Annotated in this window: 100 protein-coding genes and 1 pseudogene (1 of these 101 only partly in view); 42 read left to right on the top strand and 59 right to left on the bottom strand. The window is 36.0% G+C overall.

The features are described 5' to 3' along the window. The first annotated feature begins 60 nt into the window (after window positions 1-60). Window positions 61-1,248, top strand: coding sequence for a GAF domain-containing sensor histidine kinase (locus P176_RS0117440; protein WP_026755905.1), 1,188 nt, complete (start codon window positions 61-63; stop codon window positions 1,246-1,248). Between the two features lie 10 nt (window positions 1,249-1,258). Here P176_RS0117440 and P176_RS0117435 read toward each other — a convergent pair whose 3' ends face one another. From P176_RS0117435 to P176_RS0117415, 5 genes are all read right to left on the bottom strand, one after another. Next, on the bottom strand, window positions 1,259-1,939 hold the full coding sequence (locus P176_RS0117435; RefSeq protein ID WP_026755904.1) for a peptidoglycan DD-metalloendopeptidase family protein: 681 nt from the start codon (window positions 1,937-1,939) through the stop codon (window positions 1,259-1,261). Between the two features lie 7 nt (window positions 1,940-1,946). Then, the gene (locus P176_RS20150) at window positions 1,947-3,455 is read right to left on the bottom strand and encodes a serine hydrolase domain-containing protein (protein ID WP_051605556.1); all 1,509 of its coding nucleotides are present in this window, start codon (window positions 3,453-3,455) and stop codon (window positions 1,947-1,949) included. Window positions 3,456-3,537: 82 nt separating this feature from the next. Then, a complete protein-coding gene (locus P176_RS0117425) occupies window positions 3,538-5,058 on the bottom strand; it encodes a hypothetical protein (RefSeq protein WP_026755903.1) in 1,521 nt (506 codons plus the stop codon). 89 nt (window positions 5,059-5,147) lie between these two features. Beyond that, window positions 5,148-5,744 (bottom strand): hypothetical protein, encoded by a 597-nt coding sequence (locus tag P176_RS0117420; protein WP_026755902.1) that lies wholly within the window; start codon window positions 5,742-5,744, stop codon window positions 5,148-5,150. Beyond that, the gene (locus P176_RS0117415) at window positions 5,728-6,285 is read right to left on the bottom strand and encodes an RNA polymerase sigma factor (RefSeq protein WP_037349030.1); all 558 of its coding nucleotides are present in this window, start codon (window positions 6,283-6,285) and stop codon (window positions 5,728-5,730) included. Before P176_RS0117415 ends, P176_RS0117420 begins: the two co-directional genes overlap by 17 nt. Window positions 6,286-6,451: 166 nt before the next feature. Here P176_RS0117415 and P176_RS0117410 point away from each other — a divergent pair, with 166 nt between their 5' ends. Together P176_RS0117410 and meaB are read left to right on the top strand one after the other, a co-directional pair. Further along, a complete protein-coding gene (locus P176_RS0117410; RefSeq protein WP_026755900.1) occupies window positions 6,452-7,024 on the top strand; it encodes a DUF2911 domain-containing protein in 573 nt (190 codons plus the stop codon). A gap of 6 nt (window positions 7,025-7,030) precedes the next feature. Further along, the gene (meaB, locus tag P176_RS0117405) at window positions 7,031-8,116 is read left to right on the top strand and encodes a methylmalonyl Co-A mutase-associated GTPase MeaB (RefSeq protein WP_026755899.1); all 1,086 of its coding nucleotides are present in this window, start codon (window positions 7,031-7,033) and stop codon (window positions 8,114-8,116) included. Here the strand turns inward: meaB and P176_RS0117400 are convergent. Beyond that, window positions 8,100-9,038, bottom strand: coding sequence for an NAD(P)-dependent oxidoreductase (locus P176_RS0117400; RefSeq protein ID WP_026755898.1), 939 nt, complete (start codon window positions 9,036-9,038; stop codon window positions 8,100-8,102). The two genes, meaB and P176_RS0117400, sit on opposite strands and share 17 nt — an antisense overlap. A gap of 97 nt (window positions 9,039-9,135) precedes the next feature. On the opposite strand from P176_RS0117400, the gene P176_RS0117395 reads away from it, so the two are divergent. Genes P176_RS0117395 through P176_RS0117385 form a run of 3 tightly spaced genes read left to right on the top strand, consistent with a single transcriptional unit; the run spans window position 9,136 to window position 12,099 of the window. Next, entirely contained in the window at window positions 9,136-9,852 is a 717-nt protein-coding gene (locus P176_RS0117395; RefSeq protein ID WP_026755897.1) for a glycosyltransferase family 2 protein, read from the top strand. Continuing rightward, window positions 9,849-10,487, top strand: coding sequence for a lipid-A-disaccharide synthase N-terminal domain-containing protein (locus tag P176_RS0117390; protein WP_026755896.1), 639 nt, complete (start codon window positions 9,849-9,851; stop codon window positions 10,485-10,487). The genes P176_RS0117395 and P176_RS0117390 overlap by 4 nt, the downstream gene beginning before the upstream one ends. Beyond that, entirely contained in the window at window positions 10,465-12,099 is a 1,635-nt protein-coding gene (locus P176_RS0117385; RefSeq protein ID WP_026755895.1) for a glycosyltransferase family 39 protein, read from the top strand. Before P176_RS0117390 ends, P176_RS0117385 begins: the two co-directional genes overlap by 23 nt. A 1-nt stretch (window position 12,100) precedes the next feature. Here the strand turns inward: P176_RS0117385 and P176_RS0117380 are convergent, their stop codons facing one another. The 8 genes from P176_RS0117380 to P176_RS19760 form a co-directional block, all read right to left on the bottom strand. Then, complete coding sequence (locus P176_RS0117380) at window positions 12,101-12,673, bottom strand: phosphatase PAP2 family protein (protein ID WP_026755894.1); 573 nt, start codon at window positions 12,671-12,673, stop codon at window positions 12,101-12,103. Further along, window positions 12,673-12,900 carry a hypothetical protein gene (locus tag P176_RS0117375; protein WP_026755893.1) on the bottom strand — a complete coding sequence of 76 codons (228 nt, stop codon included), beginning with the start codon at window positions 12,898-12,900 and terminating at the stop codon, window positions 12,673-12,675. Before P176_RS0117375 ends, P176_RS0117380 begins: the two co-directional genes overlap by 1 nt. Window positions 12,901-12,904: 4 nt before the next feature. After that, window positions 12,905-14,290 (bottom strand): MATE family efflux transporter, encoded by a 1,386-nt coding sequence (locus P176_RS0117370; protein WP_037349028.1) that lies wholly within the window; start codon window positions 14,288-14,290, stop codon window positions 12,905-12,907. Window positions 14,291-14,620: 330 nt separating this feature from the next. Beyond that, on the bottom strand, window positions 14,621-15,169 hold the full coding sequence (locus P176_RS0117365; protein ID WP_026755891.1) for an NUMOD4 domain-containing protein: 549 nt from the start codon (window positions 15,167-15,169) through the stop codon (window positions 14,621-14,623). A 38-nt stretch (window positions 15,170-15,207) separates the two neighbouring features. Next, window positions 15,208-16,155, bottom strand: coding sequence for a nitronate monooxygenase family protein (locus P176_RS0117360; RefSeq protein WP_026755890.1), 948 nt, complete (start codon window positions 16,153-16,155; stop codon window positions 15,208-15,210). Further along, window positions 16,155-17,771 (bottom strand): S8 family serine peptidase, encoded by a 1,617-nt coding sequence (locus tag P176_RS0117355; RefSeq protein ID WP_026755889.1) that lies wholly within the window; start codon window positions 17,769-17,771, stop codon window positions 16,155-16,157. Before P176_RS0117355 ends, P176_RS0117360 begins: the two co-directional genes overlap by 1 nt. Window positions 17,772-17,822: 51 nt before the next feature. Then, a complete protein-coding gene (gene mnmA, locus P176_RS0117350; protein ID WP_026755888.1) occupies window positions 17,823-19,010 on the bottom strand; it encodes a tRNA 2-thiouridine(34) synthase MnmA in 1,188 nt (395 codons plus the stop codon). Between the two features lie 305 nt (window positions 19,011-19,315). Beyond that, entirely contained in the window at window positions 19,316-19,909 is a 594-nt protein-coding gene (locus tag P176_RS19760) for a toxin-antitoxin system YwqK family antitoxin (RefSeq protein ID WP_231481289.1), read from the bottom strand. A 66-nt stretch (window positions 19,910-19,975) separates the two neighbouring features. Here P176_RS19760 and P176_RS0117340 point away from each other — a divergent pair, with 66 nt between their 5' ends. Next, the gene (locus tag P176_RS0117340) at window positions 19,976-21,028 is read left to right on the top strand and encodes a fasciclin domain-containing protein (RefSeq protein ID WP_026755887.1); all 1,053 of its coding nucleotides are present in this window, start codon (window positions 19,976-19,978) and stop codon (window positions 21,026-21,028) included. Window positions 21,029-21,415: 387 nt separating this feature from the next. On the opposite strand, the gene yidC is transcribed toward P176_RS0117340, so the two are convergent. The 6 genes from yidC to P176_RS19750 all read right to left on the bottom strand — a co-directional run bounded on the left by yidC (window position 21,416) and on the right by P176_RS19750 (window position 29,611). After that, window positions 21,416-23,308: a membrane protein insertase YidC gene (gene yidC / locus P176_RS0117335; protein WP_026755886.1), complete on the bottom strand. Its 1,893-nt coding sequence runs from the start codon at window positions 23,306-23,308 to the stop codon at window positions 21,416-21,418. A gap of 97 nt (window positions 23,309-23,405) precedes the next feature. Then, window positions 23,406-25,046, bottom strand: coding sequence for a CTP synthase (locus P176_RS0117330; protein WP_026755885.1), 1,641 nt, complete (start codon window positions 25,044-25,046; stop codon window positions 23,406-23,408). 160 nt (window positions 25,047-25,206) lie between these two features. Further along, a complete protein-coding gene (locus tag P176_RS0117325; protein ID WP_026755884.1) occupies window positions 25,207-25,665 on the bottom strand; it encodes a hypothetical protein in 459 nt (152 codons plus the stop codon). 432 nt (window positions 25,666-26,097) lie between these two features. Further along, window positions 26,098-27,297, bottom strand: a complete 1,200-nt coding sequence (locus tag P176_RS0117320) for an acetyl-CoA carboxylase biotin carboxylase subunit family protein (RefSeq protein ID WP_026755883.1) — start codon at window positions 27,295-27,297, stop codon at window positions 26,098-26,100. A gap of 122 nt (window positions 27,298-27,419) precedes the next feature. Further along, the gene (locus P176_RS19755) at window positions 27,420-28,835 is read right to left on the bottom strand and encodes a M17 family metallopeptidase (protein WP_051605555.1); all 1,416 of its coding nucleotides are present in this window, start codon (window positions 28,833-28,835) and stop codon (window positions 27,420-27,422) included. Between the two features lie 2 nt (window positions 28,836-28,837). Beyond that, the gene (locus P176_RS19750) at window positions 28,838-29,611 is read right to left on the bottom strand and encodes an alpha/beta hydrolase (RefSeq protein WP_051605554.1); all 774 of its coding nucleotides are present in this window, start codon (window positions 29,609-29,611) and stop codon (window positions 28,838-28,840) included. 244 nt (window positions 29,612-29,855) lie between these two features. Here P176_RS19750 and P176_RS0117305 point away from each other — a divergent pair, with 244 nt between their 5' ends. Next, window positions 29,856-30,947, top strand: a complete 1,092-nt coding sequence (locus tag P176_RS0117305) for a hypothetical protein (RefSeq protein ID WP_026755882.1) — start codon at window positions 29,856-29,858, stop codon at window positions 30,945-30,947. A 126-nt stretch (window positions 30,948-31,073) separates the two neighbouring features. On the opposite strand, the gene P176_RS0117300 is transcribed toward P176_RS0117305, so the two are convergent. From P176_RS0117300 to P176_RS0117285, 4 genes are all read right to left on the bottom strand, one after another. Beyond that, window positions 31,074-32,537, bottom strand: a complete 1,464-nt coding sequence (locus tag P176_RS0117300) for a polysaccharide biosynthesis C-terminal domain-containing protein (RefSeq protein ID WP_026755881.1) — start codon at window positions 32,535-32,537, stop codon at window positions 31,074-31,076. A gap of 53 nt (window positions 32,538-32,590) precedes the next feature. After that, complete coding sequence (locus tag P176_RS0117295) at window positions 32,591-33,865, bottom strand: glycosyltransferase family 4 protein (RefSeq protein ID WP_026755880.1); 1,275 nt, start codon at window positions 33,863-33,865, stop codon at window positions 32,591-32,593. A gap of 117 nt (window positions 33,866-33,982) precedes the next feature. Further along, entirely contained in the window at window positions 33,983-36,421 is a 2,439-nt protein-coding gene (locus P176_RS0117290; protein WP_026755879.1) for a YfhO family protein, read from the bottom strand. Between the two features lie 131 nt (window positions 36,422-36,552). Then, on the bottom strand, window positions 36,553-36,852 hold the full coding sequence (locus tag P176_RS0117285; RefSeq protein ID WP_369793779.1) for a DUF4834 family protein: 300 nt from the start codon (window positions 36,850-36,852) through the stop codon (window positions 36,553-36,555). Window positions 36,853-36,942: 90 nt separating this feature from the next. On the opposite strand from P176_RS0117285, the gene P176_RS0117280 reads away from it, so the two are divergent. The 3 genes from P176_RS0117280 to P176_RS0117270 are packed head-to-tail and all read left to right on the top strand — an operon-like array spanning window position 36,943 to window position 40,399. After that, complete coding sequence (locus P176_RS0117280; RefSeq protein ID WP_026755877.1) at window positions 36,943-37,917, top strand: transporter; 975 nt, start codon at window positions 36,943-36,945, stop codon at window positions 37,915-37,917. Between the two features lie 12 nt (window positions 37,918-37,929). Continuing rightward, the gene (locus P176_RS0117275) at window positions 37,930-39,051 is read left to right on the top strand and encodes a GNAT family N-acetyltransferase (protein WP_026755876.1); all 1,122 of its coding nucleotides are present in this window, start codon (window positions 37,930-37,932) and stop codon (window positions 39,049-39,051) included. Between the two features lie 40 nt (window positions 39,052-39,091). Continuing rightward, the gene (locus P176_RS0117270) at window positions 39,092-40,399 is read left to right on the top strand and encodes an APC family permease (RefSeq protein WP_026755875.1); all 1,308 of its coding nucleotides are present in this window, start codon (window positions 39,092-39,094) and stop codon (window positions 40,397-40,399) included. A 36-nt stretch (window positions 40,400-40,435) separates the two neighbouring features. Here the strand turns inward: P176_RS0117270 and P176_RS0117265 are convergent, their stop codons facing one another. The 3 genes from P176_RS0117265 to P176_RS0117255 all read right to left on the bottom strand — a co-directional run bounded on the left by P176_RS0117265 (window position 40,436) and on the right by P176_RS0117255 (window position 45,024). Further along, window positions 40,436-41,695 (bottom strand): aminotransferase class I/II-fold pyridoxal phosphate-dependent enzyme, encoded by a 1,260-nt coding sequence (locus P176_RS0117265; RefSeq protein WP_026755874.1) that lies wholly within the window; start codon window positions 41,693-41,695, stop codon window positions 40,436-40,438. 154 nt (window positions 41,696-41,849) lie between these two features. Continuing rightward, window positions 41,850-42,887, bottom strand: coding sequence for a PLP-dependent cysteine synthase family protein (locus tag P176_RS0117260; protein WP_026755873.1), 1,038 nt, complete (start codon window positions 42,885-42,887; stop codon window positions 41,850-41,852). A gap of 76 nt (window positions 42,888-42,963) precedes the next feature. After that, on the bottom strand, window positions 42,964-45,024 hold the full coding sequence (locus P176_RS0117255) for an oligopeptidase B (protein WP_026755872.1): 2,061 nt from the start codon (window positions 45,022-45,024) through the stop codon (window positions 42,964-42,966). 63 nt (window positions 45,025-45,087) lie between these two features. Here P176_RS0117255 and P176_RS0117250 point away from each other — a divergent pair, with 63 nt between their 5' ends. The 4 genes from P176_RS0117250 to P176_RS0117235 all read left to right on the top strand — a co-directional run bounded on the left by P176_RS0117250 (window position 45,088) and on the right by P176_RS0117235 (window position 50,340). Continuing rightward, window positions 45,088-45,411, top strand: coding sequence for a YbaB/EbfC family nucleoid-associated protein (locus P176_RS0117250; protein WP_026755871.1), 324 nt, complete (start codon window positions 45,088-45,090; stop codon window positions 45,409-45,411). Window positions 45,412-45,645: 234 nt separating this feature from the next. After that, window positions 45,646-47,085: an acetyl-CoA carboxylase biotin carboxylase subunit gene (accC, locus tag P176_RS0117245; RefSeq protein ID WP_026755870.1), complete on the top strand. Its 1,440-nt coding sequence runs from the start codon at window positions 45,646-45,648 to the stop codon at window positions 47,083-47,085. A 74-nt stretch (window positions 47,086-47,159) separates the two neighbouring features. Then, window positions 47,160-48,701, top strand: a complete 1,542-nt coding sequence (locus P176_RS0117240; protein WP_026755869.1) for an acyl-CoA carboxylase subunit beta — start codon at window positions 47,160-47,162, stop codon at window positions 48,699-48,701. A 430-nt stretch (window positions 48,702-49,131) separates the two neighbouring features. Further along, on the top strand, window positions 49,132-50,340 hold the full coding sequence (locus tag P176_RS0117235) for a multidrug effflux MFS transporter (protein WP_026755868.1): 1,209 nt from the start codon (window positions 49,132-49,134) through the stop codon (window positions 50,338-50,340). On the opposite strand, the gene P176_RS0117230 is transcribed toward P176_RS0117235, so the two are convergent. Then, window positions 50,341-50,970: a MarC family NAAT transporter gene (locus P176_RS0117230; protein WP_026755867.1), complete on the bottom strand. Its 630-nt coding sequence runs from the start codon at window positions 50,968-50,970 to the stop codon at window positions 50,341-50,343. Window positions 50,971-51,202: 232 nt separating this feature from the next. Here P176_RS0117230 and P176_RS0117225 point away from each other — a divergent pair, with 232 nt between their 5' ends. Next, complete coding sequence (locus P176_RS0117225; protein WP_026755866.1) at window positions 51,203-51,898, top strand: hypothetical protein; 696 nt, start codon at window positions 51,203-51,205, stop codon at window positions 51,896-51,898. A gap of 45 nt (window positions 51,899-51,943) precedes the next feature. Here P176_RS0117225 and P176_RS0117220 read toward each other — a convergent pair whose 3' ends face one another. From P176_RS0117220 to acs, 3 genes and pseudogenes are all read right to left on the bottom strand, one after another. Beyond that, entirely contained in the window at window positions 51,944-52,771 is an 828-nt protein-coding gene (locus tag P176_RS0117220) for an alpha/beta hydrolase (protein WP_026755865.1), read from the bottom strand. Window positions 52,772-52,845: 74 nt separating this feature from the next. Next, a complete protein-coding gene (locus P176_RS0117215; protein WP_026755864.1) occupies window positions 52,846-53,031 on the bottom strand; it encodes a CsbD family protein in 186 nt (61 codons plus the stop codon). Between the two features lie 177 nt (window positions 53,032-53,208). Next, window positions 53,209-55,131: pseudogene (acs, locus tag P176_RS0117210) on the bottom strand (acetate--CoA ligase); the annotation flags it as partial. 134 nt (window positions 55,132-55,265) lie between these two features. On the opposite strand from acs, the gene P176_RS0117205 reads away from it, so the two are divergent. Both P176_RS0117205 and P176_RS0117200 read left to right on the top strand, forming a co-directional pair. Further along, window positions 55,266-57,185 carry a transglutaminase family protein gene (locus P176_RS0117205; protein WP_026755862.1) on the top strand — a complete coding sequence of 640 codons (1,920 nt, stop codon included), beginning with the start codon at window positions 55,266-55,268 and terminating at the stop codon, window positions 57,183-57,185. 13 nt (window positions 57,186-57,198) lie between these two features. Beyond that, window positions 57,199-59,370, top strand: coding sequence for a DUF3857 domain-containing protein (locus tag P176_RS0117200; protein ID WP_026755861.1), 2,172 nt, complete (start codon window positions 57,199-57,201; stop codon window positions 59,368-59,370). Between the two features lie 24 nt (window positions 59,371-59,394). Here the strand turns inward: P176_RS0117200 and P176_RS0117195 are convergent, their stop codons facing one another. Then, window positions 59,395-60,768, bottom strand: coding sequence for a sodium:alanine symporter family protein (locus P176_RS0117195; protein ID WP_026755860.1), 1,374 nt, complete (start codon window positions 60,766-60,768; stop codon window positions 59,395-59,397). Between the two features lie 116 nt (window positions 60,769-60,884). On the opposite strand from P176_RS0117195, the gene P176_RS0117190 reads away from it, so the two are divergent. Together P176_RS0117190 and P176_RS0117185 are read left to right on the top strand one after the other, a co-directional pair. Further along, window positions 60,885-61,982, top strand: a complete 1,098-nt coding sequence (locus P176_RS0117190) for a heparan-alpha-glucosaminide N-acetyltransferase domain-containing protein (protein WP_026755859.1) — start codon at window positions 60,885-60,887, stop codon at window positions 61,980-61,982. 40 nt (window positions 61,983-62,022) lie between these two features. After that, window positions 62,023-63,138, top strand: a complete 1,116-nt coding sequence (locus P176_RS0117185; protein ID WP_026755858.1) for a DUF2914 domain-containing protein — start codon at window positions 62,023-62,025, stop codon at window positions 63,136-63,138. A gap of 55 nt (window positions 63,139-63,193) precedes the next feature. Here the strand turns inward: P176_RS0117185 and P176_RS0117180 are convergent, their stop codons facing one another. From P176_RS0117180 to dapF, 5 genes are all read right to left on the bottom strand, one after another. Then, window positions 63,194-63,874: a hypothetical protein gene (locus tag P176_RS0117180; protein ID WP_026755857.1), complete on the bottom strand. Its 681-nt coding sequence runs from the start codon at window positions 63,872-63,874 to the stop codon at window positions 63,194-63,196. 107 nt (window positions 63,875-63,981) lie between these two features. Continuing rightward, window positions 63,982-64,893, bottom strand: coding sequence for a DUF2279 domain-containing protein (locus P176_RS0117175; protein WP_037349023.1), 912 nt, complete (start codon window positions 64,891-64,893; stop codon window positions 63,982-63,984). Between the two features lies 1 nt (window position 64,894). Further along, the gene (mltG, locus tag P176_RS0117170; protein WP_026755855.1) at window positions 64,895-65,938 is read right to left on the bottom strand and encodes an endolytic transglycosylase MltG; all 1,044 of its coding nucleotides are present in this window, start codon (window positions 65,936-65,938) and stop codon (window positions 64,895-64,897) included. Next, window positions 65,938-66,465: a GNAT family N-acetyltransferase gene (locus P176_RS0117165; protein ID WP_026755854.1), complete on the bottom strand. Its 528-nt coding sequence runs from the start codon at window positions 66,463-66,465 to the stop codon at window positions 65,938-65,940. The genes mltG and P176_RS0117165 overlap by 1 nt, the downstream gene beginning before the upstream one ends. Further along, window positions 66,453-67,238 carry a diaminopimelate epimerase gene (gene dapF, locus P176_RS0117160; protein WP_026755853.1) on the bottom strand — a complete coding sequence of 262 codons (786 nt, stop codon included), beginning with the start codon at window positions 67,236-67,238 and terminating at the stop codon, window positions 66,453-66,455. Before dapF ends, P176_RS0117165 begins: the two co-directional genes overlap by 13 nt. A gap of 156 nt (window positions 67,239-67,394) precedes the next feature. On the opposite strand from dapF, the gene P176_RS0117155 reads away from it, so the two are divergent. The 5 genes from P176_RS0117155 to P176_RS0117135 all read left to right on the top strand — a co-directional run bounded on the left by P176_RS0117155 (window position 67,395) and on the right by P176_RS0117135 (window position 72,596). Continuing rightward, entirely contained in the window at window positions 67,395-68,825 is a 1,431-nt protein-coding gene (locus P176_RS0117155; protein WP_026755852.1) for a trypsin-like peptidase domain-containing protein, read from the top strand. 173 nt (window positions 68,826-68,998) lie between these two features. Beyond that, window positions 68,999-70,447 carry a glyceraldehyde-3-phosphate dehydrogenase gene (locus P176_RS0117150; RefSeq protein WP_026755851.1) on the top strand — a complete coding sequence of 483 codons (1,449 nt, stop codon included), beginning with the start codon at window positions 68,999-69,001 and terminating at the stop codon, window positions 70,445-70,447. Between the two features lie 130 nt (window positions 70,448-70,577). Beyond that, on the top strand, window positions 70,578-71,105 hold the full coding sequence (locus P176_RS0117145; protein ID WP_156033153.1) for a hypothetical protein: 528 nt from the start codon (window positions 70,578-70,580) through the stop codon (window positions 71,103-71,105). Between the two features lie 17 nt (window positions 71,106-71,122). Beyond that, window positions 71,123-71,863, top strand: a complete 741-nt coding sequence (locus P176_RS0117140; RefSeq protein ID WP_026755849.1) for a hypothetical protein — start codon at window positions 71,123-71,125, stop codon at window positions 71,861-71,863. A 133-nt stretch (window positions 71,864-71,996) separates the two neighbouring features. Further along, entirely contained in the window at window positions 71,997-72,596 is a 600-nt protein-coding gene (locus P176_RS0117135) for a hypothetical protein (RefSeq protein ID WP_026755848.1), read from the top strand. A gap of 268 nt (window positions 72,597-72,864) precedes the next feature. Here P176_RS0117135 and guaB read toward each other — a convergent pair whose 3' ends face one another. From guaB to P176_RS0117095, 8 genes are all read right to left on the bottom strand, one after another. Next, window positions 72,865-74,337 (bottom strand): IMP dehydrogenase, encoded by a 1,473-nt coding sequence (gene guaB / locus P176_RS0117130; RefSeq protein WP_026755847.1) that lies wholly within the window; start codon window positions 74,335-74,337, stop codon window positions 72,865-72,867. A 51-nt stretch (window positions 74,338-74,388) separates the two neighbouring features. Next, window positions 74,389-74,826 carry a hypothetical protein gene (locus tag P176_RS19745; protein ID WP_231481287.1) on the bottom strand — a complete coding sequence of 146 codons (438 nt, stop codon included), beginning with the start codon at window positions 74,824-74,826 and terminating at the stop codon, window positions 74,389-74,391. A gap of 124 nt (window positions 74,827-74,950) precedes the next feature. Further along, window positions 74,951-77,377, bottom strand: a complete 2,427-nt coding sequence (locus P176_RS0117120; protein ID WP_026755846.1) for a TonB-dependent receptor domain-containing protein — start codon at window positions 77,375-77,377, stop codon at window positions 74,951-74,953. Beyond that, window positions 77,358-78,725: an HTTM domain-containing protein gene (locus tag P176_RS0117115; RefSeq protein WP_026755845.1), complete on the bottom strand. Its 1,368-nt coding sequence runs from the start codon at window positions 78,723-78,725 to the stop codon at window positions 77,358-77,360. Before P176_RS0117115 ends, P176_RS0117120 begins: the two co-directional genes overlap by 20 nt. 66 nt (window positions 78,726-78,791) lie before the next feature. Further along, window positions 78,792-79,916, bottom strand: coding sequence for an imelysin family protein (locus tag P176_RS0117110; protein WP_026755844.1), 1,125 nt, complete (start codon window positions 79,914-79,916; stop codon window positions 78,792-78,794). 90 nt (window positions 79,917-80,006) lie between these two features. Next, a complete protein-coding gene (locus P176_RS0117105; RefSeq protein ID WP_026755843.1) occupies window positions 80,007-81,206 on the bottom strand; it encodes a DUF4856 domain-containing protein in 1,200 nt (399 codons plus the stop codon). Between the two features lie 188 nt (window positions 81,207-81,394). After that, on the bottom strand, window positions 81,395-82,258 hold the full coding sequence (locus P176_RS0117100) for a hydroxymethylglutaryl-CoA lyase (RefSeq protein ID WP_026755842.1): 864 nt from the start codon (window positions 82,256-82,258) through the stop codon (window positions 81,395-81,397). A 37-nt stretch (window positions 82,259-82,295) separates the two neighbouring features. Continuing rightward, on the bottom strand, window positions 82,296-82,922 hold the full coding sequence (locus P176_RS0117095; protein WP_026755841.1) for a LysE family translocator: 627 nt from the start codon (window positions 82,920-82,922) through the stop codon (window positions 82,296-82,298). Between the two features lie 304 nt (window positions 82,923-83,226). Between P176_RS0117095 and P176_RS0117090 the strand changes: the two genes are divergently transcribed. Then, window positions 83,227-84,981: a T9SS type A sorting domain-containing protein gene (locus P176_RS0117090; RefSeq protein ID WP_026755840.1), complete on the top strand. Its 1,755-nt coding sequence runs from the start codon at window positions 83,227-83,229 to the stop codon at window positions 84,979-84,981. A gap of 47 nt (window positions 84,982-85,028) precedes the next feature. On the opposite strand, the gene P176_RS0117085 is transcribed toward P176_RS0117090, so the two are convergent. Next, window positions 85,029-86,072, bottom strand: a complete 1,044-nt coding sequence (locus P176_RS0117085; protein WP_026755839.1) for a quinone-dependent dihydroorotate dehydrogenase — start codon at window positions 86,070-86,072, stop codon at window positions 85,029-85,031. A 125-nt stretch (window positions 86,073-86,197) separates the two neighbouring features. Between P176_RS0117085 and pepT the strand changes: the two genes are divergently transcribed. Then, complete coding sequence (gene pepT, locus P176_RS0117080; RefSeq protein WP_026755838.1) at window positions 86,198-87,442, top strand: peptidase T; 1,245 nt, start codon at window positions 86,198-86,200, stop codon at window positions 87,440-87,442. Between the two features lie 248 nt (window positions 87,443-87,690). Here pepT and yajC read toward each other — a convergent pair whose 3' ends face one another. The 4 genes from yajC to P176_RS0117060 form a co-directional block, all read right to left on the bottom strand. Further along, window positions 87,691-87,981 (bottom strand): preprotein translocase subunit YajC, encoded by a 291-nt coding sequence (gene yajC, locus P176_RS0117075; protein WP_026755837.1) that lies wholly within the window; start codon window positions 87,979-87,981, stop codon window positions 87,691-87,693. Between the two features lie 5 nt (window positions 87,982-87,986). Then, window positions 87,987-88,484, bottom strand: coding sequence for a DUF1573 domain-containing protein (locus P176_RS19740; protein WP_037349020.1), 498 nt, complete (start codon window positions 88,482-88,484; stop codon window positions 87,987-87,989). 121 nt (window positions 88,485-88,605) lie between these two features. Next, window positions 88,606-89,517, bottom strand: coding sequence for a transcription antitermination factor NusB (gene nusB / locus P176_RS0117065; RefSeq protein ID WP_231481285.1), 912 nt, complete (start codon window positions 89,515-89,517; stop codon window positions 88,606-88,608). A 151-nt stretch (window positions 89,518-89,668) separates the two neighbouring features. Beyond that, window positions 89,669-90,775: a Glu/Leu/Phe/Val dehydrogenase gene (locus tag P176_RS0117060; protein ID WP_026755835.1), complete on the bottom strand. Its 1,107-nt coding sequence runs from the start codon at window positions 90,773-90,775 to the stop codon at window positions 89,669-89,671. Window positions 90,776-90,903: 128 nt separating this feature from the next. Between P176_RS0117060 and P176_RS0117055 the strand changes: the two genes are divergently transcribed. Both P176_RS0117055 and P176_RS0117050 read left to right on the top strand, forming a co-directional pair. Next, window positions 90,904-92,661, top strand: coding sequence for an ABC transporter ATP-binding protein (locus tag P176_RS0117055; protein ID WP_026755834.1), 1,758 nt, complete (start codon window positions 90,904-90,906; stop codon window positions 92,659-92,661). A 70-nt stretch (window positions 92,662-92,731) separates the two neighbouring features. After that, window positions 92,732-93,130, top strand: a complete 399-nt coding sequence (locus P176_RS0117050; protein ID WP_026755833.1) for a PUR family DNA/RNA-binding protein — start codon at window positions 92,732-92,734, stop codon at window positions 93,128-93,130. A 143-nt stretch (window positions 93,131-93,273) separates the two neighbouring features. Here P176_RS0117050 and P176_RS0117045 read toward each other — a convergent pair whose 3' ends face one another. After that, on the bottom strand, window positions 93,274-93,609 hold the full coding sequence (locus P176_RS0117045) for a tRNA-binding protein (protein ID WP_026755832.1): 336 nt from the start codon (window positions 93,607-93,609) through the stop codon (window positions 93,274-93,276). A 22-nt stretch (window positions 93,610-93,631) separates the two neighbouring features. Here P176_RS0117045 and P176_RS0117040 point away from each other — a divergent pair, with 22 nt between their 5' ends. Beyond that, window positions 93,632-94,186, top strand: a complete 555-nt coding sequence (locus P176_RS0117040; RefSeq protein WP_026755831.1) for a thioredoxin family protein — start codon at window positions 93,632-93,634, stop codon at window positions 94,184-94,186. 72 nt (window positions 94,187-94,258) lie between these two features. Here the strand turns inward: P176_RS0117040 and P176_RS0117035 are convergent, their stop codons facing one another. Continuing rightward, window positions 94,259-96,409: a TonB-dependent receptor gene (locus P176_RS0117035; protein WP_026755830.1), complete on the bottom strand. Its 2,151-nt coding sequence runs from the start codon at window positions 96,407-96,409 to the stop codon at window positions 94,259-94,261. 207 nt (window positions 96,410-96,616) lie between these two features. Further along, window positions 96,617-97,894, bottom strand: coding sequence for an NAD(P)/FAD-dependent oxidoreductase (locus P176_RS0117030; RefSeq protein ID WP_026755829.1), 1,278 nt, complete (start codon window positions 97,892-97,894; stop codon window positions 96,617-96,619). Between the two features lie 131 nt (window positions 97,895-98,025). Here P176_RS0117030 and P176_RS0117025 point away from each other — a divergent pair, with 131 nt between their 5' ends. Then, complete coding sequence (locus tag P176_RS0117025) at window positions 98,026-98,520, top strand: RNA polymerase sigma factor (protein WP_026755828.1); 495 nt, start codon at window positions 98,026-98,028, stop codon at window positions 98,518-98,520. A gap of 4 nt (window positions 98,521-98,524) precedes the next feature. Then, window positions 98,525-99,163 carry a hypothetical protein gene (locus P176_RS0117020; protein WP_026755827.1) on the top strand — a complete coding sequence of 213 codons (639 nt, stop codon included), beginning with the start codon at window positions 98,525-98,527 and terminating at the stop codon, window positions 99,161-99,163. A gap of 8 nt (window positions 99,164-99,171) precedes the next feature. Here the strand turns inward: P176_RS0117020 and P176_RS0117015 are convergent, their stop codons facing one another. Then, on the bottom strand, window positions 99,172-99,972 hold the full coding sequence (locus P176_RS0117015; protein WP_026755826.1) for a 1-acyl-sn-glycerol-3-phosphate acyltransferase: 801 nt from the start codon (window positions 99,970-99,972) through the stop codon (window positions 99,172-99,174). A gap of 44 nt (window positions 99,973-100,016) precedes the next feature. After that, window positions 100,017-100,658 (bottom strand): CoA pyrophosphatase, encoded by a 642-nt coding sequence (locus P176_RS0117010; RefSeq protein ID WP_026755825.1) that lies wholly within the window; start codon window positions 100,656-100,658, stop codon window positions 100,017-100,019. Here P176_RS0117010 and P176_RS0117005 point away from each other — a divergent pair. From P176_RS0117005 to P176_RS0116975, 6 genes are all read left to right on the top strand, one after another. Beyond that, entirely contained in the window at window positions 100,657-101,373 is a 717-nt protein-coding gene (locus P176_RS0117005) for a peptidylprolyl isomerase (protein WP_026755824.1), read from the top strand. The genes P176_RS0117010 and P176_RS0117005 overlap by 2 nt on opposite strands. A 324-nt stretch (window positions 101,374-101,697) precedes the next feature. Next, a complete protein-coding gene (locus P176_RS0116995) occupies window positions 101,698-102,021 on the top strand; it encodes a helix-turn-helix transcriptional regulator (RefSeq protein WP_026755823.1) in 324 nt (107 codons plus the stop codon). Next, the gene (locus P176_RS0116990) at window positions 102,018-103,016 is read left to right on the top strand and encodes a DNA cytosine methyltransferase (RefSeq protein WP_026755822.1); all 999 of its coding nucleotides are present in this window, start codon (window positions 102,018-102,020) and stop codon (window positions 103,014-103,016) included. Before P176_RS0116995 ends, P176_RS0116990 begins: the two co-directional genes overlap by 4 nt. Next, on the top strand, window positions 103,009-104,058 hold the full coding sequence (locus P176_RS19735) for a DNA adenine methylase (protein WP_051605552.1): 1,050 nt from the start codon (window positions 103,009-103,011) through the stop codon (window positions 104,056-104,058). Before P176_RS0116990 ends, P176_RS19735 begins: the two co-directional genes overlap by 8 nt. After that, a complete protein-coding gene (locus P176_RS0116980; protein WP_197022182.1) occupies window positions 104,006-105,115 on the top strand; it encodes an HNH endonuclease in 1,110 nt (369 codons plus the stop codon). The genes P176_RS19735 and P176_RS0116980 overlap by 53 nt, the downstream gene beginning before the upstream one ends. 347 nt (window positions 105,116-105,462) lie before the next feature. Next, the gene (locus P176_RS0116975; RefSeq protein ID WP_081820740.1) at window positions 105,463-106,278 is read left to right on the top strand and encodes a hypothetical protein; all 816 of its coding nucleotides are present in this window, start codon (window positions 105,463-105,465) and stop codon (window positions 106,276-106,278) included. A gap of 574 nt (window positions 106,279-106,852) precedes the next feature. Here P176_RS0116975 and P176_RS0116970 read toward each other — a convergent pair. The 3 genes from P176_RS0116970 to P176_RS0116960 form a co-directional block, all read right to left on the bottom strand. After that, window positions 106,853-107,824, bottom strand: a complete 972-nt coding sequence (locus P176_RS0116970) for an IS110 family transposase (RefSeq protein WP_026752976.1) — start codon at window positions 107,822-107,824, stop codon at window positions 106,853-106,855. Between the two features lie 547 nt (window positions 107,825-108,371). Next, window positions 108,372-109,424: a hypothetical protein gene (locus P176_RS20750; protein ID WP_051605551.1), complete on the bottom strand. Its 1,053-nt coding sequence runs from the start codon at window positions 109,422-109,424 to the stop codon at window positions 108,372-108,374. A gap of 9 nt (window positions 109,425-109,433) precedes the next feature. Then, complete coding sequence (locus tag P176_RS0116960; RefSeq protein WP_026755819.1) at window positions 109,434-109,907, bottom strand: T9SS type A sorting domain-containing protein; 474 nt, start codon at window positions 109,905-109,907, stop codon at window positions 109,434-109,436. A gap of 400 nt (window positions 109,908-110,307) precedes the next feature. Between P176_RS0116960 and P176_RS0116955 the strand changes: the two genes are divergently transcribed. The 3 genes from P176_RS0116955 (at window position 110,308) to P176_RS0116945 (ending at window position 113,110) form a co-directional block, all read left to right on the top strand. Then, on the top strand, window positions 110,308-111,276 hold the full coding sequence (locus P176_RS0116955; RefSeq protein WP_026755818.1) for an NADP-dependent oxidoreductase: 969 nt from the start codon (window positions 110,308-110,310) through the stop codon (window positions 111,274-111,276). Between the two features lies 1 nt (window position 111,277). Continuing rightward, window positions 111,278-112,189, top strand: a complete 912-nt coding sequence (locus P176_RS0116950) for an AraC family transcriptional regulator (protein ID WP_026755817.1) — start codon at window positions 111,278-111,280, stop codon at window positions 112,187-112,189. A 249-nt stretch (window positions 112,190-112,438) separates the two neighbouring features. Further along, window positions 112,439-113,110, top strand: coding sequence for a haloacid dehalogenase type II (locus P176_RS0116945; protein WP_026755816.1), 672 nt, complete (start codon window positions 112,439-112,441; stop codon window positions 113,108-113,110). An 18-nt stretch (window positions 113,111-113,128) separates the two neighbouring features. Here P176_RS0116945 and P176_RS0116940 read toward each other — a convergent pair whose 3' ends face one another. Then, window positions 113,129-114,046: an AraC family transcriptional regulator gene (locus tag P176_RS0116940; protein WP_026755815.1), complete on the bottom strand. Its 918-nt coding sequence runs from the start codon at window positions 114,044-114,046 to the stop codon at window positions 113,129-113,131. Window positions 114,047-114,218: 172 nt separating this feature from the next. Between P176_RS0116940 and P176_RS0116935 the strand changes: the two genes are divergently transcribed. Beyond that, a protein-coding gene (locus P176_RS0116935) for an aldehyde dehydrogenase family protein (RefSeq protein WP_026755814.1) crosses the window boundary here: on the top strand, window positions 114,219-115,343 show its 5' portion. Its footprint extends 375 nt past the window's final position; the window shows 1,125 of its 1,500 coding nt (coding positions 1-1,125); its start codon is at window positions 114,219-114,221; its stop codon lies off the right edge, out of view.

Raw genomic sequence — 115,343 nt, 5'->3', positions numbered from 1 at the left:
GTATTAAAAACGCGGTATTTATATTTTCGTACGTAACTTGTCGAAGATTTTTTCTTACAAATGGAGCCCATAGAGACGAAATATAGTGAAGACGAACGATTAAAGGTCTTGAACTCATATCAAATCATTGATACTGAGCCTGAGAGTGATTACGATAATATCAATATGTTGATCGCTATGATCTGTGATGTTCCCGTAAGCTTGATTTCGATCATGGGAGATGATAAATTTTACTTCAAATCAAAATTAGGGGTTTATAGTAAAGATTACGCTAGAGAAATTTCCTTCTGTAATACCACGGTTCAGCAACAAGATTTACTTATTATTAACGATGCTAGAAAAGACAAGCGATTTAAAAATTCGAGACTAGTAACTCATAATAAAATTGTCTTTTATGCAGGGATCCCCTTGACCAATAAAGATGGTTACATCTTAGGCACCATTTGCGTTTATGATTATAAGGTTCGTGAATTAGACAATCAACAAAAGGAGGCTATAAGAATCTTGAGCACTCAAGTGGTCAACCTTTTTGAATTAAGAAAAAAGAACATTAACCACAAACGCGTTGAAAATGAACTTCAAAAACGAAACGAGCAACTCAATGATTTTGCGGGTCATGTCTCGCACGATTTAAAGTCACCCTTGGCCAATATTACCTCTTTGACGGCGTTACTGCGTGCAGATGATTTAAATAGTCTATCAGAAGAATCTAAGGTATATTTAGATTATATCGAAGAATCTACAACCGTGTTAAAAGATTATATTGACGGGATCTTAATGTATTACAAATCTGATGAACTACTTAAAAATCAAAATCAAGATGTTTCTGTAGAAGAGCTAGCTGATGATATTGAATACATTTTAATTACAAAAGAAGACAAGCTCAAGTATCCTAAAGATGTTATTATAAAAAACATCAATAAACCTGCTATATATCAAATACTCATCAACTTAGTTGACAATGCTTTAAAGTATAACACTAGTAAAGAACGAGTTGTAGAAATTAAATACAATTCTGATTTGTTTTTTCATAAATTCTCTGTGAGCGATAATGGTATCGGGATTCCAAAAGACAAGCAAGACGTCATATTTAAAATCTTCAAGACGCTTAAAAGTCATAACGGAAAATCAAGCACCGGGATTGGCTTGAGTACGGTGAAGAGTTTGGTTGAAAAATTAGGAGGTACTATTTCTCTTAAGTCAGAAAAAGGAAAAGGCAGTACCTTTACCTTTACCATTGCCAAATAAAATGCTGGTTTTAGAGTCTCAATATTAAATTCGGATCTAAACAATTTCCTTTATAAAACTCTAAATCTCTTATTGAGCAAACCCCAGGATAATCTCCTTTGTGATTCCCTAAATCTTTAATTATTTGAAAATGTAAATGCGGTGGATAATCGCCATTGAATAGCGGCGGCCCTAAAGTCGCAATTTTTGATCCTCTCTTTATGGTTTCACCAACTTTAATGGTTTTAAGAGCATCTAAACTAAGATGCCCATAAAGTGTATAAAATCTAGAGTTTTCAATGTGATGTTCTAAAATGATGGTGGGCCCGTAATCACCATGATTTCTGTTATTTTGAAAGCTGTGCACTACGCCATCAATAGGTGAAAAGATGGGAGCATCTACTGGCAACCATAAATCAGTTCCCAAGTGAATGTTCCGTTCTGTATCCTTTTGTTCCGAATTAAAGTAAGTGCTTCTGTTGTAAATGTTTCGGGTTTCAATATAGCCACCGTAAGCAACAGTTGCGTCACTTTTTTTGATATGCCTATTGATATAAAGGCCTAAAGTTTCCGAAGAGGATACATCTATATCTTTTAGTTCTTGATTGGTTGTTGAAAGATCTATGGCAACGTAATTGTCTTTTGAAATTGAAGCCTCTAAAACAGAACTCACCTCTATTTCAGTCAATAGAGTTTCGAGAGAATGACTCATTTAATGTTTATTTTTTTATCAGTAATTTTTCTAAAGCTTCTGCTTTTTCTTCGGAATAATCTAATGAATTATCCATAGCAAAGGACTTTTTAAAATGCTCTAATGCTTTCAGAGAATCTCCCGCTTCTAACAAGGCATCACCATAGCTGTCATAAACATTGGCCGATTCGGGATATACTTCTGCATTAAGCTTAAAAACCGCTAGGGCTTCATTTACCTTGTTCGCATTAAGTAGTCCATATCCCAAAATATTCAATTCAGATTCTTTAAAATCAAAGGTCTCTTCTGAAGTGTTTTTTAATTCTCCATATTGCTTAATGGCATTATCAATACCAGTATTATAAATGGTTTTAGCCATAACCTTACTTATTTTAGTTTTTGGAATGCTGTAAGGTTCACCAGCTTCTATAGCCTGAACCCCCTTTACTAACGCTCCATAATTTTCTCCGGAAGCATTTGTGAGCACTATAAAACCACTTTTAGCATCAATTTCATTGTAAAGAAAGGTTGCAAAACCTACCCAACCGCCAGAATGACTGACCACCAAAGGTTCATTGGGTTCAGATTCTATAAACCATCCTAATCCATAATTGGTTTTTTCACCATTGTTTAATTGGCCACTCGTAAAGGCTTCATCTAAATAGGCTTTAGAAATTATGGTATGATTTGCTAAGGCCATATTCCATTTGTAGAGATCTTCTAATGTAGAATAAATGCCGCCATCCCCTCTTACATCATTTAAAAAATCATAATCATTAGCGCTAAAGTCTTTTTGGTTGAGTTCTAGAGTATAGCCATAAGCCCGATTTGGCATCTTTTTGTCTTCAGCAATCTGGTACTTGTAAAGCGTTGTGTGGTCCATCCCAATAGGATCTGTGATTTTTTCTTTTAAAAAATCCTTGAAATGTTGTCCAGAGATTTTTTCTACAATAGACGCCAATAATAAATACCCAGTGTTACTATATTCCCAACGTTCTCCTGGTTGAAACTCTAATTCTGGCTTGATGCGATAAAACTGTTTTAAAATTTCATCATTACCCAAAATATACTGCTTGGTTGAATCTTCTCTTACAAAAGTCTCATGCATCAACCGCTCATAGTCTGCTAATCCTGATGTGTGGTGCAACAGTTGTCTAATAGAAATTTGATCATACGGAAAATCGGTAAGTATGGCATTGACCTTTTGGTCGTAATCTAATTGCTCAGCTTCTTTTAATTTCATGATAGCCATCCCTGTAAACTGCTTACTCACAGATGCCAAACGAAATTGTGAATTTAAATCAAGTGAGTCTATTGGAGCTATAGACCGGAGTCCGTTAGCATTTTGATAAATGATTTCGCCATTTTCATATACCAAAACATTACCTGTAGTCAAGCCATTTTCGTGCATATTGCCAATAAATTCGGCATAAGCTGAAGATTGTTCATTAGGAGTTTCTGTTGGTTTATCTTGTTTGCAAGAAAAACATGCGGTTAAAAAAAGTAAAACAAAAAAGGATGAAAAGTGTCGTGCCATGATTTCGGTTGGTTTAAAACAGAATAAAAATAATCTTTTAAATTGTATTTAACACTAAATCAAGGCACAGAGCGTCATTATCTTAATCCTTTAAAGTGACATCACTAAATTTGGTATTTAAAACGATGCTCTTGGCAGAGCGAACGCCACTACTTGTTTTTTCAATGGTTTTTTGGGTGGTGGTCTCATTATTTAATTTAGATCGATTCCCTTTAAAATACACATTGTAATCTGTTTTGGGAAGCGTGATTACGGCATCACTATTTTCTAATACAATGTTAAGGTTTGAAAAATCATCTGAAATTTTAGAAATCACCAGATCGCCAAAACTACCATTGATAATAGCATTATGAGAAAGATTGTCTATGGTGATGTTAGAGGAGTTGCTATTAAGCATTAATTGCTCTGAATTGGAAATATATGCCTGCTGCACAAACTTTAAGTTGAGTTCCCCTTGACTCCACAAATCAATGTGCACAGGAGAATAGGCCACATTAATAGACGTGCTCATACCGTTAATATGATTGGCGATTAGTCCCGTATGAGATAAATCTGCTTTAAGGTTATGGATTATAGAAGACAATTTAAGTTCACCGTGTCTTACGTTCATTTTCAGTTTGGCCTTTTTTGGCATTTTGATTTTGATAACACGTTTTATGCCCTCTTCAGTGTGCTGCTTTGAGTTTGCCTTTTGATCATTAACCATAGATTGACGTTGGTGTATTGCTCGTTCTCTCGCTTCTAAAGATTTTGTTCTGGCCTCCATTTGTTTAGCACGCTCTTCCATTTGCTTGCCGTATTTTTCGCCCCAAGCCTCCATTTCTTTTGCCCATTCTCCATCAAAGCGTTTTGAAAATTCTTCTCCCCACGCTTTCATCTTCTTTTCATAATCTTCACCAAACTGTTGACCAAATTTCTCGCCCCAAACTTCCATTCGTTTTTCATAGCCTTTAAAATCTACCTTTGCCATTTTTCGGGCCCAAGTTTTCATTTTCTCTTTATACACTTTTCCGTATTTAGATTCAAAGTCTTTGCTCCAAGCTTCTAAATAAGGTTCTCCTTTAGCTTTATAAGCTTCAGCATCAAAACTAATGGTATGGACGCCTTCCGGAAGTTCTGGTAACTCTGGTAATTCTGGTACTTCAGGAACATCCATATGCACCATTTCTGGTAATTCTGGAAGCTCTGGCATTTCTGGCATTTCAGAAAATCCAAATTCGAAGTCGCTGAGATTCGAAATAGTTTCCAAATCAAGATTTAAAGATTCTAAATTTATATTTAAATCATTGAGACTACTCCAAGTACCTTGAGCTCCTTCCGAAGAAATCTTTACATAATCTCCAGAACCTTCTACTTTAAGTTTCCAATGTTCTAAAGCATTCTTTAAAGCGTCTCCAGATAATTTTTTGTCATCAACAAAGGCTTCAATTTCAAGTTCATCCTTATTCCAAGTATCAATTTCTAATTGAACGTAACTGGTATTAAGATCAATTGTAACGTCTTTAGTTACTTTTATATGTTTAGATAATTTGATGTTATTTTGCTGTGCTCCTAGGTTCAATGTAAACACAAACAGCACTAATTTTATAAGATTTGTTTTCATTTGTTTTAAGTTTTAAAAGAAATCTGAAAACGACCAAACGCGTCATTTGATTTTGGGTATTGCAAGCTTTCAGATTTCCTTTTGTTGATTTAACTGATGTTTTTTGATGATGATGTTTCGGTTGAACTATTTAATTCACCCAATTGTTCTTTTAAGCGGTATAATAAATTAAGCCTTAATTTCAAATTATCGATAAGTGCACTTACCGTAAGTTCATTCGGGCCGTTTTCTGTCAATTCTAACGATAGCTTTTTGTATTCTTTATTCAATTCTGCCAAACGAAACACATAGCCATCAAACAACTCCTTATTGTCTTCTGTTAACTTGACCTTTGACAGCTCTAAATTAATGTTAGCCAAATAGTAATGTTCTATTTTTTTTAAATCTGGAGACACATCTCCTAAAGATTTTAGTGACGTTTCATGTGAGGGACTGTCTTGCGTCACTACATCGGAGGGCATCATTTCAGTAGGATTAACATATTTAAATGTCGTAAATCCCAAACCAATAAGTATCACAATACTTGCGGCTATACGCCATAAAACAGAATTCGATTTTTTTATGCTGTGCTCAGGGAAAGTCTCCTCTAATTTTGAGAGAAATCGCGCCTCATGACCTTTCGGCATCGATGTGCTTCGCTTGTCTTGCCCTTCAGTATTACATAATTCTCTAAGATCTTGTGCCATTGTACATAGGTTTTAAAAGTGCTTTTAACTTTGCTTTTCCTCTTGAAAGCTGTGTTCTTGATGCTATTTCTGAAATATCTAGAATTTCGGAAATTTCTTGGTGGTCATAACCTTCCATTAAATAAAGCGTCACCACTACTCTATATTTTTCTGGTAATTGTGACATACTTTGCTTGACATCTTCAATGCTAATAGTATCATCTACCAACCATTCGTTCTCATAAGGTTCATCAACCACTTTAAGGTGCACCTCGTCCAAATCTTGCAGCATATGCTTTTTAGATTTGAGAAGATCGATGCTCTTATTGATCACGATACGTTTTAACCAAGCTCCAAAAGTTACTTCTGCTTGAAATTGATCTAGTTTGGCAAAAGCATTTATAAAAGATTCCTGAACGATATCTTCAGCTTCCATAGAATCTCTTACAAATCGATTTGCAACAACATACATTCCATCACAATATTGCTGGTATAATTGCAATTGCGCTTTACGATCGTTACGCTTGCATTGTTCAATAATATCCACTTGTAAGGCGTTCAAACTTCTTTTGATTGATTATAGTTCATTTAAAGGACGACACAAATGATACAGTGTTGCAAAGTTTTTCGCTTTTTTTTAAATTTTTATATGAAAACAACGTTAAGAGCTTAGTCAAAAAATCAAATTCATTTATATTTACACTCACAATAAAGAGAAATCCCCTGCTATGAATACGTTTTTAAAACGCCTACTAATATTTCTTTTCATTATTGCCATAGGTTTATTTTGCTACTCTTACTTTGTTGAAAATATATTTTCTCCACGTTTGAGTCCGAAGGATACTGTAGAGTTTAAGATGAATGACTTAAAATTAAATGTATTCTATAATAGGCCTTCAAAAAAAGGGCGTGAGATTTTTGGAGCATTGGTTCCTTACGGAAAAGTCTGGCGTACTGGTGCCAATGAGGCTACGACATTTGAAACTAACAAAGATTTGATGGTTCAAGGGATTTATTTACCTGTAGGGGTGTATACTTTATGGACAGTACCAAAAGACTCCACTTGGAATGTGATTTTCAATACGAAACAATACCCTTGGGGTGTAGATGAACAAATGCAGCCTATGTGGGATCCCAATTACGATATTTTAGAAATTGATGTACCTGTTGAAAAGTTAGATCAACCCGTTGAGCAATTTACTATTGCCATTGACAACAGTACAGATAATTTAGAGCTAACCATGGCATGGGACCACACCAAGGTAGCTGTTCCATTGGAAGTGATGAAAGAACAAAAATAACTGCAATTGGCAAAAGCATCTAAAACATCTGCTTTAGAAGAAACTAGCGGCGTCTCGAGCGCAGCACTTTCTAATGCTAATGCCATTAAAAACATTCAGGAAAAACGCAAGTTACAGCGATCAACAGATGATCTGGTTTCCAAAGTCATAGAAGGAAATATTACGGCCCTCAGCCAATCTATAACCTTAGTAGAAAGTACCAATCGCTCTCACCTAAATCAAGCAAATGCCATCATCAAAGCATGTTTGCCATACGCCAACAACTCTGTTAGAATTGGCATTACAGGTGTTCCTGGAGTTGGAAAAAGCACTTTTATAGAAGCCTTGGGCATGCATTTAACAACTCAGGGGAAAAAAGTGGCTGTACTTGCTGTAGACCCAAGCAGTACTTTGAGTAAAGGCAGTATTCTTGGAGATAAAACCCGAATGGAAGATTTGGTTAAGAATGAGCAAGCTTTTATTCGCCCCTCACCTTCTGGATCCTCTTTAGGCGGTGTTGCTAGAAAAACTCGTGAAACCATTATTCTCTGTGAAGCTGCTGGCTTTGATACCATAATTATTGAAACTGTTGGTGTTGGCCAAAGTGAAATTGCCGTACATAGTATGGTCGATTTCTTTTTACTATTGAAATTAGCTGGTGCGGGTGACGAGCTTCAAGGTATTAAGCGAGGAATTATTGAAATGGCAGATGCTATTGCCATTAATAAAGCCGATGGAGAGAATAAAAAAGCCTCTAAAATGGCCAAATCAGAATTTAAGCGGGCATTGCATCTCTATCCAGAAAAGGAGTCGCAATGGCAACCCAAAGTCACGTTATGTAGCGCTTTACATCGAGAAGGTATTGCTGATGTGTGGGAGTTGGTAGAAACTTATGTTTCCAATGTAAAGGGCAATGGCTTCTTTGAGAAAAACCGAAAGTCCCAAAATAAGTTTTGGCTGCTACAAACTATTGAAGACCGTCTTAAGTCTGAATTTTTCAACCAATCTGAAATTAAGATAGCCTTAGAAAAGCAATTACTACTTGTTGCTGAAGGAAAAACTACACCTTTTGCTGCAGCCGAAAATCTATTGAAACTTAAAAATTCGCTTTAAACCAGGCGACTTGTTTCTCTACAGCTTCTAATAAGGTTGTTTGCGGATTGTAATTCAACAATCTCCTAGCCTTATCTATATTAGCCTTAGTACGCAATTGATCTCCTGGTCGTTTTGGTATGACGTTAAGATGGATTTTCTTACCTAAAATTTGCTCCACAGCTTCTATGCCTTCTTTAGTGGTGTGCTCCACCTCTGTCCCGAGATTGATGATTTCTCCGTTTACAAGTTGCTCTTTGCCAATAACACTTACAATGCCATCTACAATGTCTCCCACGTAAGTAAAACTGCGCAAATGCGTATCACTCCCTTCAAACAAAGGAAATTTCTCATCCTTCAAACCCAGATCTATCAATTTGGTATACATTTTCTCAGGACGTTCGCGCGGACCTATAACCGAATATAACCGTAGTGAACAAGACTTTAAAAGTTGCTCTCTACTTTTTTGGAGCACTAACTGCTCACCAGCAAGTTTGGTTACCCCATAGTGTGATGCAGGTTTTGGAGCAAAGCTTTCGGGATGTGTCGCTTCAAGACCATAAATAGACGAGGTTGCTATGTTGACCAATAATTTCAAATTAGGACAGCCTTCTGCAAAATCGACCAAATTTTTGGTAGCGATAATGTTATTACTGAAATAGTCTTCAAATGTGGACGTTTGGGAAATCCCAGGTTGTCCCGCAAAATGAAAGATATAATCGAAATCGTTTGGTAGAACTTTTAATAAGTCCTCATCCCTTAGATCTTTCTTTATAATGCTGATTCCCTTTTCGGTGAGTGCTTTGGCATTAAGTTGTTTTAATATAACACTATAATAATCGCTAAAATTATCAACGCCAACAACCACATGGCCTAGGCTTTGTAAACGTTCTGCTGTATGTGAGCCTATAAAACCAGCGGCTCCTGTAATAAGTATTTTCATTTGATTGTAAAGAAATACAAAATAAGGGTTTTTATATGAAATGAAATCACAAGTGGTTGAATAAAAAACAATATTTTTGTCCAACTAACTTTCATAAATGGACTATAAACTTACAATTGTTGTTCCTGTATACAACGAAGAAGATAATCTATTACGAGTAGAAAAAGAGCTCCTAGACTATACCAAAATAGCCATTAAGCCCACTAAAATACTATTTGTTAATGATGGGTCTAAAGATAAAAGTCAGGACGTCATAGAATCTATTTGTGAACGTCAATCCAATTTTTCATATTTACTTTTTACTGAAAACCGCGGTCTTAGTGCTGCAATTAAGGCTGGGTTTGACCATACAGAAACAGAATTGGTGGGCTACATTGATTCTGATCTACAAACTGCTCCAGAAGACTTTAATAAACTCTTGAAACACATTGGAGAATATGATTTAGTAACTGGCGTTAGAGCTGATCGTAAAGATAGTTTCGTCAAAAACATGTCCTCAAAAATCGCCAATGGCATTCGGCGTACGTTTACCCATGATGGAATGGACGATACAGGTTGTCCCCTAAAAGTGATTAAAACAGATTACGCAAAGCGTATTCCCATGTTTAAAGGTTTACATCGTTTTTTACCTGCGATGATATTGCTTCAAAATGGTAAAATTATACAAATTCCTGTTCAGCATTTTCCTCGGGTTGCTGGTACGGCAAAATTTGGCTTATGGAATCGGCTTTTGGGCCCTCTCATGGATTGTTTTGCCTACCTCTGGATGAAGAAGAAATACATCAACTATCAGGTTTTGAAACAAAGTAAATGAGCAATTGGCTTATATATAGTATTGGGTTTTTAGCTCAAATTTTGTTTTCCTCAAGGCTGATTATTCAATGGGTGACTTCAGAAAAGCAAAAACGTGTCATTACACCCACACTCTTTTGGACTTTAAGCTTATTAGCTAGCGTTTTACTTTTTATGTATGGCTACCTTAGATTTGATTTTGCAATCATGCTGGGCCAATCTCTAACCTATTACATCTACATTCGTAATTTACAACTGCAAGGACAATGGAAAAAATTTCCAAAAGCGGTACAATGGTTCTTGATTATTTTCCCTGTTCTTATTGTGATCTATTATTTTAATAATAATAGAATCGATTTAGATCTATTGTTTCAAAATGAAGCTATCCCGTATTGGCTTTTGGTTTTAGGCATCATTTCTCAAGTGATTTTTACGTTACGTTTTGTGTATCAATGGCTGTATTCGGAAAAAAGAAAAACCTCTTCCCTACCGTTCGGTTTTTGGCTTTTGAGTCTTATTGGCTCTATTCTTATTTTAATTTATGCCTTTATTAGAATCGACTATGTTCTTATTCTTGGTCACGGTTTAGGCTCCATCATTTACTCAAGAAACATCTATTTAATTCATAAAGCAGATGCTACAGAAATTTCAAAATAATCCCTTTCTCACTCTAGCTGTGCTGATCATTATAATGCTGGGTTTCAACTTAAATGTGATTCCTGTAAGTATTATGGAGGCTCGAAATTTTATTACGGCCAGAGAAATGATTACCGATCAAAATTGGTTGTTGACCACCATGAATGGTGAGGCGCGTTATCAAAAGCCACCGTTACCCAGTTGGATCTGTGCTTTGTTTGGTTTAATATTTGGTATTGAAAGCAACATTGCCATGCGCTTCCCTGCGCTTGTATTTATGTTTATAACGGCTCAATACACTTATTTACTTTCAAAAAAATTAACCGAAAACATATCCCAAAGTTTGCAAAACGCGCTTATTTTGGTCACCTCATTTTATGTGATAGCCATTGCTTTTGAAGCGCCCTCAGATATATTTACCCATGGCTTTATGATGATGGGCATCTATCACATATTCGTTTTATTTAAGGACAATAAAGCTTTTTTAAAACGAATGGTACTTGCTGGGATTTTTATTGGCTGCTCTATTTTAAGCAAAGGTCCAGTGTCTTTTTACGTGCTCTTGCTTCCATTTGTATTGGCTTACGGTTGTTCTTTTAAATATCAATTTTCTAAAAAGTTAGTATTTGCTTTTTTAGGAACTTTACTCTTAGCGCTTCTTATTGGTGGCTCTTGGTATATTTATGTACGGTTAGAAGATCCAGAAACATTTAAGGCCATTGCAGAAAAAGAAACTGGAAATTGGTCAAGTTACAACGTAAGACCCTTTTATTACTATTGGAGCTTTTTTGTGCAAAGTGGTATGTGGACGATACCAGCAATTGTAGGACTGCTTTACCCGTATTTAAAATCTCGAGTAAGGCATTTAAAGGCTTATCAATTTAGCTTATTTTGGACGCTCTTTGCGGTTGTTTTATTATCTATTATTCCTGAAAAAAAATCACGATATTTAATGCCAGTTTTAATTCCTTTAGCCATTAATTCAGGATTTTACATCGAATACTTAATTCAAAACTTTAAGCACATAAAAGAGAAGAGAGAACGCTTTCCTGTGTATCTCCATTTTGGTTTAATGGCGTTAATAGCAATTGCTTTACCAGTAGCTCTTTTCTTTATACTAGATCAAAATTTATCTGAAGTGTTTTGGAGTTATTTAGTGCTAAGTATTTCAATGGTTGTTATTGGAATTTTACTAATAATACAACTACAACGTAAGCATCTAATAAACACGTTCTATCTAAATATTTGCTTTTTTGCGGCCCTATTATGCTTTGGTCTTCCCGTTTCCGAAGCTTTAAAAAGTAAAAATTATAGCTCTATTTCTCAATTACATGTGCAGTTGCAAGAAGCAAAATTGCAACTTTATGGACTCGATTATGTAGCGCCAGAAATGCTTTGGGACTTTGGTGATAAAATTCCACAAATGAGAACAGACAGCGTGATTTCGTTTCCTTCTGAAGATCGGTTTGGTGTACTAACAAGCGACTTAAAGCCTGAAGACCTCAAACTCTTAGAAAGCAATTATCACCTTGAGAAAAAAGGATCTTACGACCTTAATATTTCAGAGAAAGGAAGCCGTGGTTACAAAGGGCGTCTTCAAAACGATTTTTATATCCTATCTAGAAAGGATTAAATTACCTAAGCTTCAACAGTGTTTGGAGATATCTATCTAAACGGTAGAACATATATCCTGAAACACCTCCAAACAAAGCTCCACTTACCACATCAAGAGGATAATGGGCTCCCACGTAAATTCTACTATAACCCATGGCCAAAGCCCAAACAATCATAAAATAAACGAGATATTTGTATGCGCTTTTTAAGGTCATTCCTATAAAAACAGCCAAAGCCATTGAGTTACTGGCGTGCCCTGAGAAATAGCCAAATCTTCCACCGCATCGGTCTCTCACCAAACGCATCACTTCTGCAACGCCTGGCTCATGACAAGGTCTTAATCTTTCCAAACCATGTTTAAAGAGGTTAGTAACTTGATCTGTAAACGTGATCATTAATGCAACAACCACCAACATCAATATAAATAGCTTAGTGTTAAGCTTTTTGAAGAGAAGATAAGCCAAAACTGCGTATAGCGGTATCCAGTGTATTTTGGCTGTATAGGTTAACCAAAATGCATCCCAAAATGTGGTACCGAGACCGTTTAGATATATAAAAAGTTCTTTGTCGTATGCTATTAATTGGTCAATCATTACTCATCATATCGTTTCACCTCTCTATCGTAAAAATCTGTTGCTTCTTGAATGAGGTTCTCCATTTCATTTTCAATTTCCTTTTCGTCCTCTTTATCAAACTCTTCTAACCATTCCACTTCATCATCCTCTAGATTAATAACAAATCTTGGGAACTCTGTGTGTATGACATAAATAGCGTTAGGATAATCTGTATTATCGCCGAGAATATATTTTGGTAAGTTCATAATATTAGATATTTACATTAGTAGTTTTCAAAGTTAAGGCTTTAGTCAAATAATTAAACCTTAACCATAGTAAAATTGCGGCAGAGCTTAAACCTACCAAAAGACCAAGCCAAATGCCAAAGCTACCATAGGCTTCCTCTTTTCCGAGGAAAAAACTAACAGGAAAACCGATGAGCCAATACGCTACAAAAGTAATAAGGGTTGGGATCTTGACATCTTGAAGTCCTCTAAGTGCTCCTAAAACGACCACTTGAATACTATCGCTAATTTGAAAGATGGCAGCAGCAATCATCAACTGCGCTGCGATACTAACGACTTCATAATTATCTTGATAGTTTTTTGCGTCATCAAAATCTACATACAACTTAGGCAATTCGTTATGAAATAAAGCAAATATTGCGGCAAAGCAACAGGCAAATAAGAAGGCCAATAAGAAGATAGAAAATGCAATACGTCTTAATTGTATAAAATGTCCAAGTCCTTTTTGATTGCCCACTCTTATCATTGCAGTCACGCTTAAACCAACGGCAAACATAAAGGTTATTGAAGATAGATTAAGCGCAATCTGGTTAGCAGCCTGAGGATTTTTACCTAATAAGCCGCTCAGCCAAATAGCAGCAGTAAAAATGGCGACTTCAAAAAACATTTGCATGGCGCTTGGAGTTCCCAAATAAATGAGTTTTTTAAGCATTAATTTTTCTAATACAAAGAACTTGATATGGGTAACAAAGGCTTTCGACTTTTCTTTTCGTTTTAGTATCCACCATAGATGCAATACCATCACTACTCTAGAAATCAACGTTCCATATGCTGCTCCTACGATTCCCAATTCTGGACATCCAAATTTACCGAAGATAAACATGTAATTGAGCACCACATTGATAATGTTAGATACAATGGTAGCATACATTGGGTATTTGGTCATAGAAAGACCATCACTAAACTGTTTGAAAGCTTGAAAAATGATCAGCGGCACCAATGAAAGCGCTACTAAATCAAGATAAGGCACTGCTAAATCAACAACCTCTGGAGGCTGTTTCATGATATAAAGTAAAGGTTTAGAAAGATAAACAACTAGAAAAAGCAAGATACCTAAAATGGTACAAAGCACCAGACCGTGTTTAAATGCGGATTTACCACCCGCAAAATCCTTAGAGGTATCTGCCTCGGCCAATAAAGGTGTAATTGCGGTTGAAAAACCGATGCCTAAAGACATGGCCACAAAAACAAAACTATTACCTAAAGACACAGCAGCCAATTGCGCTGTACCCAATTGTCCCACCATAACGTTATCAACAAAACCAACGAAGGTATGGCCGAGCATTCCTAAAATAACAGGTGCCGCCAATTTGAGATTGTAGCTAAACTCCTTGGTATAATCTTTAAGCATTTCCAGATTTCATTTAAAGAGCGCAAAAATAACTTTTTCAATTCCGAATATGTCTATGGAGACAACTAAAGTGATTGATGAGTTCTTAATATTTTTCTAAATAAAATGTTATCATCTTAAAATGTTCATAAAAACCAAGAGCATTAAAAGGGCACCATGATTTTTGACCTATTTTTGATTAACAGATACTTTATTTTAGTAGGTTAGGTATTTGGGACAGAAACTTTTTGGCACATTTTTTAGAGGGATTAAATTTTGTGCTTAAAAACGTTTCATGCAAAAAGAGGCTTTCGCCTCTTTTTGTCATTTTATATAGTTCTAATGTGTTCTTTAATATTCGGTAACGTAGCCCCAATTCTCGCCTGTTTTTATGCGATGTAATTGCATCTCTGATATTCCAAATTGCTTTGCTATCATCTTTAGACGGGTTCTTCGGTTGGGATCATTAATTTTTCGCTTAATCAATTTCACCTTAGTTTCTGTCAACTTAGAATGTGTTACTCTACGCGGACGGTTAATGTACTCTGGGTTTGTAAATTGATGTATTTCTTTCTCTCTTTTTGTGGCCCATTTTAGATTTTCAACCTTATTATTGGTCTTATCATAATCTAAATGAATGACATAAATACCTTCCCCTTGTTCCAAAAAATGCTGCGCAACCAGTTTATGAACGTATCTACTGGTTTGCTTACCATTTGCTTTTTGCTTTAACGGTAAATTTTGATACCCATTAATGTAATACTGCTTGACTAACTCTGGTGTATCGAGTTTGCAGTTTTTAATTCTTCCGTAGTTTGAAATTTGAAATTTCTCATTGTCTGAAATTTTATCGTCAAAGACAATATCCTTCCATTCTTCTTTCCAATAGTCCCTAATCATTGTTTAATAATCTGTTTAATTCAATTAGCAAGTTCAATTTATAATTTAACGCTCTCAATACGTTTTACAGCATCTCTAAATTCTGAAATCATATCTTCAACAATTTGTGTTGTAGATTTAACTTCATGAATAAGACCTGATATTTGACCGATTTCCAATTCTCCCTCTTGTAAATCGCCTTCAAACATTCCTCGTTTAGATCTAGCACGTCCTAAAAGTTCCTTAAGCTCGTCTGGAGTCGTACCTTTTTGATAGAGTGTTTGTATATCATTAAAAAATTTATTCTTAATCAATCGCACTGGTGCGAGTTCTTTTAAAGTCAATTGCGTAGCTCCTTCTTTAGAATCTACAACAATCTTTTTAAAATGTTCATGAGCAGAAGACTCCTCACTAGCAACAAATCTGCTTCCCACTTGAACGCCATCTGCTCCTAAAATCATAGTAGCTAACATGGCTTGTCCAGTGGCTATGCCTCCTGCAGCAATTAAAGGTACTGATAATTGTTCTTTTACCATAGGAATTAAGGTCAAAGTTGTAGTTTCTTCCCTTCCATTGTGTCCGCCTGCTTCAAATCCTTCAGCAACCACAGCGTCTACACCGGCCTCTTGAGCCTTTAAAGCAAACTTCACACTGCTTACCACATGCACTACGGTAATACCTCGCTCTTTTAACCAATTGGTCCATGTTTTAGGATTTCCTGCAGAGGTAAAGACAATTTTGACGTCTTCTTCTACAATAATATCCATAATCTCTTCTATGTTGGGATACAACATGGGCACGTTAACACCAAAAGGATTGCTAGTGGCTTTTTTGCACTTTTGAATATGTTCTCGCAAAATATCTGGATACATAGACCCTGCTCCTATCAAACCTAGTACTCCAGCATTACTCGCTGCTGATGCCAAGCGCCAACCGCTATTCCAAATCATACCCGCTTGTATTATGGGGTATTTTATATTGAAAAGTGATGTAATTCTATTACTCATTAAGATTTAGTCAATTTAAACGTTTTTGATGCTCCTCCTGATTGAAAGTTTAAGAGGTACATTCCTTTATTCAATCTGCTTACATCCAGTTCGGTATGTGAGTCATAAAGCGTCTTTTCTAACACTGTGTTGCCTAAAATATTAATGATTCTAAGCCTCGTAGAATGCTCGCCTATTTGAGTTTGAATGTTCAAAATGGTTTCTGCCGGATTAGGAAACACCTTGAGTTCTGTAATTTGTTGTTGGTCTAAAGATAGACCTATATTTAAGGCTTCTTGTAAATTTGGTATGCCATAACCTAAGAAATAATCTGGATTATCATATTGGGAGGCAGACATTCTAACAAACTGTTTGATCTCTTCGTTAGTTGCATTGGGTAAAGCCTGCATGAGAGAGACGATACCCCCAGCCATAATAGGAGAACTAAAAGAGGTCCCGTTATTAGAAACAATAGCGTTAGCACTATTAATAACGAAAGAGCCTTGACCTTGGGCTGCTACATCTGGTTTTATGGTAGGTTGAAAATCACTTCCTTGAGAACTAAATCCCGCATAGTTTCCATCGGCATCTACAGCACCTATGCTAAATACGCCTGTGCCGTCTGCTGGAGCAACTACTCCTGCTGAACCTGAATTACCTGCAGAGGTTACAACCAAAATCCCTTTTTCATTAGCGATATTGGCTCCTCTCGTTATAAACGTCGTGCTACCATCTAAATCTTGATTGGTATGACTGTAATTGATGTTATCATATAGCCTGTAACCAAGAGACGTATTAATCACGTTAACTCCCAAACTATCTGCACGCTCTGCTGCTTCAACCCAATAACCTTCTTCTACTGGTGTTTCGCTAGAGACATCCTCAGTTCTAAATACATAATATGAAGCATCAGGAGCTGTACCCACAAAATTATCTTGAACAAAGCCAGCCATATCACTCAATACTTTTGTACCATGATCATTTCCGGAGAAATTAAAAACGTCTTCTGTTCGATCCACAAAATCATAGCCACCCAATAAATCCTCATTATCTCTCAATCTTTGAAAAGCACCCATAGTATCTACATTAGGAAACCCAGAGTCGAGAATTGCAACAATAATGCCTTCACCCGTATAATCCTCAAGATGCAACTGATCTACGCCTATCATTTCGACCTGGTTTTGTGCACTTCCGTAGTTGAAAGAAATCAATGTGTCTTCAATCAAAAATTCACTATCAGATTGAGATACGCGCTCTAAATCATTGAGATTAGGGTCTGCAAACTCTATATAGTCTATAAATTCTAAGGTATCGTTAAGCAGTAAGTCATTAATAACATCTGCATCTGTACCTCTTACAAAAACGGCATTAAACCATTTGGATTTTGCCAAAACTTGAATATTGTCTTGTGATTTTACCAAAGTAATGTAAGCTTCATTTACAGGAACATCTCTTGCATCAATTGCAATACCTTTAGCAGCTTTTCTATCAATGGCAGTTTGGGTAAGTATTGAAATGGGATTATTGATGGATGCTTCTACATTATCCTTATCTGTAAAATAAACCCATGCATCTTCTTGAGCATGTAACATAAGGTTAAACATGACACATAATAAAAGTAGAAGTCTTTTCATCATTGTTTTTTATTTAAAGCTAATTGGCATATTGCAATAAATTTACAAAACAAATTAGCAAATTACACCAGAACCCACCAATTCTTCTCCAAGGTACCAGGCTACAAACTGGCCCTCTGCAATAGCAAATTGAGCATTATCAAACTCAACATACAATCCGCTATCCGTTTTATAAAGCGTTGCCGGCTCAAGAGCTTGACGATAACGAATTCTTGCCAAAACTTTCATCTGCTCTCCTTCTTTAATAGCTAGATCTTCTCTTACCCAGTGCAACTCGTCATTGTTTACAAATAAAGCTCTTCTAGATAAACCTGGATGAGAATGGCCTTGACCCGTATAAATCACGTTTTCATCAACGTCTGTTTCAATCACAAAAAGTGGCTCAACCATTCCTCCAACACCTAATCCTTTGCGCTGGCCTTTAGTAAAATAATGAGCGCCTTGATGTTTGCCAACGGTTTTACCTTCGGAAATGTGATACTCTGGTTTTTTGGATAAAAAATTCAGTTCCTCAAACTTAGACGTAAATTCAGGAGTTTCATCGTTGTAATGGTGATGATTCTTGTCGATTTCTACGATAATACCCTCACGTGGTTTTAATTTTTGTTGAAGAAATTCTGGCAAACGCACTTTTCCTATAAAACAAAGTCCTTGTGAATCTTTTTTATTGGCAGTAATCAAATCTTGTTCTTTTGCAATAGCTCTTACCTCTGGTTTTGTAAGTTCTCCAATTGGAAATAAGGCTTTCGCTAATTGGTCTTGAGATAATTGACAAAGAAAATAAGACTGATCCTTATTGGTATCTACGCCCGAAAGCAACTGATAAAAGGTTTCACCCTCTTTTTTGACTTCGCCCTTTCTGCAATAATGACCTGTAGCCACATAATCTGCTCCAAGATCTAGAGCTATTTTCATAAATACATCAAACTTGATCTCGCGATTACAGAGCACATCTGGATTTGGAGTTCTTCCTTTTTGATATTCATCAAACATATAATCCACAATACGCTCTTTGTACTGCTCACTTAAATCTATAGTCTGAAATGGGATTCCTAATTTATCTGCCACTAGCATGGCATCATTACTATCATCTAACCATGGGCATTCATCTGAAATCGTCACAGAGTCATCATGCCAGTTTTTCATAAACAAGCCAATAACTTCATACCCTTGTTGCTTCAACAAATAGGCTGTAACACTAGAATCTACTCCACCAGAAAGACCAACAATTACTCTTTTCATTTCCATATACGTCTTAATCGAAATAACGTCTAAAGGCTTACATTACAAAAGACCGAAATGTAAAATTCCTTGACCTTATTACGATTTGCAAATTTACGGAAATTTTGTGTGCCAGTTTTATAGATCCAGAAACTTATAACCGAGGTCTAACTTGAAGTTGAATATTACTTGACTACGGATTAAGAAAATTTACTTCTTTGGATTTTTAGAACGTCTCGTGTGATCAATTGTTTCTAAAAATTGATCATTTTTGTAATAGGTCCAGACACCATGCTTGCGGTCATGCTGATATTGTCCTTCAGACGCTAGATGACCGTCTGCATCATAGTATTTAGCTGCCCTTGAAGTTCGTTGTCTTCATACTGAAAATCGTTTAAAAGCTGTCCGTTTTCAGAATAGGTTAAGGTTTGACCATTTAGTTTTCCGTTGTGATAATGTGACGTTTCTGCAATTTGACCACTAGGATAATAGACCGTTTTCTCTCCTTCTAATTGACCACTGTTATTATAGGTTTCTTTAGACATGACTGCACTAGACTTATTATGGTAAAATGTCCATTGACCTATATAAAGCTTACCGTCCATTTGGCCTTCACTAATCAACTTACCTGAAGACGAAAAGAACTTAACCTCTGCATTATCATTCTCTTTATTAAATTGCTTGGTAGCACTTAAAACACTTTTACCTTTATTAAGAGTGTAGAATTTAAATAGTCCGATTTCTTTACCATGATCAAACTCACCTTCGTACCTGGGTTGATTGGTTTTATCAAAATTTTTACGCCAAGCACCGTGCCTTTTCCCCTCTGAATCAAAGCTATTTTTAACACTTTGAGCACTGAGTGCACTTGTTAAAGAAAATATAAAAAAAAGAATTGCGACGTCTAAATGTTTAACCATTTCGTAAATTTACTGAACAGACTAACTTAATTATTAATAATAACTATTCACAAAAAACTCAAAAGAATGAAAATTATTTCAAAAACGATTAAAATATTACCACTATTATTTGTGGTATTTGCTTTTCAAGCTTGTAGCGATGACGACGACGCAACAACACCGGTTCCTGAGCCAACATTGCTAAACATATTTGCGACTGCAGATGCTAGTGCTGATTTAACTAATTTAGTGGCTGCATTGGAAGAAGCAGATTTGGATATGACTCTTCAAGGTGACGGTCCTTTTACCGTTTTCGCACCTACAAATGATGCTCTTGCCGCACTTCTAAGTGCAAATGGCTGGGCGACTTTGGCTGATGTGCCTGATGATATATTAGAAAACGTATTATTAAACCATGTCATTAGTGGCGAAACAATTATGGCTAGTGATCTTACAACTGCTGGATCTGGATACGTAAACACTTTGGGTTCAGGTGCCGACGACCAAAACTTAAGTTTGTATTTTAATATTAATGGCAATGTCGTTGAATTAAATGGGGGTGCAGAAAATAGTACCGATATCAACGCTGGAGCAAACGTAATTACAGCAGATATTATGGCTACCAACGGAGTTGTGCATATTGTTAATTCTGTAATTATGCCTCCAACTATTGCAGATCATGCATTAGCTAATCCTAACTTATCAAGTTTGGTTGCTGCATTAGCATCTGCGGATTCAGGAACTCCAACTGTTTCAGGAGGCTATATCCCTACAGTTTCGGATGCGACCGCTGGACCATTTACAATATTAGCGCCTACAAATGCGGCTTTCGAAGCTTTATTACTTGATTTGGATCCTTCGGGGGAAACAGCATTAGGTGATGTAGATACTGCCACTGTTGATGCTATTTTGACTTTCCATATTACAGGCGCTGGTAACGTACAATCATCTGGATTAGCTGGATTAAATGGATCGTTCCCATCTTTGGGAGGAAATATTAGTTTGGATGCAACAGAATTAACGGTTACTGACGATAATGATAGAGTAAGTAATATCATACCAGAATTAGTAAATATACAAGCGACCAATGGGGTTGTACACGCAATTGATCAAGTCCTGTTGCCACTACAAGAAGATTAATTTAATTCAAAGATAAATAAAACAAAAGCATCTCATTTTGAGGTGCTTTTTTTATGCGTCTTAAAAAATAGCTCTATCCATAATTTTAAATTCACACCTTACATAAGCCATAGTCATTTTAAACGATACCAATCTGTCTTGGGTATCAATAAGATTGAAGTGTAAATGAATATATTATGTACCAATTTTTAATCCTTAGCTGCTGTTCGAATAGTGTTAAGAATAATTGTTTATTCCAACAGAGAAAACTATTTAAAGCTTACGATTTCAGTTGTGCTAATGATCCAATCTAAAAGCTACTTGGTGTTGATGCATGAGCACAAAAAAAATCCGATACTTCATGTATCGGATTTTCTTATTGAGGAATATATATCAGAAAACAATTAACTATCTTCCTTTCTTCTGCTGTTCGGCTTGCTCCATCATATCTGCCATTTTCTTCTGAAACCTATTTTGTTTTTTAGGCTTTTTCTTATTCATTTGAATCTGCGCATGGATCTTATCTTCATCTAAAATAAAATTCTTGATCACGAGCATGATCCCAATACTAATTAAGTTAGAAATAAAATAATATAAACTCAATCCCGAAGCATATTTATTAAAGAACACCAACATCAACAGCGGGGAGAAATAGATCATGTATTTCATCATTTTCGCCATATCTGGCATTCCTTCTTGTGTAGGTTGTGATGCTGCTTGTTGTCCTGTGGTCATTTTCATGTAAAAGAAAATAGCAATTGCTGCCAATATTGGAAACAAACTCACGTGACTACCATAAAACGGAATAGTGAACGGCAATTGTGCAATCACATCATAAGACGATAAGTCGTCTGCCCAAAGAAAGCTCTTTTGACGCAAAGCGAAAGCCGTTGGAAAAAACATAAATAACGCATAAAATACAGGCAGTTGAATAAGACCAGGCAAACATCCCGCTAGAGGGCTTGCTCCTGCCTTATTTTGTAAGGCCATGGTTTCTTGCTGTGCCTTCATTTTGTTGTCTTTGTGCTTCGCTCTAATTGCATCTAATTCTGGCTTAAGCACCTTCATTTTAGCTTGAGACAAGAACTGCTTATATTGTACAAACGACATCATTAACTTAATAAGAACGGTCATTACAATAATGGCGATACCGTAAGGTAAAAAGCCACTTAAAAAGCTAAATAGCGGAATAAATAAAGATTTATTAATCCACCCAAAAATACCCCATCCAAACGGGATACTTTCATCGAGCTCATAATCGTATTGCTTTAGGATCTTTGAATCTGTTGGGCCAAAGTAAAACTTAAAATTGTTGTTGGCCTCGCCATTTGTAAAAGTTAATGGTAGTTTTGATGTATATTGTTTTGTAAATACAGAATCTACTTCTTCGTCTTCAACTAAATCCATTGTAGAGATTGTTGCAGATTTGAAAGGCTGTTCTGCTACAAGAATAGAACTAAAGAAATGCTGTCTATAAGACAACCATCTGACATCTTCTATAAGTTCTTCCTCAGTACCAGTTTGATTAAGTTTACTGATCTTATCACCGTCATGCATGTAAGTTAATCGCGTATATCTATTTTCATAACTAATGCTTTGATCATGACGGTAAGTTTTAAGTTTCCAGTCCAAATCAATATTTTGAGAGCTGTTGATTACCGAGCCTAAACCTTTAGATCTGATAGAGAAATCCATCATGTAATTATCTGGCTGAAGTTCATAACGGTATTCTAAAAACTGATTGCCAGAAGCCTTCAGTTTCATAGATACCACCGTATTATCTCCGTTTTTAGTGACCGTTGGTTCAAAGAAAAGGTCTTTGGTATTTAAAATACGATTGTCTGCAGTGCCAAAATTGATGTTGAAAAACTCATTACCATCTTGAATAAGATAAATAGGAACCGAGTCATAATCAACGTAGTTCTTTAATTTTACTTCGGAAAGAAATCCACCTTTATTGTTGAATTTTAGCGATAACACGTCGGTTTCAACAGTCGTTTCACTTTCATTAGCCGATGGAAGTGTTGCCGAATAAGCAAAGGCTCCTAATTTATTTTTTAAATTTTCTAGCTGTACTGAATCTGTCCCGTTTCCGTTAGAAAAATCTTCGGCTACAACTACTTTTTCATCTGTATCGCCTTTTTCAGCATTTGCCTTTTTCTCTGCAGCAATCTGTTCTTGCCGCTCTTGTTCTGCTAATTCTTCAGGTGTGGGCTGATTTTTCCACATCATGAAGATTAAAATTCCGAAAATAAGCACAAAGCCTATGATCGATTTTAAGTCAAATTTCTTTTCTTCCATAGTCATTAAATTCAAACATCTCGGTCCCAAAAATATCGGTATATCACCTGAAACGTTTTTAGAGCATATGATTTTTGTTTACCAAAAAACTATCCAACTATTGTTTTTGTGCCATACTGACACTATTTGTATTTGTTTTGAAATCTAATGCAGCTTTTACAAAAGCCACAAAAAGTGGATGCGGATTGGCTACGGTACTCTTATATTCTGGATGATATTGTACACCAATAAACCAGTTACGGTCTGGTACTTCAACAATCTCTACCAAGCCCGTTTCTGGATTGATACCTGAGGCGATCATTCCTGCATCTTCAATTTGAGTTTTAAAACTGTTGTTGAATTCGTAACGATGACGGTGACGCTCTTTGATGCTAGACTGACCATAAATACTATAGGCTAAACTATCTTTTAAAAGGTCACATTCCCAAGAACCCAAACGCATAGTACCTCCCTTATCGATGACGGTTTTTTGAGATTCCATCAAGTCAATTACTGGGTTTTTAGTACGTTCTTCCATTTCAGTTGAATTGGCATCGGCTATAGACAATACATTACGAGCATACTCTATAACTGCCATTTGCATACCTAAGCAAATTCCTAAAAATGGAATATTGCTCTCTCTAACGTATCTTACGGCTTCAATTTTGCCCTCAATACCGCGCTCCCCAAAGCCTGGAGCAACTAGAACACCATGAAGGTGACCTAATTTCTCTGCTACATTTTTGGAAGTAATATATTCGGAATGTATGGATTCTACTTTAACCCTTACCTCGTTTTCTGCTCCGGCATGAATAAATGCTTCTAAAATGGACTTATAAGAATCTTGTAATTCTACATACTTTCCAATGAGTCCGATAGTAACTTCTACGGTAGGATTTTTATGACGACTTAGAAACTGATTCCAATGGGTCAAATCTGGTACAGAACTGTTTAACGCCAATTTTTTAAGCACAACCTTATCCAGACCTTGATCTAACATCAAATTTGGTACGTCGTAAATGGTAGATGCGTCTATAGATTGAATAACCGCTTCCCTACGAACGTTACAAAATTTGGCTAATTTATCCCGTAAATCTTCAGGAAGTTCATGCTCAGTACGGCACACTAAAATATCGGCCATAACGCCGCTTTCCATTAAGGTTTTTACGCTGTGCTGGGTTGGTTTTGTTTTTAATTCACCTGCTGCAGACAAATATGGCACTAAGGTTAAGTGGATAACGATAGCATTATCCTCTCCCAAATCCCACTTCAACTGCCTAACGGCTTCTATATAAGGTAAGGATTCAATATCACCTACAGTACCACCAATCTCGGTAATAACGATATCATAATCTCCAGATTTCCCCAAAATTTGAATACGTCGCTTTATCTCATCAGTTATATGAGGGATAACTTGAACCGTTTTTCCTAAAAACTCACCACGACGTTCCTTATGAATCACACTTTGGTAAATGCGCCCAGTGGTAACGTTATTAGACTGACTGGTTGGCACGTTAAGAAAGCGCTCATAATGACCAAGATCAAGATCGGTTTCTGCACCATCATCTGTCACGTAACACTCCCCATGTTCATATGGATTGAGAGTTCCTGGATCGACGTTAATGTATGGATCTAATTTTTGAATTGTAGTTCTATAACCTTGAGCCTGAAGCAATTTTGCCAAAGAGGCGGCAATTATTCCTTTACCTAATGAAGAGGTTACTCCTCCAGTTACAAAAATGTACTTTGTAGTTGTCATGTTGCGCTGTTAAACGCAGGCAAATTTACAAAATAAATATAGTTATACTGACATAGAACTATAATATTAAAAAGAGAAAAAGATAGCTCAATTATGAAACCCTAAAAAGCGTTGCATTGCAACTTAAAAACTGGAAAATAATTTGAAATAAAAACCTTGACTACTGAAGAATAATTTGATCTGTTTCTACTTGTTTTACTGAAGCTCTAAGTAATTCTATCTGTTTGCTATATAAGCTGTATAGCGTATCTGTAATAGTAGGGTCCTTAAGGACTTCATTTAGGCCTTTGAGGTATTGGCCATCCACGTTGATACCTTCTCGAATGATATCTGCATCTCCTTTAGGAAAAATCAAAGACTTAATATCTGATAGTAACTTAAATAATTTATATTGAATGTTAGAGATTTGTGGAGCAGTTGCTTCCATATTCTCTAATTGGGTTAAGACCTTAAGAATAAAGTCTGTTGTGCATTCCTTACGGTTTTCTAGCCACTTAAAAATGATTTCATTTTTAGTTTGTGACATCAAGTGCTCGTAAGAAGCCTCTGCCTTTAGGCTAGTTAGAAGAATTTTTTGAAGGGTTTCTAAACCGACTTGGTATTTTATACTTGTTCTCATAGTTTACTTTATTATCGATTTCTAAAACATCTTTAAACAAAACTTTTAAGATCATAAATCCTAAAACTCCTAAACCTATCCCTATTGCTAACTCAAACATCCATATATTATTAGGATAACAAATCTCAGTGTTTTATCGTTGAAGTGTGTGTTTTATCGATTTTAACGTTAACCCATTTTTATAATTGAGGTAAGATTTTATTATAAACTTTAAAAAAAAGCCCAAATAGAATACGGGTAAAAAACTCTATAAAAAGATTGATTTATAGCAATTTCTCAGTGAAAAGATAAAAAATAGAAAGGTGAGATACTTATTAATTTAAACCTAGTGCCATTCTTTAACGTGGAAGTCACAACACCTTAATAAGGTTTAGATTAAGGCATATTCACTATCTGTTTAAAAAGATAGTTTAATATAAATTTGAAAGAAGTCTATAACGATTTATCAGGAGCGGGGATGCTGGCGTGAAACTCCTTAGCAATTCTTTGGGTATATTTTTCAAGAAGATCGAATACCTGTTGGCTAGAATCTGACGCCACGATTATGCCGATGTGCCAATCTTTATGCATTTTCCAAACAATTTCAGCGTCTTTAAAATTAGAGGTGTCTGGATGTTCAAAACGACTAAGAGATACAACAATTCCTGCATATTTATTTTTCAATTTAGGAGGACTATAGGATAACCCGCGCAAGTTGGCAGCTTCAATTTTAGCCCATTCTCCCCACAGATTTACGCCAGAAGCGGCTTCAACCATTTCTGCAAGGTTAGCACCACCAACTCTAGAAGAGGTTTCAAGAAAAAACAGTCCACCGGTTGACTTACTTTGAATAAACTCTGTATGTGATGCCCCAAACTGCATTCCGAAGGCTTTCATCACCTGAGCATTCATTTTCTGAAGTGCTTTTTCTGTTTTAGAGCCGATCTCACAAGTTGCTGATCTAAAAATACCGCCGCCGTGAGCCACTTCAAAAGGAGTGTCTAAATATTTACTTACTCTAGAAAACACCACTTTTCCTTCGTTATTGAGACCGTCAACATGATATACATCTCCAGGAGCAAACTTTTCAATTAAATAATTGTCGCGCTCATCTCCCAATCCGTCTACAATTTGCCATAGCTCCTCTTTACTATGAATTTTTTTTATTCCCGTAGCACTGGCTTCCATACGAGGTTTAAGTAACCAAGGTGCCTCCACACGATCTGCGTAAGCATTGATATCATTATCATAAAAAAGCGACGTAAACTCAGGTACATTCACGCCTTCTTCTTTAGCCTTCATGCGCATTGCCAACTTGTCTCTAAAATAATGGGCCGTTGTTCTTCCCATACCTGGTAATCTAAAATGCTCCCGCAGCAAGGCAACTTTTTCCACATCAAAATCATCTAAAGCCACAAAACGATCAAACTTTATGTTTCTAAATTGATAGGCAATCCCTTTTACAACGTCATTTTGATTCCAATCTTCTATGTAAAATACATCGTCTATAGCTTCCCAAGGCCAAGCCTCATGTTCCAATTTCTTTTTGGTTAATAAATACACATGATTCCCATCGGCTTTACAGGTTTTCAAAAAATCAACACCCTTGTAATATGTAGAAATACAGAGAAAATTCAATTGCAGCTTTGACATGTGTTTTTAGTTTAATTAAAGTATTTCATAAATTGATAATCATATTTTTAAATTGATATCATCACCATCTGAATTAAAAATATCAAATAAGATATCCCGTTAAAATTACGAAAAATCTGATATTATTTTGAGACTTTAGACGTTATAAATGCTGTAATCAATTGGATGCCATAACCTGAAGCACTTTTCATTTTAGCATAGGGAGAATCTCCAAAAGAAACTCCAGCAATATCCAAATGCATCCAACGGTAATGTGCGTCTGTAAAAACTTCTAAAAATTTTGCGGCATTGATAGCACCTGCTATGGACTTGCCACTAAAATTTCTAATGTCGGCTATATCAGAGTGAAGATCACTTTCAAAATCCTCATATAATGGCAATTGCCAAACACGTTCATGCACCGTATTTCCTAAGCTGGACATTTCTTCGGCCATCTCTTGGTTTTTGGTAAACATGCCTGCTGCGGAATACCCTAAGGCACGAACAACACCACCGGTTAAAGTTGCCAAATCAATTAAATATGTGGGTTTAAATTTTTGATTTACAAAACTCAAAGCATCTGCTAGAACCAAACGTCCTTCGGCATCGGTATCTATGATTTCAATAGTTTTGCCTGAATACGAATTAATCACATCTCCAGGACGATAGCTGTTACCATCTACTGCATTTTCTGCGGAAGCTACTACTCCAACCACATTAATTTTCAGCTTCAATTTTGCTATAAGCTCAATAACACCCAGTACTACGGCTGCACCTCCCATATCACTTTTCATGTAATGAAGATTGGTTGAGGGTTTAATAGACAGACCTCCAGAATCAAACGTAATGCCCTTGCCTACCAATGCGATATCTACCGCATCTTTTTTTGCACCATAATATTCAGATACGATCACAACTGGTGGGTGAACACTTCCTTTCCCTACGGAAATCACTGCTTCAAACCCCTGATTTTTTAGAGCTTCTCCTTTAATAACAGTGCATTTGTAATTTGAGTTTTCTGCGGAAGACTTTGCCCAATCCCCTAAATATTCCGGAGTTTTGACATTTGGAGGAGCATCAACCAATGATTTTATGCGGTTAATAGTTGCTCCAGTGTACTGACCTTCCTTTAAAATTGTAGCAATGTCTTTAAAACTTGAAACAAATGTTATTGTTGGCGCTTCTTGCTGTTTTATTTCAGATTTAAAAGCAGCAATATGATATGTCGCCATTTCCAAACCAATAACAGCCTTTTTAATATCGTGATGGGTTAAGCTCTCAGCGTATACCTGAATGTTCTTCCCCCAGAATTTTTGAGTTTCAAAAGCTAATTTTCTAAACGCCTCCTCTATTTTGGGAGTGTGCTTATCTCCTCCTAAACCTAAAAGGTAAATTCGATTACCATCAGCGCCATAAAGCAATTGATAGCTTCCAAAAGCGCCGTCAAAATCTGGTTTTTCTATAGGAATATAACTCTTGATTTGATCTATTTCCGAAGCACGGCAAGGGAGAATATAATCTGTTGAAGTCGTTAAGTTTTTAGCTTGCTGGTATGTCATAGTTATGAGTTAAAAAAAAGCCATTTTACGGCCTTAGGAAATTCTTCGCGCCAATGGACTTCCGCATGATTCCCCATTTCATTAATGGAAAAATGAAAATCGATGCGATGGCCTTTGATCATTTTTTCTTTGATAATGCTCCCTAGTTTTTGAGCATTTGGCAGGTGTTCTATACTCTCTTTTCCGCCAGAATAAAGATAAATCTTTGATTCCTCTAACGGCTCAAAAGACTTGGTGTTATTAAAAATAGTTTTAGAGATCCATAAGCTTGGTGAAAAAATCATCATTTTCCCAAATACTCCAGGATTAGAAAGCCCTGCATGAAGACTTATAAGTCCACCCATAGAACTGCCACCAATTCCTGTGTTTTCAAAATCGGTTAAAGTTCTAAAGTTATTGTTAATATAGGGTATCAGGCGCTCAATCATAAATTGGATGTAAAAGTTCCCTTTTCCTTCTCCAAATCTTGGGTGATAATAAGGCAAATACTCATTAATACGTTCCTCTTCACCATGATCAATGGCAATAATTACGATATCGCTCATACCTTCCTCGGCCAATTTTTCCATAGACTTATCTATGGCCCAATCTCCATAGAGAGCTAATGGATTAAATAGATTTTGTCCGTCTTGAAGATATAGTACCGGATAGCGCTTATCGGTTTGATAATAATCGTATGGCAAAACTGCCGATATTTTTCGCGTCGCATTGAGGTGCGGGATTTCGTAGGCTTCCTCAATAACTTCTATGATAGGTGCGAATTCTGTCAATGTCATTATGTTTATTTAGGTAAAAACGAAATTACAGTTTTATCAAATTGAAATGTATAAAACCGAAGATATATATTAACAAAAATTTGATGATTTATTTACATTTCAATGGCTTCTGAATTATATTTTAAGCTTATCGAAACTCAATAAAATATTTTATTCATCTGTATATCAGAAACATAATACTTGATTCGGTTTTTTGGCACGCTAATTGTTTTTATCCTATCGTAACAATTAAAACTTTACGATCATGAAAAAATTAGCAACACTATTTACGGCGATGCTCTTAGTAGTCACAGGAGCGAACGCAACATCTATCGAGACCTCAGATTCAAATTCTTCTAATCGTTATAATAGAGGTTACGGCAATTCTTTCATTTTCGTTGAAGGAGGAGTAGAATTCTCTGTTTTCCCAGATGGTCAATTTGACTTTTACATGCCTAATTATGGCCCAAATGTTAATGTAGGCATTAATACGCCTAACGTCTCCATAAGTTTTAACACTGGATATGATTACAATCCTTACGTGCAGTATGATGATTTTGGTGCCATCGTACAAATTGAAAACGTACCAGTGTTTTATGATTATTATGGTCGTGTTAACCAAGTAGGTGACGTTATTATTAGATATAACAACTTTGACCGTATTAATCGAGTTGGAGGATTATATGTGTATTACAACACACATAGAGCTTTCTCTCACTATACTGGTTTTATCAATGTTTACAACAGAAGTTATGTCTATAGACCTTGGCATAATTATTACGTTGTGCCTGCAAGACAGTATTGTATTGTAAACACAAGACCCTATAGAAGAAATTATGTGCCAGTGAGACATGCGTACTACAGACCTTATGCTAATAATTATAGACAACCAGTACGCGTAAATAGCAGAAGAGGTGCCGTAGCGACTACAGGACGTAGAAATTCTTCTATCAACAATAGATACAGACAAGAAGCAACAGCTTCAACACGAAACCGTTCTGCAGCAAATGCTCCAACGAGACAAACCAATCGTAATGCATCGGTTTCAAGATCAAATAGAAGTAACAACGATAGAGCAGTAAATACTAATACTAGAAGCCGCTCAAACAATACCAGTGCTAACCGATCTTCAAGGACGGTAACACCTAGAACTAATGCCACGAGATCTAAAACCACATCTGTTAGAAAACCAAACAGTTCAAATTCTCGTATATCTCGTAAAGCCGATAATAGAAACACAAGATCTGTAAGAAGTAGTTCATCAAATACTACAAGAAATCGAGGTTCTTTATCTAATGCGCCGGCAAGAAGTAACAAAAATAATAAAAGTGTGAGATCTTCGAGATCACGCTCGTAACCTATTGATTGTTTTGGTTGGTTAGTAGATTGTCCCTTAAGTTGTATGCCTTAAAGCACCTTATGGGACTTTCTCATTGATTCCCGCTTAGGCGGGAATCTTTTTTTATACTAAGAATCCAAAACGCTATTTTGATTTTGGTTTTAAGATCTTTAGAATCATAGACGATATGTCTTCGGAAATGTGAAGCTTTAAAATCACCAATCCATAAACAACACTCACGGCTAAAGATTTCAATAGAATATTTGAATAAGCATCAAAAGGAAATTCCCAGTAGTAAAATAAAAGCGTCAGCGCTGTAATTAAAAGCCCCACCTTTAAAGTTTCCGAAGTAAAAGGAAGCATTTTAAATTTAAGTTTTACAAAGTATATTTTTATTGAATTGTAGATAAAAACCGCTAAAAATGTGGCTAAGGCTGAACCATTTATTCCATATCTAGGAATAAAAAATAGATTGAGAATAACTGCTAAAATAGCGAGTAAGAATCCAAAAATCAATACTACTCTATAGTAGTCGCTATTGAATAATATGGCATTGTTGTTGCCCAACAGATTGTCATACAGTTTCGCAATACTAATTAAAAATACCACGGCTAAACCTCCTCCAAATTTCTCTGGAATAATCTCGTAGAGCTGATTGATATTAAGAACAATCAATAAAAAGACCAAACCACTAACAACAAAGAGCGTTAAAGAACTTCTTTGATATAAATCTTTTAGAGCCACCTTATCCTTAGCATTTAAAAACTGTGCCGTTAAAGGCAAAAGAATTTGATGCATGGCACGTTGCGGTACTGCTATAACTGTGGCAATAAAAACGGCGACACTATAATAGGCTACTTTTTCTAAGTTAATAAAATTATTAAGCATCACTTTATCCAAGTCCAAAATCAAGGTAGAAACAGAACCAGCGACAATGATTAAGGTAGAATATTTAATAATAGAGCTTAATTTATCTATGCGATCAAACTTAAACACGGGTAGTCGTTTACTAAAGGCATAGAGCATCATAATAAACGTTCGCAGCACATAGGTACCAACTAGGCCAATGATAAATTGATCCGCCGAAATCCATTCAAAATACACCGCGAATAATAAGAGCATTGCTCCCACTCTATGAAACACTTCTTTCATAAAGTTTCCAAAAACAGTTTGCATTTGCACTTTTACCCAACCATAGAATATCTCGAAATACGCCATAGACAAGGCCGTGATAAAAATATACCATAAATAATGACCTACAATCTCATTTTTTGTAGAGATAATGCCTGCAATAGCATCATATGCTATATAACCAATTAGGCCGACAGGGATTGTAAGTGCTAAGGGCAAAAACAACATTAATGTTAAAAAACTGTTGAGTGAATTTTTGGTTCTAAGCGAAGAATAAAATTTAACAATGGTATTGTGTGCGCCAAAAGCCATGAGCGGCATCATGATATTGGCTGCAGAAAGAATATAGGCTATAAGGCCGTAGTAAACATCACTTATAAAATTAGTATACAGAAATAAAGTACTCACAGCGCCAAGACCAAAACCAAGGTAAGTGGTTATGGTATTACTAAACGATTGCTTGATAACGATGCCCATGTGCTCTTAAAACAAAATCTCTACTATTTGTATCACCATACTTTGATCTATTACTAAACGAGTTTAGCTAGTTCTGCAGTCAATGATTTACGTGTGAATTGATCCAAATTTCTTGCATTTACAAATAGAGAATTGGTTTTATAAGCCTCAAAATACAATAAAATCTGAGACTTCATCTGTTGTTTTTGATCGTAGTAATAATAGCCGCCTGTATTTGTGTTTCTCAAAATACGTTCCACATCGGTGTCTTTGGGACCGACCGCTAAGATAGGTGTGCCTGAAGCCATGTATTCAAAAAATTTCCCTGGAATAATTACTTTGGTGTCTTCAGAGTCTATTTCTACCATGAGCAATACGCGAGAAGTCATTTGCGCTATAACAGCCTCTTTATGTGACACATATCCTATATTTTTAACGTAATCACTTAATCCGAGATGGTGGAGAGACTCAAGAACCGCTTCACTCGTAATGCCTATGAGCTTAAGCTCAAATTTATCCTTAAACTCAGGATGTTCTGCGATGAGCTCTGCTATTGCTTCCCATAATTTTAGAGGGTTACGTTCTGACAGTAAAGATCCTATATGAGACAGTGTGAATTGATCATCTTTAGCAGGTTGGTCTTGTATTACCTTGTCGTAACCATTAGTAATTACCGTAATTGGGCTATCTGTTTTTAATACAAATTCTTTTTTAGTATTGTCACTGGTCACAATAATATGATCTGCAGATTGCAATACTTTACGTTCTAATTGCAGGTGTTTTTCTTGAGAAGAATTTGTTAGTTTCAATTGTTTGTGATAGCCTATCGTGGTCCATGGATCTCTAAAATCTGCCAGCCATTTGATTCCAAATTTCGCTTTTAATTCCAAACCAATCAAATGGAGACTGTGCGGTGGGCCAGATGTGATGAGCGTATCTATTTGATGTTGGCTCAAATACTCTGAAAGAAATGCTACGGAAGGTTTTATCCAATTTTTTCTTGCATCGGGAATAAAAAAATTACCTCTCACGTAAAGCATTAGTTTTTGAACCCATGTTTGATTATGAGGTTTAGGAATTACGCCAGAACTAATTTTTTTCGATTTCTTTTGAGAGAGCACCTTAGCGAAACGATAAGGCTCGTTAATGGGTTGCTTCAATACCTGAACCGTATTGGGAATCTCATGAAGTAAACTTTCGTCTACAATTGGATAACTAGGGTTTTCAGGACAATACACAATGGGATCCACGCCATAGTCTGGAAGGTATTTTACAAATTTGAGCCAACGTTGCACTCCTGGACCTCCAGCAGGTGGCCAATAATATGTAATAATGAGTGCTTTTTTCATATTGAACTTTTGCTGGAGTAAGACCTCTTTTTAAAGCTAAGGCTAAACCCTTATGCTGATTTATTTGAAAACAATAGCACAAATATCTCAAAAAAGACCTCTTGATTGAGCCTTATGCTATTCCCTTTTTCGTTTAATGTTCAGAAAAATTCCGCCAATCATTAAGAGCCCAAGTAACACCGAACTGGCTAAAGCAATTTTACTTCCTGTTTGAACGACTTGTGGCTCAAATTTGAATTCAATAACATGATTTCCTTTAGGAATAGGCATGCCTCTTAAGGTATAATCCACTCGATAATGGGGGACTTCTTTACCGTCGAGGTAAGAAGTCCATCCTTTCGAATAATACATTTCCGAAAACACTGCAAACCCATCATTAGGATTACTGCTTTTATAGGAGAGGGCATTAGGTTGATGATTTGTCAACCTAATGGTCGCTGTAGAATCTGAAATAAATTGTTCTGTTTTCAATTCTGAAACCGTCGTCACCGCTTTTCTTTTCGTATTCAGGCTATCAAGAGCTAAAATTTCGGCATTGGCAGAATTCAAGAGTTCTATTTCAGAAACAAACCAAGCATTGCCATTGGGACTGGTATAATTGGTGCTCGCAGTAACCTGTCCAGACTCATCCTCAACAATCACGTATTTCGTATTGAACATATCTAAAACTTCCACATTATTCTTAGCAATATGAAAATCATAAATTTCATCAAATCGTTTCAACTTCGCGGCATGATACCCGCTTAAAGAGTTATGAAAATAAGCTGCTCTGGCTGGCATTCGACTGGCTTGAGAGACATCAAGAACTCTAAAATAATCCTTGTCCTCCATAATCTTTTTATCTGCAGCATTGGCCTGATAAGGCTTATTTACCTGTAGTGATGATACAAAATTATCGGTATTGACATAACGACGATCAACGCCTACCAAATCAAAAAGAATCAACAATGCAAAAATTCCTATCACTAAATTTTGACCTATTTTTTTCTTTAAAAACATAAAGATGGCCCCAGCAGATAGTAGTACCAAAATCAATGTTCTCAGGGTGTCTTGCGTAAAAAAGCTTTTTCGATCTTCTTTAAGAGCATCTACAAAAGCTTGGCCGTATTCGCCGTAAGCGTTTCTGTAGTAACCATCGTTGGCACCAACAAAATCGAACATTGCAGATTTGAAAAGCAAAAACATAAGGGCGAGTCCGGCACAAATGGCTGCGGAAATTTTAAGTGCCTTCAACTTTTTATCATCACTTTCAAAATCATTAAAAAGCTTGACTAATCCAAAAATTGCCAACACAGGAATACATAGCTCTAATACGACTTGAATGGAACTTACCGCTCTAAACTTATTGTAAAGTGGCACATAATCGATAAAGAAATTTGTCAAAAACGCAAATGGAGCACTATCTCCATAAGATAGAATAAGTGAAAATACTGTACCGCCCACAAGCCACCATTTTAAACGCCCTTTAACCATAAATAACGCGAATACAAACAAAAACAGCACAACAGCTCCAATATAGGCTGGTGCTTCAACTATGGTTTGCTCACCCCAATATGTAGGGGTGTTTTTAACTTCTTGTAAGGCCTGTGTAGGATTAGCACCTATGTTTTTATAAAATTCATAAGAAGCAGAGTCTTTACCAACGTCTTCTCCACTACCACCGCCTAAAAACCTCGGAATGTACAGATTGAAGGTTTCGAGCAACCCGTAACTATACTCTGTAATGTAATCTTTACTCAATCCTGAGGTCACCTCTTTAGGAGACCCATCGGCATTAATGGTCAAATCGCTTTGTCCGCGTGTACTTTCTTTGACATACTGCTGCGTCGCCATGAGATTGGTCGCATTTAAACCTATGGCAATAATGGCAGCAACAGCCATAATCCCAACAGATTTAAAAAAATGTGGCAACGCCTGTTTCTTAAATGCATCAATCAAATAAGCCATCCCTAAAATGATTACCAAAAACAGCAAGTAATAGGTCATCTGCGGATGATTAGCGACCAGTTCTAACCCCAAGGCTACGGCGGTTAATAAAAACCCAAAAATATATTTCTTTCGAAACGTAAGAACAATACCACTCAAAACCAAAGGCATGTAAGCAATGGCATGCGCTTTACTGTTGTGCCCCACTCCTAAAATAATAATGAGGTAGGTTGAAAAACCAAAAGCCAAGGCTCCGAGAGCCGCCAATTTGAAGTCAACCTTTAATGCCAATAACAGGATGTAAAAACCTAATAAATAAATAAATAGATAATCTGCGGGACGTGGTAAAAAACGTAAAGTGAGATCTAACTTTTTAATATAATTATGTGGATATCTAGCACCCAATTGATAGGTAGGCATGCCTCCAAAAGCACTATTGGTCCAATAGGTTTCTGTTCCTGTAGAGGCTTTAAATTCCTTTTGTTGCTCAGCCATACCAATGTAGTGCATGATATCACTTTGCAGAATCTCTTTGCCTTGTAATACTGGACTAAAATAAGCTAATGAAATAATAATAAATCCTACAACAACAAGAACATGCGGTAGGATTTTTTTAAAAGGTAAGGACATGAAAGCTAGTTAAATATGTTGAAAGATGAAATGTAATCAATATTTGGGAAAATCCCCTTTAACAGTATTAAAAAGGATGACATCTAATCGTCTTTCCAAAAAAAGTCAAACCTCGAAACAAAAGCTCGATTTCAATCAATCTCTTCATAATCAATATATTCACCCACGGTCTTATCTGATTCTTGATGAGACTTAGGAACTTTATCAATTATGGTTTCTCCTTCTTTCTTTTGTTGGGTGCGCTGTCTTTGTTGCTGCTGAAATTGGCCACCAAAACGCTCCTGCATTTTTTTAGACATGTATCGCAAAAAATATGGTGCAAACAATCTCGCTAAGATTTTTACACCATAGTATATTAATAAAATAATTAATATCGTTCTCAAAAACCCCATTAAAGACGCGGTTTGTAGCATGACTTCAATTTTGCTCAAAAATACAATTATCTGTTTTTAAAATGTAGTATAAATACTTAAAAATTGTTTAAAATCTCTATATTTGACCTTCATCGAAACCCTACACTTATGTTAAAGACTTTACTGCCTGCACTCCTATTCCTCGTGTCGTACCTTGGTTTTGCACAGTATACAGATGTGATCAACTCCAATAGACCTGGTGTTTCAAAAAGTGCATTTTCTGTGGGCACCAATGTGCTTCAATTTGAAGTAGGCCCTTATATTGTAAAAGAAGAGCATACACCTCTTAAATATGAGGTCTCAGGGTTTGGAGCAGATTTTACGGCACGTTACGGATTGTTCTTTGAGGAGTTAGAAATCAATATTGAAGGGATTTATCAAAATGATACCTTTACCGATAATCGATCTTTGATTAGTGCCGATACCAAAAGGTCTAATTTTAAAAATTTCACTATTGGAGCTAAATACTTGATTTATGATCCCTACAAAAAGGCAGGAGAAGAAAAGCCTAATTTATATAGTTATTATGCCAATAGAGGATTTAAATGGAAATCACTAATACCTGCGATCTCCATCTATGGTGGTGCTAATTTTGATACAGCAGACAATCCTTACACTGCGCCTGGTGTAGAAGGTTTTAGTCCAAAAGTGATGATTGCAACCCAAAATAATTTTTCTGGTGGCTGGGTTTTAGTCATGAATTTTCTTAAAGATAGAATAGGCACAGACTACTCAGACTTTCAATACATCGTGACACTTACACATTCCTTTAATCCTCAATGGGTGATTTTTGCTGAAACGCAAGGCATCCAAAGCGATTTTTATGCAGACAATCTCTTTCGTTTTGGAGGCGGTTATTTAATGAGTAAGAATTTCCAGTTAGATACCGCTTTAACGTTCAATGCAAAAGACACTCCATCAGTTTTTGGTGTCAATTTTGGCGCATCCTACCGCTTTGATTTTCATCAGGATAAAGAAATTGACAATGGCAACTCTGTGGAGGATGCCGATAAAAGAAAACCAAAAACTAAAAAGGGCAAAAAGAAAAGAACAAATGACGTTGATGATGACGGCAGCCTTTAAGTCCGAAATACTATGATTGAAGTAAAAGAAATCCAGTCTAAAAAGGAACTTACCCAATTTGTAAAATTTCCTTTTAAAATCTATAAAAATTCTAAATATTGGGTTCCACCAATAATCAAACAAGAATTAGAGACCTTTGATAAAAGCAAAAACCCTATTTTTCAAGATGCCGAAGCGCGTTTTTTCCTAGCATTTAAAGATGGTGAACTTGTAGGTCGCATTGCCGCAATTATCAATTGGTTAGAAGTCAAAGAGCAGCAACAAAAGAAAATGCGTTTTGGATGGTTTGACTTCATCGATGACCTTGACGTTTCTAAAGCACTTCTTGCTGAAGTAGAACGTATAGGAAAAGAAAATCAATTAGAATTTACGGAAGGGCCAGTTGGATTTTCAAACCTTGATAAGGTTGGCGTCATGACCGAAGGTTTCGACTCTATCGCACCAATGATTACATGGTACAATGACCCCTATTATATAGATCATTATAAAGCGCATGGGTACGTTATTGAAAAACACTATTCTGAAAGCACCTTCCCGTTTGCCAATGTTAAGCCCGAGACTTTTAAAAAAGCACAAGAGCTCATCAAGAGACGCTACGGACTTAAAGCATTGGTCTTTACCAAAACGGAAGAGGTCATGCCTTATGCCGATAAAATGTTTGACTTGTTTAATGCCACCTACTCATCTTTAGCTTCATTTGTTGCTATTACAGATGTTCAAAAGGAGTATTTCAAACAAAAATTCATCAGTTTTGTAAATCCAGAATACATCAAATTTGTGGTTGACAAAGATGATGAACTTGTTGGTTTTGCTATTGTGATGCCAGCCTTTGCTAAAGCTTTGAAAAAGGCAAACGGCAAGCTTTTTCCTTTTGGGTTCAGTTATATTTTGAATGCGAAAAAGAATAGTAAAGACGTTATTTTTTACCTTATCGGGATCCATCCTGAGTACCAGAACAAAGGTGTTCATGCTGTGATCTTTAATGAGTATTACGAAACGTTTACAGAAAAGGGGATTCAGACCTGTTTTAGAACTCCCGAATTAGAGGATAATGAAGCGATTCACAAAATCTGGAAACACTTTGATCCCAAAGTATATAAACGTAGAAAAACCTTAAGAAAATCACTTATTTAGACTTTATTTTCTGAATAAAATCATTTCATCAAAAAGACTGATGGGCAACGATAAAATCAAACTAAAAGACGCCATGGCCATTGGAATTGGCGGGATGGTAGGTGGCGGTATATTTGCCGTTCTTGGTTTAGCTGTCTCCTTATCTAAGGGTGCAACACCCGTTGCCTTCTTATTTGCAGGCATTGTTGCCTTTATCACCTCTTACAGTTATGTAAAATTGACTTTGACCTACCCCGATAAAGGTGGAACTGTAAAGTATATTAATGAAGGCTTCGGTAAAACAATCTTTAGCGGCGGTATCAATAACCTTCTTTGGGTAAGTTACATCATCATGCTGTCTTTATATGCTTCGGCATTTGGATCTTATGCTCCCAATCTTTTTGATATCACAGGAAGCCAAACTATAGACACGCATATTTACTCTAGTGCCATTGTTATCTTGGCAACCCTAATTAACTATTACAGCATTAAAGTGGTGAGCAGAATTGAATCTTATTCGGTAGCTATAAAATTGATAATTCTTATCGCTTTTATCGGGATTGGTATTTATGGACTCTTCGGAAATGCAAACACTTCACAACTTATGGTCTCTAATTGGGAAAGTCCGATGCAAATCCTAACTGCAGGAATGGTGATTTTTGTAGCTTATGAAGGCTTTGAGCTTATAGCGAATTCTGGATCAGACCTCATTAACCCTAAGAAAAACATTCCAAAGGCTTATTACTACTCCATTGGCTTTGTGATTTTACTTTATATCATTATTTCTATAGTTACAGTTGGTTCACTCTCCTTTGATACCATCAAATCTTCCCAAGAGTATGTCCTCGCCGAAGCCTCAAAACCCATGTTGGGACAAGCCGGATTTACAGTAATGACGATAGCTGCCTTGATTTCTACATTTTCAGCAATAAATGCTTCGCTTTATGGTGGTAGTCGTGTAAGTTATGTTATTGCGGAAGATGATGAATTACCTCATGAGCTCACTAGCCAACTCTGGAACCAACCCATCGGGTTAATCATTACAGCAGTAGCCACCTTAACATTGGTTAATCTATTAAACTTGGAAAGCATATCTACGGCTGGTAGCGTCGGGTTCCTTATTGTTTTTTCTGCAGTAAACTATACAGGCTTTAAAATTCATGATAAAATTGGCGCCAATAGATGGGTTCCTTTATTTGGATTTGTACTGTGCATCATATCATTAGTAGTATTGATATTTCAGCAATTTAAAAGCAATCCAACAGGAGTTATTGTAGCCCTTTCGATAGTTGGCGTATGTTTCTTCGTCGAATTTATTTACAAACATTTTTTTAATACAACAGAAAAAAAACCGATAAACTCTAAATGAGATTATCGGTTTTCTTTTTAATTATAATTTAAACTACTACTCCCTCATTGCAGCCATAACAGCAGCAGAAAGTCGCTTGTAAGTTCCATTCTCAAGACGCGTTCTAATTGCATCAAAAGCGTCTAAGGTTTCAGCTACATCTTGTAAGGTATGCGTAGCTGTAGGAATCATTCTTAGTAAAATTAACCCTTTAGGTATTACAGGATAAACTACTATAGAACAGAATATTCCATAATTTTCTCTAAGATCCCGAACCAAGGCCATAGCTTCTGGAATACTTCCTTTTAAATATACTGGTGTTACACAACTTTGCGTAGTTCCAATGTCAAAACCCCTATCTTTTAATCCAGATTGAAGTGCGTTTACATTTTCCCATAACTTTTCTTTAAGTTCTGGCATCGTTCTCAACATGTCCAAGCGCTTTAACGCTCCAACGGTCAATTGCATTTGCAACGATTTTGCAAACATCTGCGAACGTAAGTTATATTTTAAATAATCAATAATTTCTTTATCGCCTGCAATAAATGCACCTGTACTTGCTAAAGATTTCGCAAAGGTTGCAAAGTAAACATCAATATCGTCTTGTACACCTTGCTCTTCTCCAGCACCAGCACCTGTCTTACCAAGGGTCCCAAAACCATGCGCATCATCAACTAAAAATCTAAAATTAAATTTCTTTTTAAGCGCTACAATTTCCTTTAAACGACCTTGCTCACCTCGCATTCCAAAAACCCCTTCAGAGATCACTAAAATACCTCCTCCTGTCTGCTCTGCCATTTTAGTGGCACGCTCAAGATTTTTCTCTAAACTCTCAATATCATTGTGCTTGTAAGTAAAACGTTTTCCCATGTGGAGTCTTACACCATCAATGATACAGGCGTGAGAATCTACATCGTAAACAATAATATCATCTTTAGCCACTAAAGCGTCAATAGTAGACATGATACCTTGGTAACCAAAATTTAATAAGTAAGCGGCTTGCTTACTCACAAAACTAGCAAGTTCTTTTTGTAATTGCTCATGAAGGTCTGTATGTCCAGACATCATTCTTGCACCCATTGGGTATGCTGAGCCATATTGTGCAGCAGCTTCTGCATCTACCTTTCTCACTTCTGGGTGGTTCGCAAGTCCTAGATAATCATTGATACTCCAGGTAACGACCTCCTTTCCTTGAAATTTCATTCTATTGGATATTTGGCCCTCCAGTTTAGGAAAAACAAAGTAACCTTCTGCTTGAGAGGCCCATTTTCCTAAAGGCCCTTTATCTCTATAAATCTTTTCAAATAAATCCTTCATTAAAAGCTAGTTTTAGTCAAATTAGTTGCTACAAAATTAGTTATTATTATGGTGACCACATAATAATTTTATCAATCACAAATGATAGACATCAAAATACAAAAAATCCTATCGCAGTTAAACGCGATAGGATGTCTTAATCTTTAGATAATCATTATTTTATATACTGAATAGTTTCAGAGGCAATGGTCTTACTATCAAAAAAGCCTTGATCTTCCATCCACTTGTCGCTATAGACTTTGCTCATATATCGCGAACCGTGATCTGGGAAAATCACCACAATCTTGTCTCCTTCCTTAAATTCTCCTTCGGCATTTAATTGTTTTAACGCTTGCATCGCAGCACCACTTGTGTAACCCACAAACATACCTTCTGATCTAGAGACCTCTCTTGCTGTATGGGCACTCTCTTCATCGGTTACCTTAATAAATTTATCAATTAAATCAAAATCGGTAGCTGTTGGGATTAGGTTTTTACCTAAACCTTCAATGCGGTAAGGATAAATCTCTTTTTCATCAAACTCACGAGTCTCATGATATTTTTTTAATACAGATCCAAAAGCATCAACGCCTATCACTTTAACGTCTTTGTTTTGTTCTTTTAAATATTTAGCAATTCCAGATATTGTTCCTCCAGTACCACTACAAGCCACTAAATGCGTGATTTGCCCTTTGGTCTGCTCCCAAATTTCAGGACCAGTTGTTTGGTAATGCGCATCGATATTCAATTGGTTAAAATACTGATTGATGTATATTGACCCTTTGATTTCGCCATGTAAGCGCTTGGCTACTTGGTAATAAGAACGTGGATCATCTGCACTAACATTTGCCGGACAAACATAAACTTGAGCGCCCATGCTCTTTAACATGTCGATTTTATCTGCAGACGATTTTGAGCTCACCGCTAAAATACAATCATACCCCTTGATAATACTTACCATGGCAATACTAAAACCAGTGTTGCCCGAAGTCGTTTCAATAATGGTATCTCCTGGATTTAGGATGCCCTGCCTTTCAGCTTCTTCGATAATGTGTAGTGCAATTCTATCTTTTGACGAGTGACCTGGATTGAAAGCTTCTACCTTCGCGAAAAAATCGCCTTGAAATCCTTCGGTCATTTTGTTTAATTTGATAAGAGGGGTTTTACCAATTAATTGTAAAACGTTATCAAATACTTGAATGTCTTTTTCCATAAATGCTATTTATCGACTTCAAATCAAATAGAAATCTGAAGCCTAAAACCTTGCAAAATTAATACTTTTTTTTGAATTAGCCAGTAATTCCCTCTAAGTCGAGAAGAAATGCAAATTCTTGCGCATCTTCTTTCAAAGCCTCAAAACGCCCAGAAGCACCGCCGTGACCCGCATCCATGTTAGTTACGAGATAAAGCCTGTTAGTATCCTGTTTATAAGTTCTCAACTTAGCAACCCATTTCGCAGGCTCCCAATACTGCACTTGAGAGTCATGTAGTCCAGTTGTAACTAACAAATTTGGATAAGCTTGTTCTTTTACTTGATCGTATGGAGAATAGGATTTTATATATTCATAGTAAGACTTATCATTGGGATTTCCCCATTCGTCATACTCTCCAGTTGTTAAAGGAATAGAGTCGTCTAACATTGTGGTAACTACATCTACAAAAGGCACAGCCGCGATGACACCATTATATAAATGAGGGGCTTCATTAATGATGGCACCCATCAATAAACCTCCTGCACTCCCTCCCATAGCATAAAGGTGTGCTTCGGAAGTGTACCCCATATCAATCAAAAATCTTGAGCAATCAATAAAATCAGTAAACGTGTTTTTTTTGCTCAATAGCTTTCCATTTTCGTACCATTGGCGCCCTAAGTACTCCCCGCCTCTCACATGTGCGATCACATAAATAAAACCGCGGTCTAACAAACTTAAACGGATGGTAGAAAAATAGGGATCAATGGTAGAACCATAACTTCCGTAGGCATATTGTAACAAAGGCGTGTTTCCATCTAACTTAGCGTCCTTTCGCCTCACCAAAGACATCGGGATTTTAGTACCATCTCTAGACGTTGCCCAAAGACGCTCAGAAACATAATCATCCTTATTAAAATTAGGATCTAGTACTTCTTGCTCTTTCTTAATATCCTTTTCATGGGTTCTCATATTGAAATCGATAACCGATGACGGCGTCGTCATAGAATTATAGCCGTATCTTAAGATTTCAGTATCAAACTCAACGTTAGTTCCTGTATTGGCAGTATAAGTTTCATTGTCAAACGGTAAATAATAATCCTCCTTTTGGTCCCAACGTTTTACACGAATTTGATTCAAACCGTTACTGCGTTCACTGATCACCAAATACTCCTTGAATATTTCAATATCTTCAAGTAATACATTCTCTCTATGGGAAATGACCTCTGTCCAATGCTCAATTTCAGTGTCATCTTCAGACGTTTTCATGAGTTTGAAATTAATGGCTTTATCCAAATTGGTGAGAATATAAAATCGATCTTCATAATGTGCAATACTATACTCTAATCCCCTAACTCGTTTTTGAAATACTTTAAAATCAGCATTGGGCGTATTGGCATCTAATACATGAAACTCATTGGTCATTGTGCTGTAACAGGCGATAATGATGTATTTTCTAGATTTCGTTTTATAAACAGCAACACCAAACGTATCATCCGTTTCATGAAAAACTAAAGTATCATCATCACTCTTCTGCCCAATTTTATGCTTGTAAATTTTATCAGATCTCAGTGTTTTTTCATCCTTCTTAGTATAAAACAATGTATTATTGTCACTGGCCCAAGTTGAAGATCCTGTTGTGTTATCTATAACATCTGAAAAGACTTCGTTAGTAACTAAACTTTTAATTTGAAGTGTATACTGGCGTCTTCCAACAGTATCTAAACCAAAAGCAATCATAGAATTATCTGGGCTTACACTCAATCCCACCAATCTAAAGTAGCTATGACCTTCTGCCATCACATTGCAATCAAATAACAATTCTTCGGGAGCCTCTAGGTCTTCTTTTTTTCTCGCATAAATAGGATAATCCTTTCCCTTTTCATAACGAACAATGTACCAATACCCGTTGTATTTATAAGGCACCGACGAATCGTCCTCCTTAATTCTAGCTTTCATTTCTTCAAAAAGCACATTTTCAAAATCCTTGGTATGAGCAGTCTCCTGCTCGTAATACTCATTTTCGGCGTTTAAATAGTCCAAAACCTGTTGGTCTTCTCTTTGGTTTAGCCAAAAATAATTATCAATCCTAATGTCGTCATGTATTTCTAACGTCTTCGGAATTTGTCTTGCGATAGGTGCTGAAATGGTCTTCTTCATTTTTCTTTTTTATGGTGAGGCAATTTAGTAATTTTGCTTTGAACAATTTTAATTAGACATACGATGTTTGGAGATATGATGGGCATGATGGGTAAGCTCAAAGAAACCCAGAAAAAAGTAGAAGAAACTAAAGAACGCATGAATACCGTTCTTATCGATGAGTCGAGCAATGATGGTAAATTAAAAATTACGATTACCGCTAACCGAACTATTAAATCTATAGATGTGGATGATAGCCTTTTAGAAGATAAGGAAATGCTAGAAGATTATCTTATCCTTACCTTAAATAAGGCCATAGAACGTGCCACCACTATCAATGAAACAGAAGTTGCTGCCGCTGCTAAAGATGGCATGCCTAACATTCCTGGAATGGATATGTTTAAATAGATAACACTTTAAAATACGTCTTTCTTTTTAGCTGAAATGATAACAACAGCTTTCAAAGGATTACGCTTTAGAGGTACTGCAATTTCATTAAGCGACATGTTTTGGAAGTGTTAATACCAATTCCGAAATCGTTTTAGTTTGTTTTGTTTTCATTATTTTTGAAAATAAACTCATCCCTATCAGATGTTGAATAACACTTCAGCATCCTGAACTTTAGGGCATTCAATTTATAGCATGAAAAAAATACTTATTGCCAATCGAGGTGAAATCGCCATACGGGTTATGAAAACCGCGAAAAAAATGGGGATTAAGACCGTAGCGGTGTACTCAACGATTGACAGACAATCTCCACACGTCAAGTTTGCTGACGAAGCCGTTTTAATTGGAGAAGCCCCCTCAAATAAATCTTATTTATTAGGTGAGAAAATAATAGAAGTTGCAAAAAAAATGCATGTAGATGCTATACACCCAGGATATGGGTTTCTTAGTGAAAATGCTGATTTTGCAGAATTATGTGAAGCCAATCAAATCACTTTTATTGGTCCAAAGTCTAAAGCCATTAAAATCATGGGGAGTAAATTGGCAGCTAAAGAGGCGGTCAAAGCCTATGATATTCCTATGGTCCCAGGAACCGATGAAGCCATTACAGACATTCCGGAAGCAAAAAAAATAGCCAATGCCATTGGTTTTCCTATACTCATTAAAGCTTCTGCAGGAGGCGGTGGTAAAGGGATGCGTATTGTTGAAAATGCTAAGGAGTTTGAATCTCAAATGGACAGAGCTATTAGCGAAGCTATAAATGCATTTGGGGACGGCTCAGTATTTATAGAAAAATATGTAGCCACCCCCCGACACATTGAAATTCAAATCATGGCCGATACGCATGGTAATATTGTTCATCTTTTTGAGCGCGAATGCAGTATTCAAAGACGTCACCAAAAAGTTGTGGAAGAAGCACCATCTAGTGTTTTAACTTCAAGCTTGAGACAGAAAATGGGCGAAGCCGCAGTCAAGGTGGCCAAAGCTTGTGATTACATTGGTGCCGGAACGGTTGAATTTCTTTTAGATGAGCAACACAATTTCTACTTTCTCGAAATGAATACAAGGCTTCAAGTAGAGCATCCCGTTACAGAGTTGGTAACCAATACCGATTTAGTAGAACTTCAAATACAAGTAGCTCGCGGTGAGACCTTACCTTTCAAGCAGTCTGATTTAAAAATAACAGGCCATGCTCTAGAGTTAAGAGTCTATGCCGAAGATCCTCTCAATGATTTTTTACCGAGCGTGGGGCATCTAGATACCTATAAACTGCCTACAGGCAAAGGCATTAGAGTAGATAATGGTTTTGAACAAGGCATGGATATCCCCATTTATTATGATCCCATGCTCGCAAAATTAATCACCTACGGCAATACCAGAGAAGAAGCCATTGAATTGATGATAGAAGCCATTGCTGCTTATGAGATTGAAGGTGTAGAGACCACTTTACCCTTTGGAACCTACGTATGTGAGCATGACGCTTTCCGTAGTGGAAATTTTGACACCCATTTTGTCAAAAATCATTATGCTCCAGAAAAATTAATTGAACAACAAAAAAGCGAAGCCAGAATAGCGGCATTAATCGCCATAAAATCTCATATGGCTAAGCAAAAGTTGTTGCGTTTACCCGATTAATGTAGTTGGTAGTACACGCGTTAAATTAGCAAACCACACGATTTTAAACAATTGTGTTTCCTAGAAAATCGATTATGAAAGAAAAAATAGAAGATCTTAATAAGAGACTATCTTCCGCATATTTAGGCGGCGGACAAGCAAGAATTGATAAACAGCACGAAAAAAAGAAACTTACCGCTAGAGAGCGTGTTCTTTATCTTTTAGATGAAGGTTCTTTTGAAGAAATTGGTGCCTTGGTAACTCACCGTACCAAGAGTTTTGGTATGGATAAGCAGCAGTTTTATGGAGACGGTGTGGTTACTGGCTACGGTACAATTGACGGGCGACTCATCTATATTTTTGCTCAAGACTTCACGGTTTTTGGCGGCTCGCTTTCAGAGACCCATGCTGAAAAGATTTGTAAGGTGATGGATTTGGCGGTTAAAGTTGGTGCACCTATTATTGGGCTCAATGATTCTGGTGGTGCACGTATACAAGAAGGCGTTCGTTCTCTTGGAGGTTATGCCGACATTTTCTTTAGAAACGTACAGGCCTCTGGGGTTATTCCGCAATTATCTGCTATCATGGGGCCATGTGCAGGAGGTGCTGTATATTCTCCTGCCATGACCGATTTCACATTGATGGTTGAAAATACCAGTTACATGTTTGTTACAGGACCTAATGTGGTCAAAACGGTGACAAACGAAAATGTGACTTCAGAAGAGTTGGGAGGCGCTAGTACGCACTCCACAAAGTCTGGGGTAGCTCATAAAACTTCGGCAAATGACGTCATTTGTTTAGAAGATTTAAAACAACTACTGAGTTATCTCCCTCAAAATAACAAAGAAACTACAAAGGCTATTCCTTTTAAGCTAGGCGATGAACTTAGAGAATCACTTTCTGACATTATCCCAGCAAATACCAACCAACCTTACGACATGCACGAGGTTATTAAAGGCATTATTGATGCCGATTCTTTTTATGAAATCCATAAAGATCATGCCGAAAATATCATCGTAGGGTTTGCTAGGTTAGCAGGCAAAAGTATTGGTATAATTGCCAACCAACCCATGTACTTGGCAGGAGTTTTAGATGTCAATAGTGCGAAGAAAGCAGCACGTTTTGTTCGCTTTTGCGATGCTTTCAATATTCCATTATTGGTTTTAGAGGATGTTCCTGGATTTTTACCTGGTACAGACCAAGAGTGGAACGGCATTATTGTTCATGGTGCTAAACTGTTATATGCATTTAGTGAGGCGACCGTGCCAAGAGTCACAGTGATTACTAGAAAGGCTTATGGTGGCGCGTATGACGTTATGAACTCCAAACATATTGGTAGCGATATGAACTTTGCATGGCCAAGCGCAGAGATTGCTGTTATGGGTGCAAAAGGTGCTGCGGAAATCATCTTTAAAAAGGAAATTAATCAAGCAGAAGACAAAGATGCCAAATGGAAAGAAAAGGAAACTGAGTATGCCGAATTGTTTGCCAATCCTTACAGCGCTGCAGAACGCGGATTTATAGATGAAGTGATTTTACCAAAAGATACGAGAAGAAAATTGATTAAAGCGTTTTCGATGCTAGAGAACAAGGAGGTTTTGCGTCCAGAACGTAAACACGGTAACATCCCACTATAATTAGAGTATAAATTCTGAAAAGAGGTTTAGCCTAAACTCAATAAAAAATTATATATAACCCATTATCAGCACCTAAAAATTATCTTTAAAAAGCTATTATAAATAAATATTTATAATAGCTTTTTAAATCTCATATGTTAATCTACAAAATATAAGGTCGCATGATAATGTTAGTATCACTGTCTGTCAATAAAACATCTTATAATTAAAAATCTGACGATACGGTATTACATTGGTATTTTAAATTCACTCTCAAAAGCGTCGCTTAGATCTTTATTCTCAGACTGGCATTTCTAAATATAAACCAGCATTTAAAGCCAATAAAATCATTAATTATAAGCCTTAATGCCTGTGTTAGAGCAAACATTATGATCGATATTGTTCATATTTCAAACCGTTAAAATAAAATCATTTAAGTTACTTTTGCATTATGGAAAAGAACCCAAAGTTCAAATACGAGTTTGTAGCATTAATGGCCTCTTTAATGTCAATAGTGGCATTATCTATTGATGCTTTGCTCCCTGCATTACCAGACATTAGCAGAGACTTAGGGGTTACCGTAATTAGTGATCGTCAATTATTGATTACCATGATCTTTTTAGGTATTGGTTTTGGACAGCTTATATTTGGTCCTTTATCAGATAGTTGGGGCAGAAAACCTATGGTTTATATTGGTTTTGCGATTTTTTTGATCTCAAGTATTGTTTGCGTTACGACCAATAATTTTGAAATTATGATTGTAGCCCGCGTCTTTCAGGGAATTGGTCTTTCCTCTCCAAGAACTATGGCCATTGCTATGACACGAGATTCTTACAGTGGCGATTTTATGGCAAAGATCATCTCTATCATTGTAATGTTCTTTATTTTGGTACCTATAGTGGCCCCTACTTACGGACAGTTTTTAATGAATATTTTTGATTGGAAAGCCATCTTTAACGTTAACCTCATCATCGGTACGCTTATCGTCATCTGGTTTTGGCTACGGCAGCCCGAAACTTTAGTTAGCGCTAAACGGGTAAAATTTAGACCTCGCATATTCTTAACGGGAACCAAAGAGTTTTTAAAATACAAAGATGCGGTTGCCTTCACTTTAATGAGTGGCTTTATCACAGGATCTTTTATGGTGTATTTGAGTACGTCTCAGCAGATTTTTCAAGTACAATATGATTTAGGAGAACTCTTTCCATACATCTTTGCGAGTACTGCTTTTTCCGTAGGTTTTGCAACGTTTGCCAACAGCCAATTGGTCATGCGGTTTGGGTCTTTTAATATCGCTTACGCCGCTACTATTGGGTATGCTGCCATATCCATATTATATGTGTTGATCTACAGTTCTGGAGATAATCCACCCATTGAAATTTTAATAACTTTTTTTCTGCTTCAGTTTTTCTGCGTTGGGTTTCTCTTCGGAAACTTACGATCTCTAGCTATGGAGCCTTTAGGTCATATAGCCGGTATTGGCGCAGCTATTAATGGTTTTGTCTCTACCGTGATGGCAGTTCCAATAGCAAATTTTATAGGAGGTTTTGTTAAAACGTCTGTACTCCCATTGTTTATTGGATTTTCAGTATTTGGAGTATTATCTTTAGTAACATTATTAGCCTTAAAAAATCACCATAGACGATCGTTGAAGGCCTAATCATAGAAATCGCTCTACAATTTCTACTACTGAGGAAATAATATATTCAACCCCAATAGCAATTACAATAAACCCAATAATTCTTGAGAGTCCGTTGATACCCGAAGCTCCTAGTATTTTCACAATAAGGTGAGCGCTCTTCAATATTAAATAAATACAACCGGTAACTACAATCATAGCTACAAGTATGGTGACGATTTCAATACTGGTTTGATACTCCTGATTATAGGCGATCAATAAGGAAATGGTTCCAGGGCCAGCTAACATAGGTATTGCCAAAGGCGTTAAAGAAATAGAATCTCTTGTATGAATGTCTTTTTGAACACGATCTCGTTTCATCCCCTTATGCTCGCGAAATTTACCAGTGAGCAACGCAAATCCGGATGAGGCGATAATTAAACCTCCAGCAATTTTGAGTGCGTTAAGGCTAATGCCAAAAAAACTCAAAATATACTTACCTAAAAAAAATGATAGCAAAAGCACTACAAATACATCTATTGCCGTCCAAAATGCAATGACTGCCCGTTCTTTTTTTGTAGCATCTGTAGTCAATCCCACAAACACAGGTACGGTTCCGAGAGGGTTCATAATCGAAAACAAAGCTCCGAAACTGATTAAAAATAATTCCATTGGTTTTTTTTGCAAAGACCAACTATTTAAAGAAGTTAAAAGTTAACCAAGGTTTAAAAAATGGTTAACCAAACTCAAAATTTCCGAAAATTTTTAAGTTAAAATATCATTATAAATTAACCTATGAAAGCTTGTGTTTTCAGACCTCTTTTCTATTATTAAAATTTTCAAATCACAAACAACTAATTAATATTTATTAACTTAGATAAAGCTAAAAGCACCCTTTAAGTTTATGCAAGATCAACCGCTTCATATTTCAGATTATAGAATACGAAAACTCATAGGCGCATTGGGACTATGTCTGCCTATTATATTGCCTATTGCCATAGGAGAGTTCTTGTCTTCTCTAAGTCATTATTACTATGCTACACTATCCTCATTGTTTTTCATAATCATACTGTCTGCTTTCGCTTTATTTTTAATTTCATACAAAGGGTACAAGAAAGATGTGGAGACAGAGCAAATTAGCGATGACTTTTTAACTAATATTGGCGGATTTGCCGCACTCATCGTGGTATTTATACCTACAGTTTGTGAGGGCAGCACAAGTATAGCAATCGATCAGCTGTGTATCACAAAACACTATCCGCTATTTGGTCATGATCATGCTACATTTAGAACCATACATTTAGTGAGTGCAGGTGTTTTTATATTATGTATGGGCTGGATGTCAAAATATAAATTTACTAGAGGACATAAAGATTTACACAATTCCATTTACAAAATCTGCGGTAACGTGGTGTTTGTATCCGTTGCACTCTTAATTGTTGGCATCCTTCTAGAAAGGAAAAACATCAATTTTTTAATCAATGATTTTTACGTCTATATCTTTGAAACCATAGCTGTTATTGCCTTTGGTGTATCGTGGTTGGTAAAAGGAGAAGCTTTAGAAAACATTACTGCTTTTAAAGATAAGATGATGACGTAAAGTGTTATCAACAGTATCAAAACTTCCTGACTTATGAAGTCATGCTTAGTGCTTCTCTTTAAAAATAAAATCTAAAACCTCATCATAGCGATTGCTCCAAGGCCAGAAATACTGCGTCATCATGGGGACGTGTTTCTTATTGAGATAAATTGGCGTCACGTCAGGCTGGTACTCTTGAAGTGCATTGAGAAATGTTGCGTTTTGTCTAATTATACTTTCATAGGATTTTGTTCCAACGTAAATCATAAATGGCGGCATCTCTTCAGAAAGGTGATATACAGGAGACGCTTGCTTCCATAATTCAGGATTCGTCGTCCAAGTAGAACGATAGTTGTTTGCGATTGTTGGAGGATGTTCCTGTAAATAAGTATACATATCTAAACCAGCAGCATCGTTTAAAATCACACCTTTAATAGCTTTCGGATTATCAAGGTATTTTGGATTGGTACATACCAATGCTATCAAATGGCCACCTGCCGAATGCCCCATAAGGTAAATTTGCGCTGGATCTCCGCCATATTCTGAAATATGATCCCTGGTCCAAATAAAAGCCTGTGCAACTTGAGAAGCCATAGTATCAAAATTAGCCTGAGGGCTTAAGGTATAACTGGGAATAACAGTAATGACATCATGTTTAGCCAAATTTCTTCCTAAAAAACCATAGGTGTTTTTATTTCCAGAATTCCAGTTACCGCCATGAACAAAAATCACCACTGGACGTTTTGATTCTAGATCCCTAGGTTCAAATACATTTAGCTTCAAGTCCTCTTGAGGTGCTTCGGTATTTAAGTAAGCAATATTCTTATGCTTTTGAGAGGCACAACTACATAGCACTAACGCCATTAAAAGAATCATTATACGTATTGATCTCATTTTTAATTTTTATTTGATGAAACAAAAAAGCGCTCCTTTGTAGGGAGCGCTTTTCTCAATCGAAACTGAAAATTCTACCAGTTATCGATTTCTTTTTTAACGTCTTCTTTAGACTTACCATATTTCTCTTGCATCTTGCCGGCAAGCTTATCCATGTTGCCTTCTGCTTCTGCATACTCGTCATCAGTGATCTTACCATATTTCTTTTTGAAATCACCTTTAATCTGTTTCCATTTTCCTTCAAATTGATCGCTATTCATAATGTTTTCGTTTTAAAATTAATAATACTTAAAGATACATTCAATACCATCTATCGCTTGTTGCAATAAATGGGATCCTTAACTCATTTCAAATTAAAACTTTCATAAATGTTTATCATATGGTGATCCAAATACCCCTTCTACTGCTATAAGTGAGAAAATCGTATAACAAATGAATTATTGTGCATTGTTGATAATATCATCTACAACCTCTGGATTTAACAGTGTGCTTATATCTCCGAGATTACCGGTATCATGTTGGGCGATCTTTCTTAAGATGCGTCTCATAATTTTACCGCTTCTTGTTTTTGGAAGCCCTTTTGTAAATTGAATTTTATCCAACTTAGCAATAGGCCCTACCTGCTCTGTAATAATTTGATTGATTTCCTTTCTCAAATTGTCATGGTTTCGTGTTTCGCCCGTATCCTTCAACGTCACAAAACCATAAAGCGCATTACCTTTAATATCATGCGGAAAACCAACAATGGCACTTTCTGATATGGCAGGATGTTCATTTACGGCATCTTCAATAGGCGCTGTTCCCAAGTTATGACCAGAAACAATAATCACATCATCTACACGACCTGTAATTCTGTAATATCCTACTTCATCTCTTAGCGCACCGTCACCGGTAAAATACATGTTCTTGAAGGCAGAGAAATAAGTATCTCTATAACGTTCATGATTGCCCCAAATGGTTCGAGCCATACTTGGCCATGGATATTTTATACAAAGACGTCCGTCTACCTGGTTCCCGTGAATTTCAGCACCCTCTTGATCCATCAATGCAGGTTGAATGCCTATAAAGGGCAGTGTGGCATAAGTTGGTTTTGTAGGTGTTGCAAATGGAATCGGTGTAATCATGATGCCTCCCGTTTCCGTCTGCCACCAGGTATCTACAATAGGAGCCTTTCTTTTGCCCACATTATCATCATACCAATGCCATGCCTCTTCATTAATGGGTTCTCCAACAGTACCCAAAACTTTTAGAGAACTTAAATCATGTGCCTCTAAGTGAGAAACACCTTCTTTAGCCAATGCTCTAATTGCGGTTGGTGCCGTGTAAAATTGAGTGACTTTATGTTTAGCCACAATCTCCCAGAAACGTCCAAAATCCGGATAACTTGGCACACCTTCAAACATAACGCTTGTTGCGCCATTACACAAGGGGCCGTATACAATATAACTATGTCCCGTAATCCAACCAATGTCTGCGGTACACCAATAGACATCGTTTTCTCGATATTGAAATACATTTTTAAACGTGTAAGCCGCATAGATCATATATCCCGCTATGGAGTGTACCATCCCTTTTGGTTTACCTGTAGATCCTGAGGTATATAGTATAAATAAAGGGTCTTCGGCATCCATGACTTCTGCAGTTCCTTCTGGCGAGGCATCATCTAGCAGCGGTTGTAGCCATAAGTCACGACCATTTTTCATGGATATTTCTGCGGAAATACGCTTAACCACTAAAACGGTTTCTACATTAGGGCACTCCTTTAAAGCGTCATCTACAATCCCTTTTAAATCTATGGTCTTGGCACCTCTATAGCCACCATCACTTGTAATCACCATTTTACAGTCTGAATCCTTAATACGGCTTGACAAAGCGTTGGCCGAAAATCCTGCAAATACTACTGAATGTATGGCACCAATTCTCGCACAAGCTAAAACTGAAATGGCCAATTCTGGAATCATTGGTAAATAGATACAGACCCTATCCCCTTTTTTCACCCCTTTACCCTTAAGTACGTTTGCCATTTTATTGACACGTTCATACAACTGTCTGTAGGTGATATGCTCTGCCGCCTCATTGGGGTCATTAGGTTCAAAGAGTATCGCTGTTTTCTCGCCTCTAGTCGCCAAGTGTCTATCAATACAATTCTCTGTGATGTTAAGCTTTGCACCTTCAAACCATTTCACTTCAGGTTTTGTAAAATCCCATTGAAGCACCTTGTCCCATTTTTTTCTCCATAAGAAGTGTTCTTCTGCAATCTCTTCCCAAAACAGTTCTGGATTTTCTATAGATTTACGATATACTTGGTAATATTCTTCTAAATGTTTGATGTGGTAGTTACTCATGTGTTTTGTTTTCTTCCGAAGGTTTCGGTTTTTGTTCGCACCTCAATTTAATAAATTCTAATGAAGGCTTGTGATTTCTAAAGAAAATCAATCTAAAAATTTCGGTATTACAACCGAAACCTTATTTTAGCAGTCCTAACTACTTACTTATGATGCATTTTGCCCAAACTATGCTTCTTTTTGTACTGCTTTCTTGCAGTGCGTTTGCACAGAAACGTATAGAACCCACCTCTGAAGATTTAACTACCGCAAACGAGCTTAAGGCCTTATTTCCTGATGATAATGTTGCTCTTATAAGCAGTACAGACAAGGTGACTTTTGACCTCAATTCTCGAGATGCCAAGGTTGAAGTCATTCATCTTTCCGAAGAAAACATGATTAACATAGACTCTCGTGCAGATATTCAAAAATACTGCTTCTATGATGGTGAGTCTACGATAGAAACGTTTAAAATTGAGTATCGTAATGAAAAGACTGCAGGGTTCTATGTAAAAGATGAAGCCTATAAAAGTAATGACCTCTTTCATAACGATAGCCGTGTGATGTATACCAATATCGATTTTCCTTTAAAAGGGTACCGCTATCTCACCCATATTGAAAAACACTATCAAGATATAAAGTACTTTACAAAACTTTATTTTAATGATGAATATCCAATTGCAAATAAAAGCATCGAAATTACCGTACCTAATTGGCTTGATGTTGAGCTAAAACCCATGAATTTTGAAGGGTTCGATATTAAAACGTCGGTCACTAATGGTGATGATGACAAAATATATACCTATACCATGTCTAACATCCCAGCGATGTACAAAGAAGCCAACGCTCCTGGGCCAACTTACATCTATCCGCATCTACTAATTTTAGCAAAATCATTTCAAGATGATGACCAAAATGTAACGCTTTTTAACTCTACCCAAGACTTATACAATTGGTACATTTCTTTGGTCAATAGTTTAGATAATGATAATACCGATATTAAAGCGAAGGTTAAAGAACTTACTGAAAATGCAGCCACTGATGATGAGAAAATAAAAAACATCTACTATTGGGTTCAAGACAACATTCGTTATATCGCTTTTGAAGATGGCATTGCAGGCTTTAAACCAGATGAAGCGGCAAATGTGTTTAACAAGCGTTATGGAGACTGTAAAGGGATGGCCAACTTAACTAAACAAATGCTTGTAGAAGCAGGATTTGATGCGAGATTGACCTGGATTGGCACTAAGCACATTGCCTATGATTATTCTACGCCAAATCTGTCTGTAGACAATCATATGATTTGCACCTTGTTTAAAGATGGACATACGGTTTTTTTGGATGCTACGGAAAAGTTTAATGCCTTTGGAGAATATGCAGACCGTATTCAAGGTAAGCAAGTATTGATTGAAAATGGAGAGGACTTTATTTTGCAGCACGTGCCACAAGCGGAAGCCGAGTTCAATAAAGAACAGTTTTCTTATGTGCTTAACATTTCCGAAGATGAACAAATCACGGGTTCTGTAGATAAGATTTACCAAGGAGAAAGTAGATCGAGACTTCTTTATTATTTTAACACCTTAAAAAATGACAATAAAGACGAGTTCTTAGAATATTATCTCAACAATGGCAACAGTAATATTAAGGTGACCAACATCAATACTTCCGACCTTTTAGACCGCGATAAAAATATTGACATTGCTTATGATGTGATTATAAAAAATGCTGTGTCCTCATTTGATGATGACATCTACATTGATCTTGATTTTGACAAAGAATTGTCATCACATAAAATGGAAAAACGCTTTACAGATTTTATGTTCAACTCTAAAAAGGATCTTGAGTCTGTAACTACACTAAACATTCCCGAAGGTTACAAAGTTTCACATTTACCTAAAGACATTACGGTGTCTAGCGACAACTATGATATGCAAGTGCAATTCAAAAAAGAAAATGACGCACTAGTCTATAAAAAGATGTTTCGTATTAAAAATGCTAAAATAGAAACTACAGATTTTGAGCAATGGAACAATTTTATTGATCAGCTCAACGCCATTTATAACGAACAGATCATTCTTACCAAAGACTAACCCAACGCCAACCATGTTAAAAAAAATCACCTCCATTTTATGTGCTTTAATGGCAGTTACTGCCTTTTCCCAAACTAAGAATCATGAAGAAATTGAAAACTTTTTTTGGGGACCAGATGATCTATTCAAATCTATAACCGAAATTCCAGAATCCTTTCAGAAGGAATCTGCGGTAATTATTTATAAAAACGAAAATTACGATTTCCACAAATTTGGGAAAAAGGTCAATTATACCACTTCAGTTAGAAAGCGTATTAAATTATTAGATATCGCCGCAGTTGAAGAATTTTCTGAGTTTTCTTATAAAAAACGATTTTACTCAAGCAAAGGTCAAAACAGTTGGTTTAGAAAAGGAACCACTTTGGTGGGCATCAAAATTGTAAAACCAGATGGCAGGGAGACTAAGATCGATACAGAAAAAGAAGCCATAGAAGTTGATGGAGAAACTAAAATTGCCATTTCCAGTCTTGAGGTGGGAGATATTATTGATTATTTCTATTATACCGAAGAACCTTTTAAAAGCACCTATGCCTTTGGTTTTGATCCTGTAGAAAAGCCTTTAGGAGAAGAGTACCCTATTATGGACTATAAACTCTTCTTCGAGACAGAGAATGATTTTTTTATCAATTTCAATTCTTACAATGATGCTCCAGATCTAAAAGAGATCCCTACTGAAAAACGAAGCATGAGACGTTACGAATTAACCGAAAGTAACATCCCTAAAGGCGAATACACGCGTTGGTTTTATCCTTTGGTAGAGTTACCATCTTATAAGTTTCAAGTATATTTTGCAAGATCAGGTAAATTTGAAGACCGTGCTCTAGCCTTTCTTCCCGATGATGAAAAGATCATTAAAAAAAGTGTAAGTAAGGAAGAGGTGCTAGATCTTTATGATAACCGTTTTCGGCCAGATGGTGATGTTGGTGATGTTAAGGATTTTCTAAAAGGAGAAACATTTGTAGATGATGCGCATAAGGTTACTGCGGCATATTACTACATGAGGCATTATTACCTCACCCGTTTTCTTGAGGCGTTTTATGCTAAAGAATCTAAAATAGATCCCTACCCGTTTATGGTCTATGGAAATAACGTTGTCTTTATTCAGAGTCAAAAACAATTTATCAGACATTTTACGGAGTTTTTAAGAAAACAAAAAATTGATTACGACATTGTAGTAGGAAAACGACGTTATGACGGCGCATTGGATGACTTACTTATTGAGAAAAATATTGAGGTAATGGTTAAAGTGAATGCCAATAAACCACTTTATGCGTCATTTTTTGGACCTCACACCAATATCAATGAGTTTACACCTTTAATGGAAGGTACAGATGTCTATTTATTATCGGCCACTAGAAGCCGTATTGATGAAGTTGCTACGGGTAAATTGCCTTCTTCCACATTTGAAGACAATGAAACTAAAAAGGAAATGACCTTAACTCTTAATCCTGATTTTGACGGATTCGAATTGACCGCCATTAATAGCTTTAAAGGACATGAAAAGAGTGACCAACAATACGATCGTTTAATCTACAGCGATTACACTTCCGAAGACTATAAAAAATATGAAACGCAATCTTGGGTGGACATGGTTAGAAGAAAGAATACCAAGGAAAAATATCAAAAGGAACTGGATGCCCTTATTGAAAAATTAAAAACCAAACAAAAAGAGCGTTTTGAAAACAGTGCTAAAAGCGAATATTTTGTAGATGACTTAGAAGATTACACTTATAATATCAATGCTAATGGTCGTTATAGTTTAGATTCCTATTTTTCTTTTACCGAAAGCTTTAAAGGAAAAAATGCGCTGATCAAAAAAGCTGGGCCAAATTACATTATCGAAATTGGAAAATTAATTGGAGGTCAAATAGATTTAACTACTAAAGAACGCGAACGCACAGAAAATATATATCTCCCCTATCCTAGAAGTTTCAATTATGAAATTACCTTTAATATTCCAGAGGGCTATGAAGTCTCAGGCCTAGATAAGCTGAACAAAAATGTTGATAACACTACAGGTGCTTTTATAAGTATAGCAGAGATCAAAGGCAATCAGTTGGTAATAACAACTTCTAAACAATACAAAAGCTATTACGAGCCAAATTCTAATTGGGACAAGATGATTGCATTTTTAGATGAAGCCAATCAGTTCACAAACGAGAAAATCTTATTAAAAAAGAAATAGCGTATTAATTATAGAGCCTTATTCTCAAACTTTTTTTAATCTATTTTTATAGGCCTTAATTTCTTTAACGACTCTTGGGGCCATAATTAATGTAGCCGTCATTGTAGGGATTGCCATGAGCGCAAAAACGCCGTCAATAAGATTGATCATGGTCCTAAAATCGGTGGTTGCTGCCAATATGATGCTCAGTATGTAAAAATAATTGTAATAATGCTTGTGTTTTGCGCCAAATAAAAAAGACATGCATTTAGAGCCATAATATGAATAAGAGAACAACGATGAGATACTGAATATGAAAACGCAAATCATTAATGCGTATTGACCAATACCTGGCATGGCGTCTTCAAAAGCAGAAGCTGTTAAGGTAACACCGTTATCTGAAGTGGTTTGCCAAACCCCCGTGACTAAAATAGCTAAGGCCGTTAGCGTGCAAATCACCAGCGTATCTATAGCAGGGCCTAACATGGCTACCAACCCTTCCCTAACTGGTTCTGCCGTCTTTGCTGCACCGTGTGCCATAGGTGCCGTGCCAATACCAGCTTCATTTGAGAACGCACCACGACGTATCCCTAATAAGATAAGTGCACCTAGCATTCCGCCTAAAAAGGCGTCTCCCTTAATGAAATCGGCCGAAAAGGCATCGGTAATGATCAACTGCAGGTATTTGGGTACTTCGGTATAATTAATACCAAGAATAATGAGTACCAAACCAAAATATAAAACCACCATGGCAGGAACCAGTTTTGAAGCTATCGTACTAATACGCTTGATGCCTCCTAAAATGACTATAGAGGTCAAAACGACCAAAATAGCTGCAATGACCAAGTTAGTATAGAGGCTAACTTCAATACCATTAGGCACCAAAAGAATATCATTGACTGCTTGTTTCAGTTGATTAACGTTTACCACAGGTAATGCGCCCAACATCCCAAAGACACTAAACATGATCGCCAGTGGCTTCCACTGTTTTCCTAGACCTTCAACAATAAAATACATGGGTCCGCCCTGTAATTCGCCATTACTATCCTTGCCTCGATACATAATTGCTAGAGTGGATGTAAAGAACTTAGTACTCATTCCTACAATAGCACTAACCCACATCCAAAACATGGCGCCTGGTCCGCCCACAGAAATTGCCAATGCCACTCCCGCAATATTACCCATACCAATAGTAGAAGACAAAGCTGTGGTTAAGGCCTTAAAATGAGAAATTTCCCCAGGGTCATTGGGATCATCATATTTACCTCTTAAGACTCTCAGTGCATGACCAAAGAATGTGAAAGGTAAAAATCTGGATCTTACCAAAAGGTATAAACCACCACCAATCAATAAGATCAATAGCGGCAATCCCCAAGCTAAAGATGAGAATTCTGAAATGATATGGTCAATGGATTTCATGTCATCTGAATAAATATCTGTCAAGATAAAACTTTCGGTTTGCTTGACGTAAAAAAATAAAAGTATATTTAACGTTTTAAACAACAACCAATTTCGCTTTACCACCCAATACACTCTTGAAAACCGACCGCCTTTTTTTTATAGATGCAGTTAGGGCATTTGCTATTTTAATGATGCTACAAGGGCATTTTATAGATACTCTATTAAACCCAATATATAGAGACAACACCAACACGGCCTATCAAATTTGGTCCTATTTTAGGGGGATCACTGCCCCTACATTTTTTACCATATCAGGATTGGTGTTCTTATACCTGTTATTAAAGGCAAAAGCAAAGCAAAACGATAACAGCAGAATCAAAAAAGGGCTATATCGAGGGTTATTGCTCTTAGTTATTGGTTATGCGCTACGCATGGATATTTTTAGTTGGCTTAAAGGCCGTTTTTATAATTACTTTTTAGTTGTTGATGTATTACAATGTATTGGGTTATCACTCATTATGCTTATTGGCTGTTATGTGCTTTTTAGAAACCATCCCAAAATACTCTCTTTCGTATTAGTGGTTTTAGGACTCTTTTGCTTTATTACAGAACCTTTATACCGTAATTTACATTTAGACTACCTGCCAAAGTTCTTTGCCAACTACATGACCAAAGCCAATGGATCAATTTTCACTATTCTTCCTTGGTTCGGATTTACGGCATTTGGAGGGTTTTTAGCGACACTCTTTTTTAATCATCTGCATAAAGCAAAATTTCGATTGTTCACTATAATAGCCTTCTTCGTTTCTGGCTTTTTGCTACTCAACTACTCCTCATGGTTCTTAATACAACTTTATGAGCTTACAAATATCCAATTACTTAAGGACGTTGCTTTCTATAATTATCTTTTTATGCGCTTCGGAAATGTGCTACTATTATTAGGATTGTTCTATGCTGCCGAACCTTATTTAAAACATAAACTGATTAGTAAGATCGGACAAAAAACACTTTCCATTTATGTCATTCATTTTATCATCATTTTTGGGAGTTTTACAGGTTTGGGGCTAAAGCATTTTTACAATCAATCTTTAGATCCATTAGAAGCCGTGATTGGTGCCATTCTATTTATGATTGTTGTTTGTATGATCGCATTTTATTATGTGAAAACGAATGCTTTTTTATATAAAATGGTTAGAAAATTATTGAAACGGATTAACATTCAATCTCAATGATGACTCCCAATTATCTATCTTTGGAGGTCCTTTTAAAATTATGAAACGAGCTCTGGTAAGATATAGAAATAGCGCTTTTAGAAAGTTTGTAGTTAAGCATCAAAAGTATGCCCCAATACTCTTTTTTATTGGTGGTTTTATTTTTGATACGTTAACCTTAGGTCGTATTGATCGTACCTATGACATTTTTGTGCTTTGCTTGCACATGACGTCGTTAACAATTACACTTTATCTTTTTAACTTAATGGATGATGGTAAATGGGTTGGTACGTTTATAGGACGCTTTGAAGTTTATTTCCCGCTGGCCATTCAGTTCTTTTTTGGAGGACTCTCAAGTGCATATGTTATTTATTTCTCTAGAACAGTCTCGCTTTCCAAAACCATGTCCTTCTTTATTATATTGGTTTTACTATTAGTAGCCAACGAATTTCTTAAGAAGCGAATCTCAAACAAGTACCTACAGTTCACTGTTTATTTCTTTATCAGTTTTACCTTCTTCACGTTTATGATCCCAGTCCTATTTAAGGACATGAACACTACTATTTTTGTCATTTCGGGATTAGTGAGCTTAGGCTGTACCCTAACGCTCATTACGTTTATTTATGCCTCTAGCCCGAGTACTAGAGCCGAAATAAACCTTAGTAAACTTATTACTATGGTTCTCGGCATATATCTAACTATCAATATCTTTTATTATTTTAAACTTATTCCGCCAGTACCTTTAGCTTTAGAAACGGGCTTGGTAGCGCATAATGTTCAAAAAACCAATGGCAAGTATTTGGTGACTTACGAAAAAGACGAATGGTATATCTTTTGGCGCGCACATCAAATCAAATTTCGTCGACACGCAGATGAAAGTGTTTATATTTTTTCCTCGGTATTTGCACCTACCGATTTAAAAAAGCAAATCTATCACCGTTGGCAGTGGTACGATCCTCAAACTGAAGTTTGGCAGATTACCGAAGATATTGGCTTTGATGTTACAGGCGGTCGAGATGGAGGTTTTAGAGGTTACACCTATAAGAATAACGTTAAAGAAGGACTCTGGAAAGTCGAAATTATTACCGAAGAAGAATTAGTCATTGGTGTGGTTGATTTCGAAATAGTATCTACAGAGACCATACCTCAAAAAGGTGTGGTCACAAAATCCTTTTAAAACAAAAACCCGCCTTTTAAGGCAGGTTTTCATCGTATTTTAATTTCTAAATATATTATAAAATCGCCTTCGCACGCTTTTCTGCAACGATAAACGAGGTATCATATCCAGAAAACTTTTTCATATAGTGTTTTACAGAAGAGCCATAAGCATCAGAGAAATTATAGTTTCCATTACTTCTTAAATACTTTTTGACGGTTCCAGGACCAGCTAAATGAGCGGCTGCTAAAATACCAGACTCGGTTACCTTAATGCCATCTACTGTTTTGCCAACAAAACGCTTGATATCCTTTCTTAATATCCATTTGTTACGTGCAGCGTTGGCCAAAAAGGCTTTTTCCTGCAGTTGTGGATTGTACAAAAACTGATTTGGATTATAAATCCCTATCAATTTTAGAGTTTCTGCACCAAATTGGTACTTTCCTAAATACCCTAAGGTATTAACGGTAAAATAATCACCACGAGATTCCTTAAATGCTAGGGCTTCCTTGAAGCCGTTATAGGATTTACCCAGATACGGTACATAAATATGATCTGCGGCGTGTGGAGTGATCTCAGAATCAATAGAACTAGATTCTGTACTCATGGCTATTTCCTCAGACATTGAGTAATCAAATTCCATTCCCTCGGTAGAATATAAAGTTCTGTCGAGTTCCGGACTTGGTTTGAGGGCCATAAATAATGAACAACAAATAGCTAGAGGGATAGCAAAATAATGACTTATTTTTTTATACATAACTGCTAATTTTATGTGAGAAATTAGATGACTAAATGGTCTCACAATTTCAGCGTGCAAATATACGCCTTTTTTTAAATTACTGAAAATTAGAAGTTAAAGTGCTGTTAAAAGTAGATGTAGTGTAGTTTTATGCCGTTTTTTCCGTTGAAATCCAAGGTCGGAAATGGCACTTTTATCACGTTCAAAACGTCAAAAATTGTTTTCAAAAGGTGAGAATTTGTTTCTATTCGAGATAGATCCATGTCCAGACTTAAGTAAAAATGACGCTGCCTATTTTGATTAGGAAACCTACCGTTTAAATTCTCGTCGTTACCCGTTAACATGCCTTCTGCCCCATATCCAACTGCAACATTGATCCATTTTGGAATCTTAGATGACTTCAAAAAAGAATGCACATTGGCGCTCAACCAATAAGTCTGGCCGTTATAATCCTTTAAAAATTCTTCTGAAAATCCCTTGCCCAATTTATCAGGACGTTGACTGGCAAATCGGGTACTGTGAAATGAATATTTCATAGTAATGCGCTGTTCATCCCATAAAAGTTCTTGCCCAACATAAAGTCCGGTTCCAGCTGCATTGGCCGCCATATCTGTCCAAGAAAACCCCCATTCTTCTGAAAATCCATCAAAAATCTCTACAGCGGTTAAAAAACTGAAGCCTAAAGTAGAACCATATAGTAGTTGACTCTTTTTACCGCTTCCTGTCCAATTCATTACGTTGGCTCCTAACCTTCCCAATTGATAAGAAGAAAAGACATGTCCTAGTTTATCCATCTGCAACCACTCGCTGGAGTCGTCTATGGTTTTAAAGGAAGATCTTTTATAATCAGCATACCATAGTTGATCTAAGCCCACTAAGGTAACTGCGGCCAATGAGGCCTCTGCAATCACCACTGTCTGTAATCTTGTGCTGTTTAAAGTATCACTCGGCTTTAAAACGTTTTGTATTTGAGACTGGGCTTGATATGACAATAATGTCATAAAAGAAAGCCCTAGCACAAATACAAAAATTTTCATTTTACTTATTGATACCTTGAGCAGACAAATAACGCTGGTATTCTCTTGCATTTTGATTATGCTGTGCTAAAGTTTTAGCAAATTTATGATAGCCTATTTTTTTAGCATCTGCAGCAAAATAGATGTAGTTGTGCTTTTCGGGATTAAGCACAGCGTCTATAGCAGTAATATCTGGCATGGTAATTAACCCAGGAGGTAGGCCTGAATTTTTATAGGTATTATAAGGAGAGGCTATCTCTTTATGAACATTAAGCACCCGCTTAATGACTGTATTTTTATATTGTGGCAATTGATAGGCTGCAAACTTTAATGTAGGATCAGCTTGAAGCGGCATTCCAATTCGAATTCTATTTAGGTAAACACCTGCAATTCGGGGTTGTTCACTCGGTTGCTTAGATTCCTCATGAACTATAGACGCTAAGGTCATGACTTCGTCTCTTGATAATCCAATGGCTTTGGCCTTTGCATTTCTGCTCTCGTTCCAAAACCTATTGTACTCCTTTAGCATCCGGTCTCTAAACGTTTCCGCAGAACTATTCCAGAAAAATTCATAGCTATTGGGAATGTACATGCCTAAGGCTGACTTTTTATTGAATCCGCTCTTCGTCAAAAACGCCTCATCCGTCATTGCTTCTAAAAGATCACTACTATCTGCCTCAATTTGCTGACTTACACGCCCTGCCAGTTTTGCAATAGATTCTTGATTATTAAATGCCAATTGAACCGGTAAGTTATTACTTCGTATAGAATTGATAATGTCATTATTCGTCATGCCTTTTTTAATGGCAAAACGACCCGCTTTAAGATTGGTATTATACTTTTTCTGTTTCGCTAGAGCATCAAAAGATTCTAAATCGTCCAACAAAGGTTCTAATTGCTCTACGACATCAGCATAAGAGGCGTTGGTTGGCACGTAAATATAAGCCTGTTCATTATTGAAGGCTGTATTAGGAGACAGCATGGCATTATAAATATAGTAGGCAAAAATAGCAGCTGCTACTAATCCTATAAGTGTAATGGTCCAAAGTATTTTCTTAATATACATTAGCTAAAAATTCGTTGTAAACTATATTCGTTTTGGTAGTGTCCCTTGATGTAATTCCAATCTTTCTTGAGACCAATAATTTCAAATTGAACGCTTTTAAAGAGCTTTAAACTACGTTCGTTAGCTTCGGAAATGTTACAATACAGTTGATGTAGGTCCAAATGTTCGTGACAATACGCCATTAATAATTGTAGAGCCTCTTTTCCAAAACCTTTGTGCCTATCTTCTGCAGATTTAATAATGATCCCAATGCCTGCGCGTCTATGCTTCGCATCAAAATCAAAAACATCAATTAATCCAATAGGGTGTTCATCTTCAACACGACAAATCACCAAGCGCAATTGTTTTACCTCATAGATATCTCTATGTGCGCTATCTAAATATTCCTGAATTAAAAATTTAGAATATGGTGTAACCGTATTGCTCAACTCCCATACATCTTCATCATTTTCTATAGCATGAATATAGTCGAGATCTTCAGGCTCTAAAGCCCTTAAAAATATGAGATTTCCTTTTAAAGTGTCCATTCTATGTCTCCTTTAAAAACCTGAGTTGCTTTGCCAATGAGCCAGATGTTTGTATATGCTTTTTGTTCTTTTTCGAAAGACACTTGTAGCGCTCCACCCATAGTTTGAAGGGTGACTAAGTTTTGATCTGTTTTGCCAATAGAATTCATGGCCAGTGCTACCGCGGTTACTCCTGTACCACACGACAGCGTCTCATCTTCTACACCACGCTCATAAGTACGTACAGCAAACTCAGCTGTATCTAATTTACTCACAAAATTTACATTAGTACCCGAGCGCCCATAAGGCGTTCCAAATCTAATTTTTGCACCTTCTACCTTAACATCAAGACCTTTTAAATTTTCGGTAAGTGCAACATGGTGCGGTGAACCTGTATCTAAAAACGTATGTGTGTCAAAAGTTTCTAAGGTACTAACATCTTGCATTTGCAGATGTACAATGTCGTTTTCAATTTTAGCTTGGTGCATCCCGTCAATGGCCTCAAAGCTGGCCTCATCTTCAATGATGCTGAGAAACTTGGCAAAAGCAACAATACATCTGCCACCATTGCCACACATGGAACTTTGGTTTCCATCAGAATTAAAATAGATCATTTTAAAATCGGCGCTTTCGTGGTTCTCTAATAAAATTAAACCATCGGCTCCTATACCAAAACGCCTATCGCACAAAAAGGCAATCTGTTTGGCATTATAATTGCCTATAACATTGCGACGATTATCAACCATCACAAAGTCGTTGCCCGTACCCTGATATTTATAAAATGTAAGTGTCATAAAGGATGCAAATATAGACATTCTGTTGGGAATTCATCAACTGTTAAACGGGCGTTAACAATCACTTTTTGACGCGTTAAAAATCGTTAAAGTTAAATTCAAAATTCAATAAATAATTAATTTTAATCGTTACCTAATTATAATATAACAAACATCATGAAAAAGATTTTATCCTTAGTATTTGTTTCTGTGCTAGGTGGAGTAATATCATTATCTGCCTATCTCTTAATTATTGACCAAGAAGGGGCTTTAGCCCAAGACACTAACGTCACACAATCCACATCGTTTATTCCTACGGCATACAATTCTGGAATTGCAGGAGTGTCTACTGCTGAAGCACCCGATTTTATTAAAGCTGCTGAAAATAGCGTTCATGCTGTAGTGCACGTTAAAAATACAGCCATTGTATCATCGGCACCGAGTTTGCAAGATTTTTTCTACGGAAAACAAGCACAACCGAGAACACAAATAGGCACAGGAAGTGGGGTGATTATTTCTCCTGACGGCTATATCATTACCAACAATCACGTGATTGCGGGCTCTAATAAAATCTCAATTACCTTAAATGATAACCGTGTTTATGAGGCCAAACTCATTGGTACAGATGAGAAAACCGACATCGCACTTTTAAAAATTGAGGCCGATGATGAGTTACCATCCATACAATTTGGAGACTCAGACAATGCGAGAGTTGGCGAATGGGTTTTAGCCGTTGGAAATCCGTTCAACCTAACCTCTACTGTAACCGCAGGAATTATTAGCGCTAAAGCGAGAGACTTATCTGGTAAAAATTCACAATCATTTATACAAACCGATGCCGCGGTAAATCCAGGGAATTCTGGAGGTGCTTTAGTTAATGCGAAAGGTGAGCTTATTGGAATCAATACGGCTATTACCTCTCAAACTGGGTCTTACATAGGATACTCTTTTGCGGTGCCAAGTAATATTGCAAGAAAAGTAGTTGAGGATATCATAGAATTTGGAGACGTACAAAACGGGATTCTTGGGGTATCTATTTTGAACAGAAATTCTGAAGAAGCTATTTCAAAAGGTATTAATGAAATTGACGGGGTTTATGTGAGTGCCGTAGAAGATAATTCTGGAGCTAAAAAATCTGGAATCAAATCAGGCGATATTATCAAAAAGTTAGACAATGTAGAAGTTTCTAAATTTTCAGACTTAAGCGGATACTTAAAAACAAAACGTCCAGAGGATATCGTCAATGTAGAAGTGTTGAGAGATAATACTCTAAAAACGATTCCGGTCAAATTATCAAAAAGCGATATTATAAGCGTTGACTTTATGGAAATGGAATTACGCAATCTGTCTTCAGAATTCAAGCAAAAATATGACATTGATAAAGGCGTGATGGTCACCGATACTGAAAATGCGTTTCTATACAAACGATTAGGAATTGCAAGAGGTGCCATTATTACAGGTATTAATGATTTAGAAATTAAAAATGTAGAAGATATTGCAGACTTTAAAGAACGCTATGGCGATGCCATAAACAGTCTAGAAAAGTTGAAATATATCATAGATAGTAGCATGGAGGAAAAAGAGGTTTATTTCACAAAACCAGATTAATATTACACCCTCAATACTAATTTAAAAGCCTTCGGAAATGTAAAAATTCCCGAAGGCTTTTTTATTTTTAAAATAGCTTACGAAAACGTTTGAATAATACTATTTTTGCAATCTGAAATAATTTTTTTTACTAAATGGGTATGCTCTAAACGGCATACAAAATATTGAAAACAATGTCTTTAATCGGAACTTACGAAAACGAGCTCGCCTTTCAGGCCGATCGTCGAAGAGCAACAGTAGAATTCATCAAGATTGTTAGTGATCTTTGGTATGAAAACTCCATTGAACTGGTGCTTTTTAGAAATCAACTTATTGATCGCAATGTGAGCGAAATTTTAAACCTTCATGAGTATGCAGGTGAGTTTGTTGGCAAGCCTATTTCTATCTTTGATTCGGTAGAAATTGCTCAAGCCATCAAAACGCTTAATTTACCACCGGCAAAATTAGATATTGGGAAACTTACTTATGAGTTTCATCTAGAAGATCAAAAATATAGCAATGCGACGGGGTTTGTAGCTGATAAATTATCAGATGCCAAAAAAACGAAGGCCATCAAACCAAAAGATGTCGTTCTTTACGGTTTTGGACGTATTGGTCGTTTAGTAGCCAGAGAATTAATGACCAAAACTGGTAAAGGCAGTCAAATGCGTCTTAGAGCGATTGTTACCCGCGGTAAAATTGATGCCACGGTACTGCAAAAAAGAGCTTCGCTTTTACGCAATGATTCTGTACACGGCGATTTTTCTGGAACCGTTCTTACCGATATAGAGAACCAAGCGCTTATTATTAACGGAACTACAGTAAAGATCATTTCCGCAGATACACCTGAATCTATTGATTATACCGCTTATGGCATATCAGATGCGCTTATTATTGATAACACAGGTGCTTTTAGAGATAAAGCGGCCTTAAGCAGACATTTAAAAGCCAAAGGTGTCGCCAAAGTATTGTTGACGGCTCCAGGAAAAGAGATTCCTAATATTGTGCATGGTGTTAATCACACAGAGCACCATCCTGATAAAGTAGATATCTTCTCAGCCGCATCGTGTACAACAAATGCCATTACGCCTATTTTAAAGGCTATGGAAGATTCATTTGGTGTGTTAAGTGGGCATTTAGAAACCATTCACGCCTATACTAATGATCAAAACCTGGTAGACAATTTCCACGGAAAATACCGTCGTGGTAGAGCTGCCGCCTTAAATATGGTCATTACAGAAACTGGTGCAGGAAAAGCGGTGACCAAAGCACTGCCTTCATTTGAAGGAAAATTGACCTCAAATGCTATTAGAGTTCCCGTACCTAATGGGTCTTTAGCCATATTAAATTTAGAGCTCAATTCTGAAACTACAGTAGAAGGTATCAATACCATTATGAAAAAATACGCTTTAGAAGGTGCCCTTGTAGAGCAAATCAAATATGAGATGAATGATGAATTGGTTTCCAGCGATATCGTTGGCAGCTCTGCTCCTGCTATCTATGATAGTAAAGCTACCATTGTTCGTGCAGATGGAAAAAATGCCATCTTGTATATTTGGTATGATAACGAATATGGATACAGTCATCAAGTCATTCGTTTGGCAAAATACATTGCCAAAGTAAGACGCTATACGTATTACTAGGATCCATTCTTAATTTTAAGTGTTATTAAAAATCCCGTTTTTTTCAAAACGGGATTTTTTCTTTTAAAGTGCAAGCAACCTTTTGACTTCTAGTGCATCTATAGGGAGTAATCCATTAACCAAGACCTTTATGACATTAAAACCAACCCTTGTGCTACTTTTAATCTGTAGCTTATGTTTTCAATCCTGTTGGTATACAGGAGGAAACGATGATGATTTTGGCCCTATAGAAAGTCAATACAACTACCAACCCATCATTATGCAGCGAGATGCTTTTGAAGCAACAACCACGTTTCAAAACAGTCCCGAGCCCATTCTAAATTCAGGAAAAATTTATGTGAAAGACCAATTTATTTTTATCCACGAAAAAGATAAAGGCTTTCATGTCATCAACAATACTGATCCCTCAAATCCACAAAATGTAGCATTTATCAATGTTTTAGGATCATCTGATCTTGCTATAAAGGGATCTACACTATATGTAAATAATGCTACCGATTTAGTAGCCCTTTCCATAGACGCCCAAGCAGGTACCATGGAGATTACTAAACGCGTAGCAGACGCTTTTCCGCAGTTACTCTCACCACAAGGCTTTAGCTATTATGATCTTCAAGACAATGAAGTGATTGTTGGGTGGAGCATATTAGAGAATAACTAATTTTAAAAACAGAACACATGAAAACATATAGTCTATTTATTTTAGCAATTTTAGTCTTGTCTTGTAGCAACGATGGCGATTCAGGATCTCCCACAAATTCTAATAGCGATACTGGTAACGCAGGATCTCTTGCCAGATTTGCACTTTATAGTGATTACCTTTATACGGTGGATGATAGTCGCTTAAATGTATTTAGTATTGTTGATCAGGCAAACCCAGTAAAGATCAATACTGTTAATATTGGATTTCGAATAGAAACCATTTTTAATTACAAAGCCTACCTCTATATAGGTTCACAAAACGGAATGTATATTTATAGTGTCGATAATGCTGAAGAACCTCAATACCTATCAGATGTACAGCATTTTACGGCCTGTGATCCTGTGGTAGCTAATGACACGCATGCGTTTGTGACCTTGCACGCCGATATTGGATGCGGAACTACCATAAACGTATTAGAGATTTATGACGTAACCAATGTACTTCAACCCATTCTTATTTCTTCTAGAAACCTTACTAAACCCATTGGTCTTGGACTTTATAATGACTATTTATTTGTTTGTGACGACGAGGTGAAAATTTTTGATGTTTCTAATCCTGAAAATTCAACCTTAGTGCACTCTATAGATAAAGACGCTTTTGACGTGATTATTAATGGAGATCAATTGATTTTAATTGGCGAAGAAGGTCTATATCAATACAGTTTAGACTCAACTGCTATAGAAAATACTACTGAATTAAGTACGCTTAACATCTAAAACTTGACCGCTTACGTATATGAACTAGTCCCGCCAATGGTGGGACTAATTGTTAATACAATAGCCTATTAATACCCATAAATTTATTATATTGTCGGCTTATAATCCAATCGTTAAAACGAATCCAACCAAAATGAATTCTTTTAAATCCCTCTTATTTACAGCACTTTGTGTGTTTAGTTTTTCAATCTTAAGCGCACAAGACGAAGATAATTTATCTTTAAATGAAGGTACAATTGACAACCAATTTGAATATGTCATTCAAAAATCAAATAGTTTTCAAGACTTTAAAGTTGTTAAAAAAACGTGGATGTATGATCTTAAGGCTCACACCATGGATTCTTTACAAGCCATTAGAAAAAGTTTAGTAGATACTCAAGCTATTGTAGATACACAGGCTTCTGAAATTTCAGAATTGCAGGGCAATCTCTCCAATACCAAAAAAGATCTTGACAATACCATCTCAGAAAAAGATAGTATGTCTCTTTTTGGTGCGCAAATGAGTAAAAGCGGTTATAGCTCTTTAATGTGGGCCATCATTGGTATTTTGTTGATCTTACTTCTGTTTTTTATCTACCGATTTAAAAATAGCAATGCTGTAACTAGACAAGCAAAAATATCTCTGGCAGAAACCGAAGAGGAATTTGAAGAGCATAGACGTATTGCTTTAGAGCGTGAGCAAAAAGTGAGACGCCAATTACAAGACGAAATCAATAAGCAAAAGAATAGTTAATCACTTTGCTACGGAAACGTAAGCGAATTGTAATCCTTTAAATCTGCCTTCCTACTGCATCCTTTGATGCGGAAAGATGGCAGATTTTTTTTAAGACATTCCATTATTAAAAACAAGAAACGCTTCGAATTAAAAACAGCTGAATGCATATCCCGCCTTTAAGATTTTACCACAAGTGTATTTCGAATGACTCTAGTGAGATAGTGTCTTTACAAAAAAAACAGCTCCGTGTCGAAGCTGTTTTTTTTATTGTAATATATAGGTTTTCTTATCTTGAATAATTAGGCGCTTCTTTGGTGATAGTGACGTCATGTGGATGACTTTCATGAATACCAGAACTTGTGATTTTTACAAAACGTCCCGTTTCCTTTAAGGTTTCGATATCCTTAGCACCACAATAGCCCATCCCTGCTCTTAAACCGCCGATAAACTGATGGATGCTTTCCACCAAATCACCTTTATACGGTACACGGCCTACAATCCCTTCCGGAACCAATTTTTTAATATCATCCTCTACATCTTGAAAATAACGGTCTTTACTCCCTTTTTTCATCGCTTCAACAGATCCCATACCACGATAAGACTTGAATTTTCGTCCTTCATAAATAATCGTTTCTCCAGGACTTTCTTTCGTTCCCGCTAAAAGAGAACCGAGCATTACGGCATCGGCTCCTGCAGCTATGGCCTTCGGGATATCTCCTGTATAGCGAATACCACCGTCTGCAATTACAGGAACACCGGTACCCTTAATTGCAGCAGCAACTTCTAAAACTGCCGAAAACTGCGGAAATCCAACACCTGCAACTACTCTAGTTGTACAAATAGAACCTGGACCAATACCAACTTTCACTGCATCTGCACCTGCATCTACTAAATACTTCGCCGCTTCTGCAGTAGCGATATTACCAACAATAACTTCTAGCGTTGGAAATTTCTTTTTAATTTCTTTTAGCACTGTAACCACTCCTTTAGTATGGCCGTGAGCTGTATCAATAATCACCGCATCAACACCAGCATTCACCAAGGCAGATGCGCGCTCTACTGCATCTCCAGTAACTCCAATAGCCGCAGCAACACGTAATCTTCCGAAGGAGTCTTTATTTGCATTTGGCTTTTGTACCACTTTAGTAATATCTCTAAATGTGATCAACCCCACCAATTTGTAGTTATCGTCAACAATCAACAATTTCTCAATTTTATTTTGCTGTAATATTTTTTCGGCATCTTTTAAAGACGTACCCACAGCTGCGGTGACCAAATTCTTGGCGGTCATTACCTCCACAATAGGGCGGTTATTAGCATGCTCAAAACGTAAGTCACGATTGGTCACGATTCCTTTTAAAGTTCCTTCCTCGTCTATGATGGGAATACCTCCTATACCATGCTCGGCCATGTTTGCCTTTGCATCAGCAACAACAGCCGTCATCGGTAAAGTTACAGGATCGATAATCATACCGCTTTCGGCACGTTTAACCCGTCTCACCTTTTCTGCCTGCTGCTCAATGGTCATGTTTTTGTGCAGCACGCCAATACCTCCCTCTTGCGCCATGGCAATTGCCATTTTACTTTCGGTAACCGTATCCATCGCTGCAGAAATTACAGGAATATTGATAGTAATGTTTCTCGTGAATTTTGTTTGAATATTTACCTCTCTCGGTAAAACTTCTGAAAATGCTGGAACTAAGAGTACGTCGTCATAAGTAAGACCTTCTCCAACAATTTTATTTTCGTGTGCTGTCATGTTGCAATTACGCTTATAATTGCGTGCAAAGATAAGTTTTTTATACGATATCTAGAGTCTCTTTGTAAAACCTTTAGGAATATATAAGGTTTCAAAATCATAGAAACTGATATAAATTTGAATGGGCTTCTTTAATCCATCATAAGTTACATCATAAACATCAACTAGCGCAGATCCAAATGCAGCGCCTTCGCTTTTGTAACCGCAGCAAGATCCTCTTCTATGAAACTTTAATTCTTCTCCATTGGGACCAGCTAAAGACGATAGATAACGTAACTGATTTTGGACGCTCATCTCACCTACTTTTACCGGTTTCTCCCCAATTAACCCATACTCTTCATCCTCTGAATACGCTGTAATATCAAAAAACGGCGTATAACCACTAGATGATTTTACGCTATTGGTAGATGAGCTTAATATTTTTGGGTTTTTAGCACCGCAGGATACTAATAAAAGACAAAAAATTATACATTGAAACAAAAACTTCATGATGGTAGATATATCAAGTTATTAAGAGATAACTAAAATGAAATTATTTTTCGAGAAATACAACTATCTCTCTTTAATTAAAATAGACATCATTTGTTTCAGATGAATGGACTAAAAAATTATATTAAAATTTTACCTGCAAGGTCGCGTAATAATTTCGCGGTGAAGATGGAATGATTCCAGGTCCAGGATAACCAGTAGCCCTTCGCGTAAAATAGATCTCATCCAAAAGGTTATTGATTCCGGTTTCTAATTTAAATCGTTTGTAAGTATAAGATAAAGATACATCCAAAATATCATATTGTGGGATGGCACCAATTACACCACTTAAATTAGCTTCTTGAGAGTTGGTTGCATCTGTAAATTGACGTCCTAAATAGGAATATTGTGCACTCGCCTGAAGATTTTTATATCCAAATCTTAATCCAGTTTTGATATTTACATCCGGCACAAATTCTACGTCATTGCCTTCTAATCCTGCTTGTTGCGATTGGGTATATTCCGAAGAAATAAAAGATGCGTTTACAAAATAATTTAAGCTGAAATCATTAGTCATTTTCAAAATTTTCTTCAGATTAAAATCCACCAGAGATTCGATGCCTACTATTCTTGCATCTCCTATATTGCCCCGTTCACTAATAATTCTTCCATTATCAAATTCTTTCTGTATAAAACCAATTCGTCCATTATAGAACAATGCAAAAGCGCCTAAATCGTAAGAGATTATATTTTTATAGTTTCCTCTAAAGCCTAAATCTGCGGTAAAACCATCTTCATCTGTAATATTGGGATTTACTGCAAAAGCAGGATTATTAATGTTAATATCTGAGAATGTGACCGATCGATAATTCTGCGATATGTTTCCGTAAATTTCTAAGGCCGTTGTTGGTTTATAACTTAGCCCAACACCCAATAAAACAAAATTGCGTTCAAAATCACGATTGTCTTCAATCGTTTCTTCAAAGATTACATTACCTGCCGCGTCAGTGTTGATGCGTTTGAAAAAACCTTCGCTTTCTGTTTTTATATATTCAAAACGAAAACCAGGGGTTACCGAGAATTTATCATTTAGATAAAAGATATTTTCGCCAAAAACAGCCACATTGAGATTAGGAAAATCAAAGTTTGACTGTGATGGATAATTCGGAAACTGATCATTGTAGAATTCAAAATCTGGCCCAATACCATCAGATCCAGGACCTTGTTGTTCGTTATTATTCGCTTTGTAAAATTTAGAACCAATTAGGAATGTCGCTTCTTTTCCAAAAAACTTATACTCACTCAGCAATCTAGCCTCGGCTCCATAGTTTTTAAAATCTCCTTTAATCAAATCGCGCTCTTCATTAGGATCAATTTGATCTACCCGATTGGTTCTAAAACCCAGTGCATCGCGCGACGCATTAAGCCCAAAAGCATTAAAGGTAAAGTTTGTTTTTTCTGAAAATTTATGACTCAACTTTAGGTTATACAACAACCAATTCACCTTAAACCAATTGCGCGATCTGTTACTTTGAAGAGCATCCTCATTGAACTGTGAATCTGTCAATCCGCCACCTTGTTGAGCGAGATAATATAAATGGGTAAACTCTGCCGAAATATTCGTTTTTTCATTGAACTTGTAACCTAAATGTGCAAAAACATTTTTAGATTCAAACTCAGAATTTGGTCTAAACCCATCCCCTTTTTTGTAATTGAAATACGTGTAATAACTAAATTTATCCTTGGTGCCGCTCAAGCTTGTAAAATTGGTATACAAACCGAAACTGCCCAATGTATTTCTCGAAATTAACTCTAAGGGTTTACTGGGGTTCGGATCTTTTGTTTTAAAGTTGATGAGTCCGCCAAACTGCGTTCCATATTGAAGCGAGGCAGCACCTCTTACCACTTGAATTTCTTTTAAACCCTCTGCCGCTGGTGTGTAGTAACTCTCTGGATACCCCAAAACATCTGCACTAATATCATAACCATTTTGTCTGGTATTGAAATTGGCGGTTCGGTTTGGGTCTAGACCACGACCTCCAATATTGAGCTGCAGTCCTGCATCATCATTTTGGTAAATATTCAACCCTGCAACCTGACTATAAAGTTGGCGCGTATTATTGGTGGCCAAATTTGCCATAGATTGATCCACGAGAATAACCTCTGTTTTTTTACCAGCATAAATGGCAGTTTCTTCAACGTCTTTTAATCTATTGAGCTCAAAAACTTTTGCACGTCTTGCGTTAATTATTATTTCTGAAAGGTTTTCTTGCAAAGGCTGTAGCGTAATATTAAGCGCTATATCTTTTGTAACCGTTTGCTCTAATTCTAAAATTTCAAATTCTGAAATGTAAAACACTAAAGTCAATTGTGATTTATCAGTAAACAATTGATAGAACCCATTACCATCTGAGGTGGTCAACAACCCCGAAACCTTATCATACACCTGAACATTTGAGATGACCTCGTTGTTATTTGCATTTGTGATATAACCCGAAATTTCAGTCTGGCCAAAAATTGGCAAACTGAATAAAATAAACGCTATAATTAATTTAAAATCCTTTAATCTCATCTTTAAATGGTAATATCCAATCTTTGGGTTTAAATGATTCTTTTTCTTGATATAAATCTACGGTTGGATCAATATACTGCTGACTCAATCTACCGTTTAATGCCACAAAACTATCTACAAAAATCTGCACGTTTTCATGGCCTTGGGCTGTAAAATGATCTCCTAAAAAATGCGCGTATTCTAAAATAAAATCAGGTTGAAAACTCATCTGCTTTTCTTGAAGTGCTGATAAAAAATCAGAGTTTTCCACGTAGAAAAACGATCCGGTTTTAGAATTTACGACTTTAAACGTTGCCAATCCTGCTTTCTCCATGAGCATAACTCGCCATGATAGTCTGTAGCCTTCCTCCGTCCAAAACAATTCGTTCTTATAACACAAATACCGAAATGGAAATACCATCTGAAATGCAAAGAACACAGCAATAATTGAGACTATAATCTTTCGGTTTGAAAACCGGTACGTTTCAATTGTTTGGAACGCTTTCACTTTTCTTCGGAAAGGTTTGATCGTACGCTTGATTATGGCAATTATTTTTTCGTGAACGCTAGCATCAAAAAAGATTAATGTCGCAACAATCATAATATATGGAAACATGCCAATGGAGAATAAGACACGTGTAAACACATGGAAAATAACCACTAAAACAAAGGCAAAAACACGAGTGCGCTTATACAATAACAAAAACGGAATTGCGAGGTCATATAGCATTCCAGACCAGCTCATCGCGTAATGAAACCAATCTTGTTGCATGAGATTATGACCTATAAACGGTAAGTCGTATTTTGAGGGCAACCACATTTTTAAAGGCATTGCCCTAAGTAACCAATCGCTATTTAATTTTGCAATTCCTGCGTAGAAATAGACGATACCTAATAATAATTTAATGCTATCTATCGTCCAATTTGGGATGTTTTGGTAGCTGTTTTTCCGAAGTAAATTATCTACTGAAAATTTAGCGTTTGCAGGTAGAAAAATCATTAAAAAACTAAGTACACTTATAAAATAGTAATGATTGAGATAGGTGGTTTTGTCAATGAGTTCAATATAAGTAAAACTCAAAAAGAAGGCGATAATAGCTATTCTGTATTTTAATCCCAATGCGACAAAAAGCGCAGCGATTCCGCAGAAAAAAAAGAGCAGATAATTATACTCTCCTAAAGATTTGACCCATTCAAAACCATAATATTTGAAATGGAATTTAGGTTGAATATAAAATTTTTCAATCCAGCCGTGATACCAGAACCTGATAAGACTAAAACACATCATGATACCAAAAAATACACGAAATACTGCAAGAGGCGCAGCATTGGTAGTTGTATTGAGATATGTTTTGATTGTTGTGGTCATTAAAAAAAAAGATTCTTTAGAGAATTATGTCCCTAAAGAATCTTAAGTATCATATGTTAATAGTTATTAATCGCCATCTGCGTCAATGAAATCAACACTTATATTTAAGGCTTGCACCATATCTACTTTTAACAAGACCACTGCTTTTTGAAGTTCATCATAAGCCTCAGTCATTTTATTATTGTTAGTGATGATCTGCTGTGAAAAATTATTATCTAAAACTTGAATTTTTCCCTCTGCGGTATTAAATTGATTATTTATGATCGTACTTAGATCCTCACCTTCTTTGATAGTATTTAAATAATCCAAATACGAATGAAAACTTTCTCCAGTAGACGCTGAATTGTAAGCTTTACCATTAAAGAAATCTTGTACCGCTTTTAAAGCCTCATCAGCCAAAACTTTAGATACTTCTTCATTATAAAATGCTTCTACTTTAGTATTTAAAGGCGTTGATGAAAATACACCTGCCGGAATACCAAATTTATTAGCTCTCAATCCTTTCTCATAGTAAAATATGAAATCATTGGTCAATTTATTTGTAGAACTTGTAGCTGTATTTGCTGTACTATTAACAAAAACATCTCGATAGTTTGTCAACCAATCGTTAGTTATTAAAAGGCTCAAAGCATCCATTCTATCTATAAGATTAGACAAATATGTCTTATTATTCTCAAAATTTGAATCGGTTGAAAATGCGCCTATAATCTCTGCATCAGTATTTGCAATACCATATAACATATAGTCTACAGCAGGGAAACCCACAGATGAATTATTGCTTGGTGCCGCCAGATTGTAATTACCCGCTCCAAGAGCAATATTATTTTGAATATTAGTAATGTTTGCAGGATAAATATTCATTTGATCTGCATAGTTAAGCTCTTCTGCTTTACCAATATCAAACATCTCTACATACTGCCAAGTCTTATAAGATTCTAACCAAGAGGTTCTTAAAGCATCTAAAGTGGTTTGATTTGGAGTTGCTAAAAACGCATCTTTATCCGTTTTTAATACTGCTAAATCTGAATTTAAATCTTGAAAAGCTGGAACAATAATATTATCTGCCCAATTGGTCAACATGGCTTGACGGTCAAAACCATCTGACGATGTTCCAGATCCAGAGTCATCAGACTCTGAACAGGCAATTAATAGCGCAATTGTAAATAAGCTTAAAACAATTTTCTTCATCATAATTTCTTTTTCTTTTTCATTTTGCAAAGATAAACATGCAAATACGTTCAACCTAATGAGAACTATTTGCTTTTGAGATCAACTCAGTATTTAGTTTGCTGCTTCAACAGTAAAGTTGAAACGTGCAGCAATTTCTTGAGAGATGCTCTCTAAAGTTTCTGGTGTAACATCCCAAAACCCATTTTCTGCTGAAAGTTCTGCGATATAAGCCATGACTTCTGCATTTGTAAAATAAGGATTAGCTGAGTTTGGTTGTCTTGTAAACTGTAAGCTGTAGACAAATCCAAAACCTTCAGAGAGCTGGTGAAATGCACTAGCCATATCACCCTCATCTAATTTCACTTTTCCTGCTTGTAAATAGTGTACTGCTCTTACAGCAGGTATTAATGACAAGTTGGTTTTTATAATGTTTGCTTGTGCATCTCTTAAATCATAATCTTTAGCAACAATAGCAGCACGGCCTAATTTAAAGGCATCAAAAACAGTTTGCGCGATTCCTGAGAAATCTTCATCTGCCTCCAAACGATCTAAATACTCATTAAGAAAAGAATCTGCTCCTAAAACAGGCATTGATGCATCTGCTTCTGCACCATACAAATATCCAAAAGCTTCATCCCATTTGTGCTCCATAGTTGTGTAAGTCTTGTCTACTACTACAACACCAGAATTATTATCTTCAATATTAGAACCTTCGTCTAAAACTGCCGTACTTAAGTAGTTATTTAGGATTTGATCAATCATTAATCCACCAATTAATCCTTTAGAGACCAATTGATTGTTTTCAAAACCCTTGGCGTTTATATATCGTATGGCGCCACCACCTGCTTGTTGCAATTGTCCTGCATTTCCTGCGGTTGCAATGCTATTCCAATTTGGGAAAACGTTGTTGGCTTGATCTTCAATCCAGAAATCAAAATCTGCTTTTATAGTGTTTGAAAGTGTTACGTTAGAAGAAAAATAATCTTTAGACGCAGCAACTTTAGACCTAACACTTTTATCTGATGCGTTTAAATCTGCATCTTCAAAATCATTGTTTCCTTCAACATGAGCAAACATGCCATCTAGTTGCGTTTCTGTATTTGATTCTACCAATAGTGCTGACGCCAATTCACCAGCCATAGCAATTCGTGTGGTTTGACCGTTGAAATCTACTGTAGACTCTCCGTTTCTCTCAAACGTATAGCTTACAGGAGCTAGCACTTGTGGTTGTGTTATAGTATTGTCATCATCATTAGAGCATGACGTAAATAAAGCTGAAATGGCTAATAAACTTAAGGCGATTTTTTTCATGTGTTGTTAATTGACTGTTTTTATTTAGACTTGATACAAACAATTATTGCATTTTGATTGCAAAAATAAAACACATCTTTTAATCATCAAAGTTTATTTAGATTAAGTTTAAATAAACTTTTAAACACCTCAATAAGGTCTTGAAAAAAAAGATAATTATAAAAAATAAACTTTATAAGTTGTTATCTTTAGTGATAAGCTTTGAAGATTTTTGTAGCCTCGTTATAAGCACTTTCAAAACTCATAGCATGCAAGGTATTTTCTTTTTTTGAAGTAAAATAAGATAGTAATTTTTCTGTAGGCATGTTTCCCGTAAGTTCATCCTTTGCCATCGGGCAACCTCCAAAGCCTTGTATGGCGCCATCATATCTCATACATCCAGCGTTATAGGCAGCGTCAATTTTTTCAAACCAAGTAGTTGGCGTGGTGTGCAAATGTGCCCCAAATTCAATCTTGGGATATTTAGGAATAAGGTTAGAAAACAAATAATCAATGGTCTCTGGGTCTGAGCTCCCCACAGTATCACTCAACGATAAAATCTCTACACCCATAGCGCTCAAGCGTTCTGTCCACTCTCCTACGATCTCCACATTCCAGGGATCGCCATAGGGATTTCCAAAACCCATAGAGATATAGACCACTACTTTTTTATGATTCTTATTGGCAAGTTCTAAAATTTCAGAAAGCGTGATTACCGATTGCGCAATGGTCTTATGGGTATTTCGCATTTGAAAATTCTCTGAAATGGAAAACGGAAATCCTAAATATTCTATTTCAGGATGTCTGCAAGCATCTTCGGCCCCTCTAGTATTGGCAATGATAGCAAGCAACTTACTATGTGTTTTAGAAAGGTCAAGTTGTGCCAATACTTCAGAAGTATCAACCATTTGCGGGATGGCCTTTGGTGAAACAAAACTTCCAAAATCAATAGTATCAAATCCCACACGCAACAGAGATTGTATATACTGTACTTTTTGGGCTGTTGGAATAAAGGATTTGATGCCCTGCATGGCATCGCGCGGACATTCAATTATTTTTAAGGGTGCGCTCATTACCCCAAAGATAGGAATTCAAATGGTTTAAAGAAGGCTATTTTTCTGAAGTCATTATAAGGATGGCAATACCAACAAATACAATAATCTGCAACCATTTCAAATACAAGCCAATACTCGCATTTTTCTTAACGTAAGTAGAAATCTGTCCTGCTAAAATCGCAATACCACCAAAGATAATAGCAGAGACCAACATGAATAAAAATCCTAAAATATAAAACTGAACCTCTGTGCTTAAGCTGTTACTAAATAAAAACCCAGGGAAGAATGCTAAGAAAAAAATGGAGACCTTAGGGTTGAGTACATTCATAATAAACCCTTGTTTAAAAAGTTGTACCTTATTTTTCTTCGGAACATGATCTGAGTCTAAACGCAACGTCGCATCAGATTGGTATACTCTAAAGGCAAGATATAAAAGGTATAACGCACCAAATAGTTTAATTATAAAAAATACAGTGTCATTTTCTTTTATGATGGCCGATACTCCAAAAGCCACTAAAGTGGTGTGTACTAAACAACCTGATAGCAGCCCTGCAAGAGTTGCCAAGCCAAACCATTTGCCATGAACCAGACTTTGCATCATAACATAGATGTTGTCTGGACCAGGAGAAATGGCTAATGCAGCAGTCGCAAAAACAAAAGACACTAATAACTCGTAATTCAACGTATTCCTTTTTTGTAAAAATAAGATTAAAAAGAGGATTGTAGTGGTATGCATAAAATGCAATAGATGAGTTTTTTTTAAAAACTTAATTATGAAACACATATCATTTTAGACCAACTCCCTCTATTTTAATCTGTAAGTGGTTTCTGAGATTTATTTTTAGATTGAAATTTTAACTATTTTTAATTAACTTAAAATCAGATATTTAAAAATAAATGTTAAATTTAACTATGTATTTCATCGAAAAATTTGGTTTTTAAACGATATTATTTATAGGTTTGTCAAGAATCTTAACCTACTTATTATGTTTAAAAAACTACAACTCTCAGTCAAATTGAGTGCCCTCACATTATTCACATTTTGCGGCCTCAACGTAAATGCTCAAATTGAACCAGAATGCGGAACTATCGTTTCCCCCGAAGCCGAAGCTGGTTTTTTGCAACTTTTACCAGAACTTCAAAAAATTGAAAAGGGATACACCCAACAGTTCATGTCTCGTTCTGCAGAATTTTTAAACTTTGTCCCAATCAAAGCTCACGTATTAAGAACCGATGATGGCAGCGGTGGTTTATCAGAGTCTCAACTCAATGACGCCATTACCGAAATGAACGCTATTTATGCCAACGCCTCCATAGAATTTTTTGTTTGTGGTGGTATAAACTATATAGATAGCTCAGAGTATTATAATTTTAATAAAAGCGAAGAAAGTGCTTTAACGTCTAGTCATAATATTGAAGACGTTATCAATATTTATTTTGCTAATACGGTGGTATCTGCCACGGGATCTAGTTTATGTGGTTATGCATATTTCCCTGGTGGTCCAGAAACCATTTTAATGAAAAATTCTTGTGCTACAAACGGGAGCACATTATCTCATGAAATGGGACACTTTTTTGCCTTATCTCATACTCATGGTAACTTTTCTACAACTACCGAGCTTGTAGATGGTTCAAACTGTGATTATAATGGTGATTATATTTGTGATACACCAGCTGATCCAAAATTAAGCTACAGTAACGTCAATTACTCATGTACCTATACAGGAAGCAGTGTTGATGCTAACAACGATACTTATGTTCCAGATGAACAAAATTTAATGTCTTACTCTCGCAAAGAGTGTAGAAATGTGTTTTCTCCTCAACAGTATGCAAGAATCAACGCCGTATATCAAACGGCACGTGCCAACCTCACTTGTCCAGATTTAAATGTGGCCTTTGAAACGTCTTACAGTAATGATTGTAACAACTCAATGACGGTAAACTTTACAGATAATAGCGTTGGTGCCACCTCTTGGGAATGGGATGTTAATGCTGATGGCATTGTAGATTACACGACTCAAAACCCAACTCATACTTATACAGATGCAGGTAAATACGATGTGGCTTTGAGCATTACAAGCGATGATGCCACAACCATAGGCATGATGCAAGCAGAGTTTGTCAACATTGGCGTAAGAACGGTAAGCACATCTCAATTACAATTAACGCTCAACACAGATGATCGTCCTTCTGAAATTACATGGGCTCTTAAAGACGGCGAAGGAAATACACTTTATTCTGGAGGTCCTTACACTGAAGGTAGCGATGATAACGTCACCATTACCGAAACATTCGCTGTAAACAGTATTTCTACAGACTGCTATAAATTTGAAATTAGCGATAGCGCTGGTAACGGGATCTGTTGTTCAAGTGGAGGAAGTGGAAGTTATGAATTAAGAGATGCCAACAATGTACTTCTTGTATCTGGAAGTGATTATGCTTCTGGTGAAGAAACCTACATGGCGAACGAAACATTATCAGCTAGTCAATTTTTGAGCAAAGATAATATCTCTTTATTCCCAAATCCTACCACTTCTGATATTACGATTAAATTGGCTAACAATTCTAAACTGCCAGACACGTATGAAATCTATAATACTTTGGGTCAAAAAGTAGCTCAAAAAAACATCAACAGCTTATCTGATCTTAAGATCAATGTAGCCTCATTACACAGTGGAATGTACTTTGTCAAGCTTTCTAAAGATAGCGGACTCCTGACAATTCCATTCATTAAAAACTAAATTTTAATATCTACCTAACCTACTTATTGAAGAAAAGCGAATCAAATTTAATTTTGGTTCGCTTTTTTTATAATTGCTTTATTGATTGCTTTAATAAGTTGAGGCCCTTCGTAAATAAACCCTGTATAGAGTTGAACCAAATCTGCACCAGCATTTAATTTTTCTAAAGCATCCTCTGCAGAATGTATCCCTCCTACTCCAATAATAGGAAAAGACTTATCACTCTTATCTGCCAGGTATTTGATAACCTTGGTCGATTTGTCTTTAATAGGTTGCCCACTTAAGCCACCATTTCCTATATCTTGAAGGCGCTTATCAGATGCGATAAGACCACTACGATCTGTAGAGGTATTACTTGCAATAACACCATCTAGTTTTGTTTCTTCAACCAATTCTACAATTTCATCTAATTGGGTAGTATTAAGGTCTGGCGCAATTTTCAATAAAATTGGTCTTTGCTTCTTAAAATTAAGATTCGCTTTTTTTACTTCGGAAATGAGCTCTACCAGATAATCTTTATCATTAAGTTTAGCGTGGCTACCTACGTTTGGGCAACTTACGTTAAGTACAAAGTAATCGACGTACGGATGTAACTCATTGAAGCATTCTAAATAATCCTTAGTATAATCTTCTGGAAGCGTCTGTGTGTTTTTACCAATATTCCCTCCAATGATCAATCGTCCTTTATTCTTTTTTAATTGCGAGATAGCTGCTTCTAGACCTTCGTTATTAAACCCCATTCTATTGATGATGGCTTGATCTTCCTTTAATCGAAATAATCGCTTCTTCGGGTTTCCTTCTTGGGCCTTAGGTGTTACTGTTCCTATTTCAATAAACCCAAAACCAAAATTCGCCAGCTCATTGTATAGTACCGCATTTTTATCAAAACCAGCCGCCAAACCTACCGGATTTTTAAATTTGAGTCCGAAAAGCTCTCGCTCTAAAGCCTTATGCTCTATTTGATATTGACTTCTAAAAATTGCTGGAACACCAGGAATTTTACTAAGGGTATTGATTAATGAGAATGTGAAGTGATGTACCTTTTCAGGATCAAACTTGAATAAGATGGGTCTAAGGAGGGCTTTATACATCTTGAATATTTATGATGCAAAAATACTATTCATTTGCATACTATTCGAATTAATCAATTTAGAAATTAATGGTATTTTTGAATACAAGTGCATTTATTAAATTTTTAAACGAATAAGCAACTGCTATGATTGCAAAAAAAGATATTATAAAACGTTTTGTAAGTTACGTAACCGTCGACACAGAGTCTGACCCAGAGAGTAACACCACTCCTAGTACTTCAAAACAATGGGACTTGGCAAATAGTCTCGCTAAAGAGCTCATCGCTATTGGTATGCAAGAGGTTAGCATTGATGACAATGCCTACATTATGGCGACCTTACCAAGCAACGTAGATCATAAAGTACCAACAATTGGCTTTATTTCTCATTTTGATACCTCGCCAGATTTTACAGGAGCCAACGTAAAGCCAAGAGTTATTGATTTATATGATGGAAAAGACATTGTGCTCAATAAAGAACAAAACATCATTTTATCGCCCTCCTATTTTGAAGATCTCCTTTTGTATGTAGGAGATACGTTGATTGTTACGGATGGCACAACGCTATTAGGAGCCGATGATAAGGCTGGTATTACAGAGATTGTTTCGGCAATGGAGTATTTGATTCAGCATCCAGAAATCAAACACGGAACCATAAAAGTAGGATTTACGCCAGATGAGGAAATTGGCCGTGGTGCTCATAAATTTGACGTTGAAAAATTTGGTGCAGACTATGCCTATACTATGGACGGTAGCCAAGTTGGCGAGTTGGAATACGAAAATTTCAATGCAGCCGGTGCCAAAGTCACCGTAAAAGGAAAAATTGTTCATCCAGGGTATGCCAAAGGAAAAATGGTAAATTCCATGTACATTGCTACCGACTTTATAAATTCCTTACCAAGATTAGAAACACCAGAGCATACCGAAGACTATCAAGGTTTTTTCCATTTACATGACATTGAAGGGAGCGTAGATGAAACCGTCCTAAAATACATCATCCGTGATCATGATAAAGATCATTTTGAAGCACGAAAGGAAATGATGCAACAGCTTACCGATGAGATCAATGCCGAATATGGTCGTGAGGTCATTTCCATTGAAATTAAGGACCAATATTTTAACATGAAGGAAAAAGTAGAGCCTGTAAAACATATTGTGGATATTGCTGAAAAAGCTATGAAACAATTAAATATAGAGCCCATTATTAAACCTATTCGTGGTGGAACCGATGGATCGCAATTGAGCTATATGGGCCTACCTTGCCCCAATATATTTGCTGGAGGCCACAACTTTCACGGACGTTATGAATATGTACCTGTAGAAAGTATGATAAAAGCCACGGAAGTCATCTGTAAAATTGCAGAGCTGACCGCGTTAAAGCCGAAAAGTTAAGACCAACCTTCAATTAAAAGAAAGTTTTGAAGTCTTTTCTCCAGATATACAGTTATAATTCTGCATAGCTAAAGACGGAAAATAAGAAGCTAAAATGTACTCTAGAATGGAAAAAATGGAGTCCATGATTCTAAGAGGTCTAGGACTTCGTGATACCTACAAAAACCTCTGAGCAATGAGAGATCGGTTGAAACAAAAAAACTCCAGAACAATCGTTCTGGAGTTTTTTTTATTATAAATAATTATTTTTATTTCGTCGTCACTACTGGTGTATTAAGCTTTTTGCTCATTTCCATAGAAATTGCAGAACGCTCAAATTTAATTTTTCCAGCAAGTGTTTCAATTACACAAGAGTTATCTTTATCATTCAAGTCAACCACCTTACCGTGTAATCCACTTTTTGTTATGACTTTGTCTCCTCTCTTAAGCTCTGCTGCAAATTTCTTTTCTTGTTTTGCACGCTTCATTTGCGGCGCAATCATAAAGAAATACACCACTGCAAACATGGCTACGAAAGGTAATATATCTGTAATACCCATATATATTATTGTGCAGGTTTAATTGCTGCTGAACCTGCTCTTTTAGCTGGTGCATTTGGATCTGGCTCTACGAAAGCTTTGATCTTTACAGTTTCAGAACCTTTTTCAGTATTGGTAGTTAAGGTAATTGTTTTTTGAACTTGGTTAGTTCCTTTACCGTTAAACTTTACTGTAAATTCTGAAGACTCTCCAGGAGCTAAAGGATCTCTGTTCCAATCTGAAGGTACAGTACATCCACAAGTACTTTTAATATTGCTAACCACTAACGGTGAATCACCTGTGTTTGTATATTTAAACTTAGTCTCAACAGGAGTACCATTAGCGATGGTACCAAAATCATGCTCTTTCTCTTCAAAAGAAATCATTGGATATTCGCTAGATGACGCATCTCTTTCAGCGGCAGCCGTTACATTGTCTGAATCAATTTTACTTGTTGCATCTTCTTTACAAGAGGTCAAGGCTAACATACAAAGTGCGCTCAATCCTAAAACTACTTTTTTCATTGCTATTGTTTTATTAGGTTATTTCTGATTTAAGAGACCAAAAGTAACAATTATTTTATGGAATTAAAATTTTTGGCCCCTTTTGAAGCAAAAGATTAACAGTCTTTGAGTTAAAATGATCTTACATCAACCCACGCCCTACTTTATGTAGCTTATCATTAGATTTGTATTCTTTCACGATCTTATCCAAGATGCCGTTAATAAAGTTACTACTTTTTGGAGTACTATATTCTTTAGCAATCTCTAAATACTCATTAATGGTAACTTTTACAGGTATCGACGGAAATTTTTGAAACTCACATAATGCCATTTGCATTAAAATGTTATCAATTTGAGTAATACGCTCAGCATCCCAATTCTTAGTTTTTCCGGAGATCTCCTCACTAAATGATGCTTGGTTTAAAACGGTTTTCTTTAACAGTTCAATCCCAAAATCACGATCTTCCATATCCTTGAATAATTTTGGAGTAAAGATGGTTTCCGCAGAAGTTGGTTTTACTTTTTTAAGAAGTTTTAAAATGGCAGTATTGACTACAGGTAAATCATCTAACCAAGTTAATCGGGTATCTTCAAAGAAATCATACAACTTATCATTAGGTGCAATGATTTCGGTAAAAAGGTCTATTAAAAAAAGCTTGTCTTCTTTAAACGTCGACGTTTTAGTAGACATGTACGCTTTATAAAGATCACTTTCTAAGATGTTTTTAAAAATAACATCGATGTACTCAAAGTCTAAATACCATAAATTGACCTTTTGCCCTTCAAACTTATCTTTTAAAGCGGCATTTTGACGAAGCAATTGGAGCACTTCGTTATTAATAAACTTAACGTTTGGATTTTTCTCTTCCTTTGTGGCTAAAATCTTTTGCTGGGTCTTGTCAAGATGATCTTCTGCTTTTTTATGGATTTCGATCAATAGAGACATCTGGGCCAAGTACAGATCGTACATGCTGTCGAGACTTTTAACCAGGAAGTTTTCTATGGGTTTGATGTTTTCACTTTCACTTCCTTTAGAAGCGTAAAGGGTTTGCATTACTTTAATACGAATGTGTCGTCTGTTGAGCATCTTTACAAAGAACTAAAAATTAGTAAGCGAATTAATGGTTTTAGATAGGCCTCTTAATTCGCTGTGCAAAAATAGTATTATTTTAAAATAATCAAGCAATCAAAAGGTGCAATATTGCTTAATTTGATCTCTCAAGTTTTCTGGTCGCAATACGCTCTTTAGCAAGGTTCATCGCCGCTAAGTTAGTACCAATACCTTCTGCTTTTGCGCGTTTTAATGTTTCTAACGTTGTATTGTAGATGTTTTCGGTCTTACGCATGACTTCTTGTTTGTCATAATTCTCCAATTCTGCATACACATTTATTAAGCCACCAGCGTTAATTAAAAAATCTGGAGCATAAAGAATGCCCTTATCTTGCAACAATTTGCCGTGACGTGCTTCATTTTGCAATTGATTGTTGGCACTACCAGCTATAATAGACGCTTTCATACGGCTAATACTATCATCATTTATAGTAGCCCCCAAAGCACATGGTGCATAAATATCCATCGGTTCACTAAAAATATCATCACCATCATAAATAGTGACGCCATACTTCGCGGCTACTTTTGCCATCCGTTCTTTATTAATGTCTGAGATGGTGACCTTGGCCCCTTCATTCATCAAATTTTCGATAAGTGCCTCGCCTACTTGACCAATGCCTTGTACAAAAACCACTTTGTCTTCAAGCACATCATTATCAAATTTAAATTTAGCGGCAGCTTTCATGCCCATAAATACTCCAAAAGCCGAGATTGGCGCAGGATTTCCCGTGCCACCATTGCTTTCTGAAATACCAGCAACATAAGGAGTGTGTTTTCTTATCAGGTCCATGTCTTGTGGCGTTGTTCCCACATCTTCGGTAGTAATATAATGTCCGCCCAAACTATGTACACATTCGGCAAAGCGTTTGATGAGCTCTGGTGTTTTTTGTGTTTTGGGATCTCCTATAATTACAGCTTTTCCACCGCCTAGATTTAGTCCAGTAATGGCCGATTTGAAGGTCATCCCTCTAGAAAGGCGCAAAACATCATTTAATGCTTCATTTTCGTTGGCGTAATTCATCATTCTCACACCACCAAGCGCAGGTCCCAAAACTGAATTATGGATCCCAATTATTGCTTTTAAACCAGTATCTTTGTCGCTGAAAAAAATAATTTGTTCGTGTTCGTCAAAAGAGGAATGTCCAAAAAGAGGACCAGAATCAATTCGTTCGAAATTGCGACTTGTATCATTTGATGTCATTGCCATATAGGATTAAATGCATTTTTGATTTGGAGCAAATAAGGATGCAAAAGTACATGAATATTAAAGGAGTAACAAATATTGCATGGTAAATATACCTGCAATACACTAAGGCCCAATCGCGCTAAATGAAAGCATTACAACATATAAATAAGTACTTTTATAAGTATCGGTATAAACTTTTTCTAGGTATTTTTATAACCATAGGTGCAAAGGTTTTTGCATTGTTTACACCGAGACTCATTGGCCGTTCTATAACCACAATTTCGCAGGCAGTAAAGGGTGATATTTCTACAGAAACCTTTAAGCATGACCTTGGGATGAACATCATTTACCTTATTGGTGCAGCCGTTATTGCTGGTGTTCTAACGTTTTTGATGAGACAGACCATTATTAATGTATCGCGTTATATCGAATATGATCTTAAAAATGAGATTTATCAACAATACCAAAATTTATCGCTCAACTTTTATAAATCGAATAGAACAGGTGATTTAATGAACCGCATTAGCGAAGATGTTGGTAAAGTACGATCGTATGCAGGTCCAGCGATCATGTATACCATTAATATGATCACCTTATTTGTTGTCGCTTTAATTTACATGTTTAATACGGCTCCAAAGCTTACGCTGTATACCATTTTACCTTTGCCTGTGCTATCCTTTATAGTTTATAAATTGAGCACCATTATTAACAAACGAAGCCGTATTGTTCAAGAATACTTATCGTCTTTATCGGCTTATACTCAAGAATCCTTTAGCGGGATTTCAGTTATAAAATCCTACGGGATCGAAACTCCAAACTACGATGCTTTCAATACACTTTCAGAAGAAAGCAAGGCCAAACAAATTGATTTGGCCAGAGTACAGGCCATGTTTTTCCCTTCGATGATCTTGTTAATTGGAGTGAGCAATATTTTGGTGGCTTATGTAGGTGGCATGCAATACATCAATGGTGAGATTCAAGATCTTGGCACCATTGCCGAGTTTCTCATTTACGTGAATATGCTCACCTGGCCCGTAGCCACTGTAGGTTGGGTAACCGATTTGGTACAACAAGCAGAAGCTTCACAAAAACGCATCAATGCCTTTTTAGAAGAAGAACCAGAGATTAAAAATCACATTTCCGAAGCATCAGAAATTCAAGGAACTGTTGCTTTTGACAATGTTACTTTTATTTACTCAGATACCAATATCCAGGCGCTCACCGATGTGAGTTTTGAAATAGAGGCTGGACAAACACTCGCTATTCTAGGAAATACAGGTTCTGGTAAATCCACAATTTTAGATTTGATTGGCAGACTTTATGATGTTCAAAAAGGGAGTGTTAAAATCGACGGAAAAATTATAGACCAGATCAATCTTAAAAGTTTAAGAGATAGTATTGGTTATGTGCCCCAAGATGCCTTTCTGTTTTCGGACACCATTGAGCAAAACATCAAATTTGGAAAAGAAGATGCTACCGAAGCCGAAGTGATTGCTGCAGCTAAAAACTCTGATGTTCATAAAAACATTAAAGGCTTTGCCAAAGGCTATCAAACCAAATTGGGCGAACGCGGCATCACACTGTCTGGCGGACAAAAGCAACGTATTTCTATTGCTAGAGCCATTATTAAATCTCCAGAGATCTTATTGTTTGACGACTGTCTTTCTGCTGTAGACACAGAGACCGAAGAAAAGATATTAAATAATTTGCGTCAACTGTCTAAAGGCAAAACTACTATTATTGTAAGCCATAGGGTCTCTTCTGCCAAAGGAGCCGATAAAATCATTGTTTTAGACGAAGGTAAAATCATTCAAAATGGCTCTCATGAAAGTCTCATTCAAACAGATGGTTACTACAAAGATTTGTATCTCAAACAGCTCAGCGCAAAAGAAATGGATTAATTTGTTGCTTACTTTACTTTTTTTTTAGATTTTTGAGCCACTAAAAAACCACCAAAACCAGAAATGAACCATGAGTGATAAAGGAATGATGCAGCAAGAGGAAATATTCTCAAAAGTACAACGCGCAGGAAGACGCACTTACTTTTTTGACGTAAGAGCAACCAAAGCAGGTGATTATTATTTGACCATTACCGAAAGTAAAAAATTCACTAATGACGATGGTTCTTTTCATTACAAGAAACACAAAATCTACCTTTACAAAGAAGACTTTACTGAGTTTAATGAGCTTTTGAAAGAAATGACAGACTACATTATCGACCAAAAGGGAGACGAAGTCATTAGTGAGCGTCATCAAAAAGACTTCAAAAAAGACGATTACGATCCTAATGATGATCTTGCTGAAGGTGGCGAAGCGATTAGCTCCTCCTCTACTGAAAAGTTTACAGATATCAGTTTTGACGATATTTAGATCCTTGGTCATAAAACATAAAAAAACCGTTACTTTAAAAGTGACGGTTTTTTATGTTTAGAAGTCTCAACACTGTGTTTCTGGTAAAACTTCTCTATAAAACTCTAACGTTTTGGAGTGGGCACAAAAAACAGAGAGTGCGCTTAAGACACTACTGTTCCGTTTTTGATCTTACGTTCTGGATTTAATAAAATAACATCCTTACCGTCTACTGCTCCTAATAATAAACACTCACTCATAAAGTTAGCGATTTGTTTCTTCGGAAAATTAACAACAGCCACAATCTGTCGATTTATTAATGCTTCTTTCTGGTATCTTGTTGTAATTTGAGCAGAAGTTTTTTTGATTCCTAAAGCCCCGAAATCAATCTTAAGTTGAAAGGCAGGCTTTCGGGCTTCATCAAAATCATTGACCTCAATAATAGTTCCTACTCTTAAATCTACCTTTGTAAAGTCTACAAAAGTCGTTATCTTTTCCATATCTTATAAAAATAAGACAAAAATGTCACGTACAGAATCTAAAATGATGCCTTTAGGCACAACTGCTCCTAAATTTGAGCTCTTAAATACTATTGATGACACCTATCCTTCTTTAGACATGCTTAAAGGGGTAAAAGGCACCGTTATTATGTTTATTTGTAACCATTGCCCTTTTGTAAAGCACATTAATGCCCAACTCTCAAAACTCGCTAAAGATTACACCCCCAAAGGCATTGAGTGTATTGCCATCTCTAGTAATGATGCAAAAAATTATCCGCAAGATGGTCCAGATGAAATGAAAAAAAATGCCATAGACCAAGATTTCATTTTCCCCTATTTGTATGATGAAACCCAAGACATCGCCAAAGCTTATGACGCAGCGTGCACTCCAGATTTCTTTGTTTTTGATAACGATTTGAAATTAGTGTATCGAGGCCAACTTGATGATTCTAGACCTGGAAATGAAATTCCTGTTACCGGTAAAGATCTAAGAGCGGCGTTAAATGCCTTATTGGATAACACTGAAATTGATCAAGATCAAAAACCAAGCATTGGCTGTAATATTAAGTGGAAATAAGCATTTATTTAGGCAACATGTTCCGTTTTAAAATCACGATCATTTGATGCTAAGGTGCAACATCATAATTCCCTATAAATTATCCAACTGATTGTCTTTACCATCATCACTAATGGTCCAAAAGAATCCAACGAAGAAAAAGGAATCTGCCGCAGGCTTTAGTGCCCTTCTATTAAAATTTCCGTCGGCATTTGGTGTGTTTGCATATTGATAGCCATAAACATTGCTAAAACCGAGAACATTATTAACCGATAGGTATAAAATCTTTTGCGGGCTTAACAAATAGGCCCAATTGACACTCAAGTTGTTGAAACTTTTTGTGGTCTCGCTTAAAAAATCATTAGTATTAGGATTGGTGTATGGCCTACCCGAAGCAAAGGTATAGGCAAACCCTACTTGACTCTTCCAATCTTCAATCCAATATTTTGTCACGGCCGAAAAATTATGAGTATTTGCAAAATTAGGTTGCGCAGCTATAGGGAAATTACGATAATCGCGCTCGGTATCTAAATACGAGTAGCTGATCCAATAGTCCATATTTTTTATACTCGTGTTATCCCTCCAAAACACATCCAAACCTTGAGCGTAACCATCACCTCCATTAGTATAAACCGAATTTAAGTCTGGAAAATCGGCATCAAATTTTACCAGATTATTATAATCCTTTCGGTAGAGTTCAGCACGAAACAATCTGCCATTATTGACATATTGATAATTCATGATATAATGCTTAGCCTGTTCTGGGATGACCGTATCTGAAAATTTCAAAATGTCATTATTCGCATTTTGATAAAAATCACCATAAGCTACAGACAACTGACCGTTTTTTGAGGTTTTATAAGCTAATGACGCTCTTGGGGCAAAGTTCAGTTGATCTGAAAGCGCATAATGATCTGTTCTCATCCCTAGTTTGAGCGCCAGATTTTTACTAAAAATAATATCAGACTCCACAAACGCCGCTGAGTTGTTACTCTTGAAACCATAACGACTTAACATATTCTCAGAAATATAATCCTCATCAAAATCTGTTACAAAATGTTCTGCTCCAAAATTGATTTTGAATCGGCTATTAAAGCGCTTTTTAAACTTGAGCTTAAAATGGGCACTGTTTTCCTTATTTGAAATATCATCGGTATTGATCCCTATATCAGTATTTGTGATAGTATAACTCAATCCCGTATTCAAAGACCACCCTTGGCCTAAAGTCCCTTGGTATGAAGAATTGGCGTAAAAATTCTTATTATTTAATTTAAAATCCACACCATTAGGATCATTAATGTCTTCTTGATTAAGATCAAAATTGGATGCATCAAAAGCTGCATAAAATTTGAGCATTCCTGAATTTGCTTTTTGACGAAATACGGCTTCTCCCTGAGCACCTTGATACGGCTTCTCCCACTCATTGCGATCTGGAAACAAGGCAATATAAGGCGCTAAGTTAATGTAGGATGCATTGACACTTAAAGACGTTTTCTCCCATTTTTCGGTATGGCCAAGACTTCCGCCAACGCTCATGATCCCAATATCTGTTTTTTCTTGATCTGGCTCATCAACCGTATTTAGCAATAGCACACTGGATAGTGCATTTCCGTATTCCGCAGAATAACCACCGGTTGAAAAGGTAATGCCATCAAATAAAAACGGAGAATATCGTCCCCGGGTTGGTGTATTGTTGGCAGTTGGTGTATAGGGTGTAAAAACACGAATACCATCTATAAAAATCTGCGTTTCATTAGCATCACCGCCACGAACGAAGAGACGACCATCTTCGGCTACTGTAGAGGTTCCTGGTAAGGTTTGAAGTGCACCCACAAAATCTCCCAAAGCACTTGCAGTGGTAACCACATCTAAGGGTTTTAAAACGGAAACCTTACTATTATCATTAGCTTCAAACGATCCTGCAGAAATCACCACCGTATCCAAAGCCCCCATATCTTCTCTTAAGGTAATTTTAAGATCTTTAAGTTGCGATACTTCGGCAACTATTGTTTTAGTCTCATAAGACATATAAGAAATAAGAAGCACCTGAGACCCCTCTTCTTCAGTAGTAAAACTAAAATGACCATATTCATCGGTAGTAGCACCATCATAGGTGCCTTCTAGATGCACATTTGCACCGGGAATGATTTGATTTTTTGAATCTACTACGCTACCATTTATGGTAGTTTGGCTATTTGTCATTAAAGACATGAAAAGAAAGAAAAAAGAAAACAATATTCGCATAAGATTGATATTTTGACTGTTGATTGGGCCAAATATCAGTTGCTAATGATCAATTTAAAATTTGAACATCCCGAATTGTGGAATTATAACGATGAGTTGAAAATTTAAAGTTTCCTATAAATAATTATGTGACTTTTTAAAAGTAGCTTAATCCTACCGCAGTTTAAAATGGGTCAAGGTATCTTAGCGACACCTTGACCCATGTTTCTATTTATGTTTCACAAAAGGCCTTATGATTAAACGTGCGGCTTTGTCAAAATTGATATAATTATAGCTCCAATTAAAAAATACAACTACACGATTTCTAAAACCTACTAGTGCCATTAAATGAACGAACATCCAAATAAACCAGGCGAAAAAGCCACCAAACTTTAGATGTTTTAAATCTACAACGGCGCGATTGCGGCCAATGGTAGCCATGGTACCTTTATCAAAATAATGAAAGGCTTCCATAGATTCTCCTTTGACAAGTTTTAGTAAATTTTTACCTAGTAACTTTCCTTGCTGAATGGCGGGTTGTGCCACTTGCGGATGTCCTTTGGGAAAATCCTCTGTCGTCATCAACGCCATATCTCCAATAGCAAAAATGTGATCATACCCTTCAATCTGATTGTATTGGTTGACCTTAAAGCGTTTGGTTTTATCATGAATAGCGCTCTCATTAATGCCTTGTATAGGAGTACCTGTAACCCCTGCTGCCCAAATGACGGTTTCCGAAGCTAATTTTAAGTCGGTGTTGGTGGTAATAATGTCACCATCATAATCTTTAACAATGGTATTGCAATGTACAAGCACACCAAGCTCCTTTAAAAAACCTTCGGCTTTTTTTGAGGCCTGTTCACTCATAGGTGGTAATACTCGCTCTGCACCTTCTAATAAATGAATTTGCATTAAATCACTATTGAGGTCGTGATACTCATCTGGTAAAATATTATTTTTCAATTCTGCAATGGCTCCAGACAGCTCAACACCTGTAGGGCCTGCACCAATCACCACAAAATTAAGAAATGCCTTTTTCTCTTCTTCGGAATCTGCTATAGCTGCCTTTTCAAAATTCTGTAAAATCAAACTCCTGATATCTAGAGACTGCGGCACAGATTTCATGGGCATACTATTGGCCTCTATGGTCTTATTTCCGAAGTAATTTGTTTTTGTACCCGTTGCAATAACCAAATAATCAAAACTCAATTGACCTATATTGGTCTCAACATAATTTTGTTCGGTATCAATGCGGCTCACTTCTGCCATTCTAAAAAAGGCGTTGTCATACTTTTTTAAAATTTTACGCACGGGATACGCAATAGAATCTGGCTCAAGACCCGAGCTTGACACTTGGTATAACAGCGGTTGAAATGTGTGGTAATTGTGTTTATCCATTAAAACCAATTGCACGTCTTTATTGCCTAAAGCCTTGGCCAAACGAATGCCTCCAAAACCGGCTCCAATTACTATAACTCTAGGATGTTTTGTATCTGGGATGTTCATAATAAGGTATTAAAATACTACCATAAAAGTACAACATGCCCAGCCCACAACCTAGTTTTGCAAAAAGTTTTAAATTGCTGTAACAATCTATTTAGAAATGCTACTTATAGTTAACTAACTAATCAAAAACCTTGGACAAAGCCCTTGAACATAATTTCGTGGAATTGCTAGAACAGCATCAAAACATTGTGCATAAGGTGTGTAGATTATACACCAATAACCAACATGCACATAATGATCTGTTTCAAGAAATTACCATACAGTTGTGGAAGGCCTATCCTAAATTTAGAGGTGATGCCAAATTTAGTACATGGATGTACCGTGTTGGTTTAAATACAGCAATTACGTTGTACCGAAAGTCAAAACGACGTGTAAACACTCAAGAGTTTGAGTCGGTTGCGTTTAAAATTAAGGCAGAACCTTATGACGACACAGCAGATCAACAATTAAAATTGCTGTATCAAGCGGTACACCAGTTGAATGATATTGAAAAAGCGCTGGTCTTTTTATATTTAGAAGATAAAAATTATAGTGAAATAAGCGAAACCCTCGGTATCAGTGAGGTAAATGCAAGAGTGAAGATGAACCGCGTGAAGAAGAAATTAAGAACCATATTAAATCCGTAGCCCAATGGATGAATTAGATATATTAAAAAAAGATTGGCAGACCAATGCCAATCAAAAAGATAAAAAATTTACGAGCAGTGATTTGTACCCAATGCTTCATAAAAGATCGTCGTCTATTGTAAAAACCCTCTTCTATATTAGTATTGTAGAATTGTTTTTTTGGATTGCGCTTAATACGATTCCTTATTTTTCTTCGGAAGAGTACCGCAATGAATTGAGTAATATGTACGGTGGTGATCTTATGTTAACGGCATTGACCATTTTTAGTTACGCCATCATTTTGATTTTTGTATATCTCTTATACAAGTCTTATAAGGCGATTTCGGTCACGGATAATGTCAGAAAACTGATGAAAAGCATTCTAAAGACTCGAAAGGTGATTAAGTATTACGTGCTCTATAATTTGATTATGGCATTTTTAGTGATGTCACTTGGCATGTACGAAACCACCACCAACGACCCTAAAATTTCAGCTCAATTTGCAACATTTAGCGATAAGCAACTATTTATTTCAATGCTCATCATGATAGTTGCTACCGCAGTATTTATTGGGTTGATTTGGATATTTTACAGGTTGATTTATGGCATATTGCTGCGCCGTCTCAATAAAAATTACAACGAGTTAAAAAGACTGGAGGTTTAACTGGTGTATTACCAGTTACGGAGTTCTTGGTTTAAGCGCTCTTTTTCTTCTAACTCTTCTTTTGAAATCACCTTTAAAAATGAAGGATGCTGTTCAATAGCGTATTCTATTTTTTCTACAATAGAGTCGATAGATTCATTTTCATAATCAATATCCAATGGCGCTTTAATCTCCATAGATTGAAATATGTTTTTCTTTTTAACCCTTAATCCCTTCTTGTCAAACGATCTTCTAAATCCATCGATTACAATGGGCACCACTACAGGTTTATAGCGTTTAATAATGTGAGCCGTTCCTTTTCTAATTGGTTTAAATGGTGTGGTGGTTCCCTGCGGAAATGTGATGACCCAGCCATCATTCAATGCTTTTCCTATACTTGAGATATCACTCATTTTTACTTGGCGGTTGATGTTTTTACCTTCTGCCCTCCACGTGCGTTCAATACTTACAGAACCAACGTAAGCCAATATTTTTGGCAGAAGACCAGATTTCATCGTTTCCTTTGCAGCAACGTAATAAATATTCAGTTTTGGGTTCCACAAATAACCGATATTCTTTATGGAATCGTCACGATTACTCAAACTTGCATTAAAAACATGAAACATTGCAATAACATCTGCAAAGTAAGTTTGGTGGTTAGAAATAAATAATACGTTATTCTCTGGAAGATTTTTAATAATTTCTGAGCCGTCAATCTGTAGCTCATTAAACCCTCTAAATCTTTGGTGAGTCAACGCTCCCAAGATTCTGATCAACCATTTTTTAATAAAAAGTATATGCCCAAAAGGGTTTTTCTTAAATAATCCCATTCATTTAGTTTAAAGCCAGTATCAAAACTACGAAAATCTAATGCTCAGAACACCATTTTTAACAAGTCTTTTACCTCACTCAACATCATGGCTGTAGCGCCCCAGACGGTATAACCATTCAGTTTGAAAGCTGGCACATTCAATTCTTTTTTCATGGAGGTCATTACGCTGACTTCTGTTGTGCTGTTTTCATTTAAAAAATCGGATAATTTTACTTCTATAAGTTCTTCAACCTCCGAATCTTGTTTGACAAACTTGGGAGTCGCTTGCGTAATTCCGATAAAAGGCGCTACGGTAAAATTACTAGGAGGAATATATAAAGGACTCATGGCTTTAATCACTGAGATATCTTGCACAGGAACGCCTATTTCTTCTTCCGTTTCACGTAAAGCGGTATATTCTAAAGATGGGTCTGAGCTTTCAAACTTTCCGCCAGGAAACCCGACTTGTGCCGAATGTACGCCTTTGTAGGTTTTTCTTAAGATAAGAATGAGGTGTGTTTCATGGTTATAGTTAGGATAAAATAGTGCCATTACTCCTGCTCTTTTTGCTGTTTTCATGGCCGCTCTATTTTCATCAATAAGTTCTTTTCTAAATGGCGGTGACATTTTAAACTGAGAGGATTCGCCCAAAAGCTCTAGATTAATTATTTTTGAAATTGTTTCCTTAAATGTTGTAAAATCCATGATGCCCTTAAAACTCTTACGCTTTATTATTCTGTTAGTTTTTTTAACGAATTGTGAAGATAAAAAATCCAGTCTTAAAAATACCGAGAAAGTTGTTGATAGTACTACTGTAGAAGAGCAAGAAGCCGTGGTTCAAGACACGATGTCTGATGTACAGCAACGTAAACATCCGCTACTCAATGATAAAAATGCGATGGAATTCTTTCTTCAGTATGAAAAAGAGAATAAGGAAAACAAGGTGCGTCTCGTTACAAAATATGGCAATATTGACATTTTGCTGTTTGATGAAACCAAGTTTCACAGAGCAAACTTTATTTTTTTGGCCAAGCAACATTATTTTGACAGTACGCAGTTTTACAGGGTCATAAAAGACTATATCATTCAAGGCGGTAGTACCGACAATCGTGAGGTGATGGGGAAACGAAACGATATTGGAAAATACTTACTGCCAACCGATACCAAGCGCGGTTTTCATCATGACAGAGGTGTAATTTCAATGCCCAGTAGTGATATAGACAATCCTTATAAATTGGCATCCCCTTACGAGTTTTTTATCACGTTACGCGATGTTTACCAACTTGATGGTGATTACACTATTTTTGGAAGAGTCATTGACGGAATTGACGTTGCAGATAAGATTGCCAGTGTAAAAACGGATGATGCTGATTGGCCTTTACGCAACATTTATATAGAGCGGGTTGAGATCTTAGATTAGTGAAATTTTATTAAATTCTAATTTTGTAAAAATAAGCTCAATGTTGGTTTATCCCGTAAATTTCATGTATTAACTGTTATATTTGATGAGATATAACTAGTTGTAAGTAATGCGGAAATCGAGCTAAAATTGAACATTTGAACTAAAAAATCCAACGCACAAACAGCACATTTATTTTTTCCCTAACACTTCAGCCAACGCTCAAAAAATAAAAGAGCTGTTTCTTTCCACCGCAAAAAAAACAACAAACTTGATATAAAAATCGCAAATTATTGTTACATTTGCTAAAAATAGGTCAAATCCTTTTTTGATAAAACTATAAATATGGCAAGTTTCGGACATTTCATTAAAACTGAAAGAGAGAAAAGAGAATGGACACAAACCGAATTTGGAGCAAAAATCGGAATTAATTCAAGTGCAATTAGCAGAATTGAAAACGGAACTCAAAAATTCAGTAAATCTAAATTAAAATCACTCGCTACTCTATTTGAATATGAATTACAAAAAATAACGGACTTGTTCTTTGCTGATAAATTTGCGAGAGAAGCCTTTAAATACAAATGTTCGGATTCTATTTTTTCAGTAGCAGAAGATACCGCAAATTACATAAAGAATACAAATGTTAAACAAGCTGAATTAGATTTATGAAAACTAAACTAAAATATATAGACTTGTTTTCAGGTGCTGGTGGCTTCTCATTAGGCTTTGACAACAAAGGTTTTCAAAATGTATTTTCCATTGATATTGAACCACGATTTTGTGAAACGTACAAACATAATTTTTCAAATCATCAACTTATCGAGAAAGATATTTGTGAGTTATCTGACTCTGAAATAAAATATCTTAAAGAGTTTGACGAAATAGATGTTGTAATTGGTGGACCACCTTGCCAAGGATTCAGTATTGCAGGAAATATTGGTAGAAAGTTTGTTGACGACCCAAGAAATAGATTATTTAAAGAATTTGTAAGAGTTGTAAAAATTATAAAACCAAAATTCTTTGTGATGGAGAATGTTGCAAGATTGTACACTCACAACAAAGGCGAAACAAGAAACGAAATAATAAAAGATTTCGAAAAACTCGGATATAACGTAGATTGTAAAATTTTAAATTCAGCAGATTATGGTGTTCCACAAGTTAGGAAAAGAGTAATTTTTATTGGTACTTCAACAAACCAAAAAATTGAATTTCCACCAAAAGAAGTGGAAAATTATATTTCTGTAAAAGAAGCATTGTCAAAATATCCTAAATTAGAATCTGGTGAGGAATCTTCGATTCCTAACCATATTGCAATGTCGCATTCAGAACAAATGCTAAACAAAATGAGCTATGTTTCTGATGGTGGAGATAGAAACGAGATTCCCGTAAAAATAAGACCAAAATCTGGTGATGTTAGAAAATATATTAAATACGCAAGTGACAAACCTTCGGTTTGTGTAACAGGTGATATGCGTAAAATTTTTCATTACGAACAGAATAGAGCTTTAACAGTTCGAGAACTTGCAAAATTGCAATCATTTCCCGATGATTTTATATTTAAAGGAAATAGAATATCGCAACAACAACAAGTAGGCAATTCGGTTCCACCTAAAATGGCGGAAGCGATTGCAAAAGTAATTATCAAAATGAACGGAAATGTTTAAATATCCTAAAGTCAATTATATTGGCAATAAAGAAAAAATTGCAAAATGGATTTGCGACCAATTCCCACAAGATGCGGAAACACTTTTTGATGCTTTTTCTGGAGGCTGTTCTTTAAGCTACGAGGCTAAATGTAGAGGTTTAGAAGTTTATACAAATGATATTTTAAAAATAAACTATCATATTGCTAACGCATTAATAAAAAACAACAAAACGCTTCTTAACAAGCAAGATATTGATTTAATATTTTCAGGCGAACCTTTTGAGGGTTTTATGTTTAAAAATTATTCAGAAGTTTATTTTTTTCCAAAAGAATGTAAAGAACTTGATTTATATAGAAATAACATTGAGAAGTTAGATTCAGAAGAAAAAAAATCATTGGCTTTTACCCTAATCAGAAGAGCTATGATTAGAAAAATGCCATATTCTCGCTTTAATCTTAATTGGGATAAAATTGTTCAATTACGAGATGAAGAATACAGTTATGAAAAGTACAAACGAAGAAGAGCTTATCACAACCAATCATTCAAATTTCATTTCTTGAAAAATTTAGATGACTATAACAATGCTGTATTTAACAACAACAAAAAAAACAAAGCATATAATGATGATATTTTTAATTTGTTAGATACAGTTTCAGCAGATGTTATTTATTTAGACCCACCATACACAGGCACAATGAATAATTACTTTGGGTTTTATGGTTTAGTAGATGATTTTATTACCTCAAAAAAAACAGAACCTTTTGAAAACAATTTTATTAATAAAAAAATTGCAGTTGAATTATTTGACAAATTATTCTCAAAATTATCAAATTTTAAATATTGGTATTTAAGCTATAATAACTCTTCCTATCCTTCAAAAGATGAACTTCTTTATTTGTTAAAAAAGTATTCAGACAATGTGCAAGTCATTGAAAGAAAACACGTTTACAAAATCACAGGAAAAGAAAAAAAAGAAACTAATAAGGAATATTTATTCATTGTTAAAAATGAACTATCTCAAAAAAATATTAAAAAAGATTATGCCACAGCAGAATTATGAGAACTATTGGAAGTTAACAGTTGAGTACACAGATATTCACGGAGACAGATTTAGAGGAACTTTACAATTAATAACTGACTTTATTGACGAGCATTCTGGAGAAGAATTTTCAACTGAACTTTATAGTGATTTACAAGATATTGTTAATCAAAATTACCCTAAAACAGATATGGGTTCAGTACGCAAAAGCATTAATCAATTTGTTAAGTTAGGTTTTATAAACTATCATCTTCAATCTTATCACTCAAACACCAAAGATTTTTTAGAAGCTAGAACTAACAAAAAAAGAAACACTTTGTTTTCAAAAATTGTTTACTCAAATGCAAAGTTCAATAGTGGAGTAACTGTTAATCATAACTGGAGTCAAATTAATTTTTTGATAAAAACATTAATAGAAGTAGGCAAGCTATCAAAAGAAGAAATTCTTGCATTAATGCTTGTAGATATTTCAACTATAGAGAAAGGCTTTATAAATCAAGAAGAATTAAATAGTTATGTATCAGATGCAAGAGACATAGGTTTTGTAGAAAGAAAATATAACCAAATTGGGTATTTGACAAACTTTCTTAAAAAACTTGATGATGTAGTTTTTGTGAGGGATGAATTATATTTTGAGGAAGATGCGAAAAGAATATTTGGAGAGGAATTAGAAATACCAACAAGACGAAGAGACCCATATATGCATCTTCTTTACAAGAATCAATTATTTGAAGAATCTGAATTGATTTACGAAAATCATAGGTTGTGTATGCTTGAAAAATTGGAATATCCTGTTTTAATAGCAAGTCATATAAAACCGTTTATTGATTCTAATGAAGATGAAGCCTACGACCCAAATAATGGCTTACTTTTAAGTAGAACAATTGATTCTCTATTTGACTTAAAATATATTTCATTTTCTGACGAAGGAGAAATGTTGTTCTCTAATAGAATTGCAGAAGATGTAAAGGAATTTTGGCAAGACTATAGGCTTGAAAACAATATTTTGAATGACGAAAGAAAAAATTATCTGGCTTATCATAGAAATTTAATGACTGAAAGAGATGCCAGAGCATAAAGCCATACACATTCGCAATTCGCTACAGCCAACGCTACACCAAAAATTGCAAAAGAGTATGTCTTGCCAACGCTCACATTTGAACTAAATAAGAAACATCGGAAAACCAAGCAGAACGTGAAAAGCACTACTTACAACAACGTGTATAAAACATAGCTATTATAGGCTTTCCGAGAGGTTTTTGTATATTTACAAAGTACGCCAAATTTTTTATTTGGTTATATTTAGAAAAGAAAATTAAACATAAAAATAAAAAATTCGGCTCGTGATAAATCCGAAAAGTTAGTGTTTATTTATACGCTACGTTTCATACACAAGACCGTTACCTGCAAGCTAAAAAAACCCGAATGAAGAAAACAATCCTACTTATTTTATTGACAATATCAGTTACTTCTTGTAAAAGTCAAGAGGAAATTGATTTTAAAGTTGGTTACTTACCAAATTACAATTACACGTTGATCCAAAAACAGATTTCGGTAAACAATGTAAAATATATTGCATCGGACGAAATACTGCAAAATTTAAAAAATAACGGAATTGAAAACCCAACTATAACGCAAGACACAAGTCTTTTAAAAAGTGTTTCTAAAACAGGAAAACTGAAGGGAAATGAATTTCCGATTGACATAGAATTGTTAGAATCCAATAATCCGACTTTAGTTAGCGGAACAAAATTTTTTGGAAAATCAGTTGACGGAAAAACCAAAATTGATTCTATTTCTTCCACGACAATGACGGAAGAAAAAAAGAGAACATTACTTCCAGCGATGGAATCAATGATGAATCAAATCAAGTATCCAAATAGAAAAATTAAAGTTGGCGAAAGTTTTGAGCAGAAAAACCCAATGTCAATGCCAATTGCAGATGTGACAATTGAAATGGAAATTAATTCAATTTACACTTTGAGAAAAGTGGAAAACGGAATTGGATATTTTGACCTTGACCAAATTTATACTATAAAATCAGCCACTAAAGATTACGAAATGGAATTGGACGGAATTGGAAATGGACAAATAAACTATGACATCGAAAAACAATTCTTTACCAAATTTTATCTGGAAATGGAAATGAATTTAAAAACGGAATTAGAAGCTTTTAGCATTGAATTACAAACGAAAAGTATAACAGACCAAACGACAGACATCATAAAAGCCAGCAGGTAACATTGTATATAAAAAATAGCGCGAGTAGTTGCATACACAAAGGTTCGGGCATTTTTGGTAAGTCGCCAAATTTTTAAATTTGACGATTTCCAAATAAAAATAAATAGTAAAACTTAAAAATTCGGCTTGTACTAAATCCGAAAAGTAACAGCTCATTTTCAGCGCTACTTTTCATATACGGAGCCGTTACCTAAAATGCCGAATTCACGCAAAATCGGTCAATCGTGAAGAATGATTTTTAATTGGTTCAGTAATTAGAACTTGAATATCTCACGCGGATTCTTACTCGAATCGGACAAAAGAACTGAATTCTTCTAACTCAAATCCTATCGGAAATCAATTCAGATTATTAAAAAAAACTAAAAACGACTTCACTCAAACGGAATCCATTACTCTTCCTGAATAAAACTCTGATGCGGAACTCAAATCTGTAGCGTTATCTTAAAAAATCTAATCTTTATGTTGCGGAATTCACTCCTTCGCAGATCGGTTGAATCGAAGTTTCTTTAAAATCTGCAAGATTCCAAGCACTTTAGGTAACAAAGTACTGTGGTAAAAAACAAGTAAAATTCCATTAATTTCTCACTAGCTTACTCTTATATTCTTGATCAAATATCAAACCTGATTTAGCTATAGCAAATGCTTGTTTCAACAGCTTATTGCATACCGCTATTAGCGCAAGTTTTTTGCTCTTTCCCTTAGCGACGATTCGCTCATATAAATCACGACAAGCTTTATTGTATTGACAAGCGTTAAAACTGCACATAAATAATAAATTTCTAAGTTTCTGGTTTCCTATTTTACTTATTCGTGGCCTCCCTTTTACACTGCTTCCACTTTGCCGTATCACTGGCGTTAAACCTGCGTAACTGCATAACTCACCTGCACTTGTAAAACGATCAAATCCACCTGTTAAAACCACTAGCGTAATGGCTGTTTTAGGACCTATACCAGGTATGGTTTTTAATCGCGTTAACAAATCTTGATGAACCTCTTTTACCAAAACTAATAACTTGTCCTCTAATAGTTTTATCTCTCTCTGGAGCTGTCTTAAACTACGTTTTAAAGACGTCAACACGACCTTACTAGGATTGCCCAATACAGACTCACCATGTAATTTGTTTTTAAGCATAGTGCTCTGTTTTGTATAAACAGAAAGAGCTCTAGTGATTTGAAGACATTCTATTTCATTCTTAGAGTTGCCTTTCCAAAGCTTTAAGTCCACCTGCTCTGCATAAGAACAAATAAGTTTTGAATCGCTCTTGTCGGTCTTAATTTTTGATAAGCCCATCTGAATAAAACGTTTAACAGATAATGGATTCTCTACAGATACTTTTATACCTGATTCTAATAAATGGTACGCTAACTGATAATGATAATAACCCGTAGCTTCCATTACACAATGACTAGTGTTATTTAAGAGTTTTGTAAACTTCTCAAAGCCCAATCCATTGTTTCTAAACTGATAATAATTACCATCAGAATCTGTAACATCGAATACTAACGCACTAATGTCAATACCAAAATATTTAATATCTTTATTCATAAGAAAATGTTTTTTGAAAGGACAATCTACGCGAGTTTCAACGACTTGAAAGCGAGGTCTAAAAGCCTCATAGAACTGTACGAAATCTGTGTAGAAAAGAGAGGGGGTTTTCAATGTTGACGAGATCTAGGTCTCTGCGTGTATATTAACCTTATTCCTCTCTTTTGTCTTTTCTGTTTTATACTTAAATTTAGTGAATTGTAAACTTAAGCCGTGTATAAAAAATTGCTAGTTTAGTGCTTAATCAAAGTTAGTTGCGTTTTTTATGCATCTGATTTTCCTGCGGAAAATCCTCGCATACAAATACCGCAACTTTCCATACACAATTACGTTACCTACAATTATGAAAAAAATTGCTCTATTCAATAACTTAACGCAACAAATCAAAACTTTAGATTTGTTAAAATGGAAGTAAAAAAAAACCACCGACTTACCTTAAAAGGAAGCATGGAGTCATTATTTTTATAAAACAAAAAAACCAATACTACCTTTTTACAGTAATATCAGTTTTGATATTTTATTATTGACGCATACGCGATCTCCTTTATTATTTGATATAATAAAATTTTTGCATATTAGATGGATTAGTCATTACGTACACGTTTACTGTTCCTCCAGAAGGGATTGTAAAGCTACTTGCACCAGCCGTCCCTGTAACATCAGTCACAAATACGGCTGTTGTTAAAACGTTTGATGTAAATGAAAAATTAGAATAGTTAATAATTGTGCAATTAAAACCATCAGGTAAGTCTTCTGGAAAATTTGGGAATTGTGAATTTTGAGTATAAATTAAAGAACCTGTAACGTCTGCCGATAATGGATTAACTGCACCTGAAGTAGCTTCATATGTAGTTAAGAGCGTATTAGTTCCTTGCCATGAGGCATTACCGTCAGCATCAGAAGTTAAGACTTTTCCTGCTCCTTCGGTTCCATCAACAATTTTTACTGTTCCCGCAATATCAAGTTTTGCTGTTGGACTACTTGTTCCTATACCAACATTTCCACCTGGAATAATATTAAAATGTGTTGCAATATCAGATTCATTAATACTAAAAATACCCGAGTTGGTGAAAACATCCCATGAATTTAAAAATAAACCTCCGTTAGAAAACATATTGCCAACTACGTTCAGGTCTTCTCCAATACCTACATTTCCTGTAAATATTGGACTAGCTATATCTGCTTTTAAATCTAACCCAGCTGTATTAGCTGAATATAAAGCGAAGGGAACACTTAATAATTGGCTCGTGCCTGTTATACTATAACTACTACCCCCTGTTGGGTCGGTTTCAGTTTTTATAAAATATGGACCAGCAGCCCAGTCGATGGCTGAAAAATCTCCAGAAACAATCATTCCGTTTCCTATTTCAAGACTCACTAATCCATTTATATTGGTTGTTGGTAACTGAGTTTCTGTATATACAGACGCTCCTGCTATGCTTCCTTGCAAAATGCTTATCTGCATCCCTACTGCTTGGTTAGCTACCAAAGCATCACCGCTATCTCTTACCACTGCTTGGTAACTCATCTTTTCTGGTGATTGTGCAAAACTCATTGCTGTTAATAATACAGCTGCTACTAATGTGTATAATTTTTTCATGTTTTTTGGTTATTTTTTAATGATTTTAAATGCTTTTAATTCATTGTTGTCTTGGTTCACTTTAAGGATATAAGTACCTGATGCCATGCCTTGCATACCTATTTCGGTATTTGTGTGCGCTGTTAGGCCTTTTGCAACTTCTCTGCCTTGTAAATCGTACAAAGCATAGCTCATATCTGTTAAATTAAGATCGCTTATCGCTAACATTACGTAATCTGATGTAGGATTAGGATAGATGACAGCAGACAAATTTACAGTCTTAAGTTCAGGATTGCTCAAAGTATATAGTTCGATACTTTGTTGTACACCTTGGGATACGGTGCCACCGCTTCCTATATTAGTGACAAACACCAATTGTCCAACAGAATAACAGGACGAACCACCACTGCCTGTGGCTTCACCTCCAGATGCTGGAATAGTTTCTTGTGAATAAATTAATTGTGTAGCAAATAATAGACACGCTGCGAGTGTAGTTGTTTTCATTGGGTCTTTTTTTAAAGATTTTGTCTTTTTTCAACCCAAAATGATGAGAAGAAAATTAACTCGTCTTGGTTAGTTAACTACAATAATACGTTTTTCATCTGATTTATTTAACACTTTAACGACTTTAATTTTTAAAAAACAACAATAAAGGTAGGATAATACATAACTAATGGTAACAATATACTAACAGTTAGTGGCGAGAAAAGAACGACCCTACAAATCGAAAAAGCCAAACAAAAAAATACCACAACGGGAGATAAATTGTAACAATCCAAATCTATTCACCAATTCAAATAATTTTATTTAAGACTGCATATCTTTTTTGACTACAACAAAGTCAATTTTGGCTACATAGGAGTTCTTTCTTCTGCTGAACTTTGTACTAACAAAATATATAAAGATGAAAGCAGTAAGAATAAATGAATTTGGCGGAAGAGAGGTATTGAAAATTGAACAAATAGAGCGCCCTGTTCCTGCTAAGGATGAAATTTTAATTCAAGTATTTGCAAGTGGTATTAACCCAGTAGATTGTGTCGTTCGTAATGGAGGCAATGACGTATTGAGACCATATTTGCAGTTGCCTTTGACTTTAGGTTGGGATGCATCAGGCATTGTAGAAAAAATCGGGGAAAATGTAACAAACTTCAAAAAAGGCGATGAAGTTTATGGCGTCCCTAACTTTCCAGGAAATGGAAGCTATGCCGAATTTGTAGCAGCAAAAGCAAATCAATTTGCATTAAAACCAAAAAGTATTACTTTTAATGAAGCTTCGGCTGTTCCCTTAACGGCAATTGTGGCAGCTAATTCCATTTTTGAACTTGGAAAACTACAGTCAGGACAGCGAGTTTTTATCCAAGGTGCTTCTGGCAGTGTAGGAAGTTTTGCAGTACAGTTTGCAAAAGCAAAAGGAGCCTATGTAATAGGAAGTGGCTCAACAAAAAACCAGGAATTTTTAAGACAACTTGGTGCAGATGAAATTATTGATTACAAAACTCAACATTTTGAAGAGTTGTTGCACGACATTGATGTTGTGTTTGAAGCATCAACGGTTCGAGATAATAATGAACGGTTAAAAAGCGTCAGTGTATTAAAAAATGGTGGGATTTTTATTAGTGCGAATGTAGATTTTCCTTTTAACGACGCGGTTAAAGAAGCACTTGAGAAAAAGAATGTTAAAGGACTATTTCTTGCTGCACAAACAAATCATTTGACGTGGCTTAATCAATTTACAGAGTGGATTGATGAAGGTAAAGTAAAAGTCACTATAGGTAAAGTGTATGCTTTAGAACAAGTTGCGGAAGCACACAAGGAAAGTGAAACCGGACACCGTCGTGGAAAACTTATCCTAGAAGTGAAAAAGGAAAAATGAAATGACAAGACATATTAAAACCATAACCGAATTTCATCAATTTAGGGGTTTACCGAAACCTGAACATCATTTAATTAGTGTTATTGATATTGAAACCGTTCTGCATTGGCATGCTGATGAACCAATGAATTTGGCTTTGGATTTTTATGTCATAGCTCTTAAAAGAGTTTTTAGTCAAGGTCAAGTTACATACGGACAAGGCCAATATTATTATGATGACGGTATTATGTCATTTATGTCGCCCAATCAGGTTTTTAGTATATCTAAAGAAAAAAATTCAGCATTAAAACAATCGGGGTGGGTGTTGCTTGTTCACCCTGATTTTCTTTGGAATACTGCATTGGCAAATAAAATGAACCAATTCGAGTATTTTGAGTATTCGGCAAATGAAGCATTAAAGCTTTCAGAGAAAGAAGAAAAAACCATTATTGGAATTATTGAAAATATACAGCAAGAGTATAACTCAAATATTGACAATTTTAGCCAAGATATCATTATTGCTTATTTGGAAACTTTATTGAGTTATGCCGACCGTTTTTATCATCGTCAATTCCTGACGCATAAGAAAGTCAATCATCAAATTCTTGACCAGTTTGAAAAAGTGCTAGTGGATTATTTTAAAGGCATTGAAGTAGTGCATAAAGGATTGCCAACAGTGCAGTATGTTTCTGATACATTAAATGTGTCAGTAAGCTATTTAAGCCGTTTGCTTAAAACGTTTACAGGACAAAGTACGCAGCAACACATTCACGACAAACTGATTGAAAAAGCAAAAGAGAAATTATCCACAACAAATTTATCAGTCAGTGAAATTGCTTACGAATTGGGATTTGAACATCCACAATCTTTTAGCAAACTTTTCAAAACAAAGACAAAAGTTTCACCTCTGGAGTTTAGACAATCGTTTAATTAAATTCCTTCTTTTTATTTTTTCAGCAAACTCACAAGTCAGCAACCACTGACAACAACAAATGAAAAAATGCCAGTGCATAACACAGCGTAAAAACAATTGATAAGTCCGTGATCATCCTATAATGCTACGGACTTTCCCAACGTTGTTTTTATTTTCTATCTTACAGACTTAACCACGCAACAAAACATATATGAGTAAATTGTTGTTAATTGAAAAGTTCCCAGAATTCAATAATTAAAAACACAACCCTTGAAATATACCTTAGCATTCGATGTTTACGGAACATTAATAAACACCTCAGGAGTCTTCAATTCTTTACAAGACCTCATAGGCGATCAAGCACAACCCTTTATGGATACTTGGCGGAATAAACAACTAGAATATTCCTTCAGACGCGGATTAATGAATGCGCATGTTGACTTTTCTATTTGTACAAAAGATGCTTTGGAATTCGCTTGCCAAGTCCTCAATATTAATTTATCAGCGCTACAAAAAAATCAATTGATGGAAGAATATAAGGTGTTACCAACCTTTTCTGATGTTGATAAAGATTTAGAAGATCTCAAAGCATCAGGACACAAACTTTATGCATTTTCAAATGGCAGCAAAACTGCAGTATCAAATCTTTTGGAAAAAGCCAACATCGCTAATAAATTCCACGGAATTATTAGCACAGAAGGCGTAAGCAGTTTTAAGCCCAACCCTAAAGTTTATGAGTATTTTAATGACGTAACAAAATCCTCCAAATCGAATTCTTGGCTTATTTCAAGTAATTCTTTTGATGTCATAGGTGCCATTTCTTACGGAATGCAATCAGCGTGGCTACAAAGAACTCAAGAATCTATCTTAGATCCTTGGGGCATCGTTCCCACCGCAGTCATCAAATCTTTAAAAGATTTATCTGCTGTTTTAAAGAGCTAACAGATCACCGTCTTTTTTTTATAAAGAAATTGACTTTTTGAACTGTTGCGGCGTCATCAGTTCCATTTTTTTGAATTGCCTATTAAAATAACTAGTGTTATTAAATCCAGATTTATATGCAATTTCAGACATTCTAAAATCTTCTGAAGCCTTCATTAACTTTTTAGAAAGCCTTATTTTTTCAGAATTAATATAATCAATTGGTGAAATTCCCAACGTATTTTTAAATTGCTTATGAAAATGCGAAGTACTCATATAAGCCTTCTTAGCTAAAATATCAACAGACATGTTTTTATCTGTCAAGTGCTCTTTAATATATTTAATAACGGTACCAATCCTCGTATCGTTAAATACCTGATCAGGATCATTAATTATTAAAGATTTAGCCTTGGTCTGTAACAGTCTTACAATCAGCTCCTGTATCATTAAATCCAATAAAACATCTTTAGATTTATTACTATTTGTAAACGTATAAGTTAGTCGTTCTACCAAATGGTTCACATCGGTGTTATTGATGAGATGTGATGCTGTTTTATCAAGGTTCCAAGCATTGTTTTCGCTTTCAATAGCAACGTGTTCATTAAATTTTTCAACGATTTCGTTGATTTTAGCAGTATCTATACCCAAAGCCAAACACTGGGTAGGATTATTTTTAGTGGCTACAGGAAAATCTATGATCATTTCTTTATTGGTTGGCATCACCACAGATTCACCTGGCGAAAAATCAAAAGCATCTAAACCATCCAAATGCATGATTTTCTTTCCAGTAAGCATACTCGCTATAATAGGAAAATCAAAGGTTAATGATACCTTTTCGGCATAAGCATGAGTTTCATATATATTCAATTCAGCATATTCGGCATTATAAGTGGTTTTGTTCTCCACCAAGGTGGTTAACTTTCTATTGCTTCTATGATTAGAGAGTAGCGTTTTCATGATGGTTTCATTTATTTTCTTCCAACAAAAGGAACATTGAATAGATATGTTCAAGAGTATGATACATATGTACTACTAAGTATCAATATAATAAAATAACTTTATGAAAAATGTAAATTATACAAAATTAGCATTTATTCATTTAGGAATTAATAATTAAACAACATTACAAATGAGTTATTCAAAACCAAAGTTCAAAGAAAAATACGATAATTTCATCAATGGAAAATTCGTTGCACCCATCGAGGGACAGTATTTTGAAAACAGGTCTCCTATAGACAATTCTTTGATAGCAAAATATCCGCGATCGCAAAAAGAAGATGTAGAATTGGCATTAGATGCCGCAAATGCAGCCAAAGAAGCCTGGGGAAATACATCAGCAACAGAACGCGCAACGCTATTAAATAAAGTAGCAGACATTATTGAAGAAAATCTTGAAGAATTTGCACTGGTTGAAACCTGCGACAATGGAAAACCCATTCGAGAAACCCTAAATGCAGATATTCCTTTATGTGTAGACCATTGGCGTTATTTTGCGGCTTGTATTCGTTCTGAAGAAGGCAGTGCTACTGAATTGGATTCAAAAACACTTTCCATGAACATAAAAGAACCTTTAGGTGTGATCGGGCAAATTATTCCGTGGAATTTTCCTCTCCTCATGCTTTCTTGGAAATTACCTCCAGCTTTGGTAACCGGTAACTGTGTAGTATTAAAACCTGCTGAACAAACACCGTCTTCAGCAACATTGTTAATGGAAAAAATTGCAGATGTTTTTCCTCCAGGAGTTGTTAATATTATTCATGGTTTTGGTCCAGAAGCAGGAAAACCACTAGCATCGAGCTCAAAAGTAGATAAAGTAGCATTTACTGGAGAAACCACTACAGGGCAATTGATCATGCAATACGCTTCTAAAAATCTTAATCCAGTAACAATGGAGTTGGGAGGAAAATCTCCAAACGTGTTTTTTAATAGCGTGATGGATGAAGACGATGCCTTTTTAGATAAAGCTATTGAAGGTGCTGTGCTTTTCGCATTTAACCAAGGTGAAGTTTGTACTTGCCCTTCGAGATTATTGGTTCAAGAAGATATTTATGATGCCTTTATGGAGCGTGTTGTTGCGAGAACAAATGCCATCATTCAAGATAACCCATATGATGAAAAAACCATGGTTGGCGCTCAAGCCTCGAATGATCAATACGAAAAAATTCAATCGTACCTAAAAATAGGAAAAGAAGAAGGCGCTAAAGTCTTGGCAGGCGGATCAGCTAATAAATTGGATGGCGATTTGGCTAATGGA

Source organism: Sediminibacter sp. Hel_I_10 (assembly GCF_000688335.1).
GTDB lineage: Bacteria > Bacteroidota > Bacteroidia > Flavobacteriales > Flavobacteriaceae > Psychroserpens.
Note: the sequence above shows the minus strand (reverse complement) of the source record. Positions and strands in the feature narration are given on the sequence as shown.

Excerpts from the sequence above, each read along its gene's own strand:
- P176_RS0117215 (WP_026755864.1), bottom strand. The coding sequence starts at position 53,031 with ATGAATAGCGATCAATTTGAAGGAAAATGGAAACAGATTAAAGGTGAT.
- P176_RS0117340 (WP_026755887.1), top strand. The coding sequence starts at position 19,976 with ATGAAAATTATTTCAAAAACGATTAAAATATTACCACTATTATTTGTG.
- P176_RS0116990 (WP_026755822.1), top strand. The coding sequence starts at position 102,018 with ATGAAAACTAAACTAAAATATATAGACTTGTTTTCAGGTGCTGGTGGC.
- P176_RS0117300 (WP_026755881.1), bottom strand. The coding sequence starts at position 32,537 with ATGGGCATCGTTATCAAGCAATCGTTTAGTAATACCATAACCACTTAC.
- P176_RS0117165 (WP_026755854.1), bottom strand. The coding sequence starts at position 66,465 with ATGGACACTTTAAAAGGAAATCTCATATTTTTAAGGGCTTTAGAGCCT.
- P176_RS0117030 (WP_026755829.1), bottom strand. The coding sequence starts at position 97,894 with ATGAACATCCCAGATACAAAACATCCTAGAGTTATAGTAATTGGAGCC.
- P176_RS19740 (WP_037349020.1), bottom strand. The coding sequence starts at position 88,484 with ATGAAAAAAGTAGTTTTAGGATTGAGCGCACTTTGTATGTTAGCCTTG.
- P176_RS0117050 (WP_026755833.1), top strand. The coding sequence starts at position 92,732 with ATGAGTGATAAAGGAATGATGCAGCAAGAGGAAATATTCTCAAAAGTA.
- P176_RS0117370 (WP_037349028.1), bottom strand. The coding sequence starts at position 14,290 with ATGCTTAAAGATTATACCAAGGAGTTTAGCTACAATCTCAAATTGGCG.
- P176_RS0117185 (WP_026755858.1), top strand. The coding sequence starts at position 62,023 with ATGAAACGAGCTCTGGTAAGATATAGAAATAGCGCTTTTAGAAAGTTT.
- P176_RS0117280 (WP_026755877.1), top strand. The coding sequence starts at position 36,943 with ATGTTAAAGACTTTACTGCCTGCACTCCTATTCCTCGTGTCGTACCTT.
- P176_RS0117275 (WP_026755876.1), top strand. The coding sequence starts at position 37,930 with ATGATTGAAGTAAAAGAAATCCAGTCTAAAAAGGAACTTACCCAATTT.
- mltG (WP_026755855.1), bottom strand. The coding sequence starts at position 65,938 with ATGTATATTAAGAAAATACTTTGGACCATTACACTTATAGGATTAGTA.
- P176_RS0117120 (WP_026755846.1), bottom strand. The coding sequence starts at position 77,377 with ATGAGATTAAAGGATTTTAAATTAATTATAGCGTTTATTTTATTCAGT.
- P176_RS0117230 (WP_026755867.1), bottom strand. The coding sequence starts at position 50,970 with ATGGAATTATTTTTAATCAGTTTCGGAGCTTTGTTTTCGATTATGAAC.
- yajC (WP_026755837.1), bottom strand. The coding sequence starts at position 87,981 with ATGGGTATTACAGATATATTACCTTTCGTAGCCATGTTTGCAGTGGTG.
- P176_RS0116980 (WP_197022182.1), top strand. The coding sequence starts at position 104,006 with ATGAACTATCTCAAAAAAATATTAAAAAAGATTATGCCACAGCAGAAT.
- P176_RS0117180 (WP_026755857.1), bottom strand. The coding sequence starts at position 63,874 with ATGTATAAAAAAATAAGTCATTATTTTGCTATCCCTCTAGCTATTTGT.
- P176_RS0117260 (WP_026755873.1), bottom strand. The coding sequence starts at position 42,887 with ATGGAAAAAGACATTCAAGTATTTGATAACGTTTTACAATTAATTGGT.
- P176_RS0116970 (WP_026752976.1), bottom strand. The coding sequence starts at position 107,824 with ATGAATAAAGATATTAAATATTTTGGTATTGACATTAGTGCGTTAGTA.
- P176_RS0117395 (WP_026755897.1), top strand. The coding sequence starts at position 9,136 with ATGGACTATAAACTTACAATTGTTGTTCCTGTATACAACGAAGAAGAT.
- P176_RS19750 (WP_051605554.1), bottom strand. The coding sequence starts at position 29,611 with ATGACATTGACAGAATTCGCACCTATCATAGAAGTTATTGAGGAAGCC.
- P176_RS0117435 (WP_026755904.1), bottom strand. The coding sequence starts at position 1,939 with ATGAGTCATTCTCTCGAAACTCTATTGACTGAAATAGAGGTGAGTTCT.
- nusB (WP_231481285.1), bottom strand. The coding sequence starts at position 89,517 with ATGCAAACCCTTTACGCTTCTAAAGGAAGTGAAAGTGAAAACATCAAA.
- P176_RS0117105 (WP_026755843.1), bottom strand. The coding sequence starts at position 81,206 with ATGAAAAAAATCGCCTTAAGTTTATTAGCCATTTCAGCTTTATTTACG.
- P176_RS19755 (WP_051605555.1), bottom strand. The coding sequence starts at position 28,835 with ATGACATACCAGCAAGCTAAAAACTTAACGACTTCAACAGATTATATT.
- P176_RS0117145 (WP_156033153.1), top strand. The coding sequence starts at position 70,578 with ATGACATTAAAACCAACCCTTGTGCTACTTTTAATCTGTAGCTTATGT.
- P176_RS0117115 (WP_026755845.1), bottom strand. The coding sequence starts at position 78,725 with ATGACCACAACAATCAAAACATATCTCAATACAACTACCAATGCTGCG.
- P176_RS19735 (WP_051605552.1), top strand. The coding sequence starts at position 103,009 with ATGTTTAAATATCCTAAAGTCAATTATATTGGCAATAAAGAAAAAATT.
- P176_RS0116995 (WP_026755823.1), top strand. The coding sequence starts at position 101,698 with ATGGCAAGTTTCGGACATTTCATTAAAACTGAAAGAGAGAAAAGAGAA.
- P176_RS0116955 (WP_026755818.1), top strand. The coding sequence starts at position 110,308 with ATGAAAGCAGTAAGAATAAATGAATTTGGCGGAAGAGAGGTATTGAAA.
- P176_RS0117305 (WP_026755882.1), top strand. The coding sequence starts at position 29,856 with ATGAAAAAATTAGCAACACTATTTACGGCGATGCTCTTAGTAGTCACA.
- P176_RS0116975 (WP_081820740.1), top strand. The coding sequence starts at position 105,463 with ATGAAGAAAACAATCCTACTTATTTTATTGACAATATCAGTTACTTCT.
- P176_RS0117270 (WP_026755875.1), top strand. The coding sequence starts at position 39,092 with ATGGGCAACGATAAAATCAAACTAAAAGACGCCATGGCCATTGGAATT.
- P176_RS0117250 (WP_026755871.1), top strand. The coding sequence starts at position 45,088 with ATGTTTGGAGATATGATGGGCATGATGGGTAAGCTCAAAGAAACCCAG.
- P176_RS0117005 (WP_026755824.1), top strand. The coding sequence starts at position 100,657 with ATGATGCCCTTAAAACTCTTACGCTTTATTATTCTGTTAGTTTTTTTA.
- P176_RS0117330 (WP_026755885.1), bottom strand. The coding sequence starts at position 25,046 with ATGACAACTACAAAGTACATTTTTGTAACTGGAGGAGTAACCTCTTCA.
- mnmA (WP_026755888.1), bottom strand. The coding sequence starts at position 19,010 with ATGAAAAGAGTAATTGTTGGTCTTTCTGGTGGAGTAGATTCTAGTGTT.
- P176_RS0117255 (WP_026755872.1), bottom strand. The coding sequence starts at position 45,024 with ATGAAGAAGACCATTTCAGCACCTATCGCAAGACAAATTCCGAAGACG.
- P176_RS0117140 (WP_026755849.1), top strand. The coding sequence starts at position 71,123 with ATGAAAACATATAGTCTATTTATTTTAGCAATTTTAGTCTTGTCTTGT.
- yidC (WP_026755886.1), bottom strand. The coding sequence starts at position 23,308 with ATGGAAGAAAAGAAATTTGACTTAAAATCGATCATAGGCTTTGTGCTT.
- P176_RS0117150 (WP_026755851.1), top strand. The coding sequence starts at position 68,999 with ATGTCTTTAATCGGAACTTACGAAAACGAGCTCGCCTTTCAGGCCGAT.
- P176_RS0117090 (WP_026755840.1), top strand. The coding sequence starts at position 83,227 with ATGTTTAAAAAACTACAACTCTCAGTCAAATTGAGTGCCCTCACATTA.
- P176_RS0117155 (WP_026755852.1), top strand. The coding sequence starts at position 67,395 with ATGAAAAAGATTTTATCCTTAGTATTTGTTTCTGTGCTAGGTGGAGTA.
- P176_RS0117085 (WP_026755839.1), bottom strand. The coding sequence starts at position 86,072 with ATGTATAAAGCCCTCCTTAGACCCATCTTATTCAAGTTTGATCCTGAA.
- P176_RS0117015 (WP_026755826.1), bottom strand. The coding sequence starts at position 99,972 with ATGGGATTATTTAAGAAAAACCCTTTTGGGCATATACTTTTTATTAAA.
- P176_RS0117060 (WP_026755835.1), bottom strand. The coding sequence starts at position 90,775 with ATGACATCAAATGATACAAGTCGCAATTTCGAACGAATTGATTCTGGT.
- P176_RS0117020 (WP_026755827.1), top strand. The coding sequence starts at position 98,525 with ATGGATGAATTAGATATATTAAAAAAAGATTGGCAGACCAATGCCAAT.
- P176_RS0117400 (WP_026755898.1), bottom strand. The coding sequence starts at position 9,038 with ATGAAAATACTTATTACAGGAGCCGCTGGTTTTATAGGCTCACATACA.
- P176_RS0117290 (WP_026755879.1), bottom strand. The coding sequence starts at position 36,421 with ATGTCCTTACCTTTTAAAAAAATCCTACCGCATGTTCTTGTTGTTGTA.
- P176_RS0117235 (WP_026755868.1), top strand. The coding sequence starts at position 49,132 with ATGGAAAAGAACCCAAAGTTCAAATACGAGTTTGTAGCATTAATGGCC.
- P176_RS0117220 (WP_026755865.1), bottom strand. The coding sequence starts at position 52,771 with ATGAGATCAATACGTATAATGATTCTTTTAATGGCGTTAGTGCTATGT.
- P176_RS0117110 (WP_026755844.1), bottom strand. The coding sequence starts at position 79,916 with ATGATGAAGAAAATTGTTTTAAGCTTATTTACAATTGCGCTATTAATT.
- P176_RS0117040 (WP_026755831.1), top strand. The coding sequence starts at position 93,632 with ATGTCACGTACAGAATCTAAAATGATGCCTTTAGGCACAACTGCTCCT.
- P176_RS0117425 (WP_026755903.1), bottom strand. The coding sequence starts at position 5,058 with ATGAAAACAAATCTTATAAAATTAGTGCTGTTTGTGTTTACATTGAAC.
- dapF (WP_026755853.1), bottom strand. The coding sequence starts at position 67,238 with ATGACACTTACATTTTATAAATATCAGGGTACGGGCAACGACTTTGTG.
- P176_RS0117295 (WP_026755880.1), bottom strand. The coding sequence starts at position 33,865 with ATGAAAAAAGCACTCATTATTACATATTATTGGCCACCTGCTGGAGGT.
- P176_RS20150 (WP_051605556.1), bottom strand. The coding sequence starts at position 3,455 with ATGGCACGACACTTTTCATCCTTTTTTGTTTTACTTTTTTTAACCGCA.
- accC (WP_026755870.1), top strand. The coding sequence starts at position 45,646 with ATGAAAAAAATACTTATTGCCAATCGAGGTGAAATCGCCATACGGGTT.
- guaB (WP_026755847.1), bottom strand. The coding sequence starts at position 74,337 with ATGACAGCACACGAAAATAAAATTGTTGGAGAAGGTCTTACTTATGAC.
- P176_RS0117045 (WP_026755832.1), bottom strand. The coding sequence starts at position 93,609 with ATGGAAAAGATAACGACTTTTGTAGACTTTACAAAGGTAGATTTAAGA.
- P176_RS0117200 (WP_026755861.1), top strand. The coding sequence starts at position 57,199 with ATGTTAAAAAAAATCACCTCCATTTTATGTGCTTTAATGGCAGTTACT.
- pepT (WP_026755838.1), top strand. The coding sequence starts at position 86,198 with ATGATTGCAAAAAAAGATATTATAAAACGTTTTGTAAGTTACGTAACC.
- P176_RS0116960 (WP_026755819.1), bottom strand. The coding sequence starts at position 109,907 with ATGAAAACAACTACACTCGCAGCGTGTCTATTATTTGCTACACAATTA.
- P176_RS0116940 (WP_026755815.1), bottom strand. The coding sequence starts at position 114,046 with ATGAAAACGCTACTCTCTAATCATAGAAGCAATAGAAAGTTAACCACC.
- P176_RS0117325 (WP_026755884.1), bottom strand. The coding sequence starts at position 25,665 with ATGAGAACAAGTATAAAATACCAAGTCGGTTTAGAAACCCTTCAAAAA.
- P176_RS0117410 (WP_026755900.1), top strand. The coding sequence starts at position 6,452 with ATGAATACGTTTTTAAAACGCCTACTAATATTTCTTTTCATTATTGCC.
- P176_RS0117265 (WP_026755874.1), bottom strand. The coding sequence starts at position 41,695 with ATGAAGGATTTATTTGAAAAGATTTATAGAGATAAAGGGCCTTTAGGA.
- P176_RS0117240 (WP_026755869.1), top strand. The coding sequence starts at position 47,160 with ATGAAAGAAAAAATAGAAGATCTTAATAAGAGACTATCTTCCGCATAT.
- P176_RS19745 (WP_231481287.1), bottom strand. The coding sequence starts at position 74,826 with ATGAAGTTTTTGTTTCAATGTATAATTTTTTGTCTTTTATTAGTATCC.
- P176_RS0117010 (WP_026755825.1), bottom strand. The coding sequence starts at position 100,658 with ATGGATTTTACAACATTTAAGGAAACAATTTCAAAAATAATTAATCTA.
- P176_RS0117175 (WP_037349023.1), bottom strand. The coding sequence starts at position 64,893 with ATGAAAATTTTTGTATTTGTGCTAGGGCTTTCTTTTATGACATTATTG.
- P176_RS0117380 (WP_026755894.1), bottom strand. The coding sequence starts at position 12,673 with ATGATTGACCAATTAATAGCATACGACAAAGAACTTTTTATATATCTA.
- P176_RS0117375 (WP_026755893.1), bottom strand. The coding sequence starts at position 12,900 with ATGAACTTACCAAAATATATTCTCGGCGATAATACAGATTATCCTAAC.
- P176_RS20750 (WP_051605551.1), bottom strand. The coding sequence starts at position 109,424 with ATGAAAAAATTATACACATTAGTAGCAGCTGTATTATTAACAGCAATG.
- P176_RS0117320 (WP_026755883.1), bottom strand. The coding sequence starts at position 27,297 with ATGTCAAAGCTGCAATTGAATTTTCTCTGTATTTCTACATATTACAAG.
- P176_RS0117055 (WP_026755834.1), top strand. The coding sequence starts at position 90,904 with ATGAAAGCATTACAACATATAAATAAGTACTTTTATAAGTATCGGTAT.
- P176_RS0117225 (WP_026755866.1), top strand. The coding sequence starts at position 51,203 with ATGCAAGATCAACCGCTTCATATTTCAGATTATAGAATACGAAAACTC.
- P176_RS0117420 (WP_026755902.1), bottom strand. The coding sequence starts at position 5,744 with ATGGCACAAGATCTTAGAGAATTATGTAATACTGAAGGGCAAGACAAG.
- P176_RS0116950 (WP_026755817.1), top strand. The coding sequence starts at position 111,278 with ATGACAAGACATATTAAAACCATAACCGAATTTCATCAATTTAGGGGT.
- P176_RS0117195 (WP_026755860.1), bottom strand. The coding sequence starts at position 60,768 with ATGAAATCCATTGACCATATCATTTCAGAATTCTCATCTTTAGCTTGG.
- P176_RS0117035 (WP_026755830.1), bottom strand. The coding sequence starts at position 96,409 with ATGCGAATATTGTTTTCTTTTTTCTTTCTTTTCATGTCTTTAATGACA.
- P176_RS0117205 (WP_026755862.1), top strand. The coding sequence starts at position 55,266 with ATGATGCATTTTGCCCAAACTATGCTTCTTTTTGTACTGCTTTCTTGC.
- P176_RS0117135 (WP_026755848.1), top strand. The coding sequence starts at position 71,997 with ATGAATTCTTTTAAATCCCTCTTATTTACAGCACTTTGTGTGTTTAGT.
- P176_RS0117100 (WP_026755842.1), bottom strand. The coding sequence starts at position 82,258 with ATGAGCGCACCCTTAAAAATAATTGAATGTCCGCGCGATGCCATGCAG.
- P176_RS0117360 (WP_026755890.1), bottom strand. The coding sequence starts at position 16,155 with ATGAGTAATAGAATTACATCACTTTTCAATATAAAATACCCCATAATA.
- P176_RS0117355 (WP_026755889.1), bottom strand. The coding sequence starts at position 17,771 with ATGATGAAAAGACTTCTACTTTTATTATGTGTCATGTTTAACCTTATG.
- P176_RS0117390 (WP_026755896.1), top strand. The coding sequence starts at position 9,849 with ATGAGCAATTGGCTTATATATAGTATTGGGTTTTTAGCTCAAATTTTG.
- P176_RS19760 (WP_231481289.1), bottom strand. The coding sequence starts at position 19,909 with ATGGTTAAACATTTAGACGTCGCAATTCTTTTTTTTATATTTTCTTTA.
- P176_RS0117440 (WP_026755905.1), top strand. The coding sequence starts at position 61 with ATGGAGCCCATAGAGACGAAATATAGTGAAGACGAACGATTAAAGGTC.
- P176_RS0117365 (WP_026755891.1), bottom strand. The coding sequence starts at position 15,169 with ATGATTAGGGACTATTGGAAAGAAGAATGGAAGGATATTGTCTTTGAC.
- P176_RS0117385 (WP_026755895.1), top strand. The coding sequence starts at position 10,465 with ATGCTACAGAAATTTCAAAATAATCCCTTTCTCACTCTAGCTGTGCTG.